The 110,680-nt window shown below is 73.4% G+C and carries 85 protein-coding genes and 5 pseudogenes; 40 read left to right on the top strand and 50 right to left on the bottom strand.

The genetic code is table 11. From position 1 onward, the window contains the following. Positions 1-43: 43 nt before the first annotated feature. Positions 44-724: a TetR/AcrR family transcriptional regulator gene (locus tag ACGFSC_RS19060; protein ID WP_359904715.1), complete on the bottom strand. Its 681-nt coding sequence runs from the start codon at positions 722-724 to the stop codon at positions 44-46. Positions 725-824: 100 nt separating this feature from the next. On the opposite strand from ACGFSC_RS19060, the gene ACGFSC_RS19065 reads away from it, so the two are divergent. Next, entirely contained in the window at positions 825-1,790 is a 966-nt protein-coding gene (locus tag ACGFSC_RS19065; protein ID WP_359904718.1) for an NAD(P)-dependent alcohol dehydrogenase, read from the top strand. Positions 1,791-1,827: 37 nt separating this feature from the next. On the opposite strand, the gene ACGFSC_RS19070 is transcribed toward ACGFSC_RS19065, so the two are convergent. Continuing rightward, entirely contained in the window at positions 1,828-2,814 is a 987-nt protein-coding gene (locus ACGFSC_RS19070) for a TetR/AcrR family transcriptional regulator C-terminal domain-containing protein (protein ID WP_359904721.1), read from the bottom strand. Positions 2,815-2,939: 125 nt separating this feature from the next. Here ACGFSC_RS19070 and ACGFSC_RS19075 point away from each other — a divergent pair, with 125 nt between their 5' ends. Further along, the gene (locus ACGFSC_RS19075; protein WP_392863631.1) at positions 2,940-4,229 is read left to right on the top strand and encodes an FAD-dependent monooxygenase; all 1,290 of its coding nucleotides are present in this window, start codon (positions 2,940-2,942) and stop codon (positions 4,227-4,229) included. On the opposite strand, the pseudogene ACGFSC_RS19080 reads toward ACGFSC_RS19075, so the two are convergent. Then, positions 4,199-4,837 (bottom strand): annotated as a pseudogene (locus ACGFSC_RS19080) (DUF4386 domain-containing protein); the annotation flags it as partial. The gene ACGFSC_RS19075 and the pseudogene ACGFSC_RS19080 sit on opposite strands and share 31 nt — an antisense overlap. Before the next feature lie 59 nt (positions 4,838-4,896). Here ACGFSC_RS19080 and ACGFSC_RS19085 point away from each other — a divergent pair. Both ACGFSC_RS19085 and ACGFSC_RS19090 read left to right on the top strand, forming a co-directional pair. Further along, positions 4,897-5,604 carry a TetR/AcrR family transcriptional regulator C-terminal domain-containing protein gene (locus tag ACGFSC_RS19085; protein WP_359904726.1) on the top strand — a complete coding sequence of 236 codons (708 nt, stop codon included), beginning with the start codon at positions 4,897-4,899 and terminating at the stop codon, positions 5,602-5,604. Positions 5,605-5,940: 336 nt separating this feature from the next. Next, positions 5,941-8,154: a glycoside hydrolase domain-containing protein gene (locus ACGFSC_RS19090; RefSeq protein WP_359904729.1), complete on the top strand. Its 2,214-nt coding sequence runs from the start codon at positions 5,941-5,943 to the stop codon at positions 8,152-8,154. 143 nt (positions 8,155-8,297) lie between these two features. On the opposite strand, the gene ACGFSC_RS19095 is transcribed toward ACGFSC_RS19090, so the two are convergent. Together ACGFSC_RS19095 and ACGFSC_RS19100 are read right to left on the bottom strand one after the other, a co-directional pair. Then, positions 8,298-9,125 carry a proline hydroxylase gene (locus tag ACGFSC_RS19095; protein ID WP_359910248.1) on the bottom strand — a complete coding sequence of 276 codons (828 nt, stop codon included), beginning with the start codon at positions 9,123-9,125 and terminating at the stop codon, positions 8,298-8,300. Between the two features lie 364 nt (positions 9,126-9,489). Beyond that, on the bottom strand, positions 9,490-10,755 hold the full coding sequence (locus tag ACGFSC_RS19100) for an FAD-dependent monooxygenase (protein ID WP_359910251.1): 1,266 nt from the start codon (positions 10,753-10,755) through the stop codon (positions 9,490-9,492). Between the two features lie 207 nt (positions 10,756-10,962). Between ACGFSC_RS19100 and ACGFSC_RS19105 the strand changes: the two genes are divergently transcribed. Both ACGFSC_RS19105 and ACGFSC_RS19110 read left to right on the top strand, forming a co-directional pair. Continuing rightward, positions 10,963-11,889: a LysR family transcriptional regulator gene (locus ACGFSC_RS19105; RefSeq protein ID WP_359910254.1), complete on the top strand. Its 927-nt coding sequence runs from the start codon at positions 10,963-10,965 to the stop codon at positions 11,887-11,889. Between the two features lie 329 nt (positions 11,890-12,218). After that, positions 12,219-12,992: a serine hydrolase gene (locus ACGFSC_RS19110; RefSeq protein WP_359910257.1), complete on the top strand. Its 774-nt coding sequence runs from the start codon at positions 12,219-12,221 to the stop codon at positions 12,990-12,992. A gap of 137 nt (positions 12,993-13,129) precedes the next feature. On the opposite strand, the gene ACGFSC_RS19115 is transcribed toward ACGFSC_RS19110, so the two are convergent. From ACGFSC_RS19115 to ACGFSC_RS19130, 4 genes are all read right to left on the bottom strand, one after another. Beyond that, positions 13,130-14,158: a hypothetical protein gene (locus ACGFSC_RS19115; RefSeq protein WP_359910260.1), complete on the bottom strand. Its 1,029-nt coding sequence runs from the start codon at positions 14,156-14,158 to the stop codon at positions 13,130-13,132. Continuing rightward, positions 14,140-15,426: a hypothetical protein gene (locus tag ACGFSC_RS19120; protein WP_359910263.1), complete on the bottom strand. Its 1,287-nt coding sequence runs from the start codon at positions 15,424-15,426 to the stop codon at positions 14,140-14,142. Before ACGFSC_RS19120 ends, ACGFSC_RS19115 begins: the two co-directional genes overlap by 19 nt. A gap of 60 nt (positions 15,427-15,486) precedes the next feature. After that, entirely contained in the window at positions 15,487-15,807 is a 321-nt protein-coding gene (locus tag ACGFSC_RS19125; protein WP_359910265.1) for a chaplin family protein, read from the bottom strand. 209 nt (positions 15,808-16,016) lie between these two features. Continuing rightward, entirely contained in the window at positions 16,017-16,658 is a 642-nt protein-coding gene (locus ACGFSC_RS19130) for a nucleotidyltransferase domain-containing protein (protein WP_359910268.1), read from the bottom strand. A gap of 599 nt (positions 16,659-17,257) precedes the next feature. On the opposite strand from ACGFSC_RS19130, the gene ACGFSC_RS19135 reads away from it, so the two are divergent. Further along, positions 17,258-18,520, top strand: a complete 1,263-nt coding sequence (locus ACGFSC_RS19135; RefSeq protein WP_359910271.1) for an APC family permease — start codon at positions 17,258-17,260, stop codon at positions 18,518-18,520. Positions 18,521-18,713: 193 nt separating this feature from the next. On the opposite strand, the gene ACGFSC_RS19140 is transcribed toward ACGFSC_RS19135, so the two are convergent. From ACGFSC_RS19140 to ACGFSC_RS19155, 4 genes are all read right to left on the bottom strand, one after another. Continuing rightward, a complete protein-coding gene (locus tag ACGFSC_RS19140) occupies positions 18,714-19,352 on the bottom strand; it encodes a class I SAM-dependent methyltransferase (protein ID WP_359910274.1) in 639 nt (212 codons plus the stop codon). 196 nt (positions 19,353-19,548) lie between these two features. Continuing rightward, complete coding sequence (gene tsaD, locus ACGFSC_RS19145; protein WP_359910277.1) at positions 19,549-20,625, bottom strand: tRNA (adenosine(37)-N6)-threonylcarbamoyltransferase complex transferase subunit TsaD; 1,077 nt, start codon at positions 20,623-20,625, stop codon at positions 19,549-19,551. 195 nt (positions 20,626-20,820) lie between these two features. Next, entirely contained in the window at positions 20,821-21,480 is a 660-nt protein-coding gene (locus ACGFSC_RS19150; protein WP_359910280.1) for a fasciclin domain-containing protein, read from the bottom strand. A 125-nt stretch (positions 21,481-21,605) separates the two neighbouring features. Next, positions 21,606-23,174: a molybdopterin-dependent oxidoreductase gene (locus tag ACGFSC_RS19155; RefSeq protein ID WP_359910283.1), complete on the bottom strand. Its 1,569-nt coding sequence runs from the start codon at positions 23,172-23,174 to the stop codon at positions 21,606-21,608. 350 nt (positions 23,175-23,524) lie between these two features. Between ACGFSC_RS19155 and ACGFSC_RS19160 the strand changes: the two genes are divergently transcribed. After that, positions 23,525-24,109: a sigma-70 family RNA polymerase sigma factor gene (locus ACGFSC_RS19160; protein ID WP_359910286.1), complete on the top strand. Its 585-nt coding sequence runs from the start codon at positions 23,525-23,527 to the stop codon at positions 24,107-24,109. Beyond that, positions 24,106-24,855, top strand: a complete 750-nt coding sequence (locus ACGFSC_RS19165) for an anti-sigma factor domain-containing protein (RefSeq protein WP_359910289.1) — start codon at positions 24,106-24,108, stop codon at positions 24,853-24,855. The genes ACGFSC_RS19160 and ACGFSC_RS19165 overlap by 4 nt, the downstream gene beginning before the upstream one ends. 115 nt (positions 24,856-24,970) lie before the next feature. Here the strand turns inward: ACGFSC_RS19165 and ACGFSC_RS19170 are convergent, their stop codons facing one another. The 7 genes from ACGFSC_RS19170 to ACGFSC_RS19200 form a co-directional block, all read right to left on the bottom strand. Beyond that, complete coding sequence (locus tag ACGFSC_RS19170) at positions 24,971-25,468, bottom strand: MarR family transcriptional regulator (RefSeq protein WP_359910292.1); 498 nt, start codon at positions 25,466-25,468, stop codon at positions 24,971-24,973. After that, positions 25,461-26,216: an alpha/beta hydrolase gene (locus tag ACGFSC_RS19175; protein ID WP_359910295.1), complete on the bottom strand. Its 756-nt coding sequence runs from the start codon at positions 26,214-26,216 to the stop codon at positions 25,461-25,463. Before ACGFSC_RS19175 ends, ACGFSC_RS19170 begins: the two co-directional genes overlap by 8 nt. Before the next feature lie 217 nt (positions 26,217-26,433). After that, positions 26,434-27,549, bottom strand: coding sequence for a YncE family protein (locus ACGFSC_RS19180; RefSeq protein WP_359910298.1), 1,116 nt, complete (start codon positions 27,547-27,549; stop codon positions 26,434-26,436). A gap of 104 nt (positions 27,550-27,653) precedes the next feature. Beyond that, positions 27,654-28,520 carry an alpha/beta hydrolase gene (locus ACGFSC_RS19185; protein ID WP_359910301.1) on the bottom strand — a complete coding sequence of 289 codons (867 nt, stop codon included), beginning with the start codon at positions 28,518-28,520 and terminating at the stop codon, positions 27,654-27,656. Positions 28,521-28,539: 19 nt separating this feature from the next. Continuing rightward, positions 28,540-29,685: a glycosyltransferase family 1 protein gene (locus tag ACGFSC_RS19190; protein WP_359910343.1), complete on the bottom strand. Its 1,146-nt coding sequence runs from the start codon at positions 29,683-29,685 to the stop codon at positions 28,540-28,542. A gap of 62 nt (positions 29,686-29,747) precedes the next feature. Beyond that, a complete protein-coding gene (locus tag ACGFSC_RS19195) occupies positions 29,748-30,836 on the bottom strand; it encodes an acyl-CoA desaturase (protein ID WP_359910304.1) in 1,089 nt (362 codons plus the stop codon). A 257-nt stretch (positions 30,837-31,093) separates the two neighbouring features. Further along, positions 31,094-32,434, bottom strand: a complete 1,341-nt coding sequence (locus tag ACGFSC_RS19200; protein WP_359910307.1) for a cytochrome P450 — start codon at positions 32,432-32,434, stop codon at positions 31,094-31,096. 521 nt (positions 32,435-32,955) lie between these two features. Between ACGFSC_RS19200 and ACGFSC_RS19205 the strand changes: the two are divergent. Beyond that, positions 32,956-33,086, top strand: a pseudogene (locus tag ACGFSC_RS19205) (HD domain-containing protein); the annotation flags it as partial. 12 nt (positions 33,087-33,098) lie between these two features. Here ACGFSC_RS19205 and ACGFSC_RS19210 read toward each other — a convergent pair. From ACGFSC_RS19210 to ACGFSC_RS19225, 4 genes are all read right to left on the bottom strand, one after another. Then, positions 33,099-34,289, bottom strand: coding sequence for a cytochrome P450 (locus ACGFSC_RS19210; protein ID WP_359910310.1), 1,191 nt, complete (start codon positions 34,287-34,289; stop codon positions 33,099-33,101). Positions 34,290-34,352: 63 nt separating this feature from the next. Continuing rightward, the gene (locus tag ACGFSC_RS19215; RefSeq protein ID WP_359910313.1) at positions 34,353-35,315 is read right to left on the bottom strand and encodes a DUF2332 domain-containing protein; all 963 of its coding nucleotides are present in this window, start codon (positions 35,313-35,315) and stop codon (positions 34,353-34,355) included. After that, on the bottom strand, positions 35,303-36,313 hold the full coding sequence (locus tag ACGFSC_RS19220) for a polyprenyl synthase (RefSeq protein ID WP_359910316.1): 1,011 nt from the start codon (positions 36,311-36,313) through the stop codon (positions 35,303-35,305). Before ACGFSC_RS19220 ends, ACGFSC_RS19215 begins: the two co-directional genes overlap by 13 nt. A 112-nt stretch (positions 36,314-36,425) precedes the next feature. Beyond that, the gene (locus tag ACGFSC_RS19225; protein ID WP_359910319.1) at positions 36,426-36,584 is read right to left on the bottom strand and encodes a hypothetical protein; all 159 of its coding nucleotides are present in this window, start codon (positions 36,582-36,584) and stop codon (positions 36,426-36,428) included. A gap of 359 nt (positions 36,585-36,943) precedes the next feature. Here ACGFSC_RS19225 and ACGFSC_RS19230 point away from each other — a divergent pair, with 359 nt between their 5' ends. The 3 genes from ACGFSC_RS19230 to ACGFSC_RS19240 all read left to right on the top strand — a co-directional run bounded on the left by ACGFSC_RS19230 (position 36,944) and on the right by ACGFSC_RS19240 (position 41,972). Beyond that, a complete protein-coding gene (locus ACGFSC_RS19230; RefSeq protein WP_359910322.1) occupies positions 36,944-39,670 on the top strand; it encodes a BREX system ATP-binding domain-containing protein in 2,727 nt (908 codons plus the stop codon). 165 nt (positions 39,671-39,835) lie between these two features. Further along, the gene (locus ACGFSC_RS19235; protein ID WP_359910325.1) at positions 39,836-40,795 is read left to right on the top strand and encodes a helix-turn-helix domain-containing protein; all 960 of its coding nucleotides are present in this window, start codon (positions 39,836-39,838) and stop codon (positions 40,793-40,795) included. A gap of 178 nt (positions 40,796-40,973) precedes the next feature. After that, positions 40,974-41,972 (top strand): alpha/beta hydrolase, encoded by a 999-nt coding sequence (locus ACGFSC_RS19240; RefSeq protein ID WP_359910328.1) that lies wholly within the window; start codon positions 40,974-40,976, stop codon positions 41,970-41,972. A 70-nt stretch (positions 41,973-42,042) separates the two neighbouring features. On the opposite strand, the gene ACGFSC_RS19245 is transcribed toward ACGFSC_RS19240, so the two are convergent. Further along, complete coding sequence (locus tag ACGFSC_RS19245; protein ID WP_359910331.1) at positions 42,043-42,966, bottom strand: glyoxalase; 924 nt, start codon at positions 42,964-42,966, stop codon at positions 42,043-42,045. Positions 42,967-43,634: 668 nt separating this feature from the next. Here ACGFSC_RS19245 and ACGFSC_RS19250 point away from each other — a divergent pair. The 4 genes and pseudogenes from ACGFSC_RS19250 to ACGFSC_RS19265 all read left to right on the top strand — a co-directional run bounded on the left by ACGFSC_RS19250 (position 43,635) and on the right by ACGFSC_RS19265 (position 46,731). Continuing rightward, a complete protein-coding gene (locus tag ACGFSC_RS19250; protein WP_359910334.1) occupies positions 43,635-44,612 on the top strand; it encodes a helix-turn-helix domain-containing protein in 978 nt (325 codons plus the stop codon). A 213-nt stretch (positions 44,613-44,825) separates the two neighbouring features. Next, entirely contained in the window at positions 44,826-45,800 is a 975-nt protein-coding gene (locus tag ACGFSC_RS19255) for an alpha/beta hydrolase (protein ID WP_359910337.1), read from the top strand. 27 nt (positions 45,801-45,827) lie between these two features. Continuing rightward, positions 45,828-46,163: pseudogene (locus ACGFSC_RS19260) on the top strand (alpha/beta hydrolase); the annotation flags it as partial. A 13-nt stretch (positions 46,164-46,176) separates the two neighbouring features. Further along, complete coding sequence (locus ACGFSC_RS19265) at positions 46,177-46,731, top strand: DNA starvation/stationary phase protection protein (RefSeq protein WP_359910340.1); 555 nt, start codon at positions 46,177-46,179, stop codon at positions 46,729-46,731. A 164-nt stretch (positions 46,732-46,895) separates the two neighbouring features. On the opposite strand, the gene ACGFSC_RS19270 is transcribed toward ACGFSC_RS19265, so the two are convergent. Together ACGFSC_RS19270 and ACGFSC_RS19275 are read right to left on the bottom strand one after the other, a co-directional pair. Then, positions 46,896-47,378 carry a DoxX family protein gene (locus ACGFSC_RS19270; RefSeq protein WP_359907480.1) on the bottom strand — a complete coding sequence of 161 codons (483 nt, stop codon included), beginning with the start codon at positions 47,376-47,378 and terminating at the stop codon, positions 46,896-46,898. A gap of 32 nt (positions 47,379-47,410) precedes the next feature. After that, the gene (locus ACGFSC_RS19275; RefSeq protein ID WP_359907477.1) at positions 47,411-48,073 is read right to left on the bottom strand and encodes a hydrolase; all 663 of its coding nucleotides are present in this window, start codon (positions 48,071-48,073) and stop codon (positions 47,411-47,413) included. A gap of 293 nt (positions 48,074-48,366) precedes the next feature. Between ACGFSC_RS19275 and ACGFSC_RS19280 the strand changes: the two genes are divergently transcribed. The 3 genes from ACGFSC_RS19280 to ACGFSC_RS19290 all read left to right on the top strand — a co-directional run bounded on the left by ACGFSC_RS19280 (position 48,367) and on the right by ACGFSC_RS19290 (position 51,264). Further along, positions 48,367-48,540, top strand: a complete 174-nt coding sequence (locus tag ACGFSC_RS19280; RefSeq protein WP_359907494.1) for a hypothetical protein — start codon at positions 48,367-48,369, stop codon at positions 48,538-48,540. 73 nt (positions 48,541-48,613) lie between these two features. After that, a complete protein-coding gene (locus ACGFSC_RS19285; protein WP_359907491.1) occupies positions 48,614-50,491 on the top strand; it encodes an amidohydrolase in 1,878 nt (625 codons plus the stop codon). Positions 50,492-50,550: 59 nt separating this feature from the next. Continuing rightward, positions 50,551-51,264 (top strand): YoaK family protein, encoded by a 714-nt coding sequence (locus ACGFSC_RS19290; RefSeq protein ID WP_359907474.1) that lies wholly within the window; start codon positions 50,551-50,553, stop codon positions 51,262-51,264. Positions 51,265-51,409: 145 nt separating this feature from the next. Here ACGFSC_RS19290 and ACGFSC_RS19295 read toward each other — a convergent pair whose 3' ends face one another. Beyond that, positions 51,410-52,378, bottom strand: coding sequence for a hypothetical protein (locus ACGFSC_RS19295; RefSeq protein ID WP_359907472.1), 969 nt, complete (start codon positions 52,376-52,378; stop codon positions 51,410-51,412). A 582-nt stretch (positions 52,379-52,960) separates the two neighbouring features. On the opposite strand from ACGFSC_RS19295, the gene ACGFSC_RS19300 reads away from it, so the two are divergent. The 6 genes from ACGFSC_RS19300 (at position 52,961) to ACGFSC_RS19325 (ending at position 63,117) form a co-directional block, all read left to right on the top strand. Further along, on the top strand, positions 52,961-54,331 hold the full coding sequence (locus tag ACGFSC_RS19300) for a cytochrome ubiquinol oxidase subunit I (protein ID WP_359907469.1): 1,371 nt from the start codon (positions 52,961-52,963) through the stop codon (positions 54,329-54,331). Beyond that, on the top strand, positions 54,324-55,598 hold the full coding sequence (locus tag ACGFSC_RS19305; RefSeq protein WP_359907466.1) for a cytochrome d ubiquinol oxidase subunit II: 1,275 nt from the start codon (positions 54,324-54,326) through the stop codon (positions 55,596-55,598). Before ACGFSC_RS19300 ends, ACGFSC_RS19305 begins: the two co-directional genes overlap by 8 nt. 46 nt (positions 55,599-55,644) lie before the next feature. Further along, positions 55,645-57,390, top strand: coding sequence for an ATP-binding cassette domain-containing protein (locus ACGFSC_RS19310; protein ID WP_359907463.1), 1,746 nt, complete (start codon positions 55,645-55,647; stop codon positions 57,388-57,390). Further along, on the top strand, positions 57,387-59,084 hold the full coding sequence (locus ACGFSC_RS19315) for an ATP-binding cassette domain-containing protein (RefSeq protein WP_359907460.1): 1,698 nt from the start codon (positions 57,387-57,389) through the stop codon (positions 59,082-59,084). Before ACGFSC_RS19310 ends, ACGFSC_RS19315 begins: the two co-directional genes overlap by 4 nt. Positions 59,085-59,555: 471 nt before the next feature. Then, positions 59,556-62,324: an AAA family ATPase gene (locus tag ACGFSC_RS19320; RefSeq protein WP_359907457.1), complete on the top strand. Its 2,769-nt coding sequence runs from the start codon at positions 59,556-59,558 to the stop codon at positions 62,322-62,324. Between the two features lie 100 nt (positions 62,325-62,424). After that, complete coding sequence (locus ACGFSC_RS19325) at positions 62,425-63,117, top strand: alpha/beta hydrolase (RefSeq protein ID WP_359907454.1); 693 nt, start codon at positions 62,425-62,427, stop codon at positions 63,115-63,117. Between the two features lie 169 nt (positions 63,118-63,286). On the opposite strand, the gene ACGFSC_RS19330 is transcribed toward ACGFSC_RS19325, so the two are convergent. The 3 genes and pseudogenes from ACGFSC_RS19330 to ACGFSC_RS19340 form a co-directional block, all read right to left on the bottom strand. Continuing rightward, positions 63,287-64,639 (bottom strand): cytochrome P450, encoded by a 1,353-nt coding sequence (locus tag ACGFSC_RS19330; RefSeq protein WP_359907451.1) that lies wholly within the window; start codon positions 64,637-64,639, stop codon positions 63,287-63,289. Continuing rightward, on the bottom strand, positions 64,639-65,649 hold the full coding sequence (locus ACGFSC_RS19335; protein WP_359907488.1) for a terpene synthase family protein: 1,011 nt from the start codon (positions 65,647-65,649) through the stop codon (positions 64,639-64,641). The genes ACGFSC_RS19330 and ACGFSC_RS19335 overlap by 1 nt, the downstream gene beginning before the upstream one ends. Before the next feature lie 135 nt (positions 65,650-65,784). Further along, positions 65,785-66,176 (bottom strand): annotated as a pseudogene (locus ACGFSC_RS19340) (LysR family transcriptional regulator); the annotation flags it as partial. Between the two features lie 71 nt (positions 66,177-66,247). Here ACGFSC_RS19340 and ACGFSC_RS19345 point away from each other — a divergent pair. The 4 genes and pseudogenes from ACGFSC_RS19345 (at position 66,248) to ACGFSC_RS19360 (ending at position 69,374) form a co-directional block, all read left to right on the top strand. Continuing rightward, complete coding sequence (locus ACGFSC_RS19345) at positions 66,248-67,138, top strand: SDR family NAD(P)-dependent oxidoreductase (protein ID WP_359907448.1); 891 nt, start codon at positions 66,248-66,250, stop codon at positions 67,136-67,138. A 33-nt stretch (positions 67,139-67,171) separates the two neighbouring features. Then, a pseudogene (locus ACGFSC_RS19350) lies at positions 67,172-67,378 on the top strand (SDR family NAD(P)-dependent oxidoreductase); the annotation flags it as partial. A gap of 305 nt (positions 67,379-67,683) precedes the next feature. Then, positions 67,684-68,010, top strand: a complete 327-nt coding sequence (locus ACGFSC_RS19355) for a hypothetical protein (protein ID WP_359907445.1) — start codon at positions 67,684-67,686, stop codon at positions 68,008-68,010. A gap of 11 nt (positions 68,011-68,021) precedes the next feature. After that, a complete protein-coding gene (locus tag ACGFSC_RS19360; protein ID WP_359907442.1) occupies positions 68,022-69,374 on the top strand; it encodes an ammonium transporter in 1,353 nt (450 codons plus the stop codon). Positions 69,375-69,594: 220 nt separating this feature from the next. Here ACGFSC_RS19360 and ACGFSC_RS19365 read toward each other — a convergent pair whose 3' ends face one another. The 7 genes from ACGFSC_RS19365 to ACGFSC_RS19395 all read right to left on the bottom strand — a co-directional run bounded on the left by ACGFSC_RS19365 (position 69,595) and on the right by ACGFSC_RS19395 (position 76,655). Beyond that, positions 69,595-70,635 (bottom strand): MFS transporter, encoded by a 1,041-nt coding sequence (locus ACGFSC_RS19365; RefSeq protein WP_392863648.1) that lies wholly within the window; start codon positions 70,633-70,635, stop codon positions 69,595-69,597. Between the two features lie 347 nt (positions 70,636-70,982). Beyond that, positions 70,983-71,780, bottom strand: coding sequence for an SDR family NAD(P)-dependent oxidoreductase (locus tag ACGFSC_RS19370; RefSeq protein ID WP_359907440.1), 798 nt, complete (start codon positions 71,778-71,780; stop codon positions 70,983-70,985). 534 nt (positions 71,781-72,314) lie between these two features. After that, positions 72,315-72,620 carry a GNAT family N-acetyltransferase gene (locus tag ACGFSC_RS19375; protein WP_359907437.1) on the bottom strand — a complete coding sequence of 102 codons (306 nt, stop codon included), beginning with the start codon at positions 72,618-72,620 and terminating at the stop codon, positions 72,315-72,317. 149 nt (positions 72,621-72,769) lie between these two features. Continuing rightward, entirely contained in the window at positions 72,770-73,222 is a 453-nt protein-coding gene (locus ACGFSC_RS19380) for a nuclear transport factor 2 family protein (RefSeq protein WP_359907434.1), read from the bottom strand. A gap of 69 nt (positions 73,223-73,291) precedes the next feature. After that, positions 73,292-73,759 carry a nuclear transport factor 2 family protein gene (locus tag ACGFSC_RS19385; RefSeq protein WP_359907431.1) on the bottom strand — a complete coding sequence of 156 codons (468 nt, stop codon included), beginning with the start codon at positions 73,757-73,759 and terminating at the stop codon, positions 73,292-73,294. Positions 73,760-74,142: 383 nt separating this feature from the next. Next, the gene (locus tag ACGFSC_RS19390) at positions 74,143-75,957 is read right to left on the bottom strand and encodes an amidohydrolase family protein (RefSeq protein ID WP_359907428.1); all 1,815 of its coding nucleotides are present in this window, start codon (positions 75,955-75,957) and stop codon (positions 74,143-74,145) included. 470 nt (positions 75,958-76,427) lie between these two features. Beyond that, entirely contained in the window at positions 76,428-76,655 is a 228-nt protein-coding gene (locus ACGFSC_RS19395; protein WP_359907425.1) for a hypothetical protein, read from the bottom strand. A gap of 414 nt (positions 76,656-77,069) precedes the next feature. On the opposite strand from ACGFSC_RS19395, the gene ACGFSC_RS19400 reads away from it, so the two are divergent. Next, positions 77,070-77,273 (top strand): cold-shock protein, encoded by a 204-nt coding sequence (locus ACGFSC_RS19400; RefSeq protein ID WP_359907422.1) that lies wholly within the window; start codon positions 77,070-77,072, stop codon positions 77,271-77,273. Positions 77,274-77,382: 109 nt separating this feature from the next. Here the strand turns inward: ACGFSC_RS19400 and ACGFSC_RS19405 are convergent, their stop codons facing one another. From ACGFSC_RS19405 to ACGFSC_RS19435, 7 genes are all read right to left on the bottom strand, one after another. Then, the gene (locus tag ACGFSC_RS19405) at positions 77,383-80,049 is read right to left on the bottom strand and encodes a TIM-barrel domain-containing protein (protein WP_392863652.1); all 2,667 of its coding nucleotides are present in this window, start codon (positions 80,047-80,049) and stop codon (positions 77,383-77,385) included. Positions 80,050-80,184: 135 nt separating this feature from the next. After that, positions 80,185-81,204, bottom strand: coding sequence for an SIS domain-containing protein (locus tag ACGFSC_RS19410; protein ID WP_359907419.1), 1,020 nt, complete (start codon positions 81,202-81,204; stop codon positions 80,185-80,187). Positions 81,205-81,257: 53 nt separating this feature from the next. Then, positions 81,258-82,097: a carbohydrate ABC transporter permease gene (locus ACGFSC_RS19415; protein ID WP_359907416.1), complete on the bottom strand. Its 840-nt coding sequence runs from the start codon at positions 82,095-82,097 to the stop codon at positions 81,258-81,260. Continuing rightward, complete coding sequence (locus ACGFSC_RS19420; RefSeq protein ID WP_359907413.1) at positions 82,094-83,116, bottom strand: sugar ABC transporter permease; 1,023 nt, start codon at positions 83,114-83,116, stop codon at positions 82,094-82,096. Before ACGFSC_RS19420 ends, ACGFSC_RS19415 begins: the two co-directional genes overlap by 4 nt. A 19-nt stretch (positions 83,117-83,135) precedes the next feature. Then, the gene (locus tag ACGFSC_RS19425; RefSeq protein WP_359907410.1) at positions 83,136-84,407 is read right to left on the bottom strand and encodes an extracellular solute-binding protein; all 1,272 of its coding nucleotides are present in this window, start codon (positions 84,405-84,407) and stop codon (positions 83,136-83,138) included. Positions 84,408-84,608: 201 nt separating this feature from the next. After that, the gene (locus ACGFSC_RS19430) at positions 84,609-85,367 is read right to left on the bottom strand and encodes a DeoR/GlpR family DNA-binding transcription regulator (RefSeq protein WP_359907407.1); all 759 of its coding nucleotides are present in this window, start codon (positions 85,365-85,367) and stop codon (positions 84,609-84,611) included. 116 nt (positions 85,368-85,483) lie between these two features. After that, positions 85,484-86,488 carry a LacI family DNA-binding transcriptional regulator gene (locus ACGFSC_RS19435; protein WP_359907404.1) on the bottom strand — a complete coding sequence of 335 codons (1,005 nt, stop codon included), beginning with the start codon at positions 86,486-86,488 and terminating at the stop codon, positions 85,484-85,486. Positions 86,489-86,770: 282 nt separating this feature from the next. On the opposite strand from ACGFSC_RS19435, the gene ACGFSC_RS19440 reads away from it, so the two are divergent. The 5 genes from ACGFSC_RS19440 (at position 86,771) to ACGFSC_RS19460 (ending at position 94,386) form a co-directional block, all read left to right on the top strand. Then, on the top strand, positions 86,771-88,069 hold the full coding sequence (locus ACGFSC_RS19440) for an ABC transporter substrate-binding protein (protein ID WP_359907401.1): 1,299 nt from the start codon (positions 86,771-86,773) through the stop codon (positions 88,067-88,069). A gap of 2 nt (positions 88,070-88,071) precedes the next feature. Continuing rightward, positions 88,072-89,037: a sugar ABC transporter permease gene (locus tag ACGFSC_RS19445; protein WP_359907399.1), complete on the top strand. Its 966-nt coding sequence runs from the start codon at positions 88,072-88,074 to the stop codon at positions 89,035-89,037. Between the two features lie 45 nt (positions 89,038-89,082). After that, positions 89,083-89,928: a carbohydrate ABC transporter permease gene (locus ACGFSC_RS19450; RefSeq protein ID WP_359907397.1), complete on the top strand. Its 846-nt coding sequence runs from the start codon at positions 89,083-89,085 to the stop codon at positions 89,926-89,928. Further along, a complete protein-coding gene (locus tag ACGFSC_RS19455; protein WP_359907394.1) occupies positions 89,925-91,811 on the top strand; it encodes a DUF5107 domain-containing protein in 1,887 nt (628 codons plus the stop codon). Before ACGFSC_RS19450 ends, ACGFSC_RS19455 begins: the two co-directional genes overlap by 4 nt. 88 nt (positions 91,812-91,899) lie before the next feature. Next, on the top strand, positions 91,900-94,386 hold the full coding sequence (locus ACGFSC_RS19460) for an RICIN domain-containing protein (protein WP_359907392.1): 2,487 nt from the start codon (positions 91,900-91,902) through the stop codon (positions 94,384-94,386). Positions 94,387-94,659: 273 nt separating this feature from the next. Here ACGFSC_RS19460 and galT read toward each other — a convergent pair whose 3' ends face one another. Beyond that, on the bottom strand, positions 94,660-95,766 hold the full coding sequence (gene galT, locus ACGFSC_RS19465; protein ID WP_359907389.1) for a galactose-1-phosphate uridylyltransferase: 1,107 nt from the start codon (positions 95,764-95,766) through the stop codon (positions 94,660-94,662). A 265-nt stretch (positions 95,767-96,031) separates the two neighbouring features. On the opposite strand from galT, the gene galK reads away from it, so the two are divergent. Continuing rightward, a complete protein-coding gene (gene galK / locus ACGFSC_RS19470) occupies positions 96,032-97,177 on the top strand; it encodes a galactokinase (protein ID WP_359907386.1) in 1,146 nt (381 codons plus the stop codon). A gap of 24 nt (positions 97,178-97,201) precedes the next feature. Here the strand turns inward: galK and ACGFSC_RS19475 are convergent, their stop codons facing one another. The 4 genes from ACGFSC_RS19475 to ACGFSC_RS19490 form a co-directional block, all read right to left on the bottom strand. Further along, complete coding sequence (locus ACGFSC_RS19475) at positions 97,202-98,008, bottom strand: DeoR/GlpR family DNA-binding transcription regulator (protein ID WP_359907383.1); 807 nt, start codon at positions 98,006-98,008, stop codon at positions 97,202-97,204. Positions 98,009-98,554: 546 nt separating this feature from the next. Further along, positions 98,555-99,595, bottom strand: coding sequence for an ABC transporter permease (locus ACGFSC_RS19480; RefSeq protein ID WP_359915158.1), 1,041 nt, complete (start codon positions 99,593-99,595; stop codon positions 98,555-98,557). Beyond that, positions 99,592-101,184, bottom strand: coding sequence for a sugar ABC transporter ATP-binding protein (locus ACGFSC_RS19485; RefSeq protein ID WP_359915156.1), 1,593 nt, complete (start codon positions 101,182-101,184; stop codon positions 99,592-99,594). Before ACGFSC_RS19485 ends, ACGFSC_RS19480 begins: the two co-directional genes overlap by 4 nt. 158 nt (positions 101,185-101,342) lie before the next feature. Then, the gene (locus tag ACGFSC_RS19490; RefSeq protein WP_359915155.1) at positions 101,343-102,392 is read right to left on the bottom strand and encodes a substrate-binding domain-containing protein; all 1,050 of its coding nucleotides are present in this window, start codon (positions 102,390-102,392) and stop codon (positions 101,343-101,345) included. A 556-nt stretch (positions 102,393-102,948) separates the two neighbouring features. Here ACGFSC_RS19490 and ACGFSC_RS19495 point away from each other — a divergent pair. The 3 genes from ACGFSC_RS19495 to ACGFSC_RS19505 all read left to right on the top strand — a co-directional run bounded on the left by ACGFSC_RS19495 (position 102,949) and on the right by ACGFSC_RS19505 (position 110,389). Further along, positions 102,949-105,405, top strand: coding sequence for an RICIN domain-containing protein (locus ACGFSC_RS19495; RefSeq protein ID WP_359915153.1), 2,457 nt, complete (start codon positions 102,949-102,951; stop codon positions 105,403-105,405). A gap of 104 nt (positions 105,406-105,509) precedes the next feature. Then, the gene (locus tag ACGFSC_RS19500) at positions 105,510-107,939 is read left to right on the top strand and encodes a ricin-type beta-trefoil lectin domain protein (protein ID WP_359915152.1); all 2,430 of its coding nucleotides are present in this window, start codon (positions 105,510-105,512) and stop codon (positions 107,937-107,939) included. 338 nt (positions 107,940-108,277) lie between these two features. Then, positions 108,278-110,389 carry an NEW3 domain-containing protein gene (locus ACGFSC_RS19505; RefSeq protein ID WP_359915150.1) on the top strand — a complete coding sequence of 704 codons (2,112 nt, stop codon included), beginning with the start codon at positions 108,278-108,280 and terminating at the stop codon, positions 110,387-110,389. Positions 110,390-110,680: the final 291 nt, after the last annotated feature.

The raw sequence follows: 110,680 nt of genomic DNA on the forward strand, positions 1-110,680 counted from the left end.
AGTACGGCCGACGGTCGTGCCCTGCGGCAGGTTCCGTCTCGGGTCAGGCTCTGGTGGGCCGCTGCCCCTGGGGACTGTCCGTTGCGATCGGGAGGCTGCGCAGTGTCAGCGCGGCCGGTGGAGGCAGTGGTTCGTCGGCCGTGCCGGTGCGGAACGACTGGAGCAGATAGGCCACCAGGCGCCGGGAGGCCGCACCGTCATCCGGCAGGGCGGTCACCAGGCCGCCGTGTGCCAACAGGACCACGACGAGGTCGGAAGGGTGGAAGTCGGCCCGCAGCGCGCCCGACGCCTGTGCTCTGCGTACCAGGGTCGTGAAGTCCCGTTCGGCCTGGTGCCGGGACTGCGCGTGTTCCGACGTGCTTTCCGGGAACGCCGTGACGAACGCGGCCGGGAACCCGCGTTCCTCCCGTTGCAGAGCGCAGACCGTCTCGACCAGCCGCTGGAAGCCCTGCCAAGGGTCGGGGGCGGCCAGTGCCTCGGTGAGAGCCCGCGCGCAGGTCTCCATCTGCTGCGCGAACGCGCCCCGCACCAGAGCGTCCCGGGTCGGGAAATGCCGGTACAGCGTCGCCACGCCGACCCCGGCCCGACGGGCCACGGTCGCCATCGGGGCGTCGATCCCGTGCTCCGCGAAGACCGCGCGGGCGGCGACGAGGACGCGCTCCCGGTTGCGCCGGGCGTCCGCCCGCATCCCGTCCCGGGCTGTGATCCGAGAGGATTCCGCCATCACTGTCTCTCGCTTCCGGTCCAAGCGGACGATTGCGTCCACTTGAGAGCTTACGGTCGGTGCCAGATCCCGTACGGCTCCCGGCGGCAGAGGCGGAACGATGAACGACCGCATGATGAAGGCAGTGCTCTACGACCGCTACGGCGGCCCCGATGTGCTCTACACGGGCCGCGTGCCACGCCCCGAGCCGGCCCGCGGCGAGGTCCTCGTGAAGGTACGCGCGTTCAGCGTCAACGGCGGCGAACTGGCCGTCCGTGCCGGCCGTCTCCGCCTCCTGAGCGGCCGGACATTCCCCAAGCGGGTCGGCTTGGACTTCACCGGCGAGGTCGCCGAACTGGGGGCCGGAGTCACAGGGTTCGCGGCCGGCGAGCGCGTATGGGGGGTCCTGGGCCGCACCTCCGGGTTCGGCAGCGCCGCCGAGTACGTGGCCGTGCCCGCCGAGCGGGTCGGCCGGCTCCCCGACGGTCTTGACCCGGTGGAGGCCGCCGCGCTGCCGGTGGCCACCACGGCCATCACCGCGCTGCGGGACAAAGCCCGGCTGCGCCCCGGCGAACGGCTCCTCGTCCGGGGCGCGGCGGGCGGTGTCGGCAACGCCGCCGTCCAGCTCGGACGGGCGTACGGCGCCGAGGTCACGGCCCTCGCCCGGGCGGCCGGCCTGGACTTCGTCCGCGGGCTCGGCGCGCACGAGGCCGTCGACCACCGGACCGTGCGGCCGGCGGAACTGGGCCGCTTCGACGTGGTCCTGGACACCGCGGGGACCGACCTGCGGGCCTTCCGGCGCCTACTGGATTCCGGCGGGCGCATGGTCACCATCGCCTTCGACCCGAAACGGCCCGCTGCGACGTTCGGCTACCTCGCGGCCAGTACGGTCCACGGTCCCGGCCGGGTGCGCTACTTCAGCGGCGACCCCAAGCGGGCGGACTTCGACGACCTCGCCCGCCATGTGGCCGAGGGCAAGCTGAGCCCCGCGGTGGACACGGTCTTCCCCCTGGAGGAGACAGCGGCGGCGCACCGGGCGCTGGAGGCGGGCGGCGTCCGGGGCAAGTACGTGGTCAGGGTCGCGTAGGACCCTGCTGTCCCGTCTCGGCGAAGTTTCACCGGCCTCACTGGAGACTGCCGACCGCGCCGCTCGTCCCGCCGAGGTTCGACCGGTCGCCAGCGGCGGCGATGAGGGCCGCCAAGCCGTCGAGGTGGCGGTCGAGGCCGAAGGTGAACAGGGATTCGGCGGACAGGCCCAGGCCGGGGTCGGCGCGGGCGGCGGTGAACGCCGGGAAGGTGCCGTCCGACAGCAGCGCGGCCATCCGGCCCTCCTGGACCTGCATCCACTGATCGCCGGTGACACCGCTGGCCTGACCCGCCGCCTGCTCCGCCGCGAGGTCGACCGCGCAGCCCCGGACGAATCCGAAGAGCGAGACCGCCGCGTGCATGCGGGTGTCGGCATCGAGGCCGAGGCCCTCCAGCGCCGCCAGGGCCCATTCGATGTGGCGCATGCCGTTCGGTGCGAGCAGCGGCCGGGCGAGGTTCATCGTGGCCGCCAGCCAGGGGTGCTCCTGGTAGAGCCGCCACTGCGCCCGGGCCGAGAGGTCCAGGCAGGACCGCCAGTGCGGCGGGGCCGGGGTCGGCAGCGGCGCCTGCGCGTAGGCCGCGTCGACCATCAGCGCGAGGAGCTGGTCCCGGTTCTGCACGTGCCGGTACAGGGACATGGCCGAGGTGCCGAGTTCGGCGGCCAGCCGCCGCATGGTGAGCGCGGCCACCCCTTCCGCGTCGGCGATCGCGATTCCTGCCAGCACCAGGCGTCGGCGCGCCGCCGACTCCTCCGACGGTCCCTCCGTGCGCCGGTCGGCCGCCCCCCGTGCCGCCCGCGGCGCACGGGGGGCGGCGCAAACCACGGTCCCCACCCCCGGCACCGCCCGGACCAGACCCTCCTGCCGCAGGACCGCCAGCGCCTTGGTCGCCGTGGCCATGGCCACCCCCCACCGCTGCGTGACCGCCCGCGTGGAGGGCACCCGGTCACCCGGACGCAGCTCACCGACCTCGATGCGATGCCGAAGTTCGGCGGCGATCCTCGCGTACGGCGGCAAGACCGACATGATGCACTCCTTGGTGTACTAGTGCATGAAGCCTAGCGCACTAGGGTTCCTTCTCGATCTTCACACTTCACAGGCGAACTTGAGCCTCATACGTTGTACGCACAGACCTGAGAGAGGAACCCGGGATGACCAAGAACACCACCACCACAACCCGCACTGTCCTGATCTCCGGCGCCAGCGTGGCCGGCCCGGCGCTCGCCCACTGGCTGCGCCGCCACGGCTTCGTCCCCACCGTGGTGGAGCGCGCCGAAGCGGTGCGCGAGGGCGGCTACGCGGTGGACTTCCGCGGCGAAGCCCTGGACGTGCTGGACCGGATGGGCCTGCTGGAGCGGATCCGCGAGCTGGACACCGAGATGGGCGACGCGGCGATGGTGGACGCCGAGGGCCGCCAGTACGCGACCCTGCCGGCCGTGATCTTCGCGGGAGACCTGGAGGTCCTCAAGGGCGATCTGACCAGGATGCTGTACGAGGCCACCCGCGACGACGTCGAGTACGTCTTCGGGGACTCCATCGCGAGCCTGACCGAGGACGAGCACGGCGTCGAGGTCACCTTCGAGCGTGGCGCTCCCCGCCGCTTCGACCTGGTCGTCGGCGCCGACGGCCTGCACTCGCGCACCCGGACGCTCACCTTCGGCCCCGAGGAGCAGTTCGTGCGCCACCTCGGCATCTACACCGCCGTCTTCAGCCTGGACAACTACCTCGGCCTGCAGAACACCGGCCGTCTCCACGCCGCCCCGGGCAGGGCCGCCAACATCTTCACCGCCCGCGCCAACAGCGAGGCCCGCGCCGCCTTCCACTTCGCCGCCGGGCATCTGGAGTACGACCGCCACGACCGCGCCGGGCAGCAGCGCATCATCGCCGAACGCTTCGCGGACGGCGGCTGGGAGATCCCGCGCCTGCTCCAGGAGATGGCGCGGGCATCGGACTTCTTCTTCGACGCCAACGCCCAGGTGGAGATGGACACCTGGTCCAAGGGGCGGGTCGTGCTGCTCGGCGACGCCGGGTACTGCGCCGGCCCGACCTCCGGCCGCGGCACCTCGCAGGCCCTGATCGGCGCGTACATCCTGGCCGGCGAACTCGCCGCCTCCGGTGGTGACCACACGACGGCCTTCGCCGCGTACGAGCGCGAGATGCGCGGCTACGTGACGGAGCACCAGGCCCTGGGTCGCGAGGGCGCAGAGCGGTTCTTCATGCCCGCCCCCACCCAGGAGATTCTGGACATGCTGGCCGCCCAGGCACCCGAGAGCACCCGCACCACCCCGATTCGGCTGCGCGACTACGGCGCATCGCCGTCACTCGTGTCGGCGGCGGTCGTCGGGTTGAATCCCTTGGTGATCAGCCGGAAGGCCAGGCACAGCTCCCAGGCGAAGACCGGAACGGCGGCGAGCATCCCCGGCCCGGAGACCTGCGGGTAGAGGCCGAACAGGACGGCGATCGCGGAGGTGAAGATCAGTGCGCCGCCGACGAGCCCCAGTACGGCGATGAAGCGCGGTATCAGCCGGGAGCGGTACAGCAGGCAGGCGAGCACCGCGGTGTTGGCCCCGCAGATGAAGTTGGGGCCGAGCAGGAACGTCCAGTCGTGGACGGCGACCAGGGCCTTCCCCGCGGTGAGGAGCGCGGCGCTGTCCGCTCCCTGCGGCGGGTGTTGGCGGAGGGTCACCACGGCCAGCAGGCTGACGATGCCGACGGCGATGACGGCGGCTTCCAGGGTGCGCAGGCCGAGGTACCCGACGGCGAGGCCTTCGCCGTGCCGGCGGGCGACGGGGTACATCGCGAATGCGGTGCCGACGATGCCGATGGTGAGGAGCACCTCGAACAGGGCGCCCAGGAGCACTCGGGTGTCCGGGCCGGCGCCGAGCACGTAGTCGGCGGTCTTCAGGATCGGGCCGTACAGGACGAGCCCGCCGATCGAGGTGACGTGGGTGACGAGGAAGCACGTGCCCGTCGCTGTCGCGAGGGTTCTCGGTGAGGCCACTTGGGGCTCCTTCGGCCGTGGAGGCGGGAAGAGGTGTACGCCGTACACCTCACGGTGGGACGGTATGGTGTACCCCGTACACCTGTCAAGGGGGATCGGTGAGGACCATGGCCAAGCAGGCAGACGCCCAACAGGCGGCCACCGAGCGGAGGAAGCCGCTCAACCGGGACCGCGTGCTGCGCGCCGCCGTCGCCCGCGCCGACCAGTCCGGGATCGAGGCGCTGAGCATGCGCAGCCTCGCCCAGGAACTGGGCGTCGTGCCGATGGCCCTCTACAAGCACGTGGCCAACAAGGAGCAGCTCCTCGACGGCATGGTCGAACTCGTCGTCGGGGAGATCGACCCCCCGGCCGACGGCCCCGACTGGAGGAGCGCGATCCGCGAGCGCGTCCTGTCGGCCCGGCGGGCGCTGCTGCGCCACCCGTGGGCCCTGCGCGTCATCGAGTCCCGCGGCACCCCCACCCCCGCCGTGCTGGACTACCTGGACTCCGTGATCGGCACGTTCCGCGGGGGCGGCCTCTCCGTCGACCTGACCCACCACGCGATGCACGCGCTGGGCAGTCGCGTCTGGGGCTTCACCCAGGAGCTGTTCCCGGCTTCTCCGGGAGACGAGCCCGGGGAGCAGGCCGCCGCGCTCCAGGCGATGGCGGCCAGGTACCCGCACATCGCCGAGATCGCCATGGCCCGGGCCCACGACGGCGCGTCGGTCGTCGGCAGCGGCTGCGACGACCAGTTCGAGTTCGAGTTCGCCCTCGACCTCCTCCTCGACGGCTTCGCGCGGCTCCACGAGCGCGGATGGAGCTCCGGGCAGGCCTGAGCGGGCCGGGGGAAACCGGGCGACTCCCGCGCGCCCGATCGCCTGGAGCGGGCGCGCCCCCCGGGCGGCCGCTCACCGCCCGTCGTCGGTTCCGGACCGGACGACGACGCCCTCGTCCGGACCGTGGCCCGGAGCCGGTCGGACCGTGGCCCGGAGCCGGTCGGACCGTGCCGGGAGCAGCGGCTGACGGCCGGCCGGACTGACGGACAGTCGGCTGACGGGAGGGGCCTGTGGCGGCACCCGTCGAAGGCGTGGATATCGTGGCCGACGCCGCGCGGCCGACTCCTCGGCGTGCGGTCTTTCGTCACGTCAGGAGAGAACTGGGTGAAGTCCCCAATGACAGCGCTCCGGAGCGCCGCGGCCGTCGTGGCGGCCGTGCTGATGGCGGCGCCCGCCGCCGCAGGCTCCGCCGCCGCAGCTCCCGCCGCAAGCCCGGACACCAAGGCGGTGACGTACCAGGGCCGCGTCTTCCAGGTGCCTTCGGCCTGGCCGGTGGTGGACCTGGCCGCGGACCCGCAGGCCTGCGTCCGCTTCGACCAGCACGCGGTGTACCTCGGTCACCCGGGCGAGCAGCAGGCCTGCCCGCCGCGGTTGACCGGCCGCACGGAGGCCCTGCTGGTCGAGCCCGCCGAGGGCGCGGCGCCGGACCGGGAGGGCTCCAACCCGGTCGCGCAGACGGTCCGGGCGACCGACGGCGTCGTCGCGGTGACCGGGACGTACGACACGGACCAGCCGCTGGTGCGGCGGATCATCACCGGCGCCGGGCTCACCCCCGCGCCGACGCACCGACCGCAGCCGGCGCCCGCCGGGCCCGGGACGACCGCCGCCCCGAAGTCCGCCGGCACCGCCGCCCCGAAGTCCACCGCTGCCGCGCCGTCCGGCCAGGCCATGGCCGCAGCCGCCGCACCGGCTGCTTCGGCCGCGGCGGCGTCGGTTCCCGCGTCGGCGACGAACTACACCGGCAAGGGCTTCGACGCCTGTACGGCGCCCTCCGGCGCCGCGATGAACGCGTGGATGGCCTCCTCCCCGTACCGGGCGGTCGGCGTCTACATCGGCGGTGTCAGGCGGGCCTGCGCCCAGCCGAACCTGACGGCCTCCTGGGTCCAGCAGCAGCAGGCCGCGGGCTGGGCCTTCATGCCGATGTACGTCGGCGTGCAGGCCCCGAAGATCAGCTACCCCGCCACCGAGGGCGCCAACGCCGCCGACGACGCGGTGAGCCAGGCCCAGGCCCTGGGCTTCGGCCCCGGCACGATCCTCTACTACGACATGGAGGCGTACACCACCCCGCAGTACTCGGCCGCGGTGCTCGCCTTCCTCACCGCCTGGACCAACGAACTGCACGCCTGGGGCTACAACTCCGGCGTCTACAGCAGCTCCTCGTCCGGCATGAAGGACCTGGCCGCGAACGCCGGCAACAGCGCCTACGCCATGCCCGACGCCGTCTTCAGCGCCAACTGGAACGGCAAGGAGGACACCGCCGACCCGTCGATACCGGCCGGCTACTGGAACAACCACCAGCGCGCCCACCAGTACGCCTCGCCGCAGAACCCGGAGACCTGGGGCGGCTACGCGATCGCGATCGACCAGGACTACCTGGACATCCAGCTCACCGCCGCCCCGCCGTCCCAGTCCTCCGCGTTCTTCCTCGGCGTGCGCCAGAGCTCGGGCGCCTGGCCCGGCTTCAGCCCGCTGACGGGCGGCGCGGGCGTGTTCCGCGGCTCGGAGGCCGCGATCACCGGGCTGCCGGGCGGCTCCTCGCAGGAGCTGGGCATCGGCCTGGACGGCCGGCTCTACCACGGGGTCCGCGCCTCGAACGGCAGTTGGAGCGGCTTCGCCGGGGTGCCCGACGACGGCACGCCGGCCACCCAGGCCCGCCGGACCGGCATCGCGGGCATGCCGGACGGCTCCTCGCAGGTGGTGACCGTCGGCAGTGACGGCAACGTCTACCACCGGATCCGCTCGGCCGACGGCAACTGGTCCGGCTACGGGGCGCTCCCCGGGGTCGGCACCCCGACCATGGGGGCCGCGGACATCGCCATCGCCGGCCTGCCCGACGGGTCCGCCCAGGTCCTGGCGATCGGCAACGACGGGCACGTCTACCACGAGACCCGCTTCTCCAACGGCAGTTGGAGCGGCTTCGCCCCGCTCCCGGGTGTGAACAGCTCGCGGATGGCGGCCTCGCGGGTGGCCATCACGGGGCTGTCGGACGGCTCCTCGCAGGTCCTGGTGATCGGCGGCGACGTGAACATCTACCACGAGGCCCGCTTCGCCGACGGCAACTGGTCCGGCTTCGCCGCGCTTCCCGGCAGCGGCACGCCCACCATGGCCGCGCGGGCGGTCGGCATCGCCGGTCTGCCGGACGGTTCGTCCCAGGTGGCGGTGATCGGCAACGACGGCAACCTCTACCACGAGACCCGCTTCACCAGCGGCGCCTGGTCCGGCTTCGCCGCGGTCCAGGGCGCGTACGGCGCGAGCACCTTCCCGGCCCAGCGCGCCGCCATCGCGGGCCTGCCGGACGGCTCCAGCCAGCTGGTGGCCACCCGGAGCTGACCCGGGAACATCCCACCACCGCACCACCCCGGCGCCCCCGCCCCCGGTACGTCCCGGGGGCGGGGGCGCCGGCCGGTTCCGCCCGCCGGCCGGTTCCGCCGGCAACACGTCGGCGAGGGGGCTCACCGGGGCCGGGGCGGCGGTCAGGACCAGACGATCAGTTCGCCGTTCAGGGTGAATCCCAGGAAGAGGGAGAGGGTGATCCGGCGGCCGCCCTCGAAGTCCCGCACCTGGTGGAAGTTGCGGCAGTCGAAGAAGACGCCTTCGCCGGGGTCGGCCCGCACCGTGGCCGACGGCGCGTCGGCGACGACCTCGGGGGCCCAGCCGTAGCCGTCCCTGCGGGTGTCGTCGGCGGGGATCCAGCGGTGCCGCCAGACGGTCAGCGCGCCGCCGTGCCCGGCGACGGTGAGGTGCAGGTTGAAGGCGAGTTGCACGAGGGGCTGGTCGTCGAGGCGGCCGGGGAACTCCCGCACCACCTCGTCGTAGTGGATCTTCGAGCCGGTGGGGAACTCGCGGAGGATGCCCGCGTGCAGCGGGCGGCCCCCGATGGTCGCGGGGCGCACCGGAATGCCGAGTTCGGTGCCCAGCCGCCGCATGAGGGTCACCGTCGGGTCGGTGTCGCCGTAGAGGTCGCGGGCGGCCTTCCGGGTCTGCTCCGCCTTCTCCCAGTAGGCGTCCCGGACCCGGCCCTGCCCGTAGTAGTCGTACACCGCGGGGCCGAACTTCAGGATCGGCGGGTCGAGCCGCTCCTCGTCGTAGGGCTCGAAGTCGGCCTGCTCGATGCGGGCGACGAGGTCGCTCAAGTCGCCCCGGTCGCCCCGGTCGCCCCGGAGCAGGCCGGGCACCCGGACGATCGCGCAGGTGCCGGCGGCCAGCCGCTGCAGAGCCTCCCGCAGCTCCCCGTCCCGGACCGTCTCCGCTCCGAACATCGCCTCGTCGTCGTCCTCGTCGTCCTGCCGGGTCGGTGTCATGGCAGCCGTGTTCCCCTCGGTGAGAGGCCGGACGGAAGGGCGGCAGCACCCACCCCGGAGCCCCGCCGTCGCGGGCGGTTTCGGGCTCCGGCGCCTCGGTCGCCTGGTGCCACGCGTGATGCCACGCCTGGTGTCACGCGTGATGCCACGCGCCCGCTCGGCCTGTCGCGTAAGGTCACTATCCCTTCGCCACGGGTCGTGGGCGAGCGTGCTCGTCCGGCCGGGTGAACAGCACGAGGGGCAACCCCGACCGGGGCCGCCGCTGGGTCGGGGGGAGCCGGTCGCGACGGGCGATGCTGACGGCCCGGCTCCGGTCCGGCGCACCGGACCGGCCTGGTACCTGATGGCGACCGACGATCACGTCTCATCCAGGCAGTCGCTCGTGACCAGCGGCGACGGCAGGGACCGTCCAGGACGGGTGGGTGTTGACCTGGGTCACGGTGGCCCCGGCCAACTGCTTGTAGCGGGTCGCGATCCGCTCGGCCTCCTCGACGGGCAGCGGCCCACCGTGCTCCTCGGCTCGCGCGATGGTCTCCTCCGGGCCCAGGTCCCGGTTGGCCAGCACGATCGCGTTGACGACCGGCCGGCGCATCCGGTCGTAGCGGCGGAGCGCGGTCACGGCGTCGTCGTCCCGGGTCAGGCACCAGGCCAGCACCCGGCTGTCGACGACGGACTGCGAGCCGCCGTTCATGCCCATGGGGAACATCGGGTGCGCGGCGTCGCCGAGGAGGGTGACCCGTCCGAAGCTCCAGCGCGGCAGGGGGTCGCGGTCGAGCATCGGGTACTCGACGATCACCGAGGAGCGTTCGGCGAGAGCCGCGAGGTCGATCCACGGCAGGTTCCACGACGACAGCCCGGCGCGAGCCTCCGCCGCGGTGACGCGGCGGCCGGGGCCGCCGGGAGGCGGGGCGGACGGGTCGTGCCGAACCTCCAGCACCCAGTTCACCAGGGCATCGGCAGCCGAGGTCGCGGGGTCCTCGACCGGGTAGGCGATGAACTTCGCGCCGGGGGTGCCCCCGGCCACCACGATCGAACGGCCGTCGAGGACGTGCGGGTGCCGTGCGAGCCCACGCCACATGTGGACGCCGTTCCCGCTCGGGGGGCTCTCGTCCGGGTACAACCGGCCGCGGACCACGGAGTCGATGCCGTCGGCGCCGACCAGCACGTCGCCGTCATCGACGACGGGCCGACCGCTCGACCGGTCCAGGAAGTGGGCACGGACGCCGCCCGCGCTCTGCTCGAACCCCTGGAACAGGAGGCCGGTACGGACCGAGTCCGGCCCCAGCCGCTCACGTACCGCCGTCAGCAGCAGCAACTGCAGACGCCCCCGGTGCACGGAGTACTGCGGCCAGCGGTATCCGGCCGCGCGTCCCAGCGGCTCCTCCCAGACCGTCCCGCCCGCCCGGTCGTGGTAGCTCAGCCGGTGCGGGGGCAGCGCGACGGAGTCCAGCCCGCCGTCCAGGCCGAGTTCGGCGAGTTCCCGGACGGCGTGCGGCAACAGGTTGATTCCGACACCGACCGCTTCGACCTTCCGCGCCGCCTCGTACACCCGTGGCGCGAAGCCGGCGGCGTGCAGGCTCAGGGCACAGGTCAGCCCGGCGATGCCGCCGCCCACGACGATCACTCTCATGTGTCTCCTCGTCCTTCGCCGGAGCCGCGGGTCCGGCCGATACCCGGCCACCAGCCTCGGGGCCCCGGCCGCGCGCGTCCAATACACAGCGGTGATGGCGGCCGTCACGATCGCTGATCGCACCGGGGGACCGCCGTACCGGCCCCGGACCGGTCGGAGGGTTCCACAATCCGTGCTCTCAACTGCGGAGTTGATAGCTTGTCGGTCATGGAACTCCGTACGCTCGAATACTTCGTCGCGGTGGCGGAGGAGCGGTCGTTCACCAAGGCGGCGGCCCGCTGCCATGTCGTGCAGCCCGCGATCAGCCAGCAGATCCAGGCCCTGGAGAAGGAACTGGGGGAGCCCCTCTTCGAACGCCTGCCCCGGCAGGTGGCCCTCACGTCCGGGGGCGCCGCCCTGCTGCCGCACGCCCGGGCCTGTCTGGCGGCGGCGGCGTCGGCCGTCCTGGAGTTCGCCGACCGGTCCGGTCTGGTCGGCGGATCGTTCGCGCTGGGGACCGTCGGCGGCCTGGAGGGCACCAGCATCCCCCGGCTGCTGGGGGAGTACCACCGCCGGTACCCCCGGGTCGCGGTGAGCCTCATCGGGGCGTCGAGTCCCTCGCTGCTGGCGAAGGTCCGCGACGGGGAGATCGACGCGGCCGTGGTCGCGGGACCGCTGGACGGCGAACCCGCCGCCGTGGCCTCGCGAGTGCTCCTGGAGGACCGGATCGTCGCGGTCCTCCCCGTCGGAAGCCGGCCCGCGAGCCGTCCGATGACCCTCGACGAGGCGGCCCGGAGCCCGGTCATCAGCTACGGTCCCGACAGCGGGGTGCACGCGTTCATCCGTGAGGCCTTCGCCGCAGCGGACCTGCGGCTGGACATCGCCTACGCGACGAACGACGTCGCCCTCCAACTCGCGCTGGTCGCGGAGCGGATCGGTATCGCCCTCACCTCCCACGCGAGTCCGGTCCTCACCGCCGACCGGCGTTTCGCCGTCGTGCCGCTGGAGCCCGCCATCAGGTTGCGGAAAGTGTTCGTGTGGCGAGCGGGCACCCGGCCGAGCGCGCCGTTGCGCGCCTTTCTCGACCTGTGGACGGAGCTCTCCGACCGGCCGGTGCGCTACGACGCCGACTCCGGCGCCACCACTGGTGGATGACGCGGATCCTCGCCCGGCTGCTGTCCGTTCCGATCGCCGCCTTCGGAGGCAAGACCTTCATGCCGTCCTCAGGCTGCTCAAAGCGGCGCGCTCTAGCGTCATCCAGCATGTCGAAGCGAAGCGTCCCCCTGGCAAGGGTGTTGGCACCCGCGAGCGTCCTCGCAGCGGTGGGGCTCGTCATCGCGGTGCTGCAGGGGCAGTCGAGCGGAGCGGAGGGCCGGCCGCCCATGTCCGTCCAGTCGGACTCGGTCCCGTCCCCGTCCCCCTCGGCCCCGTCCCCCTCGGTACCGTCCCTCTCCGCGACCCCCTCGGCACCGGTGACTTCCCCGGTGCCCGTGACCCCCTCGGCGAGCACCGGGGCCGGTCAAACCGTCCCTCCCGCCCCGGTCGCCGACGCGGCTCTGCGCAGCGCCGCCGCGCAGGCCGACGGCGCGGTCTCGGTCTCGGTCTCGGTCACCGACCTGGCCACCGGGCAGTCGCTCGCCTACGGCGCGTCCGGGCACGCCTTCGCCACCGCCAGCATCGTCAAGGTCGACATCCTGGCCACGCTGCTGCTCCAGGCCCAGGACCGGGGCACCGGGCTGAGCGACGCGCAGCAGAGCCTCGCCGCCGCGATGATCGAGAACAGCGACAACGACTCGGCCACGGCCCTGTGGAACGCGATAGGCCAGGAGGCCGGGCTGGACGCCGCCGACGAACGGTTCGGGCTGACCTCCACCGTGGCCGGCACGGACGGCTACTGGGGCCTCACCTCCACCACCGCCACCGACCAGGCGCGGCTGCTGCGCCAGGTCTTCACCGGCGACTCGATCCTCTCGTCCGCCTCGCGCGACTACATCCGGCAGTTGCTCGGCCAGGTCGAGAGCGACCAGCGCTGGGGCGTGAGCGCGGCGGCGACCGGCGGCGCGTACGCGGTGAAGAACGGCTGGCTGTCGCGGGAGGCGGACGATCTGTGGGTGATCAACAGCATCGGGACGGTCGAGTGCGACGGACACGAACTGCTGATCGCGGTGCTCTCGGACGGCAACGGGAGCGAGGACGCGGGCATCTCGCTGGTGCAGTCGGTGGCCCGGGCGGCTGCCGGTTCACTGAACGGGAGTTGAGCAGCTGGGCGGGAGTCGGGCGGCAGCTGCTCCTCCCGCCCGGTGAGCGCGGTCCGAGGGGGCCGTCCGGACCGTCCGGAGCGTCCGGAGCGTCCGGATCCCGGCGGAATCCCGGCAGAAGGCGCGGTGGCCAGGTCTCAGCGGATCGCGTTCCGGTCGGTCCGGTCACCGGGTCGGTGCGAGCCGGGCGAGCCGGCTCCGGTCGGGTCGGCACCGGTCGGGTCGGCACGGGGAGGCAGGAGGTCGCCGTGGTGCTGCTGGAGGAGGCGTTCGTGCTCGGCGCTGAAGTGGCTGCGCCAGACGCCGACGGGGAGTTCGCCGCTCGCGGGCCCGGGCAGGGCGGCGGCGAGGGCCGAGGCCGGGTGGGGGTGGCCGATGGCGGTCAGGAGCCGGTGCAGGGCGCGGTCGCGGGCTTCGGCGGAGCCGCCGTGGGCGGGGCCGGCGAGCTCCTCGTGGGTGAGCACGCAGACGGCGGGGTGGCGCAGCAGCCACTGGCAGCGGTGGGCTTCGCGCATGCCGGGGAAGCCCGGGTCGGTCAGGGCGAGGGTGATCCTGGCGTCCATGGTGGGCAGGGCGCCGACGATGTCGCGGTAGACGAGGTGTTCGGGCATCGAGCCGACCTGGCCGGCGGGTCGGGAGAGCAGGCGGATCTGCTCGATGACGCGGTCGCGGACGTCGCGGTGGTGGTAGACGATCGGCGGTCGTGCGGTGGTGTGCCAGGCGCGCAGGAAGCCGGCGTCGGCTCGTTCCAGGTCCAGGCTGTTGACGTACCAGCAGCCGCGGCCCGGCAGCAGGCGGGGCAGTTCGCTGTCGGGGACGCGGGACAGGCGGTCCTCGAGGACGGGGTCGACGGGTGAGGCGGCGGTGACCGGTTGGCCCAGGCGCCTCCACCACACCCGCCACAGGGCGGTCACCGCCAGCTGGAAGGCGGCCTCCAGCTCGGCCCGGTCGTCGCGCTGCCGCAGCAGCAGCCGTCCGGCTCTCTCCTGGCCGTAGGCGGCTCGGAGCACGGGGGAGACCTCGCCGGGGCCGGGCCGGTCATCGCCCTCCTGCTCGATGCCGCTCATGGTGCCGTAGGGGGTGTAGCCGAGTGCGGTGGTGATGCGGGCCAGCAGGGGAGTGCCGCTGCCGCGCGGCGAGACGACGATCAGCTGGGGCGCGGACATGGGAGGACTCCCGGGAGCGAGGCGGCGACGGGGGTGCGGGGTGCGCGGGCCGGGGCGGCGGGCGGGGCGAGGAGGAGGTCCTCGTAGGTGCGGTGGCGTCGGGTGGTGAGACGCTCGTGCAGCAGGGCGGCGGCGCGGGCGTGCTCGCCGGTGTCGACCAGGGCGCGGGCCAGCGTGTCCTGGACGATCTCGCGTTCCACCCGTACGCCGCCGATGCGCTCCACCTGTCCGCCCAGGCGGGTCAGGAGGTCGACGGCCGCGGGGGAGCGGCCGGCGGTCACGTGGGCGAGGGCCCGGACGACCGGGGCGAGGACCTCGCGGTAGTCGGGGCGCTCGTCATCGGCCGCCAGCCGCGCCAGGGCCTCGAGGTCGTCGGTGGCCGACTCGACGGCCAGGGCCAGGGCCAGGTTGAAGGTGTGGAAGACCTCCGCCATTCCGCCCTGCCCGGCCAGCAGGGCCCGCACGTGGTCGAGGTCGCAGCGGCCGGCGGGCTCCTGCCCGGCCAGCAGCAGGCGCCAGTTCGTCGCCGAGCGCATTCCCACGTCCGCACGGCCCAGGACCTCGTCGGCCCGCCGACGTGCGTCCGGGAAGTCCCCGCAGGCCAGCGACTGCAGGGCGGCGTGCCAGTTCAGGTGCTTGAACTGGACCGCCCGCGGGTCCTCCGCCAGCCACCGGTCGAGGAACGCGACGGCGGCGGGGCCGGCGCCCAGGTCCTGCTCGGCGTGCGCGCGGGCGTGCGCCGCGAGTCCGGCGCGCGGAAACCGGTCCAGCGCCTGCGCGGCCAGGTCGAAGGCCTCCTCGGCGCGGCCCTGCTCCGCGCGCGTCCACGCGAGCCTGCCCGTCCAGGGCCAGCTGTCCGCGCCGACCAGGGCGTGCTGCCGCTCGGCCAGCGCGTCACCGTGTGCGCGGTAGTCCGGCTCTCCGCAGGCGTGGAAGGCGTCCAGCAGAAGGGAAGCCACCTCGTCCCCGGGCCACTGCGCGAAGTGCGCCACCAGGTGGTCGGCCGTCAGCCGGAACTGCCGGTGGGTGTACAGGAAGACCCCGTACACCAGGCTCGCCGACCGTGCGTCGGCGTCCCGCGCGTCCCGGTACGCGACCACCAACTCCTCCCGCAGCACCTCGTCGCCCAGGCCCCCTCCGGTCGCCAGCACCAGGAGGGCCCGCGCCACGCCCAGCCGCGGAAACTCGTCCACCCACTCCCGCAGCAGCGGCACCGCGCGCCCGCTCAGCGCCGCCAACTCCCGTACCGCCGCGTCCTCCACCGACACACCCGTCGCCCCGGGACCGGCCCCGGCGCCACCGCCTCGCACCACGTCGGGCCCGCCGGATCAGACGCTCGACATGAACACGGCCGTGCAGACGATCCCGCTGCTCCCGCAATGGTTGCGGGGCAGGCTCAGCGGCAGACCGAGCTGATTGCCCGTCACCGTGCCGCTGTCGGCGACGGTGCCGCCGGTGGCCTGCGTGCCGCCCTGGTTGACACAGGAGTTGCCGAACACGGCATTGCCCGCACCGAGGATGTCGGCGTGGCCGACACCGGCCGGGGCGAGCGCCGCTCCCACGGCCGCACCCACCACCGCCACCCGCTTGCCCACGGCGCGTCCACCGGCGCCCGCGCTCTGCCGTCCAGCACCCGTCACCAGGCTCATCGTTCCCCTTCCCGGCGCAGCCCCGGCGACAGCCGGTCCCTGCGCAGACCCCGCGCGGGCAATCGCCCGGCGCGGTCTGGTCAACGACGGAACCGTGCTCCGGATACGCACCATCGGGTCGGTGCGCCCGGGCCGGGGGAACCGGGACGCCGCGGAGCCGATGTGCCGCCGACGACAGGTGATGTGCGAGCCCAACGGTGGAGGGCCGGCTACAGGGCCGCGATCCAGGGATGCCCGGGGTGTACGCGGGCGAGCAGCCCGGTCAGGGCCTCGCGCTGAGCCGGGGTCATGTGCGGGACGGTCGCGTCGAAGTCCGATTGATCCTTTCGGCGGACATGTTTGGCCTTGAACAGCAGGACCAGTTCGGGTGCCAGGTACGGGATGCCGTCCCGGGTGCGGAGGATGATGTCGCGGTAGGGAAGCCGGATCCTCTCATCGCGTCGGCAGATCCAGGTGTCGCCGTCGTGCGGTTCGCGGAACACGTCGAGCAGATAGCTTCCGGTGACCGGATCGCGGAGCCAGGTCTGGTGCACGGCGGCCAGCACCTCCGGTGCGGCGTCCTCCCAGATCCGGCCGCTGCCCGCCGCGTCGAAGACGTACCCGGGGAAGCGGGAACGGACCTCGAGGAAGCTCGCGGCCGGAATCGCGATCTCGATGTCTCCATGAGCGCGCGTCCGCCTGCCGCGGAACAGGTCCAGCGCCCAGCCCGCGGCGACGTACCAGGGGGTGCCGATCCCCGCCAACCGCTGCGCGACCTCACCCGGGGTCCAGCAGGACGACCATCTGGCGTCGAGGGCTTCGATCTCGTCGGGCGACAGCTCGATGCCGCCGCCGGGCAGTTGCTCGCTCACCGCAGGAATCTATCAGCGGGCTCGACGGCCCGGCCGGGTTCGACGCAGGAGGCCGGCGGGCAGCCCCGACGTGGATGATCCCGTCGTCGGCGTAGCCGAGGTCGTCGACGGCGATCCGCTGATCTGTCGGGACGCGCGGTACGGTCCCGGTCTCCATGGAGAGGATCACGACCGTGCAGCATCGCCACCCGGTCCGCCGCGGAGCAGTGGACCGGCCGGCAGGCCGACCTCAGCGGCACAGTCCTGGACCAGGCCGAGGCCGAACGCCTGGGCGCGGACATCCTCGGCCCACTGCTGGCCGCACCCACCCAGCAGCCCGCCAGATCACCGGCCGACGCCCGCCGCTACTGGCCGTTCCGATCCCCGCGGGCCGCCACGCCCGCGGCCGGCTCGTCTTTCATCTCTTCGCCGCCCTGGCGGAGTTCATCCGCGAGCTCATCGTGACCGCGGTGGGGCGGCCGCCGACCTCGCCGTGGGCGGGCGGCGGCCAGGCCGTCGCTCCGGTCCGATCCGGGAAGTCCGCTCGACACCTTGCTCCTATAGCGTGCGCCGGTACCGAAAGTCCGTAACGGCCGTAGGCCGTGGTCAAGGAGCCAGCGATGGGGACACCGGCATCCGCCCGGGCCGGGGAGCTGAGGCGCCATCTGGGCCTGTCCGACGCCGTGGTGATCGGGCTCGGGTCGATGATCGGCGCGGGGATCTTCGCCGCGCTCGCCCCGGCCGCCGGCGCGGCCGGTTCCGGTCTTCTGCCGGGCCTCACCCTGGCCGCGGTGGTGGCGTACTGCAACGCCACCTCCTCCGCCCGGCTGGCCGCCCGCTACCCGCAGTCCGGCGGCACGTACGTCTACGGCCGTGAGCGGCTCGGGGAGTTCTGGGGCTACCTGGCGGGCTGGGGCTTCGTGGTCGGCAAGACCGCCTCCTGCGCGGCGATGGCCCTCACCGTGGGCTCCTACGTGTGGCCCGGTCGGGCGCACGCGGTCGCGGTCGCCGCGGTGGTGGCGCTGACCGCGGTGAACTACGTCGGCGTGCAGAAGTCCGCGTGGCTGACCCGGGGGATCGTCGCCGTCGTCCTGGCGGTGCTCGCCGCCGTGGTCACCGCCTGCACGACCGGCCCCGCCGTCGAGGGCGCGCGGCTCGCCATCGGCTCGGACGCGACCTTCGGCGGGGTGCTCCAGGCCGCCGGGCTGCTGTTCTTCGCGTTCGCCGGCTATGCGCGCATCGCCACCCTCGGCGAGGAGGTCCGCGACCCGGAGCGAACCATCCCCCGCGCGATCCCCATCGCGCTCGCCGTCGCGCTCGTCGTCTACGCCGCCGTTGCCGTGGCCGTGCTCGCCGTGCTCGGGCCCGACCGGCTCGCCCACACCACCGCACCGCTCACCGAGGCCGTGCGCGTCGCCGGCGTTCCCGCACTCGCCCCGGTGGTGCGCACCGGGGCGGCCGTCGCGGCGCTCGGCTCGCTGCTCGCGCTGATCCTCGGGGTCTCGCGCACCACCCTGGCGATGGCCCGCGACCGGCACCTGCCCCGCGCCCTGGCCTCCGTCCACCCGCGCTTCCACGTGCCGCACCGCGCCGAGCTCGCGGTCGGTGCGGTGGTCGCGGTCCTGGCCGCCACCACGGACCTTCGCGGCGCGATCGGTTTCTCCTCCTTCGGCGTGCTGGCCTACTACGCCATCGCCAACGCCTCCGCCTGGACCCTCACCCCCGCCGAAGGCCGCCCCGCCCGGATCGTCCCCGTCGTCGGCGCCGTCGGCTGCGTGCTCCTGGCCTTCGCCCTGCCACCCGCCTCGGTCCTGTGGGGAGCCGCAGTGATCGCGGCCGGTGCCGCCGCCTACTGCCTGCGCAAGGCCATCACCCGCTGCTGACATCACCATGCAGTGATGCGCCGGTCGATGTCGGTGGCGGCTCCGAGCCCGCCGCCGAGTCCGCCGGTCGAACGGCGCCTTGACGAAGCGGAGCGGCGCGGGCAGGTGTCGAGGACCGCGCCGCTGTGAGGGCGGCAGGGTGAGTCGGCACGGAAGGGTGTTCGTCGACAGGGCGCCGGCTCTGAAGACGGGGTCAACTCTGGGCGCGGCTCAGGATCCAGACGCCGTAGGCGTCGTTCGCGGGGTGCAGCTGATAGGTGCCCGCCCGAAGGTCGACGCGCAGTCCGGCGGCGGTCAGGTCCGCCTCGAACTCCGACGCCGTGCAGGTCCGGGCGTGCGGCGGTGGGTCCTGCAGGTGGAAGCCGACCAGGATCCGGCCGTTCTCGCCGAGCACGTCGCGCATCGCGCCCAGTGCCCTGCGTTCCGTGCCCTCGGCCAGGTAGACGATGACGTTGCCCACGCAGACGACCAGGTCGAACGGGCCGTCGTCGGGGCCGAGGTCGAGGATGTCGCGTTCCTCGATCGGCAGCCCGGGGTAGGTCTCCCGAGCCTGCCGGACCAGGGCCTCGTCGGGCTCGATCGCGACCACGTCGTGCCCCCGCTGCAGGAGCGCGGCGGCCACCCGCCCCATACCGGCGCCGGCGTCGAGCACTCGGGCACCGCGCGGCAGGAGCGTGTCGGCGAGCCGGGCCTCACCGTCGACGTCCTCGCCCGCGGAGATGAGCTCGGCGAACCGCTTGCCGAAGTTCCCGCTCTGTCCCGCCTCCTGCCAGCGGGTTCGCCTCGTCGTCATCGGTATGAGCTCTCCGTGCGGCAGCGTGATCCTGTCCATGTCCCGCATCCTAGGGCGAGACCGCCGGGACCGGTCATGGCCGCTGAACGCCCGCCCGTGCATGCTCGAAAACGTCGAACGCTCCGGCAGGCTGCGATGAGCCCGGTCGTGGTGCCGGTAGCGCTGCCTTCCCGGCTCACCACGTCGGGCAGGGCCGGCGCCCCGGCGCGGAGCGGCCGCCGCGCCGGGACGGCCGTTACGCGGCCCGGGCCGGGGCCGCCGGGGCGAGCGGGGAGAGCGCCGCGTACTCCAAGGGGGCGGACGGGTCGATCGAGAGGTTCATCGGGGAGGGGGCCGCGCCCGAGCGGACCAGGAGGTCGCCGATGGCCGCGATCATCGCGCCGTTGTCGGTGCACAGGCGCAGCGGCGGCACCCGCAGGGTGATCCCGGCCGCGGCGCACCGCTGTTCGGTCAGGGCGCGGATGCGGGAGTTGGCGGCGACCCCGCCGACCACGACGAGGGTGTCGATCCCGTGGTCGGTGCAGGCCCGGACGGCCTTGCGGGTGAGGGTGTCCGCGATGGCCTCCTGGAGCGCCGCGGCCGCGTCCGGGACGTGCGGTTCGGCGCCGGCCGCCCGTCGGGCCTCGACCCAGCGGGCGGCGGCGGTCTTGAGGCCGGAGAAGGAGAACGCGTACGGGGGGTCGTTGGGCCCGCTGAGCGGGCGGGGGAGGCGTACCGCGTTCGGGTCGCCGTCGCGGGCGGCGCGGTCGATGGCGGGCCCGCCGGGGTAGGGCAGGCCGAGGATCCGGGCGACCTTGTCGAAGCACTCGCCGGCGGCGTCGTCGAGGGTGTCGCCGAGGTGGACGATCGGGTCGCGGGCGAGGTCGCGCACCAGCAGCAGGGAGGTGTGCCCGCCGGAGACGATCAGCACGACGCACGGGTTCGGCAGGGGTTCGCCGTCCAGCGCGGCGGCGGCGACGTGTCCGGCGAGGTGGTGGACGCCGTAGAGGGGGACGCCGAGCGAGAAGGCGTAGCTCTTGGCCGCCGCGACTCCGACCTGGAGCGGGCCGGACAGGCCGGGTCCGGCGGTGACGGCGACGGCGCCGACGTCGGCGAGGGTGAGTCCGGCCCGGTCGAGGGCCTCGCGGACCACGGGGGCCATCGCGTGGACGTGGGCGCGGGCGGCGATCTCCGGTACGACCCCGCCGTAGCGGGCGTGCTCGTCCATGCTCGACGCGACCGCCTGTCCGAGCAGGACCCCGTCGCGGACGAGACCGGCGCCGGTCTCGTCGCACGAGGACTCGATCCCCAGCACCACCGGCGAGTCCGGCATCACGCGCACCCCTTATTGCTGATCGATGTGCAATTGCGACCATTGTGCAATAAGGCTGGGAGTGCTGGTCCGGCAGGTCCGGTTTCCCCGGTCCGTCCCGCGGGGAGTCCACCGGGTCCACCGGGTCCACCGGGTCCACCGGGCCCGCCGGCGGCCCGCGATCGGGCGGTCCGCCGGCGGGACGCGAACGGTAGGTCAGGAGGCGGGCATCAGGACCGTGTCGACGATGTAGACGGTGGCGTTGGCGGTCTGGACGTTTCCGCACAGGACCTTGGCGTCGCCGTCGACGGTGAAGTCGGGTGCGGCGCCGGTGACCGTGAGGTCGTGGGTCTCCAGGGTCTTGTGGCCCCCGGCGAGGGCGGTGGGGGCGAGGCGCTGGGGGACGACGTGGTGGGTGAGGATCTTGGTCAGCGTGTCCTTGTCGGCGAGGGCGGCGTCCAGGGTGGCCTTGGGAATCTTGTCGAAGGCCTCGTTGGTGGGCGCGAAGACGGTGATGTTCTGCGCGGAGTTGAGGGTGTCGACGAGGCCCGCCTGCTTGACGGCGGTCACCAGGGTGGACAGCAGCGGGTTGTTGGAGGCGGCGGTGGCGACCGGGTCCTTGGCCATGCCGGTGAAGGAGCCCGCACCGTCCTTGGGCACGGCCGCACAGGCGGTGCCGAACGGCCGGTCGCCCATGGCGGCACCGGCCGCCGACGCGGTGGTACCGGCCGCCGGCGCGGCGGCGGGGGCCTTCGCCGGGGAGACGGAGGCGGAGGGCGATCCGGAGCCGCTGCCGCAGGCCCCGAGGCCGAAGGCGAGCGCGGTCGCGGCGAGGACGGCGGTGACGGTGTCGCGGCGGCGGGTGGTGGCGTTCATCGCAGTGATCTCCTTGTGAGGGTGCAGCGGTCGGCCCCTCGGGCGGACCGCCCCGGACGGCGCCGGGTACGTGAAGGTGGTCGTGAAGGTGGTCTGGTGGAGGCCGGGCGGGTCGGCCGGGGCTCTCAGGTGACGGTGACGACGGTGCTGTGCCAGCCGGTGGCGCCGGACGGGTAGGGGGCGGCCCGGTCCCCGGTCTGGACGGCGCCGGTCGCATCGGTCGCCCGGACCTCGATCCGGTGGGTGCCGGGCGCGGCCCCGGGCCAGGTGTGGGTCCACTGCCGCCACAGGTCCGGTCCGGCGTCGGCGGCGAGCATCGCCTGCTGCCAGGTGCCGCCGTCGATCCGGACTTCGACCGCGGCGATGCCGCGGTGGGTCGCCCACGCGGTGCCGGCGACCGTGACGTCCCCGGCGGGTACGCGGGCGAACGGGGCCGGGACGTCGATGCGCGAGGCGGTGCGCACCGCACCGGTGCGGTCCCAGCCCCGGCGCACCCAGTACGGATCGAATGCGGCGAAGGTGGTGACGTCCAGGTCGACGAGCCACTTGGTGGCGGAGGCGTAGCCGTAGAAGCCGGGGACGACGCTGCGGCAGGGGAAGCCGTGGGCGACGGGCAGGGCCTCGCCGTTCATCGCGACCGCCAGCAGTGCGCGCCGTCCGTCGAGCACCGGCTCCAGCGGCGTTCCGATGGTCATGCCGTCCTGTGAGCGGCCGACCAGCTGGTCCGCGCCGCGGTGCACGCCGGCACGGCGCAGCAGGGCGGGGAGGGAAGCGCCGAGCCAGCGGGTGGTGCCGACGTAGGGGCCGCCCACCTCGTTGGAGACGCAGGACAGCGTGTGGTCCATCTCCTCCAGGGGTTCGTGCAGCAGGTCGTCGAAGGTCAGCAACAGCGGGTGGTCGACCAGGCCCCGGATGCGCAGCGCCCAGCGCCGCGGGTCGATACGGGGGAGTGCGAGCGCGGTGTCCACCCGGTAGAAGTCCGTGTTCGAGGTGATGAACGGGGACAGGCCCGCGACCTTCGGACGGACCGGGAGCGGCAGGGGCGGCAACGGTTCCACGGCGGGCGGGATGCGGACGGACGCGCGGACGGCGCCGACGTCGAAGAGGCGGTCCGTCAGGATCCTGCCTCCCGTGACCGCGACCGCGCCGACGGCGATCGTCCCGCCGGTGACGGCGAGAACGGCCCGGCGGGTGGTGCCCGCGGGCCCGGTGCGCCGCTCCTGGCGGGCGCTCCCGCCGGTGGGGTGTCCGATCGTGGGGACCGTGTTCACCGGCTGCGGGGCCGACCCCGTCATGCGTGAGAGGGCGAGGACGGTGGCCGCGCCGACGAGGCCCGCCACGAGGGCCGGTACGACGTCCGCCGCGCCCGCTCCCGGCCGGGAGAGCGCGGCCCAGGCACCCAGCACGCCGAAGGCCGCGAAGACGCCCGCTCCGGTCCTCGGGCGGCCAGCCGACAGCCATCCGGCACCGGCGGCGAGCAGGGCCGCCGTCAGGTGGATTCCGCCGAGCAGCACCGTCTTGTCGTACGCGCCGAAGGTGCGGACGGCGTATTCCTTGAGCGGGGTCGGCGACAGGTCGACGGCCGCGGAGCCCACCGCGATGACCGGCGCGGTGTCGGGCCCGGTGAAGGCGGCGGCCAGGTCTCCCGCACCGAGTGCGGCCGAGGCGGCCGCCAGCCCGGTCGCCGCTGCCACGCCGACGCGGCGGAGGCGGTCGGGACGGGCGCGGAGGGGCGCGGAAGCGTCGGATGGATTCTTGCTCACGCCGAGGGTTCGAGGCGCCCGGGGCCGCGGATGGGTCGCCGCGCCGGACTCACCCCAACGGGTCGGGCGGCATCCGGCATTGACGGTGGGCGCAGCAGGCACGGACCGGCAGGCGGTTCGGCCAATCCGGGCGCGGGCCCGCTCCGAAGGGCGGATGTGAGTTCCGCACTGTCCGCCCGGCCGGGACCGCACCGCTGTCCCGCCGGGACCATGAGGAGGCCCTCGATGTCTGCCGTCCGCCGATCGGGCTCGACGCCCGCCCAGTGCGAAGGAACGGACGGATGAGCGCCGTCGTCCACCTGTCCGGTCCCGGACGGCCGGTACCGGACCTGACGGAACTGCTCGCCCGCGTCGCGCGCGGGGACCAGGACGCGTTCTCCCGGCTGTACGACGTGGTGGCCGGTCCGGTGCTGGGGCTGGTGCGCAGGGTTCTGCGCGATCCCGCGCAGTCCGAGGAGGTCGCCCAGGAGGTGCTGCTGGAGGTGTGGCGCACCGCTGCCCGCTACCGGGCCGAGCGCGGTGAGGTGATGCCGTGGGTGCTGACCATCGCGCACCGGCGCGCGGTGGACCGGGTCCGCTCGGCGCAGGCCGCCGCCGACCGCGACCAGCGCGTCGCGGCAGCCTCCCACACCCCGGTGTTCGACGAAGTCGCCGAACAGGTCGAGGGCAGACTGGAGCGCGAGCAGGTCAGGCGCTGCATGAGGACGCTCACCGAACTGCAGCGGGAATCGTTGACACTGGCGTACTACCGCGGTTACACCTACCCCCAGGTCGCCGAGGTCGTCGGCGCACCGCTGGGCACGATCAAGACCCGCGTGCGCGACGGGCTGATCCGTCTGCGCGACTGCCTGGGGGTGGGAGCATGACCGCCGCCGACCTGCACACCCTGACCGGCGCCTACGCCGTCCACGCCCTCTCCCCCGCCGAAAGCGCGGAGTTCGAAGGCCACTTGGCCGACTGTCCGGCCTGCGCCCAGGAGGTGGCCGAGTTCGCCGCGACCCTGGCCAGGCTCGGGGCCGCGCGGGCCGTCGTGCCACCCGAGGCCCTCAAGGCCCGGGTGATGGCCGCCCTGCCCGGCGTGCGGCAGGAGGCGCCCCGGACCGCCGCTCTGCCCGGTGCGGGCTCCCGGTCCGGCCGGCGGGCGGGCGGGTGGACGAAGTTCGCGCTGGCCGCCTGCCTGGCCGTCGCGGTCGGCTCCGGTGGCCTCGCCGTCCAGCAGCACCGGCAGGCCGGCGACGCGCGCGCCCGGGCGGCCGCGCTCCAGCAGCGGGCGGACCGGCTGACGGGTCTGCTGACGGCGCCCGACGCCCGCACGGCCACCGGAACCGCGGCGGGCGGAACCGGCGTGGGGACGGTGGTGTGGTCGCACGACCGCGGTCAGGCCGCCTTCCTCGCTTCCGGCATGCCCACCCCGGCCGAGGGCACCACGTACCAACTGTGGTTCGACGACTCCGGGACGATGCGATCGGCCGGGCTGCTGTCCCGTGGGGACGGCGGGCTGGTGCTGTCCGGGCCACTGGGCGGGGCGACGGGTATCGGCGTCACCGTGGAGCCCGCCGGGGGTTCGACGCACCCCAGTGGGGTACCGGTCGTGCTCCTCTCGCTCACCTGAGAGGGCGTTCGGGCTCGCGGGCTCCGGGCCGTCCGGTCCGGGTGCCTCGCCGGGTCGGCGCTACATCATTGGTGGGGCGCCGACCCGCACCCGATCCGTCGCCGGCGGCAGGGCCTCACCCGGAGGGCCTGTCGCCCACGGTTCCGCGTACTCCCTGGTCGAGGCCGAGGCGTTTGTTGAGGGCCTCGCCCGAGGGGAGGGGGTCGATGAAGCTGTGCAGGAAGGCGAGCATCGCGTCGGTGTCCAGGCCCTCGCAGGCGGCGTCCATCGAGGCGTAGAGGAACTCCTCGATCCCGGCGACCGCGGTGGCCAGGCGCTCGCCCTCGGGGGTGAGGCTGAGCTGGAGGTAGCGGCGGTCCTCGGCGTCGGTGCGGCGCTCGACCAGTCCGGCCGCGACGACGCGTTCGACCAGCCGGCTCGGGTTGGTGCCGCTCTCGCACACCAGGAGCTGACCGAGCCCGTTGAGGCTCAGGGTGCCGTGCTGCTGGAGCAGGCGCAGCACCTCGGCCTGCGAGGGGGTGATGCCGTGGGGTTTGAGGGCCTGGATCAGCAGCCGGTTGCCTTCGCGCTGGGCTGCCAGGATCGCGAACCGCAGGTGTTCGGCCTTACGCATCGATGTCCTTCCGGGTGGTCGGCAGGGGGTCGAGGAAGTTCTCGACCGCGGCGGCGTAGGTTACCGGGTGCGAGAAGCGGAACATGTGGCCGGTGCGCGGCAGCACGACCTCCCGGGCGTCGGGGATGCCCGCGAGCATGACCTTCGAAGCGTTCTCGCCGATCAGCACGTCGTGCGAGGGGGTCAGGATCAGGGTCGGGACCTGGATCCGGTCGAGCACGTCGACGTAGTCGGCCGTGAAGACCGCCGACACGCGCGCACCGAAGGAGGCGGCCGGGGTGTTGGCGAGGAAAAGTTCGCGGCTGCGCGCCTCGCTCCAGGGCACCTGGCCCTCGCCGTCGAACGGGGAGGCGAGGCGGTGGGCGTGGAACCGCAGCGTCAGCTGCCGGTAGAGCGGGCCGGGCGCCTTGCCCATCGCCTGGGCCAGTGCCTTCATGGGCTTCGAGTCGATCGGGTCGGCCGCGAATCCGCCGGACACGACCAGGGCGCGCAGGCCCCGCGGGCAGCGGGTGGCGAGGGCGAGCGCGATGTTCGCGCCGAACGAGTCGCCGACCAGCACGTAGTCGTCGAGGTCGGCGATCGCGTTCTCGACGTGGTCGGCGTAGCGCTCGATGCTGTCGACGCCCTCGGGCAGGCGCAGCGTGCGCTTGGGCGCCTCGCCGTAGGGGGCGAGCTGTTCGGCGCTCCACGGGGCGCCGGAGAAGCAGGGGATGAAGACGAGGGTCGGATTCTTCGCTGCAGTGTTCATGGAGAACATATTACACGACACATGTGTCGCGTCACATGTTGGCGGGCGAGGCGCCGACGGCCGGCTGTGCGACGCCCGGCTGCGCCGAGTGGTGCCCGGCGGCTCGTGTCGCCCTCGGACCACTCCGCGCAAAGGCGACGGCGGGGCGGGGCCGGGTGTCCGGACCTCCGCCCCGCCGTCGCTGCGGGGTGGTGCTGGGCGTGGTGGGCGGGCTCGGTCAGTAACCGACGATCTGCAGGCCGGAGTTGACGGTGAGGTAGAAGGTGTGGGCGTCGGGCCCGAGGGCCAGGCCGGTCACCCAGTTGAGGCCGGTGATGCCCTCGGCCGGGACGAGGGTGTTGGTCGCGGTGTCCAGGGCGAGGACCGAGGCCTTGCCGTCGCTGCTGGTGAGGTCCTGCTGGACCATGTACAGCCGGGTGCCGTCCGCGCCCACCGACGGGTTCTGCAGCCACTGGCCCGGGGAGATGTCCAGGGTGGAGAGGGCGTCCGTGGCGAGGTCGACGGCGTAGCCGGTGCCGTCGTTCCCCACGCCGTAGAGCCGGGTGCCGTCCGGGGAGAGGGCCAGGCTCGGGACGGAGCCGATCGGGGCGGCGATGGCACCGGCGACGGTCGGGGTCCCGGTGCCGGTGTCCAGACGGACCAGGTTCTCGTCGGTGGCGGCGTAGGCGGCGTCACCGGCCGGAGGCGTGACGATCGAGCCCAGGTAGCGGCCGGGGACCGGCACGGCGGCGGTGAAGCCCTGCTGCTGCGGGGAGAAGGAAAGGACCCGGGCGCTCGGCTCGGCCGGGCGGTGGTAGCGGGCCGGTCCGTCCTGGCCGACGTAGACCCTGGCGCCGTCCGCGCTGACCGCCAGCGAGGTGAGCGCCCCGGGGAGGGTCCCGTCGGGGCGCGGCTGGTCCGGTGCCTCCGTGCTGGAGACCACGGTGTCGGTGGCCGTGTCGATGGCGCCCAGGCTGGACAGCGGTGCCTTGCGGGCGGTCGAGAAGAGCACGTAGACGCGCGAGCCGTCGGGGCTGACGGCCAGCGGTCCCGGACCGGCCCCGAGCCCGGTGGACAGCGTGACCACCGCGGTGATCGCCCCGCTCTGGGTGTCGACCACCTTCACCTTGGCGCCGTTGATGCTGTCCTTCACCGCGACGTACGCCTTGCGCCCGTCCGGGCCGACCGCCACCGAGGCGGGTGACGAGTCCAGCTCGACGGTCCGCGGGACCCCCGGGACCGGCTCGCCGGACGTGCCGGTGACGGCGCCGGCGGAGCCGGACCCGGCGAGCAGCAGTGCCGCGCCCGCCGCCAGAGAACCTAACCAACGAGCCTTCGACAAAAGTGAGTTCATGTGACCCTCCCCTTCGGACACCGCGGGTCCCCGCGATGGAAGGCAAAGGCTACGGGACGTACGCGTACGGGGTGCGGCTTCAGGATGCGGGGCCGGCGCGCGGGTCACCCGCCAGGCGTGCGACGGGGCTCCGCGAGCAGGGCGCGGAAGGCCGTGGCCACCGCGCCGGGGTGTTCCTGCATGGCGACGTGGCCGACGCCGGGCAGGGTGAGGAGCCGGGCGTCGCGGAAGGCGGCGTAGGCCCGGGCCGCCGAACGGAAGGGGACGAGGCGGTCCTCGCGGCCGTAGACGAGCAGGGTGGGGGCGGTGACCCGGTGGGCCTGGTGCCAGGCCGAGGCCTCGCCGGCGGGGCGCAGGTGGGATCGGACGACGGCGCGCACGCCCTGCGCCAACATCTGCTGGGCGTAAGGGAGTTCGGCGCGGCGCAGGCGTTCGCGCGCCTCCGTCGCCCGCTGTTCGGCGTCGACGCGGGACGGGTCGGCGTAGATCAGGCCGTAGAGGTCGTCGAGCTGCCGGTCGGGGCTCCGGGCGGACAGCAGCCGGGCGTACAGGCGGTGAGCGCCCGGCAGGCCCAGCAGGGAGATCCGCAGGGCCTGGGGCGGCGGGAGGGCGGGCAGGACCGGCGAGACCAGGGTCAGGGTGGAGACCAGCTCCGGGCGGTGGGCGGCGAGGTGGAGGGCGGTCAGGCCGCCGAGGGAGTTGCCGACCAGGTGGACGCGGCGGTGCCCGGTGCGGTCGAGGTGGCGGGCGACGGCCGCGGCCTGGCGCCGGACGGTGACGAGGCCGTCGGGCGGGGGAGCGGAGCGGCCGAAGCCCGGGAGGTCGAGGGCCAGGCAGTGCACCGACGGCCGGAGGCGCTCGATCAGGGCGGCCCAGTTGTGGGTCCAGCCGCCCAGCCCGTGCAGGAAAACGGCGGTCTCGGCGTCCGGGCGGGCGCCGGGTGCGTACTCGGCGGCGAGCGGTCGGCTCATGACGGTTCGCTCCCCGCTCTCACGCGCGCCGTGCCGCGGAGGACTCCGCCACCGCGAGCCGGTAGTGGTCGAGGAGCCGGTCGCCGACCGCCTCCCAGCTGCGTTCCGCCACCGAGGCCCGGCCGGCCCGGCCGAGCGTTCGGCGCAGTTCCGCGTCGCGGGCGAGCCGCTCCACCGCCTCCCGGAAGCCCCCGCCAGCGCCGGGCGGCACGAGGAAGCCGGTGCGCCCGGGGAGCACCAGGTCGAGCGGTCCGCCGGCCGCCGGGGCGACGACGGGCAGGCCGCTGGCCATCGCCTCCTGGAGGGTCTGGCCGAAGGTCTCGAACGGCCCGGGGTGGGCGAACACGTCGAACGAGGCGTAGAGCCGGGCGAGTTCGTGCCCGGTGCGGCGGCCCAGGAAGAGCGCGTCGGGCAGTGCCGCACCCAGCCGGGCGCGGCACGGGCCGTCGCCGACCACCACCAGCCGTACGCCCGGGAGCCGGGACGTCTCGGCCAGCCGCTCGACCTGCTTCTCCGGTGCCAGCCGCCCGACGTAGCCGACCAGCACCTCACCGGGCCGGCCGAGGTGGCGGCGCAGGGCCTCGTCCCGGTGGCCGGGATGGAAGCGCACGCAGTCGACGCCGCGCGGCCACAGGTGGACCCGGGGGATCCCGTGGGCCGTCAGGACGTCGAACGAGGCCCTGGACGGCGCCAGGGTCCGCGCGGCCGCCGTGTGGATGTGCCGCAGCCGGCGCCAGGCCAGCCGGGCTCCGGCCGCGCCTGCGAAGGGCAGGTAGGTCCGGGCGTAGGCGGCGAGGTCGGTCTGGTAGACGGCGACGGCGGGGACGCCCGCGCGCCCGGCCGCCGCCGCGCCGGCGGCCCCGAGCGCGAACGGGCTCGCCAGGTGGACCACGTGCGGGCGGTGCCGTTCGACGGCGTCGGCCACCCGGCGCCCGGGGAGGGCGATCCGCACCTCGGGGTAGCCGGGCAGCGGGACCGACGGGACGCGGACCACCCGGTAGCCGTACGCCGCCCCGCAGTCCTCGTTCTCGCGCCGCTGCGCCGCCGGTGCCACCACCAGCGGGACGTGCCCCCGGGCGAGGAGGTGCTCGGCGGTGCGGAGCACGCTGTGGGCCACGCCGTTGAGCTGCGGGGCGAAGGACTCGGCGACGATCACCACCCGCAGCGGCCCGTCGTCGTCGGCCGGGCCGTCCGTGGCGGGCGCCGCCCGCCCGGGCAGGACCCCGCTCACCGGGCGGCCTCCGCGGCCGGTGCGGTCTCCGCGGCCTCCGCCGCCACGGCCTCGGGGCGGGCCGGGACGGACCGGCCGACCGCGCGCAGGTCCCGGAGGATCTCCCGGAAGCAGGCGGTCAGGCCCGCCTCGGCGTACGGCACGCCGATCTCCGCGCAGTACGCGCGCACGATGGTCGAGGCCGGGCGCAGCGCCGGCACCGGCATGGCCGGGAAGAGGTGGTGCTCGATCTGGTGGCCGAGGCCGCCGAAGAGGAAGTGGACGAACCGGCCGGCCCGCAGATTGCGGGAGGGCAGCACCTGCCGCCGGAGGAAGTCGGTGCGCTGCGCGCCGGGGCCGGTCAACGGCATGCCCTTGTGGTTGGGGGCGAAGATGCAGCCCAGGTAGACGCCGAGCAGCGCCCCGAACAGCGCGGTGAAGGCGAGCGCCTGGAGCGGAGCGAGCACGAGGACGGTCAGGGCCGCCGCGAGGACGTAGTGCAGTGCGGCGAGGGTGCGTTCCAGGACGGGGTGGCGGACGGTGCCACGGGTGAGGGTCAGGCCGGTGGCGACGAGCAGGCCGAGCGCCTGGAGGGAGAGCAGCGGGAAGAACAGCTCCGCCTGGTACCGGGCCATGAGGCGTCGCAACCCCCGTGCCCGGTCGGCCTGTTCGGCGGTTCTGGCGAAGAGGATGGCATCGGCGGCCGGGTCGCGGCCCTCGTGGTTCGGGTGGGCGTGGTGCCGGTTGTGGTCGTCGACCCACCAGCCGTAGCTCATGCCGACCACCAGGTTCCCCAGCACGATGCCCACCAGGTCGGTCGTCCGGCGGTCGGCGAACACCGCGCGGTGCGCGACGTCATGGCCGAGCAGCGCCAACTGGCCCAGCACGAGGGCGAACAGCGGTGCGAGGCCGAGCTGCCACCAGCTCGCGCCGAGCGCGACGAACCACGCGAGCAGCCCCGCCAGCGCGGCGAACAGCCCCACGCTCCGGCACGCGTAGTAGAGCGGGCGCCGACGCAGCAGACCGGCCCCGGCCACGCGCCGGTACAGCTCGGCGAATTCGCCGCGCCGGGCGGTCCCGGCACTCGGAGTGTCCTGAACGGTCATGCCACCAATCCGGTCTCGGGCCGCCACGGCCGGCCGTCGCCGCGCGGCGTGCCCCGGGCAGGGGAGCCCTGAGACTTCCTTACTCCACCGGCCGCTGTCCCGCGCCGCCGGTGAACGCAACCTGATCGAGTGGGTGGCGGGCACGGGTTGACGGTCCGCTGTTCACGGGTCGAGAACCCGTACGGAACGCTGCCGGGGGAGAAGGACCGCCCCTGACTGCTGCCGTCGGCTACCCGCTACCGGCTACTGGTTGCCGACTACCGGCTGAGCATGCGCAGCCGCAGCCGGTGCGGCCGCAGCACCGTGGCCAGCCGCACGGGGCGGGCGTCGGCCGGCCCGGGCGCCGCGACCGGCTGCCAGCGGCCCAGCACGGTGGCCAGCGCGATCGCCGCCTCGGCGCGCGCGTAGTCGGCGCCGACGCACTGCCGCGGCCCGTTGGCGAAGCCGGCGAAGGCCCAGCGCGGCAGAGCGGCGGCCCGCTCGGGCAGCCAGCGGTCCGGATCGAAACGGGCGGGTTCCGCGAAGATCGACGGGTTGTGGTGGGCCACGTAGGAGCTGAGCAGCACCTGGCTGCCACGCGGCAGGGTGCGCCCTCCCAGGTCGGTCTCGCGGGTACAGGTGCGCAACAGCACCCAGCCGGGGGGATGGAGACGCAGCGCCTCGGTCAGTACCCGGGCCGTGCGGGGCAGGAACGGCAGGTCGGCCCACTCGGCCGGGCGGCCGCCCGGCAGCACCGCGTCGAGTTCCGCCCGCAGGGTGGCCAGCACCTGCGGATGCGTCGTCAGCAGGCTCAGTGTCCAGGAGAGTTGGGAGGCGGTGGTCTCCGAGCCGGCCAGGAGCAGCGTGACCACCTGGTCGTGCAGTTCGGTGTCGGAGAGCGTGGAGCCGTCCTCGTCCCGGGCCGCCAGCAGCCCGGCCAGCAGATCGGTGTGCCCGGTACCGTCGGCCCGGCGGTCGCGTACGAGCTCGGCCACCGTCCGCCGCAGGGTGCGCACCGCCGCGTGGTGGCCGGGGCCCGCGGGCAGCATCAGCACCCGCCGCAACGCGCCGGCCAACGCGGTCTCGAAGGCGTGCTGCAGACGGTCGGCCAGCGCGTCCGGCGCCTCGGTGCCCAACAGGCTGCGCGCCACCACCCGCAGGGTGAACCGGTAGCACGCGGGAAAGACCTCGACCACCTCGCCGTCCCGCCAGGAGGCGGCCAGCTGCGCCGCCTCGCGGGTCATCACGGTGGCGTACCCGGCCAGCCGCTCGGGCCGGAACTCCGGCTGCAGCAGCCGCCGTTGGCGTCGATGGTCGGCGTGCGCACAGGTGGCCAGCCCGTTGCCGAGGACCCGGCGGAAGCGCTGGTGGACCGCTCCGTCCTTGTCGAAGGTCCGGTCGTCCGCGTAGACCTGCCGCAGCAGTTCCGGGTGGCAGGGCACCACCATCCGGTTCGGTCCCAGCCGGACCTCCACCAGGTCGCCGTACCGGGACAGCCGCCCCAGGAACCCCGTCGGATCCCGCACCAGTGCGGGCAGGTGCCCGAGCACCGGCAGCGCCCCGGGCAGAGTCGCATGGGAGTACGTCGTGGGTGCGGGATTCCGCGCGGACGAGGACACCGGATCAGCATAGGTCCGCAACCGGGCGGCGGGGCGGTTCGGCGCGGCGGTCCAGGTGCCGTTCGGCGACGGTCCGGGCGTGTGCCTCGTTGAATGCCGCTCGTCGACGGCTGACCGCCCGGCGCACGGGCCTTCTGAGGCTCTGTCCCCTCCCGGGCCGGGCGCTGTCGCAGAGGGAGACGCGATCCGCCGGCTCCGGGGGCGACGCGCTGAGGGCCGACCGCCGGCTTCCCGGCCGGGCCGGCGGTCGGCTCAGTGTTCCTGCGGCGGAATGTCCGCGACCTCCCCGGTGACCTCGCTCAATGCCGAAAGCGCGCCGGGCCGTTGAATGCCCGGCATGGCCACGATGACGTGGTCGATTCCCGGAACGTCTCACCCGGCATCAGCGCCGTCCTCGCCCTGACCCGTCGACGCGGCTGCTGAGCCGGCGCGGCAGTGGCCCGCGCCGATCGCCCGGCCGCCACTCAGGGTGATCGGCCGAATCTGGACAGCGATTCGGCGTTGCTCGCGGCCCCGGGGCGCTGTCGGCCGCCCTGCCGAGACGTTGGGCGCACTCTCAGGGGGTGGCACGACAGGCCGCGCAACTGGCCCCGGTCGCCGGGCCGGACGGCGGCCTGCTGGTATAGCCGCCGCCGTGCTCCATGACGTCGGCCGGTGGGACGGTTCAGTTCCGGAAGGACACGGTGAGGTTGGCGTAGCCGCGGAAGGTGAGGCGGTCGCGGCGGACTGCCGGGCCGGCGCGCCGCATGGTGGGCAGGCGCTCCAGCAGCAGCGGGAGTGCCAGTCGCGCCTCCGTACGGGCCAGCGCCGAGCCGAGGCAGTAGTGTGCGCCGGCGCCGAAGGAGAGCGACGGCGGGGAGTCCCGGAACGGGTCGAACCGGTCCGGGGCGGTGAAGTGCGCCGGATCGTGGTTTCCCGCCCCGAGGAGCAGAAGGATGTGGCTGCCCTTCTCGATGCTGCCGATGCCGTCGATCCCGATCGGCTCGGGTGCCCACCGGCTGGTGAGTTGCAGGGGAGCGTCGAGGCGGGACACCTCTTCGACGTACCGGTCGGCCAGGTCCGGGTCGGTCCGCAGCCGCGCGGCGTGGCCGGGGTGGTCCAGCAGGACGCCCAGGCCGTTGCCGAGGAGGTTGGCGGAGGTTTCGAAGCCCGCCAGCAGCAGGAACACCAGGTTCGCGACGAGTTCGCGGGCGGACAGTTCGCTGCTGTCGTGGTCGTGTGCCGGCGCCAGCGCGGTGATCAGGTCCTCGCCGGGTTCGGTGCGCCGGAGCCGGGTCAGCTCGGTGACGTACGCCTCCAGTTCGAGGGCCGCACGGTCGGCCGTGGTGGCGGGGCCGTCGGGCCGGAACGGTTCCAGGACGGCGGTCGTCTCCTGGGCGCGCTCGCGCAACCACTGGTGCTCGTCGGCCGGGACGCCGAGCAGCGTGCCGATGACCCGGATCGTCAGCGGGTAGGCGAACTCGGCCATGAGGTCCACGGCCTCGCCGTTGCGGCCGATCCGGGCCAGGTGGTCGGCGAGGACCACTGCTTGCGCCGAGACGACCTCCTTCAGCCGGTCGGTCCGACGCGGCGAGAAGGCGTCCGCGGCGAGCCGCCGGACGCGGGCGTGGTCGGGCCCGTTGGCCTTCATCATGGAGTCCGCGATCAGGCGTGCGGCGGCACCGTCCGGCCAGCCCCGGACCTCCAGGCGCGGGTCCCGCAGCAGTGCGTTGACGGCGTCGTACCCGGTCGCCGTGTAGAAGCCCGGCCGCAGGCGCACCACCGGCCCGTGGGACCGGAGGGCGGCGTACGCGGGACAGGGGTCCTGGCGGCCGGCGGGTGACGCCAGGTACTGAAGTGCCTCGCCGAGCAGCATGCCGGGATTCCTCACGTGGAGAGCGATCGACTGGGTTGACGGCGTGTCGTGGACGTCCGGGGTTCAGGAGTACCGGATCAGCTGGAGCCGTGGCGGCATCGTCCAGTCGTGGGGTTCGAAGGCGATGCGGGTGAGCGGTGCGGTGGCGGCGGCGTCGGTCATGATCTGTTCCAGGGCGTCCTGTTGGCCTGGTGCGAGGAAACCCCAGAACAGGCTGTGCCAGACCACCGTGCGCACGGACGGATCGGGCGGCGTCGCCAGCTCGCGCCGCAGCCAACCGACCGCGTCCGCCTGTTCCACCCGGACGGGGACGCGGGCGGCGAGGTCGAGCGCGTCGTCGAGGGCGGCTCGCAGGAAGGTGTGCTCGAAGGGCAGGTAGCTCCGTACGGTCCGCGCGTCGGCCGGATCGGCAGGGTCGCGGGGACGCAGGTCGCAGCCGGCGCGCGCCACGATCCGGATGCTTCCGGGGTCCGGACCGTGGGCGGGCAGCCGGACCGGTGAGGCGGGGTCGCCCCACTCCCAGCCGGGGCCGAACCACCGGTAGCGGTCGATCAGCAGGTTGAGTCCGGCGCAGGCGCCGAGTTCGAGCAGTCGGATCCGCGGGGCCCGCACCAGTGCGAGTCCGTGCAGCAGCGTCGCGGCCCGGACGGGCTCGTGCTGCTGCACCGGGTTGTCCAGGGCGGTGGTGATCTCGGCGGGGTGGTCGGCGATCGCTGTGACGAAGAGGTCCCACGACCGGTCGGTGCCGTGCGGTTCGAGTCCGTCCGCCGCACTCGACTCGGCCAGGTGTGCGGTCAGTCGGGGAAGCCGTCCGGCGGTCAGCAGCCCCTGGACCCCGGCCATCGCCCGGATGGTGAACAGGGGCGTGCCGGCCTGCGGGTGCCGTCCGATCAGGCGGGTCACCGGCCCGCCGTGCTCGACGTCGTCGGCGAGCCTGGCGAGCAGCCCCGAGGCGAAGGGAGCGGCCCCGGCGGACCGTGCGGCCATCGACCGCAGCAGCTCCGGTCGGTCGATCAACTCGCGCACGGGGACACTCTGTTCGGCACTGTTCGGGCGGAGGTGTGGACCAGGCCGTGCAGCAGCTCCCGGTACGGGCCGTGCGGAGCGAGCCGGTCGAGCACCGCGCAGCAGTGCTGCCGCAGCGACTCGACCCGGCGCCCGTAGCCGTCGAGGACGGACGGATCCCGCAGCGCGGTCCGCAGCTCCCCGCGGGCGCCCGGATCGGTGCCGGCCCGGGCACGTAGCCCCAGCAGGTGCTCCCGGTGCGCCGGTGTCGCGGCTTCGAGGGCGTGGGCCAGCAGGAGAGTCCGGGTGCCGTTGGCCAGATCCTCGAACTCCTGTGCAGGGCTGGGGACTCCGTCGTTGCCGAGCTGTCGCAGGACGCCGAAGAGTTCGCCGAAGGTCCGCCAGGACCGCAGTGCTTCCGGTCGGTCCGTGGCGAGCCTGGCCGCCAACACCGCGTCGCGGCCGTAGGCGGCACCGCTCTTGCCCCGGTAGCAGACCATCACGGACCGCCACGTCACGGCACTGTCCGCCGGCTCGGCGATGTCGGCCAGCTGGCCCTCCAACGCGTCCAGCGCGGTGCGGACCAGCTCCTGTTCCCAGGCGAGGCGGATGTCCGGGGCTGTCGACTGCCGGTCGACCACCCAGTGGGGCAGTGTGCTCCCGCAGGCCACGGCTGCCAGGGTGGTGCGTGCCAGCTCGGACCTGCCCGAAGACGCGGCCGGGCCCTGGCCGTCGGCGAGGTCGTCGAGGGCTTCGGCCCCCGCCCACCACAGCCGGGAGACCGCACACACCGCCGCCGCCGGCCGGGGCTCGCCGGTGATCGCCCCGAGGACGGCCATGCCGAGGAGACGGAAGGGGCTTCGGCCGCCGCCGTCCGCCGCCAGCAGGCCGGCGACCGCGTCCGCCAGGCCGGGGTGGTCGCGGCGCAGATCCTCCAGCACCACGGCGATCTCCGCGCCCACGGCCGCGAACCAGTCGGGCGGAACCGTCAGCGGTTCGGCCATCTCGGTGGGACTCATCGATGTGTCCTTGGGGTCGGGCCCGCCGGCGCTCCGGCGGCCATTTGCGGTGCGGGGGAGGGCCCGCACCCGCCCGAGGGAGGTGCCGGGCGAGCGCGGGCAGGGGCACCGATCAGCAGTAGGTGTAGAACCCGCCGCCCATCACGGCGGCGATCCGCTGGTCCGCGCAGGACGACGGCGCGCTCGGGTCGGCGGGCTGCTCACCCTCCAGCAGGCGCTCCGCCGCCTCGATCACGTCGAAGGTGTTCTCCTCAAGCATGTTCTGCGACACCGCAGTTCTCCTCTCAGGGAAGTGGACCGCCGGCCATCCGCCGACTGCGGGTGCGCCAGGGGCCGGGACTGACTGAGACGCTACGGAGGCGGGAGTCCGGACGGTTGTACGGCAGTGCACGGGGGATGTCCCAGGAGGGAATGAGACGTGACGGCCGGTCGACTCCCCGTCGTGCCGATGCGGTTCGCCGAGCACGGCGCGGATCGCCGCCTGCACCAGCGCCTGCTCGGCGGCGGCCGGCCGGCTCCGCCCCGTCGCCCTGATCCGAGCCGCGGCAGGCGCCATGGTTGGAGGTCCCGGCGGGCGGTAACCTTGGGTGCCCACGGAGCGCGGGCCGGGCGGACCCGAGGGGGGCGAGAGTGGCGGACGGCGGGCTGTACCCGGCCCTGGTCGGGCGGCAGCGGGAGACGGAACTGCTGACCGCGGCCCTGGTCCAGGCGGTGGACGGTGCGAGCGGGTCCACTGTGCTGCTGCGCGGCGAGGCGGGCGTCGGCAAGAGCACGCTGCTGGCCTGGGTGGAGCGCGCGGCGCGCGAGCGCGGGTTCACCGTGCTGCGGGCGGTCGGTACGGAGGCGGAGACGGACCTCGCGTTCGGAGCGCTCCACCAGGCCTTCTGGCTGCTGCTCCAGCGCTCCGGCGCCCTGTCCGCCCACCAGCAGGAGGCCCTGGAGAGCGCGCTCGGTGTCCGTTCCGGTACTCCGAGCGGGTTCGCCGTCGGTGCCGCCGTGCTGGCGCTGCTGGAGGAGGCGGCGCGGACCGCCCCCGTGCTGCTGCTCCTGGACGACCTGCACTGGATCGACTCCTCCAGCGCGACCGTTTTCGCCTTCCTCCACCGGCGCTGCGCCGAGCTGCCGGTGGTGATCGCCGGTGCCACCCGCCCGGGCAGACCGGCCGCTCAGGCCTGGTCGGCCGAAGCCGTTGACGTGCCCGCCCTGCCGCGGACGGACGCGGCCCTGCTGCTGGGCACCTGCTACCCCGAACTCGCGGCGCCCGCCAGGGACCGCGTGCTGACCGAGGCGGCCGGCAACCCGCTGGCACTGGTGGAGCTGCCGCGCCAGCTGGCGGCCGCCCAGCAGCGCGGGGCCGCTCCGCTGCCCGAACGGCTGCCGCTGGGGCGGAAGCTGGAGCGGATGTTCACCGAACGGCTGGGAACGGTGGCGCCCGAGGTCGGCCGCCTCCTGCTGCTGGGCGCGCTGGCCACCGGCCCGGACGCCGGCAGCGGAGCGTGGCTGCGCGCCCTCGCGGACGAGAACGCGCGGGGGATCCTGGAGCGGATCGAATCGGACGGCCTGGCCCGGCTCGACGCCTCCGGACAGCTGGTGTTCCGCCACCCCCTGGTCCGTACCGCCGTCGTCTCCTCGGCCACCGACACCGCCCGTCGCGAGGCGCACCGGGCCCTGTCGGAAACCCTCGCCCCGGACGACCCCCGGCGGCTGGTCCACGAGGCGTCCGCCGCGCTGCTGCCCGACGAGGACCTCGCGCACCGCCTGCAGGAGGCCGGCCGCGACCTCGCCCGGCGCGGTGGCGATGCGGAGGGGGCGCTGCTGCTCGAACGCGCCGCCGTCCTCAGCTCCAGCTCCTGCGAGCGCGCCCGCAGGCTCACCTGGGCCGCGGTGATGTCCGCCCGCGGCGGGCAACTGCGCCACGCCGCCGCCCTGGTGGGGGAACTGAAGGCCAGCACGGTGCCGCAGGACGTCGCCCCGCTGTTCGCGTACGCGGTGGTCTACGTCGACCAGAGCCACCACGTCGAGTTCGAGTCCTCCTCCGCCCTGCTGCCCGCGGCCCTCGACGAGCTGACCGCACCGGGCGCCGACGACTTCGCCGGGCTGGTGGATCAGGCCTACTTCAAACTGCTGCTGGCCGCCACCTACACGGACGACCCCTGGGCCTGGCGGGCCCTGGAACGGCACCGGGAGAACGTCTCCGAGGCGGGCCGGCTGTGCCTGCGCGCGTGGACCGACCCGGGCCCGGACGCGGTCGCCGCGCTACGGGCGGTGGCCGCGGACCTGACCGAGGAGCAGGAGGCGGGTGCGGCCTGGCTCCTGCTGTGGACCGCCTCGGCGCTCGACTGCCCCGAGGTCGACCTGTGGCAGCGCTTCACCGGGTTGCACGGCTACGCGACCCAGGGCTCGGTGGCGAAGGCCAAGTGCCACCAGGACTTCCTGCTCGGACACTGGGACCAGGCGGCCCGCTGTCTGCGCGAAGCCGAGATCGCGGACGATCTCGGCTACCGCACCAACGCCCTGATCTTCCGCCAGTACTACGCCCACTTCCTGGCCGGGCGGGGCGACGAGGCCGGGCTGGGGGAAGTCGAACGGGCCATCAGGCCGACGGCCACGCGCGCCCGGATGCGGTTCGTCCTCGACCGGCTTACCCACCTGAGGGGCCTGGCCGCCCTGGCCCACGGACGCTACGAGGAGGCGTACGCGCTCTTCTGCGAGATCGCCCCGCCCAGGCGGCTGCCCAGCGGACCGCCCTGGCACCACACGCTGGTCTTCGACCTGGCGACGGCCGCCGTGTACACGGGTCGGGGTGAGGAGGCGCGGGCACACGTCGCGGCGGGGCGGACGGCGGGCTCCGCGGAGATCTCCTTCCGGCACGCCTTCCTGCTGGCGGCCGCCACCGCCCTGGTCGCCGAGGACGACGAGGCCGAGGCCGCCTACCGTGCCGCGTACGCCGTGCCGGGTGCCGAGCAGTGGGTGTTCGACCTCGCCCGACTGCGGCTCGCCCACGGCTCGTGGCTGCGACGGCGCCACCGTCCCGGGGCCCGGGAGTCGCTGCGCGCGGCGCACCACGTGTTCCGGCGCCTCCAGGCGGATCCCTGGGCGCAGCGGTGCGAGGAGGAGCTGCGGGCCGCGGGCGACCAGGTGGCACCCTCGCCGGGTGGAGCGGCGCCGGATGCGGCCGCGCTGACCGGCCAGGAGCTGCGGATCGCCCGGCTGGCCGCCACCGGCCTGAGCAACAAGGAGATCGGCCAACGGCTCCAGCTGTCGCCCCGTACCGTCGGTGCGCACCTCTACAAGGTCTTCCCGAAGCTCGGCATCACCTCGCGGGCCGCGCTCGCCCGCGCCCTCGGTACCGACTGAGCCGCCGGGACGCCGGGTCGGCCCGTTGTGCTCCCCGTGCACCGGACCGGTCCCGCAGCGTACCGCCGCAGCCCGACAGTCAGATGACCTAACAGGCCTCCAGGCCCGCAGGTCAGGCTTGACTTCGCAGGGTTTCGGCGAAAGGGCGGTCAGGTGGGCTTGCAGGTGACGACCGCGTCGGTCCCGGACGACGAGAAGGCGGCGTTCTGGAGCGGGGCGATGTCGCGGACGCTGGTGCCGGTGGAGGTGGTCCCGCTCGCCGGTCGGCCGTTCGAGGGGATCCTGGCGTCGCACCGGCTGGGGTACGTCCGGGTATCGACGCTGGACGCGGATGCGGTGCGGGTCTTCCGTACGGCGGCGCTGATCGCACGGGACCCGCGGACCGAGCCGCAGGTGGGGGTCGGGGTACAGGTGTCGGGCCGGGCCGTGCTGGAGCAGGACGGACGCCGGGCGGAGGTGCCGGCAGGCGGGCTCTTCCTGTACGACACGGCACGGCCGTACTCCGTCGACTACCCGGAGAGCTTCCGCACCCATCTGTTCCACCTGCCGCGCCGGTCGCTGGACGTGCCGGAGCGCGAGCTGCAGCAGGTGGCGGGGACGGCCGTCGCCCCGGCGGAGGGGTGCGGATCGGTGCTGCTGCCCTTCCTCAACGCCCTCGCGGCGTCCGTGCACTCCTACTCGGCGCCGGTCGGTGACCGGCTGGCCGGCAGTGTCTCCGACCTGCTGAGCACGCTCGTCGCCCAGCTGACCGCCGCGCGGACGGCCGACGGGCCCAGCACTCCGAACGACCACCTGGTCCGCCGGGTGCGGGAGCACATCGACCGCCACCTGGGCGATACGGAGCTGTCGCCCGAGGCGATCGCGCGGGCCCACCACATCTCCGTGCGGTACCTGCACCGGCTCTTCGAGAGCGAGGGAGTGACGGTGAGCCGGCTCATCCAGCGGCGTCGGCTGGACGCGTGCGCCCGCGAGCTGGGCCGCCGCGGCCGTACCGCGCCGACGGTGTCGGCGGTCGCCCAGCGGTGGGGCTTCGTCAACCCGGCGCACTTCAGCCGGGCCTTCCGGGCCGCCTACGGAGTCTCGCCGCGCGAGTGGCGCGCGCTGCGGACCGCCGACGCCGGTTGACGAAATGCCCGCCGCGGCCGTAATCCGTGCACGGACAGGACACCACGGCCGCCGTCCCGGCCGTACGGTCGAGCGGCGTGTGCGCGGCGTGGGACGGTGCGTCCGGCATTCCGCCCGGCGTGCAGCGGGTGCGCGCCACGCGTCGTAGTGCCCATCCGATCACGCCAGGAGTGAAGAGTTGTCCGACACCACCCCCGCGCACGGCCGACGACCGGTGCTCGACCGGGCGCTCCAGGAATTCCTGGACGCATCTGCCGGCAAGGCGGCGACGGAGTTCCCGGACCTCTCCCTCCTCGCCGCGGACGAGGCGTGGGACGTCGCCGCGTCGGCCGGCAGGGAGCCGGACGATCCGTACGGCACCACGTCGGAGTGGCTCGCGCTGCCCTGCGGGCCGACCGGGCGGGTGCACGTCCAGGTGATCAGGCCTGTCGGCGCCGCCGAGCCGAGCCCCGTGGTGCTGTTCCTGCCCGGCCTCGGCTGGTCGCTCGGCGACGCCGCCGCCTACGGTCGGCTGATCCGGGAGTTCGCCCTGGGAACCGACGCCGCCGTGGTGTACGTGGACTACGCCCGGGCGCCCGCGGCCCGCTATCCGGTGGCCGTCGAGCAGTGCTACGCCGTGGCCCGTTGGATCCACGCGCACGGCCACGAGATCGGCCTGGCGGGACACCGGATCGCCGCCGTCGGCGACTCCGCGGGGGGCAATCTCGTGGCTGCCCTGACGTTGCTCGCCCGGCAGCGCGGGGACGTACGGCTGGTGCACCAGGTGCTGCTGTGCCCGGTGACCGACGCGGACTTCGACACCCCGTCCTACCTCCGGTTCGCGACGGGGTACTTCCTGCACCGCGACCACATGCGCCGGTTCTGGGACGACTACCTGCCCGAGGCGCACCGGCGGCGGGAGGCCGCCGCCGCGCCGCTGCGGGCCACCCTGGACCAGCTCGCCGGGCTTCCCCCGGCGCTCGTGGTCACCGCCGAGGCCGACGTGCTGCGGGACGAGGGCGAGGCCTACGCCGCCAGGCTCCGGGTGGCGGGCGTCCCCGTGGTGGCGACGCGCTACCAAGGTGCTGTGCACGGCTTCCTCCTCCTCGACGGGCTCCATCCCACCGGCACCGCCCGGGCCGCGCTGATCCAGGCCGTCGACACCGTGCACGTGGCCCTGCACCGCGGTTCCTGCTGAGGCCGGGCGACGCGGCGCCCGGCCTCCCACCGGCGGCCCGACCGGTGATGGCGCGTCATCCGGCGTCCCGTCACCGGTCGGCGTGGACCTCCGCGATGTAGCCGCCCGGGAACTGCACCATCGCGCTCACCCGGCCGCTCGCCGTGACCGGCCCCCACAGCACCGAAGCGCCGGCGTCCTTGGCCCGGTTCAGAGTCGCGTCGAGGTCGGGCACGCGGTAGCCGGTGAGCTCCCGGCCGAACGGGGAGGGCAGGTGGCCGTCCGTCACCATGACCGCGGTGGCGCCGAAGCCGGAGGTGAGGCGGACGAGTCGGTACGCCGTCCCGGGAAGGCCGATCCCGGCGCCGTCGGCCCGCCGGTCGTCGGAGACGATCCGGCCCCCGGTGAAGGAGAGGTAGCTCCGCAGGAAGGCGCCGACCGCGTCCGGGGACAGGTAGAGCCGGTTCTCCGGAATGCTGGCCAGGGCCGGGTACGACGGCGGCGTGGTGTGCACGTAGAGCTGGGCGCTGATCCCGCCGGGGAACTGGATGACGGCGTCCCGGCCGATCGGATCGTCGAACGGTGTCACGGTCACCGCGGCACCGTCGGCCCGGGCGGTCCGGACCGCCCGGGCGAGGTCAGTGACGAGCCAGCCGGTGCGCTCGGTGCCGAACGGGTAGGGGACGGGCGTGGTGTAGTCGAAGACCGACAGCGTGCCGACCGGCGACAGCACCAGCTCGGACTGCGTCCGGCTGGGCGTCGGGGTCACCTGGGTGGAGACCGGCCCGATCGTGGTGCCCCCGAAGGTGGCCACCCAACTCGTCACGAAGGCCTGCTCCGTACCCGGCGCGACGTACACGTGGGTGGAGTCGTACTGCTCGCCGACGGCGAGCGGGCGGGACGGGCCCGGCGGACCGGTCGGGGCGCTCTGGGCCACCGAAGCGGTGGGGAGCGCCGTCAGCGCGGCCATCGCCGCCACCAACGGAACCAGCCGTCGGGTGAAGCCCTGCATCATGGGGGACCTCCTGGTCGTCGTTCGTGCCGGGCGCCCGCTGTGCCGGACGACGGGCGCGGCAATCGTGTGCAGGCTCGCATGGTCGGGCTCAGGAGTGCTGTGTCCAAGGAGTTTTGACGGACCGTCCGATACCGCGTCGTGCGTTCCGGATCGGCTCTCACGCTACGCGGACGAAACCGGGGAAGCTTTCCGTCAGTGCACCGGCTCTTTGTCGGGAGCGCAGTGGCGGTCGCCGGGCAGGTCTCCCGGACGTCGCCTTCACAGCGACCGGGCCCGGTCAACGCCGGCGGCGGCGGGGTCGGCGGCGGTGCACTGAGAGTCAACAGCGGATACGCGCAGAGTGCACCACACCGCATCCCGGCGGCTAGCCTCGGCGTCTCGTACGCGTCGGGCCGCTCAGGCGCGGACGGGCGGTCCTGCACGGCCCGCCGAGACAGGACGGGCAGGGCAGTGATCAGTCACCACGGCGGGCAACCCGCCGGGTTCGTTCACGAGTTGTGGTGGCCCATCCCCTCCTCGATGAACCCTCATGCCGGGCCAGTCGGCCCGGAGCCGGCCCGGTCGGCACGGCATCGGCTGCCGGCCGTGCGGACCACTCTGCGGACCTTGCGGCCGCGGGGCGGGGGTTCACATGTCGGCTCCGGCGGTCCATCGATCTGGGAGGAACCATGCACACCGTACTCTCCACGACACCGTTGTCCTCCGCCGACCGGGCGGAGCGCTGGCACGAAGCGGTGTCCCACGCCTTCGTGCCGATGACGGTGAACCTCCTGGAGGCGGAGCCGTCGCCTGGAACGATCGTCAGCCGTCAGCTCGGCCCGGTGCGGATCTCCCGCGTCCAGGCGGGGCCACAGGTGGTGTCGCGCGGTAAGCACATGATCGCCAAGGACGACCGGCGGTTCCTCATCGTGAGCCTGCAGGAGCGTGGCAGCGCGCTCAAGGAGCAGGACGGCCGGGAAGCTCTGATCAGGCCGGGTGAGTTCTCCATCACCGATTCGTCCCGCCTGTTCCGCAAGAAGATCGAGGAGGGATTCGCCTTCACCTCCTTCCAGTTCCCTCGCGCGGAGCTGGACGTGTCGGAGCGGGACCTGCGGGCGCTGACCGCGACGGCCTTCACCGCCAGCGAGGGCGGCGCCGCGCTGGCGGCGACCTATCTGGCCCGGATGGCGCGCGAGGCAGACGGGTTGGACGAGGCCGTCGGCCGCCGGGCCGCGGCCACCGCGCTCGATCTGGTGGCGCTGCTCGTCGACGAGCGATGCGGGTGCGCTCGTGCGCGGACTCCACGGAACGCGGCCTCGCTGGAGCGCGTCAAGGACCACATCGTGCGGAACCTCTACGACCCGGACCTGTCGCCGGCCGGGATCGCGGCGGCGAATTTCATGTCGGTCCGCTTCCTCCACAAGTTGTTCCAGCCGGAGGGCGTCACGGTCGGCGGGTGGATCAGGGCGCAGCGGTTGGAGCGCTGCCGCCGGGACCTGCTCCGGCCGATGGCCGGGGAGCTGGGAGTGGCGGGCATCGCGAGGCGCTGGGGCTTCGTCAACTCCAGTCACTTCAGTCGTGCCTTCCGTGCCGCGTACGGCATGACGCCCCGCGACTGGCAGGTCGGCGGCAGGTCGGTCGAGCAGCTCTCCGCCGTGGGTGCCTGAGGTGGTGCGACTCGGGTCCCGGTCCGTACCACGGAGCGCCGCCGCCGGCACCTGAAGCTGCCGTGAACAGCGGCCCACGCCAGGTCACCGGCCGGGCGCGGCGAGGGGTGCGCGGACCGACAGGAGGGCGTGCGCCCTCGGGACACGCGTCCCGCCCGCGCATTCCTAGCCTGATGACCACCACCAGGACGACGAAACCGAGAGGTGACCACCATGTCCGAGCAGAACGCAGCCGGCGCCGGGCCGACCCTGGAGCCCGAGGCCCAGGCCTTCGCCGAGGCCACGGCGAACCCGCCCTACCTGTTCGACCTGGGCCCGGCCAAGGGCCGCGAGGCAGTCGACGAGGTGCAGTCCGGCGAGATCGCCAAGCCGGAGATCGACGAGGAGTGGATCGAGGTGGCCGGCGGCCCGACCGGCCGGGTCCGGGCCCGCATCGTGCGCCCCGCCGGGGCCACCGGCCCGCTCCCCGTCGTCCTCTACCTCCACGGCGCGGGCTGGGTGTTCGGCAACGCCCGCACCCACGACCGCCTGGTGCGCGAGCTGGCCGTCGGCGCGGAGGCCGCCGTCGTCTTCCCGGAGTACGACCTGTCGCCCGAGGCCCGCTACCCGGTCGCCATCGAGCAGAACTACACCGTCGCCCGCTGGGTCGTGACCGACGGGCACACCAAGGACCTGGACGCGTCCCGGTTCGCCGTCGCCGGCGACTCCGTGGGCGGCAACATGAGCGCGGCGCTCACGCTCATGGCCAAGGAGCGCGGCGACGTCGTGCTGGTGCAGCAGGTGCTGTTCTACCCGGTGACCGACGCCGCCTTCGACACCGACTCCTACCACCGGTTCGCCACCGGCTACTTCCTGCGCCGCGACGGCATGCAGTGGTTCTGGGACCAGTACACCGCCGACCCCGCCCAGCGCGCCGAGATCACCGCCTCCCCGCTGCGCGCCACCGTGGAGCAGCTCCAGGGGCTGCCGCCGGCGCTGGTCATCACCGGTGAGGCCGATGTGCTGCGCGACGAGGGCGAGGCGTACGCCGTGAAGCTGCGTCAGGCCGGCGTTCCGGTCACCGCCGTCCGGTTCCTCGGCACCATCCACGACTTCGTGATGCTCGACGCGCTGCGTCCCTCGAAGTCCGCGCAGGGCGCCATCACCCTCGCGGTCGAGACGCTGCGTGAGGCGCTTCACCAGGGCTGACCAGCCCGCCGCCACCACCCCCTCCGCACCGGAGCCGGCGCGGAGGAGAACGTCAAGGCACTGGTGTACCTGGCGGGCTACGCACTGGAGGAGGGGGAGAGCCTGGGGGAGCTGCAGGGCCGCTTCCCCGACTCCGAGCCCGCCTCGGCGCTGGTGTACACGCCGTTCCCGCTGGAGGGCAAGCCGTCCTGGGGGCTCGTCTCCTCCGCCGACCGGACCGTCAACCCCGCGGTCGAACGGTTCGGCTACCAGCGTGCCGGGATGACCACCGTCGAGGTCGACTCCTCGCACCTGGTCATGCTCGCCCAGCCCAAGCCGGTCGCCGACCTGATCCGCGCCGCTGTCCGCTCCGTCACCAACTGACCAGGAGAACCCCATGACCAGCCAACCGCGCCTCCACCAGCACAGCCCCGAGATCCAGACCTTCGGCACCGTCACGCAGCTGCCGATCGCGCTGTCCCACGACGCCCGGCTGTACTCGTGCCAGCGGCTCAACCGCATCCTCGCCGACACCCAGTTCCTGTACGCGCTGTACAAGAAGCACCACTGGGGCATGCGCGGCCCGACCTTCTACCAGCTGCACCTGCTCTTCGACAAGCACGCCCAGGAGCAGCTGGCCCTGGTCGACGTGCTCGCCGAACGGGTGCAGAGCCTGGGCGGTGTCGCGGTGGGCGATCCCCGCCACGCCGCGCAGATCACCGGCGTGCCGCGTCCGCCGGACGGGGTCGAGGACGTGCGGGCGATGCTCTCACGGCTCCTCGAAGCCCACGAGACCATCCTCGCCGAGGCCCGCGACGCGGCCACCCGCACCGCGCAGCTCGGCGACGACGGAACCCAGGACCTCCTGGTCTCCCAGGTCATCCGCACTGGCGAGGCCCAGGTCTGGTTCCTCGCCGAGCACCTCGTGGTCACCCCCCAGGCCGGGGCGTGACCAGCGGGCGGGGCCCGTCCGGGGACGGGCCCCGCCCAGCGCTCCCCGCCGGAGGCGGGAACCGGACGGGTTCGCTCGGGCCCCGAGGAGAGCCTCGGGCCCCGAGGAGAGCCTCGGGGCCCGAGCCCACCGACGACGAAACCGCGGTCGGGGTTGCGGATGTCTCAGGGTCGGTGCAGGGCGAGCCGCGTGGCCAGGCCGCCGCCCACGCCGGCGACCACGGCCACCGGCAGCCACCACAGCGGCCAGTTCGCCAGGCCGAGGGCACCGTCGATCGACCACCGGCCGGGGCCGGTGGCGGCCAGCGCCGCGCCGATGACGATCAGCACGAGCGGGTACTCGTACCCGTCGTGCTGCACCCACAGCCCGTGCGGCCACTTGACGGTGAGGGCGACGGTCATCACTCCCATGGCACCCGCGCCGGCCAGCGGCGTGAGCAGGCCGAGCGCCAGCAGCAGCCCGGCCCCGAGCTGGGTGCCGCCCGCGGCGAGCGCCGTGAGCCTCCCGCCGCGGAAGCCGTCGCCCCGGAACTCGGCGGTGCCGCCCGCCAGTCCGTTGCCGCCGAGGAGGAAGCTGACCTTCTGGACGCCGTGACCCGCGATCAGCAGGCCGGCGACCACCCGCAGCAGGAGAAGGCCCGTGTTCATTGTGGACTCCGGTCGGATTCGGTCGCGGTCCGTCAGCCGGCGGCGTGCGGGTCGATCATGGCCTGGGCGTAGACGACACCCAGGCCGTAGGCACCGCCGTGCTCCTTGACCAGGTCCGTCACCGCGACGTAGGTCTCGGTCCGGGCCCAGTCGCGCTGGAGCTCCAGCAGCACCTGGACCCAGGTGACCGGTACGGCCCCGGCCGCGGTCATCCGCTGCAGGGCGTGCTCGTGTGCCCGCGGGCTCACGCCTCCGGAGGCGTCCGCGACCACGTACACCTCGTAGCCCTGCTCCAGCGCCGACAGCGCCGGCAGGACCAGGCAGACCTCGGTCCACAGGCCCGACAGGATGATCTTGCTGCGGCCGGTCGCCTTGACCGCCTCGACCAGGGCCTCGTCCTCCCAGGCGTTCATGCTGGTCCGGTCGATGGCCTCCTGCTCGGGGAAGACCGCCTGCAACTGCGGGAGGATCGGTCCGGAGAAGGACTTCGCCGCCACGGTGGAGAGCACCACCGGCACGTCGAATATCCTCGCGGCCTTCGCCAGGCCGACGGTCGAGTTGATGACGGCGGTGCGGTCGCCGCTGCCGGTGCCGAAGAACATCTGCGGCTGGTGGTCGACGAACAGCATCATCGCGTTGTCCGGGGTGAGCAGATCGGGGCTCGGGGTGGCGTGGACCTTGGTGAAGTCGACCATTGTTCTTCTCTCTCCTTGAGAACTACGGAAGTTGACGGAGCGTCGGACACCTGCCGGATCGGCGGGGCGCCATGCTTTCGACGCTAGTGCGCGTCGGCCCGACGCGGCTGCTCGCCGCGTGCCCGGTGCTGTTCCGACACTGCACCGACGGCACGCCCCGGGGCGGTGGCATGCGCCGTGCACTGCGGGGCAACCGACGGTGCGCTGCGGAGGCACTCCGGACACCGCAGGCTGCTTAGGTTCGCCGGGGCGGCCCCAACCGGGCCGCTCTGCCAGTGGGAAGGCGGCACCTCTTGCAGTTCGGGATCTCCGGCCTCGGCGAGGCGACCGTCGACCCCACCACGGGGCGGTCCCCGTCCGGGCGCGAGCGGATCAGGGCGAGCCCGGCCATCGCGCCCGCGCCGCGGCCCGCCGACAGTTCGGTGCCGCGGTTCACCCTGCCGCCCGCCGCGCTCGATCCCCGCTGACCCGGCGCGCACCCCGACCGCCACCGCCAGCCCGCCAGCAGCCACCGCCCGAAGGGGAACTCCGTTGTCCAGCATGCCTGTTGCCGGGATCCGCCCCGGCACCCCGGACCAGCCCGCCGACCTGGTCATCCGCAACGCCAAGGTGTACACCAACGACCCGCACCGGCCCCGGGCGACCGCCGTGGCCGTCCGGGACGGACTGATCAGCGCGGTCGGTGACGACGCGGACGTCGCCGCGCTGGTCGGCCCGGACACCCGGGTCGTCGACGCGCTCGGTCGCCGGGCCGTCCCAGGGCTCAACGACGCGCACCTGCACGTCATCCGGGGCGGTCTCAACTACGTGCTGGAGCTGCGCTGGGACGGCGTACCGACGCTGCGTCAGGCACTGGCCATGCTCCGGGTCCAGGCCGAGCGCACCCCGCCCGGCCAGTGGGTGCGAGTGGTGGGCGGCTGGTCCGCGGACCAGTTCGCCGAACGGCGGCTGCCCACCCTGGAAGAGCTCAACGCCGCGGCGCCCGACACCCCCGTCTTCGTGCTGCACCTCTACCAGTCGGCGCTGCTCAACCGCGCCGCGCTGCGCGCCGCCGGCTTCACCCGGGACACCCCGGACCCGGTCGGCGGCCAGATCGTCCGCGGACACGCCGGTGAACCGACCGGCCTGCTGATCGCCGCGCCCGGTGCGCTCCTGCTCTACTCCACGCTGGCCAAGGCGCCGACGCTGGACGAGGCCGACCGGGCCGGCTCCACCCGGCACTTCCTGCGAGAGCTGAACCGCTTCGGCCTCACCTCCGCGATCGACGCCGCCGGCGGCTTCCAGAGCTTCCCGGAGAATTACGCCACCGTCATGGAGCTGGCCCGTCAGGGGCAGTTGACGCTGCGGATCGCCTACCACCTCTTCCCGCAGACCGCAGGGCAGGAACTGGACGACCTCACCCGCTGGGTCGGCACGGTGCGCCCCGGTGACGGCGACGCCTGGCTGCGTCTCAACGGCGCCGGGGAGAACCTCACCTGGGCTGCCGCCGACTTCGAGAACTTCGCCGAGCCCCGGCCGCAACTCGGCTCCTACGAGACGGAGTTCGAGAAGGCCGTCCGGCTGCTGATGGAGAACGGGTGGGGCTTCCGGTTGCACGCCACCTACGACGAGACCATCCGCCGCGACCTCGCCGTCTTCGAGAAGCTCGCAGCCGACGGCCTCTTCCCGCACGGCAACCGCTGGCTCTTCGACCACGCGGAGACGGTGAGCCCGGACACCCTCGACCGGATCGCGGCCCTGGGCGGCGCCGTTTCCGTGCAGAACCGTCTCTCCTTCCAGGGCGAGGCGTTCGTCGCCCGCTACGGCGCCCCGGCGGCGGCCGAGGCGCCGCCGCTGCGCGCCATGCTGAGCCGAGGCCTCACCGTCGCGGCGGGCACCGACGCCACCCGGGTCTCCTCCTACAACCCCTGGGTCGCCCTGCACTGGCTGGTCTCCGGCCGCGCGGTCGGCGGACGGCGGCTCGCCGCCGACCACAACCGGCTCGGCCGGGAACAGGCGCTGGAGCTCTACACCCTGGGCGGCGCCCGGCTCACCGGCGAGGAGCAGGTCAAGGGGCGGCTGAAGGTGGGGAGTTACGCGGATCTCGCGATCCTCGGTGCGGACTACTTCACCGTGCCCGAGCCGGACATCCCGCACATCGAGTCCGTCCTCACCGTGGTCGGCGGACGGATCGTGCACGGCGCCCAGGAGCACCAGGGGCTGGCCCCCGACCTGCCCGCGGTGGCGCCGTCGTGGAGCCCGGTCACCCGGTTCGGCGGCTATCACGCCACCCCCGCGCCCAGCCTGGCCGGCGTCCACCAGGCCGAGCGGGTAGCGGCGGCCGCGGCGGCCTCCGACGAGCAGCGCGCCTGGCGCGAAGCCCGCGGTCTCGCCCTCCCCGGTCGGGGTTCGGCGCCACTGGACCCGTGCTTCTTCTGAAAGTCCTTCTTCCGAAAGTCCTTTTTCTGGAAGTGCGTCAATTCAAGCAGGAGACCCCCATGACCACGCCCGCAGACGATCCCGGCGCCGCGGCCCGACCGAAGCCGCCGCCTCCCGGGCCGCAGGTCCAGGACCGGCATCCGCTGGCGCTGGCCCTGTTCGCCCTCACCGCGGTCAGCGGCCTGATCGACGCCGTGAGCTACCTCGGCCTCGGCCACGTCTTCACGGCGAACATGACCGGTAACGTCGTCGTCATCGCCTTCGCCCTGGCCGGAGCCCCCGGGTTCTCCGTCGCGGGCTCACTGACCTCCCTCGCCGCGTTCCTGCTCGGCGCGGTCCTGGCCGGCCGCCTCGTGGCGCGGCAGGCATCCCCGCGGCGTGGCCGGTGGCTGCGCACGGCCCTGGTCCTGGAGGTCGCGCTGCACGGCGTGGCCGCCGCCCTCGCCTTCGCCTGGGGCACGGACGGCTCCGTGCGGTACGCCGTGATCGCCGTGGTGGCCCTGGCGATGGGCATCCGCAACGGCACCGTGCGCGGCCTCGCCGTACCCGACCTCACCACCACCGTGCTCACCCTCACCCTGACGGGCCTGGCGGCCGACTCCCACCTGGCCGGTGGCACCGCGCCGCGCCAGCGTCGCAGGATCCTCGCGGTCGCCACCATGCTGGCGGGCGCCGCACCGGGCGCGGTCCTGGTGCTGCACGGGCAGATCGCCTGGGCCCTGGTGGCCAGCGCGGTGCTGGCCGGCGTCACCGTGTTGCTCTACCGGGAGTGAGGTGGCGCTCCATCGGATTCTCACTCCCGCCATCGCGGCCGCGATGGCGGGAGTGCCGCTTCCCGGTACGCGACCCGCGCGCGGACCGTGCGCCCTCGGGGCGGACGGTGTTCACGCTCGGTCGTCGCCTACCGAACAGCCGGGATCAGCGTGCGGCGGACCCGCGCAGACGGGCGGTGAGGAGGTTCGGGTCCTGTCGGGTCAGGTAGGCGGCGTCGGCGACCCAGACCCGGTCCCCGCGGACGGCCACCGAGGTGGGGTTCTCCAGCCCGTCGCCGTGGTCGAGCACGACGGTGTGCTTTCCGTCGGCGGCGACCAGGACGACCTGGCTGCTGGCGTTGAGAGCGGCCAGCACCTGGTTGCCGTGCCCGGTGAAGGCGAAGTCGTCGATGCCGGGCAGGTCGGCGGCGGCGACCTGCGCCGGGCCGGCGGTACCGTCGGGCCGGATCGGGAAACGCAGCAGGGTGCCCTGGTCGAGGTTGCTGACCCAGACCGCCCCGTTGTGGACCTTGAGGCCGTTGGCGCCGAGGAAGCCGCTGGGGTTCAGGGCGCCGCCGGTGGCCCACGGGACGGCGGAGCCTCCGTCAGCGGGGATGCGCCAGACCGTGCCCAGGACGGAGTCCGCGGCGAACAGGTCGCCGGTGCGGTCGTCCAGGGCGAGGCCGTTGGGCAGCCCGTCGGCGGGCAGAGCGGCGATGCGCTCGGGGACGCCGCCGGGGGACAGCCGCCACACGCCGGTGAGGTCGGCCGTCCCCGTGGCGTAGAGGAAGTAGAGGACGCCGCTGTCCGTGGACACGATGCCGCCGAGGAACGGGGACTGCAGGACGGGGGTGGTCGCACCCGGCGCGGGGGCGGGCAGGGTGGCGATGACACGGACCCTGCCGTGGCAGTCGATCTCGGCGACCTGACGGGAGAAGGCGAAGGTCACGGCCGTGAGGCCGCCCGGCAGCAGGGTGAGATTCTCCGGCTGCCGGCCCTGGGCGAGATCCAGATGGGCGACCACCCTCGGCAGGGACAGCGGGGGAGTCGAAGCCCGGGCGGGACCGACGAAGGCGGTCGAGGTCACCGCGGTGAGGATGACCGCCGGTATCCGGAACAGGGAGCGGATGCGCATGATGCCGACCTTTCGGCTTGGGAGGGACCGGGGCGGGCGGCGGATCGTCGTTCCGTCCGGTCGTCCGGGAAGGTGACGAGCGCGGCGCTGACGGCGTCGGGCGCTGCGGCGCCGCAGACGGCAGGGCGAGCGGCCGACACCGACGCCGGCCCGCGCGCCGGACGATCGGCGCGGGAACGAGGATCGACGCCCAGGAGCCCGGAGTGGACTCCCTCCCGGAACCTAGGGCGCGGCCGCCCGCGTGACTTGTCCGAGAACGCACGCCACCTGGCCCCGGGAGGAACACGGCGGCCGGGTGCCCGCACGGGTGCACTGTCCGAGGGTAGGCGGTGCGCCGGTGAGCAAGCCGGCCCGCCGCTGCTGCCTAGTCTGATGACGCGCCGGTGGACGTGGTCGCCGAGCCCGGTTTCCTCGCCGTCCCACCCGGGATCACCCCGGGCCGGGCGACCGGCTCCGCCCCCCTCCGCCGGCCGCACCCTTCCCGCCGGAGGAGCCGGACGCGCGATCCATCCGGCACACACCGACCTGCGGAGCATCCGCGTCCCTGACCGCTGTCCGTTCCGCGTACCTTCCGGAGACCTCATGGCCCCACCGGCTGCCATAGAACTGTCCCGGTGGCAGTTCGCCATCACGGCGATCTTCCACATGTCCTTCCCGGCCCTCACGGTCGGCCTCTCCGTGCTGCTCGCCGTTGTGCAGACCGTGTACGTGCGTACGGGCAACCCGCTCTACCAGCAGATCTTCCGCTTCTGGAAGAAGATCTTCGCGGTCGGCTTCGGCCTCGGCGTCGTCGCGGGCACCGTGATGACCTTCGAGTTCGGCCTCAACTGGGGCGTCTTCGCCCACGCGGTCGGACCCGTCATCGGGGTCACCATCGGCATGGAGGTCGTCACGGCCTTCTTCCTGGAGGCCGGCTTCATCGGCGTCATGCTCTACGGCGAAGGCCGGGTCAGCCCGCGCACCATGGCTCTCGCCTCCTGGATGGTGGCCTTCGGCACCCTGTTGTCCACCACCTGGATCCTGTCCGCCAACAGCTGGATGCAGGACCCGGCCGGCTACACCGAGACGGCCGGCCAGTTCCACCCGAGCGACTGGGCCGAGGTCCTGCTCAACCCGGCCTTCACCTACCGCTTCCCGCACATGCTGCTGGCCGTGCTGATCAGCGCGAGCTGGTTCGTCGGCGGCATCTCCGCCTGGTACCTGGTCAAGCGGCGCCGGGCCGCGCTGCCGTTCGCCCGCCGCTGCCTGTCCGTCGCCCTCGGCGTGCTCGCGGTCCTGATGCCGGTCCAGCTGTACGTCGGGGACGCCACCGCCGTCTTCATGGCGCAGCACCAGCCCGCGAAACTCCAGGCGTTCGAGGGGAACTGGCGCACCGACAACAACGGGTACAACGTGGTCGTCGTCCCCGACGCCGACCAGGGCAGGAACGACCTGCGCATCACGATCCCGCACCTGGGCGCGGTGATCGGCCACGACCTCACCGGCAAGGCCGAGGTCCCCGGCCTGCTGGAGACCCCACCCGACCAGCGGCCCAACATGTGGAGCACCTTCTACGGCTTCCGTGCCATGTACTTCACCGCCCTGGCCATGTTCGCCACCGCCCTCGCGGGGCTGGTGCTGCGCCTGCGCAGGCGTCTCTTCGACTCCCGCCGCTTCCTGCGCTGGATGGTCTGGATGACACCGGCCGGCGTCATCGCCATCACCGGTGGCTGGATCACCGCCGAGACCGGGCGCCAGCCCTGGGTGGTCTACGGCAAGCTGCGCACCTCCGACGCGCTGTCGCACCTGACCACCGCGCAGGCCGCTACCACCCTGGCCGCCTTCGTGCTCCTCTACACGGCCCTGCTGGTCATCTGGGTCCGCTACATCGTCCGTACGGTCAAGGCAGGCCCCGAGGCGCCCGCGGACGCCGCCGGGACGACCACCCTCGGAACGGAGACCTCCGTTGCTTGAGTACGCCACCTACGCCCTCGTCCTGCTCTCGCTCGGCATGTACGTCGTCCTGGACGGCTACGACCTGGGCGTAGGCATGCTCAGCCTGTTCGCCAAGGGGGAGAGCAGGCGCGAGTACGGCGAGCTGATCGCCACTGCCTGGGACGCCAACGAGAGCTGGCTCGTGCTGGCCGGCGTCGCCCTGTGGGCCGGACTCCCCGGCGTCTACGCGACCGTGCTGCCAGGGGTCTACCTGCCGCTGATCGGCATGCTGCTCGCGATCATCCTGCGCGGCATGGGACTGGAGTTCCAGAGCGCCGCCGCCGGCTACCGGCGCGGCTGGGCCCTGCTGTTCGGCGCGTCCTCCCTCGTCGCGACCCTCTGCCAGGGCCTGGTGCTCGGCGGCGTGCTCTCCGGACTGGAGCAGCGCGGCGGGTCGTTCAGCGGTGGCGCCTTCGACTGGCTCACCCCCTACAGCGTGCTGTGCGCGCTCGGCCTGGTGGTGCTGTACCTGCTGGCCGGCACCGCCTGGCTGCAGGACAAGACCGAAGGCGCCGCCCGCGAACGGGCCGGCCGGGCCGGGCGCCCGCTGCTGGTGGGCACCACCGTGGCCGCGCTGATCCTCGGGTTCGGCCTGGAGGCCGCCGATCCGCAGGAGTTCGGGTTCGACGAGCCCGTGCGCGCGACGCTGTACTGGACAGCGGTCGCCGGTGCGCTGGCCGCGGCGGCCGTGGCCTGGCACGGTTTCGGGCGACGACCCGACTGGCGGCCCTTCGCGGGTGTGGTCGCGGCCCAGGCCTGCGGGCTGCTGGCGCTGGCGGCCGCGACCGCTCCGGTGGTGGTGCCGCCCGGGCTGACCCTCCACCAGGCATCCAGCCCGCACGGCTCGCAGACCTTCCTCGTGGTCGGTGCGGGACTCTGCATGCCGGTGGTGTTCGCCTACAACGCGTACGCCTGGTGGGCCTTCCGCGGCAAGTTCACACAGGCTCCCGAGGCGCCGCTCGCCCCGCTCCGGGTGCGCGCGGGGGAGTCCCGCCGGGCCCGGCCCGAGCCGGGCCGCCTGGTGGTCGTCGCCCGGCGTGCGCTGCTCACCGTGCTCGGCATCGGTCTGGCAGCCGTGTCCCAGGACGTCTTCGGCGGCGTCGCCACCTGGATCGACCCCGTGGGCATCGCCCTCCTCTCGGCGACGGCTCTGATCGCCTGGATCGTCAGCGACCGGCGTGACCAGCGGGACGGGGTCTTCGATCTCGACCCCGCCGACACGGACCCCGCCCGGGCCGAGACGTGAGCGAGCGGAGCATGGGGATCCCTGCCGAGCGAAGCGAGGTGGGCGCATGAGCGCCTCGACCGCCCTGCTGACCGAACTCGGCGACGAGCGTGCCCGGGGCCGGAACGACGAGGTGTCGGCCCGGCTGCGGGCGTGGGCCGAGCCCGGCCGCAGGGAGCTGCGGCGGGCGGGACTGCTGCGCGGGCTGGCCCCGCTGGGCACCGTGCTGTGGGCTGCCGGTCTGGCGTGGAGCGCGCAGCGCGGGCTCGGCAGTCAGCACGGTGGACGGCTCCCGGTGAGCGTCCTGCCCGGAGCCGGGCTCATCCTCACGGGGCTGGCGGTCCGGTCCGTGCTGCTGTCGACGGCCGACGCGGCCGCCGTTCACGGAGCCCGCCGGGTGCGCGGGGCACTGCGCGGGCGCCTGCTCGCCGCGGCCCTGCCCGCGCGGGGCCCCGCCCGCACCGGACCCGGTGACGCGGCCCTCGCCGAGTCCCTGACCGGTGAGGTCGCCCGGCTGACCGAGTGGCTCACCGAGTACGTCCCCGCCCGCACCACCATGCTGCTCGGCAGCGGCCTGGCGCTCGCCGCGATCGCGGTCCGCAGCTGGTTCGTGGCACTGATCCTGGTCGCCGCCTCCCCGCTGCTGCCCGCCAACCTCAAGGTCATCGGCCTGGGCACGCAGGCCGCCGTCCACGCGCAGCTCACGGTGGTGCGCCGTCACAGCGCGCGCCTGCTCGACCAACTGCGCGGCCTGCCCACCCTGATCGGACTGGGTGCCCGGGAGACCGCCGTGAGCGTGCTGCGCGAGGACGACGAGGAACTGGCCCGCCGCACCCAGGCGGTGCTGCGGGTCGCCTTCCTCTCCACCGCCTGGATCGAGCTGCTGATCACCGGCACCCTCGCCGTGGTGGCGACCTCCTGCGGCCTGGCGCTGCTGGACTACCTCCAACTACCGCTGGTGCCAGGCAAGATGAGCCTGGCCACCGCGCTCTTCGTGCTGGTGCTCACCCCCGCCTACTTCGCCCCCGCCCGGGACCTGGCCCGCGGCTACCACGCCCGCGCCGAGGCCCGCGCCGCGGCGGAACTGATCGACGCGATCCTCGGCAGCGCAGACAGCGGCGGCGGGGAACCGGACCCGACCGCGCCGGCCCGGCGCAGCGGCGGCGCCATCGGCGTGCGCCTGGACCGTGCGACGGTCCGTCACCCCGACCGTGACGACCCGGCACTGGACGACGTGAGCGTCCACCTCGCCCCCGGTGAGCTCCTCGCCGTCACCGGGCCCAGCGGCGCGGGCAAGTCGACCCTGCTCGCCGTCGCCGCGGGACTGGCCGAACCCACGGCCGGAACCGCCACCCACGAACGGGAAGGCACCCTCCGGGCGCCGTCACCCGCCTCGGTCGCCTGGGTCGGCCAACCCGCGCACCTGCTGCCCGGCACCGTCCGCGAGAACCTGCTGCTGGCCCGCCCCGACGCCACCGACGCGGAACTCACCGCCGCGTTCCGCACGCTCGGCTTCGGCGACCTGCTCGCCGACCTGCCGAGCGGGCTGGACACCCCGCTCGGCGAGCGGGGCAGCGGGCTCTCCTCCGGCCAGTCCCAGCAGCTCTCCCTGGTACGGGCCCTGCTGCGGGACGCACCGCTGCTCTGCCTGGACGAGCCCACGGCCCACCTCGACCCGGTGGCGGAGGCCCGCGTGGTCTCGGCCCTGCGCACGCTGACCCGCGGCCGGAGCGTGCTGCTCGCCACCCACAGTCCCGAACTCCTCCACCTTGCGGACCGGACGATCCGCCTGGACCGGGGCAGGCTGCGATGAACGCCTGGAAACTGCTGCGCCACTCCGTGCCCCGCCGCGATCTGGCCGTCGCCATCATGCTGGCCGCGGCGGCGGAACTGAGCGCGGCGGCGCTGCTGGGCCTGTCCGGCTGGTTCCTGACGACCTGCGCGCTGGTGACGCTGCTGGCCGACACGACCTGGTCGTGGATGTACCCGTCGGGGACGGTGCGCGCCCTCGCCCTGCTGCGCACCTCGCTGCGCTACCTCGAACGGCTGGTCAGCCACCGGGTCGTCCTCACCACGACCGTGACCCTGCGCGGCCGCCTGGTCAGGGGAGCGGGCGAACTGAGCGCGCGCGAGCTGCGCGCCCAACGGGACGGAACCCTGCTCGCCCGGCTGACCACCGACGTCGAGACGGTGGCCGGCCTGCCCGCCCAGGTCGTCGCGCCGATCGCCGGCTGCGCCGTCACCGCGGTGCTGGTGGAGGCGCTGCTGCTGCGGGCGAGCCCGATGCTCGGCGCGGCCGAGCTCGGCGTGTTCGCGGGCGGCACCTGGTGGGCGATCCGCACCGGCCGCCGGGCCCGGCGGCACCTCGCGGGTGCCGCCGCCGCGCGGACCGGCGCGCGGACGGAGCTGATCGCGGCCCGGGCCGCCTTCAACGAACTGCGCTGCCTGGACGCGGTGCCGCGGGTCCGTGGTGGCGTCGCGGCGGCGCTGGAGCGCGAGGAGGCGGCCGCCTCCGCCGCGGCGGCCGAGCAGCGAACGGGCCGTCTGGGCCTGCGGCTGCTCGCCGCCCTCGGCCAGGGCCTCGCACTGGTACTCGCACTGGAGGCAGGCGGCTGGTCGCAGCCGGTGGCCGACGCCGTCGGCGAGGTGCTGCTGCTCGCCGCGGTGTGGGACCTGCTGGACCGTCTTCCGCAACTGCTCCAGGAGCTGGCCGCCGCCCAGGACGCGGCCGCGCGCCTCGGCCCGCTCGCCGCGACCGCCGCCGGCCCGCAGCCTCCCGTACCGGAGCGGGACGGCCTGGTGCTCACCGTGGCGGACCTGCCCACCGCCAACGGCGGACAGTCACTCTCGTTCACCTTCCGCGCTCCCCGGGTGCTCGTCGTCACCGGCCCCAACGGCAGCGGGAAGTCCACGCTCCTCGGGCAGCTGGCCGGACGGCTGCCGATCACCTCCGGCCAGGTGCGGCTGGGTGCGGCTCCCGTCGCTGACCTGCCCGCCGAGGCCGTCGCCGACGTGCTCACCCTGGTCGAGGCCGACGACTGGCTCGCCGACACGACCGTCGCCGCGAACCTGCACCTGGCCGCACCACTCGCCGACCCGGAGCAACTGCGCGCCGCGCTGGCGGCGGTCGGCCTCGGCACCCTGCGCCTGGACACCCCGGTCGGCCCCGCGGGCCGCGCCCTGTCCCAGGGGCAGCGGCGCCGCCTGGCCGTGGCCCGCGCGATCCTGCGCCGGCCGCGCATCCTGGTGCTCGACGAGCCCACCGCCGGGCTCGACCGGCCGACCGCCGAGGCGCTGCTGCGCGAGCTGCGCCGGGCGCTGCCCGACTCGGCCCTGGTCCTCGCCCTGCAGGACCAGGACCTCGCACTGCTTCCGTGGCGCCCGGACGTCACCGTCGACCTGACCGGCGTGACGAATCGTCAGCCTGCCTGCGGCGCCAGTGGATTCCCGCGCACAGCGATCGTCGTCCCGCGCAGGACGGGGGCGGGGAGGCGGTCTCCGGGGTAGCCGAGTTCGGCCGGGCGCAGCGGCGTTCCTGCCGTCAAGGTCCCTGGGCCTCGGGGCGTGCAGGGACGGGTCCGGGTCCAGCCGACCGGCGGTCGGTGTTCGGCGAGGAGCCGGGTGCCGTCCTGCCCGACGAAACCCGTCGAGGTAGCGGATGGGCGCGATCATGATCGTGCGCGCGTCGTCCGCGACGAAGGAGATGCGGCGCGTCAGGCAGTAGGTCTCGCCGTCGGCCCGGTCCCCGTCGAGGGACACGGCGCTCATGGTCTCACTCGCCCACGGCATCATCGACGCACGGAAGACCATGGGAGCCATTGCCCTGGCCCGGATCGCCAACGGCACGCCTCAGGCCGGGGCGAAGGCGCCGGACCCGGCGGGCGCCAAGCGCCCGGGGAGCCCTCCGAGGCCCCGATCGCCGCCGTCGGCTGACGCGTTTCCCGGCGGCATCACCCGTCCGGGCGCTTGACTTGGGGCATGGACGAGAGGCTGGTCGGTCGCGAGCAGGAACTGGGGCGGCTCGGTGACTTCCTGGCGGACATCCCGCGCACCGGCGGGTCGCTGGTGCTGGTGGGAGAGCCGGGTGTGGGGAAGACCGCGCTGCTCGCCGAGGTGTGCCGGGCCGGCGGGGCGGCCGGACTGCGGGTACTGCGGAGCGCGGGTGCGCAGTTCCGGGCGCAGGCAGGCTACGGTGCCCTGCGACAGTTGGTGGCGTCGGCTCCCGAGTGCCGGGCGGCGGCCGCGGACTTACCGGCCCTCGCCGCGGTCCTCGGTCTGGAACGGGGAACGGCGCCCGGGCACGAGGACGTGGCGCGGGCGGTGCTGTGCCTGGTGGAGTCGCTCTCGCTCACCCGGCCCACCCTGATGGTGCTGGACGACGCGCAGTGGCTCGACGGGGCCAGCGCCGTCGTCCTGGAGCGGGTGGCGCGTCGACTGCCCGGAACGGGCACGGGGATGGCCTGCGCGGTCCGCCCGGGAGAGGAGAGCTTCTTCGACCACGTCGGACTCCCCCTGCAGGAGCTGCGGCCCCTCGGCGAGGCCGCGTCCGAGGAACTGCTCGTCCGCCGCTTCCCGGCGCTGGCCCCACGGGTGAGGCGCCGGCTGATGGCCGAGGCCGAGGGCAACCCGCTGGCGCTGCTGGAGCTTCCGACGGCGCTCACGGACGCCGAGCGGAGCGCCGACCGTCCCCTGCCGACCCGCCTTCCGCTCACCCAGCGCCTGCAGGCCGCGTTCGCCTCGCGGATCAGGGGCCTGCCGGCGGTCACCCGGCACCTCCTGCTCGTGGCGGCGCTGGAAGGCACAGGCAACCTGCCGGTGCTGCGCCGGGCGGTGACCGGGCGGTGCGACCTGAAGCACCTGGCCCCGGCGGAGCGCGGACAACTCGTCCGCATCGACGAGCCGACCGGCCGGCTGGAGTTCCGGCACCCGCTCGTGCGATCGGCGGTCGTCGGGCTGTCGACCGGCGACCAGCGGCGCCATGTGCACCGCGCGCTCGCGGAAGCCTGGGGCGCGGCTGCCGAGCAACGCGTCCGGCACCTGGCACTCGCCGCGGTCGAGCCGGACGAACGGATCGCGGCACTCCTGGAGGAGTCCGCAGAGCTCGGTGCCCGCCGGGGCGACGGGCCGAGCGCTGTGGCGGCGCTGGTGCGGGCCGCCGACCTGAGCCCGACCGGGGCGGACCGGGCCCGGCGGCTCGCGAAGGCCGCGTACGTCGGCGCCGGCCTCACCGGCGAGCTGCGCGAGGTGCCGGCCCGGCTGGACACCGCCCGGCAGGCTGCCCCGGAGGCGGCTTCGCCGGCCGCCGCGGTGGCCACCGCGATGTACCTGCTCAACAGCCACGGGGACATCGACACCGCCCACCGGCTGCTGCACGGCGCGATCTCGCTGCTGCCCGAACCGTACGATCTGACCGACGCCACTCTTCTCGAAGCGCTGTCCACCCTGCTGATGGTCTGCGTCCACGGCGGCAGAAGCGACCTGTGGGCCGACTTCGACGTGACGCTGTCGCGGTGCGTGGCGGTCCCGGACACCCTGCACCTGCTGCGGGCCACCTTCGCCGACCCGGCCCGGGCCAGCCCGTCCGACTGGGCCCGCCTCGACGCCGCCGTCGCGGCCCTGCCCGGCACGTCCGACCCGGTGCGGATCGTGCGGATCGCCACTGCGGGCGCCTACGCGGATCGGCTCGGCGCCATCGAGGGGCAGCTGCGGCACACCGCCCGCGGCGGTCGCACCGGGGAGAACGACTTCACCGCCATCCAGGCCTCCTTCCTGTGGGGCAGCCACGCCTGGTTCACCGGGCGGTGGCCGGAGCTCCGCGAGGTGGTCGGCCACGGCCTGGACCTGTGCGAGGAGTTGCAGTACCCGCTGCGCTCCTGGACCGGGAAGTACCTGCTCGCCTGTGTCTCCGCGGTCTGCGCCGACTACACGACGGCCGGGAGGCTCGCCGACCGGATGGACCAGTGGGCCGGGTCCCGCCGCGGCCACGCCGTCGGATGCTACGCCGCCCACGCCAGGACACTGATCGCGCTGTCACAGGGCGACTACGAAGCGGCCTACCGCCATGCGTGCGCGATCTCGCCGGCCGGATCGTTCGCGCCCTTCGCCGGGCACGCGCTGTGGGCTGTCCTCGACCTGGTGGAGGCCGCGGTGCGCAGCGGTCGTCACGAGGAGGCCCGGGCGCATGTCGCGGCGGCCCGCGAGGCAGGGCTGGCAGCCGTCTCGCCGAGACTGGGCATGGTGCTGCTCGCCTCGGCCGCCCTGGCCGCCGAGGACGACCGCGAGGCTGCCGCCGGGTTCGAGCGGGCGGGGGCCGTGGACGGAGCGGAGCGCTGGCCCTTCGACCTGGCCCGCATCCGCCTCCACCATGGCGAGCACCTGCGCCGTACGAGGGCGGCGGCCCGGGCCCGGCACCACCTGACGGCCGCGGCCGACACCTTCCGGCGACTCGGCGCGACCCCGTGGGAGGAGCGGGCCGGCCGGGAACTACGTGCCACCGGCGCACACCGGGAGGGCGGCCCGGTCGGTTCCGGCGCCCCGTTGACGCCCCAGCAGCGGAGGATCGCACAGCTGGCAGCAGCGGGCCTCACCAACAAGGAGATCGGCGAGCGGCTGTTCCTGTCCCCGCGCACCGTGTCCACCCACCTCCACCAGCTCTTCCCGAAGCTCGGAGTGACCTCCCGGGCCGCCCTGCGCGACGCACTCGACCGGCTGGAGCCGCCGGGGCCCGGGCCGGACTACGTCGGATGACGGAAGCGGCCGTACGGGGGGCCACTCCTACCATGTCCTGACGCCCAGTCATCTTCGGGGTGCCGGAAAGCATTTCGGGCAAAAGGAAAAGGGAGAACCGATGAGTGAGCAGGAACGCCGCGAGAACGTCGTCCTCGTCCACGGAGGCTTCGTGGACGGCTCCGGGTGGCAGGGCGTGTACGAGCGGCTGACCGGGGCCGGGTTCCGGGTGAGCGTCGTGCAGAACCCGACGCTGTCGCTGGAGGACGACGTCGCCGCCACCCGCCGGGTGCTCGACGCACTGGACGGACCGGCCGTCCTGGTCGGCCACTCCTACGGCGGTGCGGTGATCACCGAGGCCGGCAACCACCCGAAGGTGACGGACCTCGTCTACATCGCGGCGTTCGCCCCCGACAAGAGCGAGTCGGTGAACACCCTGATCTCCGACCCGGCGCCGGGCGCCCCGGTGCCGCCGATCCTGCCGCCCCGGGACGGCTTCCTGTTCCTGGACCGGGAGAAGTTCGCCGCCTCCTTCGCCGCCGACGTTCCCGCCGAGCTGGCCGCCTTCATGGCCGACTCCCAGGTCCCGTGGGGCGTCGACGCCCTCGCCGGCGCCGTCTCCCAGCCCGCCTGGCGCACCAAGCCCAGCTGGTACCTGGTGGCGGCCGACGACCGCATGATCCCGCCGCCCGCCCAGCGCGCCATGGCCGAGCGGGCCGGCGCCCGCACCTCCGAGGTGCCCGGCAGTCACGCCGTCTACGTCTCCAGGCCGGACGCGGTGGCCGACTTCATCCGACAGGCCGCCGAGCACTGACGGAACGCCTTCGGCTGCGGGGTTCAGAGGCCGAACCGGGTGCGGTGGGGGGCGGGGACGAGGTCGGCGCATTCCGGGTGCTTGGTGATCCAGCCGCGGACGAAGGGGCAGTAGGGCATATGTCGCCGTCGATGCGTGACGGAGCGACGGCTTCGCCGTGCCCGGCTGCTCACCGTGGTTCGGCGATGATCAGCGGGCCGCGCGGGCGGACGGTGGCGGCGGTGGCGCTCTCCCGGAGGGGGGTGGCCGTGGCGGGCCGGAGCCGCAGGCGGGCGAGGACGGCTGCGGCGACGACGAGCATCTCGGCCCAGGCGAAGGACTCGCCGACGCACTTGTGCCGGCCCGCGCCGAAGGGGATGAACAGCCCGGGTCGGGCGTGGCCCGCGGGATGGCGCCAGCGGTCGGGATCGAACCGCGACGGGTCGGGGTAGAGCTGCGGGGAGCGGTGCAGCGCGGTCGGGCTGAAGAGGACCTCCGCCCCCGGGGGCAGGACGACGCCGCCGTACTGGAGCGGCTCCATCGCCCGGCGCATCAGGATCCAGTTGGGGGTGTGGAGGCGGAGGGTCTCGCTGATCGCGTGTCCCGTGCGTTCCAGGCGCGGCAGGTCCTCCAAGGACACGGCGCCGTCGGTGGCGACGGTGCGCACCTCCTCGCTCAGCTCGTCCTGCAGGTCCTGGCGCCGGGCGAGTTCGTGGAAGAGCCAGGCGAGCGTGGTGGCGGTCGTCTCGGTGCCGGCCAGGAGCAGCGAGACCGCCTCGTCCCGCACCTGGGCCGGTGCCATGGCGCGTCCGGTCTCCTCGTCGCGGGCGGTCAGCAGCAGGGACAGCAGCGTCTCGTCCCGGCCTTGCTGCCGGACGGCGGCCCGGGCAACGATCTCGTCCACCGTGGTGCGCAGGTCCCGGACCGCCGTGTCGAAGCGCCGGTTGGCCGGTACGGGCAGCTTCTCCAGCAGCGGCGAAGGATAGAGCGCCCGCTGGACGAAGCCGGTGAGGACCACGGGCACGGCCCGGTCGATCCGGGCCTTCTGGGCGTCGCTCAGGCGGGTGGCGAACAGCGCCTCGACCACGATGTCCCGGGCGAGGCGGTGCATCCGCGGCTCGATCGGCGCCGCCCGCCCGGGCTCCCAGCGGGACACCGCCGCCGCTGCCAGTCGTGCGGCCGACGCGGCGTACCGGCGGACGCTGTCGCGGTGGAAGGCCGGTTGCACCAGGCGCCGCTGGCGGAGGTGGAACGCGCCCTCGGAGATGAACAGGCCGTTGCCCAGCAGGCCACGGGCCTTGTCGAAGACGAAGCCCTTCTCGGTCTTCGCGGCGTCCTGAACGAGCAGCCGGTGGACCAGCCCGGGATCGGTGAGTACGTGAACCGGCGTGCGCCACAGGTGGATCCGTACCACCGGGCCGTGGTCGGCCAGCGACTGGAGGAAAGGCAGAGGGTCGGTCAGCAGTGGGAGCAGGTGCCCGAGCAGGGGCAGGCGGCCCGGCGCGCACGGCACGGTGACGGGCGGGGCGTCGTTCTCGCGCATCAGGGCCTCGCCGTGGGGGCCGGCACGTCGAACCGGGAGCTGCCGCGGGACCAGTCGATGTGTCCGCGCAGCCACAGCCCCAGGCTCCGGGCGTACGCGGAGGCCGCCTCGCCGCCGTCCGCGCGGACGGTTCGGCTCAGCTCGATGAACGCGCGCATCTCGGCGTCCCGCATGGCGACGGCCGACCGTCGGGCCTCGGCCGGAGAACAGCGGTGGTGGCGGGCGAGGACCTCGACCAGGTTGTGGCGGCCCTGGCCGCCCGCGGTCTCCTTGGCGTGGGAGTACAGGTCGTTGTCCCAGCTCACCAGGTTCGCCGTGAGGTCCCTGAGCCTGCGCAGCGAGGGCCCGTCCGCCTCCGCGGCCGGGACTTCGTGGCCGGCCGCGATGTCGACCAGGGCGAGGCAGGTGTACGTCGCCCCGGCGTGCCTGCGCACGGCCACGTACTCGGACAGGCCCGGCACCGTGCCCGCCTCGCGGTTGGCGGCCTCCCACACCTGGGCGGAGAGGTACTCGCGGACCGTGCACTCCCAGCGGAACAGCTGGGATGGCGAGGCCTGCGCGGCGACCCGGTCCCGGATCTCCCGCAGGGCCCTGGCGTAGGCGCCGGCCGGTCCGGACAGCCCGTCGTCGGACATCCTGGCGCCGGGCGGATCGGGGTCGATCACCCGGGCGAGGAGAGCGGTCGTGCGGGCCAACGGCCCGGGGCGATGGCCGTGTTCGCGGTCCTCGCAGTACCCGTCGTCGAAGGCGAAGAGCCAGACGTACCAGTCGGACAGCAGGCGCAGCATCCCGGCGGAGACCTCGGGGTTGGTCCGTGCCGCCAGGTGGCCGCTGCGCTGGCGCCCGATCCGGTCGGACTGCCGGAGGCGCCCGTCCAGCAGCCGGTGGTGCGCCAGCCACGCCAGGCTCTGCCGGTCGGCCTCTTCGGCGTGGGGGTTCGTCAGGGAGGGAAAGGGGCACCACAAGTCGTCCGGAGCGCTGTGCGGCTGCCCGTCGGGGAGATCGGTCATCACTGTGCCGGCCTTCGTCTGGTTGGGGGCGCGGCCGACTCTCCCTGCTCCGCGACGCCTGCGTGGCGGAGCCCGGCCGGCCTGCACGAGGAGGCCGAAGCTAGTGCGGGCCGGGGCGGGGTGGTGGACTGTGCGCGCATCCGTGGTTGTCTCTCGGCGCACTGCCGGCGCCGATGACGGGCGCTCGGCGAGGGCCTGCGACACCAGCGTGGTGCCGGCGCTGGGGCACCCAGCCCAGGCGGACGGTGCCGCCCTGTTCGGGCAGGCCGGACAGCTCGCGGGCCGCCGCGTGATCCCGTCGAGCACGACCGTCGCACGGCGCATCACCACCCGCCCGGCCGCCGTCAGCCGTGCGCCCTCGCGGCGCCGTTCCAGCAGCTCGGCGCCCGCGGCCCGCTCGATCGAGGCGATCTGCCGGGACACCGCCGACTGGGTGTACCCCAGCGACTGCGCGGCCGCCAGGTGCCCTGCTCGGCCACTGCCCGGAACACCCGCAGCGCGGTCAGCGAGACATCCGTGGAATCCACGACTCCTACGCATACCAGTCGTGCGAGAGTTTCGTTGGACTCATGGACACCCGGCTCCTAGCGTTGTCGGTGTGAACGAGTCCCGCGTCGCCCTCGTCACGGGCGCCAACCAAGGCCTCGGTCGGGCCCTCGCCGAAGGGCTGGCGGCAGGCCTGGGGCCGGACGACCTCGTCCTGCTCACCGGCCGCAACCGGCAGCGCGTCACCGACGCCGCCCGCGAGGTCAGCCGGTCGGCCCGCACCCGCAGCCGCGTCGAAGGACGGGTCCTCGACGTCACCGACACCGAGGCCATCGCCCACCTCGCCGACGAACTCCGGCAGCGACACGGCGGCGTCGACATCGTCATCTCCAACGCCGTCGCCCGGCTGCTCCCCGGCGAGTCCCAGGAGGAGCGCGCCGACGAGTTCATCGACGTCTCCAACACCGCCACCCACGCCGTGCTGCGCGACTTCGCCCCGCAGCTGCGCTCCGGCGGCCGACTGCTCGTGGTGGCCAGCAGCCTGGGCACCCTCGGCCACCTCGACGCCCGGCTGCGGCACCTGTTCGACGGCGCCGACCTCGACCAGGTCGAGTACGCCGTCGAGTCCTGGCGCAGCGCCGTTCACCAGCGCACCGCCGAGGAGGCGGGGTGGCCTCGCTGGCTGAACGTGCCCTCGAAGGTGGCCCAGGTCGCCGCCGTACGGGCGGTGGCCGCCGAGCGGCGCGAGCGCGACCTCGCCGCCGGCATCCTGATCGCCGCCGTCTGCCCCGGTATGGTCGACACCGCGACCTCCCGGCCGTGGTTCGGCGACCACGGCCGGACCGCCCGGCCGCCCGCGGTGGCCGCCCGGGCCGTCCTGGACCTGGTGTTCGCCACGCCGGTCGACCCCGCGTTGTACGGCGAACTGGTCCGCTCCGGCACGGCCCTGGACCGGCACGGCGGCACACCCCCGACCGAGCAGGACCTCCGGCTCGCCCCCTGAGCCGACTCGCCTCGTCGCAAGAGGAGTTCACCCATGGCTCGGATCGCCACGCGCTACGGCTTCGCCAGCACCGCCGCCGAGGTCGCCCACGACGTCGACCTCACCGGCCGGCGCGCCCTGGTCACCGGCGCCTCCTCCGGCCTCGGCGCGCAGACGGCCCGCGTCCTGGCCGGCCGCGGGGCAGCCGTCACGCTGGCCGTCCGCGACCTGGCGGCCGGCCAGCGCGTCGCCAGGACCATCGCCTTGGTTCCTCCTCGTGCGGTCGGATCGCCTGGTTGGTCGGGGAAGGAAAAGATGTCGAGAGGGAAGGCACCACGATCACCTCATATGGGTTTGCCTTTCCGAAATCTCTCTGTAATCAAAAGGTTGCCAAATGGTGCCGATGGGTGCTGCTCCGTGCGCCTGTCGCTGCGGGCTCCTCGGGGGGCGCCGGTCGAGGAAGGGCCTTAGCATGCCGATGGGGCGGGGGCCGCGCCCAGGAGATCCCGAGGAGCTTGGCGATGACCGTCCAGTCACACCATCCGTGTACGTACCATGCTCGACCGATGCGGATGCACTGGCACCTGTGGCCGCATGGGCAGGCCACCCGGCAGCATCCGCACCCGCCGACGGTCCACGGCGTCACCACTCACCTGGCGGAGGCGGCGGCCGCGCTGCACAGCCTCGGTGAGGACGACGACCAAGAGCGCACGGCGATCCTGCGGACCGCGCGCCAGGCGACCGACACCGCACTCGGCGTGCTCGCCGCCCTCGGCGCCGCCTCCGCCCCCCGCCGGCTGGAACTGCTGCGCGACTCGGTCCGTGCGGCGCACGGCACGGTGGAGTCGGGCAAGACGGCGATCTACCAGAGCACCGGCACCCGTCTCAGCTGAGCCTGCCAGTGATGCCGGACGGTTTCAGTGCGGGTGACACCGCTTTCGTACTCGTCAGTGCGGCCCTGGTCATGCTGATGACCCCTGGGCTGGCGTTCTTCTACGGCGGGATGGTCAGGGTCAAGAGCACGCTGAACATGTTGTCGATGTGTTTCGTCGTGCTGGCGATCGTCAGCGTGCTGTGGGTGCTCTACGGCTACTCGCTCAGCTTCGGCCCCGACGCCTTCCACGGACTGATCGGCAATCTCGACCACCTGGGGATGCGCGGCATCGGGCTGAACGACCTGCACGGCTCGATCCCGGTCACCGTGTTCGCCGCGTTCCAGCTGATGTTCGCGGTGATCACCCCGGCGCTGGTCAGTGGCGCGATCGCGGACCGCGCCCGGTTCGCCGCCTGGGGACTGTTCGTCGCGCTCTGGGGCACGCTGGTCTACTTCCCGGTCGCGCACTGGGTGTTCAGCACCGACCACGGGCGCGGCGGCTGGTTGGTCGACCGGGTGGGTGTGATCGACTTCGCCGGTGGCACCGCGGTGCATGTCAACGCCGGGGTCGCGGGCCTGGCGCTCTGTCTGGTGCTTGACAGGCGCGTCGGTTTCAGGAAGAGCCCGATGCGCCCGCACAGCCTGCCGCTGGTGATGCTCGGCTCCGGGTTGCTCTGGTTCGGCTGGTTCGGCTTCAACGCGGGCTCGGCGCTGGCCGCGAACGGTATCGCCGGTACGGCGTTCCTGAACACCCAGACCGCCGCTGCCGCCGCGATGCTCGGTTGGCTGGCGTACGTGCGGGCGAGGAACGGTGCCTTCACCTCGCTGGGTGCCGCCTCCGGGGCGGTGGCCGGCCTGGTTGCCATCACCCCGGCCTGTGGTTCGGTCTCGACGCCCGGTGCCGTCGTGATCGGGCTGGTCGCCGGCGCGGTCTGTGCCGCGGCGGTCAGCCTGAAGTACCGCTGGGGCTTCGACGACTCGCTGGACGTGGTGGGCGTGCACGCGGTCGGCGGGGTGATCGGCTCGCTGCTGATCGGCTTCCTCGCCACCGGGAACGTCGCCCAGAACGCCAAGGGCCTGTTCTACGGCGGCGGGTTCGGACAACTCGGCAAGCAGGCGGTCGGAGTCGCGGTCGTCGCCGGATACTCCTTCGCAGTCTCCTGGCTGCTCGGCCGGGCGATCCAGAAGACCATCGGCTTCCGGGTCACCGAAGAGGTCGAGGTGGACGGCATCGACCAGACCGAGCACGCCGAGACCGCCTACGACTTCACCGCGGCGGGGGCTCCCCGGCCCGGGCCCTCGCCACCCAGACCGCGATTGCGAAGTGTGACGGGCGGCCTGGCGACGGCAGTGAGGAAGGCGTGGAAGAGGAACACCCCGTAGACGGCGGAACCCGCCCGGCCACGGAGCCTGCGGACGCCGGGGCGGACTCCGGGGGCGGACTCCGGGGTTGGGACGGTTGACGACGTCCGCCCGGCACGGGAACGGGCGCCGCCCGGACCGAACCCCGTTCCACCCCGCCCGGTTCGCCGGCCGTACCAAGGCGTAAGAGCTGACGCAAGGCGGACCATCAGGACCGTGAACGCGTGGGACGGCGGCGGGCTCACCGCAGGGAGCGGATCGCCGGACTCATGGCAACCACGCCGGCACCGGCCAGGACGGCGCCGCCGCAGGACAGGAACAGCACCGTCGTGCCGTACGGGAGCAGGGCGCCGGCCACCACGTAGGAGAACGGGTCGAACGCCACCGTGGCCAGCACGACGAGGCTGAGCACGCGGCCCAGCAGGCGCTCGGGCACCCGTTCCTGCAGGGTGGCCACGACGACCACTCCGAGGAACCCGGATCCGAGGCCGATGAGCGAGAGGACCGCCGTCGCGGCGGCGACGTGCGTGACGGCGGAGAGCCCGGCCATGCCCGCGCCGATCGCCGCGACGCCGCCGACCACGGTCCGGCCGCGCCTGGCCGGGGGCCTCCACCCGGCCACCACCGCGCCGGCCAGGGAGCCGGCGCCGAAGCCGGAGAGCACGACGCCCAGGGCCCCGGCGCCGCCGAGGCGTTGGTCGGCGAGCACCGCCCCGCCCACGAGTACGGGGCCGACGACGGCGATGTTGATCAGGGCGACGGCTGCCAGCATCCCGCGCACCAGGGGTTCCCGCCAGGCGTACCCCAAGCCCGCCCGCAGGGCGCGCGCACTGCTGAGCGGCTCACCGTCGGGAGCGTCCGGCACCGGGGCGTCCCCGGCGCCCGCGCCACGCCGTACCACGCGGGCGAGAGTGCCGAGGGCGACGGCGGCCGACGCGGCCGTCGCCGCGATCCCGCCGAGCGTCGCGGTGAAGCCGACGGCGGCGATGCATCCGGCGGCCACCGCGGGCCCGACCAGGTCGCCGGCGGACTCCGCGCCCTGCACCAGCCCGTTGACCCGGGCGAGCTTCTCGGTCGGCACGGCGCCGGGGCCACCCGGGTTCGTGAGCAACACACCGCGACGCCTTGACGGGTCCGTGCTCGCCAGACGGGAGACGGCGATCTCGACCTGCCGGCCGTCGGGATCCCGGTAGTCCAGCGGGACGTCGAGGGCCGCGCACTCCAGACGGGACGCGGCGGCGTTGCGCGGTTCGGCCTCCTGCGGACACGGGCCCCATCGCAAGGGGCCCGGTGTGGCCGTGACCCTGTCCGCGGTCGCGGCCGATGGCACTCCCGAAACGGTCGCCGCCGCGACCGCGGTGGCCGCGAGAGCCAGGAGCAGGATTCTGCGCATCTGGTGTCCCATGAGGAGCCGAGGTGGTGAGTAGAGGTGGTGATCCGTTCCTGGGTCGGACCGGAGTCCCCAGGGATCTGCCACGCCGGCCGCACAGTCTCGACCGGATGAAGTGCCACCCGGCCCAACGTCGGGTTGCCTGCCGGGTTCCGGCCAACCGCTCCCCGTCATCCCAACGGGCGAGCAACCTGCTGGCGGTCCGTCATCGCGCTGCCGCGCGCACCACCACGAGACGGTCAGGTGCCGGGCAGCAGGAAGTCGGCGTAGTCGGGCAGGCCGCGCAGGTGGGTGCCGCCGTCGACGAGCAGGGTGATGCCGGTGATCCAGTCGGCGTGGTCGGAGGCGAGGAAGACCACGGCCTTGGCGATGTCGTCGGGCCGGCCCATCCGGTCGATGGCGAAGGTGCGGTGCCAGGCTGCCTCGAACTCCGGTGTGGTGAACTCCTGGGCCAGCGGGGTCTGCACCGCACCCGGCGCCACGGCGTTGATCCGGATGCCGTACCGGCCGGCTTCCAGGGCAGTGGCCTCGGTGAACTTGGCGATGCCGGCCTTCGCGGCCGAGTAGTGGGCGTTGCCGCGGGTGGTGGCGAAACCGTCGACCGCGCCGAGGTTGACGATCACCCCGCCGCCGATGGTCTTCATGTGGTTGATCGCGGCCTTGGTGCCCAGGTAGGTGCCCTTGAGATGGGTGGCGACGACCGCGTCGAAGTCGTCTTCGGGCAGGTTCTCGGTCAGGTCGAAAGTGCTGGTGCCGGCGTTGTTGACCAGGATGCCGACGCTGCCGAGCTCGGCGATGGCCCGGTCGAACAGGGCCGTCATGTCGGCGGACCTGCTGACGTCGGCGACCACCGGGACGGCCCGGGTCCCGTCGTCGGCGTGGGCCGAAGTGAGCCGGGCGGCGGCCGCGGTGAGTTCGGACCGGTTGCGGGCAGTGACGACCACGTCGGCGCCACGGCTCATCAGGCGGTCGGCGATCGCGTAGCCGATGCCCTTCGACGCGCCCGTGACGATGGCGGTGTCTCCGACGAGCTCCATGTTCTTCCTTCCGGGTCCCGGCCCCCGGCGGTCATCGGGCAGGGCCGCCAGCAGGCTGAACGATCCGCACCCGGGGTTGGTGACGGTGATCGGCTCGAACACCGCACCCCCGATACCGGGGCCGGCGGGCTCGCACAGCCGCCACCTCCGTGTCCGTGCCCGAAAGGACCGCGAACCATGCCCAGCCACGGCGCCTGCCGCCCGGTGCCGCCCGTGCCGTGCGGGATCGCATTGCGCGGGCGGCCGGGTCGCCTCGGTGGTTCGAGCTGGGGTCGGGGAGGATCTCGGTGGCGTAGCGCTCCGTCAGCTCCGTCGGGGGTTCCGCGATGCTGAGCTGCCGCACGGGCGGGGCCGTTCCGGGCCGGGCCGGTGTGGCGTCGGCGAGCCTGCTCGCGACCGCCGGCTGAGGCCCCCGGCGGAGTGCGAGGCGGCGGAGTGCGACACGGCGGAGCGGCGCCACCGCTGATCCGGGCGGGCCGTGGCCGGCAGCGGATCCCGATGGCCGCCCGGCGCCTTCGGCTTCGGCTTCGGGGGTCAGAGGCCGAACCGGGCGCGGTGGGTGGCGGGGACGACGTCGGCGTACTCGGGGTGCTTGGTGATCCAGCCGCGGATGAAGGGGCAGTAGGGGAGGACGGCGAGCTGCTGGTCGCGTGCGGCGTCCAGGGCGGCGCGGGCCAGCCGGCTGCCGAGGCCGCGGCCTTCGAAGCGGGGGTCGATCTCGGTGTGGATGAAGGCGATCTCGTTGCCGGAGCGGTGGTACTCGGCGAAGCCGGCGAGTTCGCCGTCGTCCTGGATCTCGAACCGGGACTTCTCGGTGTTGTCGGTGACGGACTGCGCCATGATTCCTCCTCGTGCGGTCGGATCGCCTGGTCGGCACCCCTGACTATAGTTGAAGAATCAACATTTGTCGCGGTTGGCGTGGCGAGGCGACGGCTTCGGCGTGCCCGACGGCCGGCGGTCGGGCGTCGTACCCGTGCTTCCGGAGGTGGTCAGGGGGTTGTGACGGCGGAGGCGAAGTCGGGGTGCACGCCCAGCTGGGCGAGCATGACGCTGAGCCCGACGTAGCAGTTGAATTCCTTGACCTTCCCGTTCTGGACGTACCAGAAGTCGGCGGTGGGGATGCGGAGCCGGGCGCCGGTGGCCCGCACGGTACCGGCGGGCGTCTCGAAGGGGCCGGTGACGGTGCCCTTGATCGTCAGCTCGACGGCGACCACGTCGCCCATGACGTGGACCCGGTGGAGTTCGCGGTGGATGTCGGGCGCCAGGGCGCCCATGAAGGCGACCTGGTCGCCGAGGTGCTCGCCGCGGTAGCTCTCGCCCGCGACGACGTTGTTGAACACCCCGTCCTCGGCGAACAGGTCGATGAAGCCCTGCACGTCGAGGACGTCGCCCTCGGCCGCGTGGTAGGCGGCCCGGACCACGGCCTCCGCGTCGGTGGTCATCGCACTTCCCCTTCCGTGAAGGCCGTCGGACTGTCGCCCGGGGTGCCGGGGTGCCGGGGTGCCGGGGCGTCAGGGCTTGCAGGGCCGGGTCTCGGTCCAGTCGACCAGCAGCCGGCGCTCGGCGAAGAACCAGCCGCCGTCCCGCTTGACGAACCGGTCGAGGTAGCGGATGGACGCGATCATGATCGTGCGCTCGTCGGCCGGGCCGGACGAGACGTGGTGCGCCAGGCAGTAGGTCTCGCCCTCGGCCCGGTCCCCGTCGAGGGTCACGGTGCTCTGGCCGTTGAAGTGGGTGGTGGTCCGGTACCGGTTGAGGTCGGCGAAGACCGGTGCGAGGGCGGCGCGTCCGCGCAGTTCCTGGGTCGGTTCGGCGGCCGTGGCGTCCATGTGGACCAGGAAGCGGCTGTCCTCGGTGAACAGGGCCATCTGCCCCTCGGCGTCCCGGCGGTCCGCACAGTGGGCGTAGGCGTCGACCAGCCGGCGGATGGCCAGCCGGTCGGCGGCCTCCGGGGGTGGAACGGCAACGGGGGACGACACATCGGCTCCGATCGTCGCACTGCCTGACACCAGCAGGAGAGCACCGGCGCCGTGGGCCCCGCAACCGGACGAGCAGGCGCCGCCGCCCGGCAGGAGTCTCGACCGGGACGACCGGGACGACAGGGACGACAGGGACGACAGGGACGACCGGGACGGCCAGGCTGATCGGGACCGCCAGGAGAGCCGGGACGACCGGGACCGCCGGAGCTCCCGTTCGCCTCGCCGAGCGTGCGTCGGGGTTCCGGTGGTGGCGATGGCCCCGCGCGGGCGGCGCACCGGCGCCGGACCGCGCCCCGGCCGTCGCGAGCGGGTCGGCGATCGACGGCGCGCCCGTTGCCGCCCCCGGGCCCGCAGGTCCGGTGGTGGCGGCGCGGGATGCGCCGTCAGCAGCAGCCGTGCCACTGGTAGTCGGTGGGGACTTCGAGTCCGGCAACGGGGTCGTCGGCGTTCGTTTCGCTGTTCGCGTCGGCGACGGAGTGGATGGTGGTGCCCTTCTTGATGGTCTCGGCGACCTTGATGTCCTTGATCTCCTCCGGCGGGACCGTCAGCGGGTTCGCGGAGAGGATCACCAGGTCGGCGAGCTTGCCGACCTCGATGCTGCCCTTGCGGTCCTGTTCGAAGTACTGGTGGGCGGCGTTGATGGTGATGGACTTGACCGCGTCGAGGGCCGACACGCACTGCTCGGGGCCGAGGACGACCTGGTCGGTGCGGGTGCGGCGGGTGACCTGGCTGGAGAGGATGGCGATCGAGTTGGGCAGGGCGACCGGGGCGTCGTGGTGCGAGGTGTAGATCATCCCCCGGTCCACGGCCCAGCGGGCGGGGGAGATGGTGGCGGCCCGCTCCGGCCCGAGGACGGTCTTGCGGTACCAGTCGCCCCAGTAGTACGTGTGCATGGAGAAGAAGGACGGGATGATGCCCAGGCGGTCGAAGGCCTCGATCTGCTCCTCGCGGGCGGTCTGGGCGTGGATCGCCACCGTCCGCCGGTCGCCGGAGTCGGCCTCCCCGGCGGCGGTGCCGACCGCCTCGATGAACTGGTCGATCGCGGCGTCCCCGTTGACGTGGGCGAGTACCTGCCAGCCCTTGGCGTACGCGGTGCGCACCTGGTCGAGCACGACCTCGGGGTCCTCGACGGTGGGGTAGCCGCGGTAGCCCTCGGGGGTGCCGTCCGGCCGCTCCTGGTAGGGCTCGGTGAGCCAGGCCGTGCGGCCCTGCGGGGATCCGTCCAGGTACATCTTCACGCCGGCCGCGCGCACACCCCGGTGGTACTCCTGGCTCGCGCCGACCGGGTCCGGCTCCGGTGCGGCCGTCGCCTCGTCGGCCCGCGCGTAGGCGACGACGTCGATCTTGAACGGCACAACGGCGGCGGCGTCCCGCAGGGCCTTCAGGTTCTTCAGCGTGGCGCCGCCCTCCTGGACGGTCGTGAAGCCGAAGCTCGCGGCCGACGCCACGCCCTTGCTGAAGAGGGCGGCCAGTGCGGCCAGCGGCAGCCCTTCGGTGGCCTTTTCGGAGGCCGGGCTGAAGGCCGTCTCCTCCAGGACGCCGTTGGGCTCGCCGTACGGCCGGGCCACGGGGCCGGGCCGGCGGCGGATGACGCCGCCGTCCGGGTCCGCGCTGGCCTTGGTGTAGCCCAGCTCCCGCAGGCCGCGGCTGTTCACCGCCCCGAGGTGGAAGGACTGGTGGATGGCCAGCACCGGCCGGGTGGTGGACACCTTGTCGAGGTCCTCGCGGGTGGGGTGCCGGCCCTCGGCGAGCATGGCGTCGTCGTAGCCGAACCCGATGATCCACTGGGAGAAGGCGCCCACCGGGGTCTTCGCCCACGCGCGCAGCTTCTCCTGGAGCGAGGCGATGTCGGTGACGTCGCCGTCGGGATCGGCCAGGAGGTTGGCGAGGGTGGCCTGCAGGCCGATGCCGCCCAGGTGCCCGTGGGCGTCGATGAACCCGGGCAGCAGGGCGCGGCCGGCGAGGTCGCGCACCTGTGTTCGCGGCCCCTGCCAGCGGTCGACGGCCTCCCGGTGGTCACCCACGTGGACGATGACACCGTCCTTGACGGCCACCGCCTCGGGGCCGGGAGCGGAGTCCTGGGCATCGGCGGCGACCGTCACGATCTCCCCGCCGTGGAAGATGACATCGGCCTCGTCGTACGGTGCCGCGGCCCGGGCACCGCCGTCGTCCGTCGTCCCTGCCGGCTGACCGCTCATTCCGGTTCCCTCCTGTTACCGCTGGCTACTCCTGGTGCTCACCTGCCTACCCATGGCAACCGGATCGCGAACCCGGCTCCTGCCGCGGCCGGATCCATGGGCGAGCGGCCGGCAGGAGGGGCGAGGCCGACCGGGGGCCGCAGGGGGATGACGAGAGTGTCGCGCCGGGCGCGTGAAAACGGGAGCGGTGCCGGCGTGGAGGAGGGGGAGGAGGTTCCGGCCCCGGGCGACCCGGTGGCCGTCGCCACCGGCATGCGGTCGGTGACGACGGTGACGACGGTGACGACGGTGATGCGGGGGCGGGCCGGCGGGCGCGCGCGTACGGGGCCGTGCCGGAGTCCCGGCACGGCCCGACGGATCGGCCCCCGCGGTGTGCACAGTGGCGGCCCGGAGACCGGGCACCGTCGGCTGCGCCGTCGGGGTCCGGACCGCACCCCGGGGCGGTGACGGCATCGCCGCCGGTGTGTCGGTCAGAGGGTGTACATGGCGGCGTACGGCGGGGTGATCCGCTCCTGTCGGGTGCCGAAGTCGACGAGGACCGCGGGGTAGGCCCCGTCCTCCACCGCGATGACGCGGCCGAGACCGTACTTGTCGTGGCTGATGCGGTCGCCGACCGCGAAGTGTTTGGGCGGTGCTTCGGGCCGGGGCTTGAAGGGACTGGTGGGCAGAGGGCGTCGGACTGCCGGTGATTTCGTCATCCTGGTCAGTATGCTCCGAAAATCGAGGGAACGGGCCGTCCCGGCGGGGGTGAATCCGTTGCCGGTCATCCTCGGGGCGGCCCGTCCTCCCGGCGTGGCGAAAGTCGCGACCGGGCCGGGGCGGGGCGGGGCGCCCCCAATCTCCCCGTGGCAACCGGTTGTTGCGGTCCCCCTGGGGGTGAGGGGCACGCCCGGAAGGGTGAGGCGAAAATATTCGCGTGGTTATCCGCCGCGGCGGCCCGAAGTCTGCTACGGTTGTTTTAGTTGCAGTTGTGGTTCCCATGAACTTTGTGTGCGCCTGCTCTTCGCAGGCGCATTTTTTGTTTTCCGGCTCTTTCCCGGAGGGTTCTCATCGCGGCGACTCGAAAGTCTGCATGGTGCAGGCTTCGGACAGTCTCTCGAAGGAGATTTCTCATGGCTACTGGCACCGTGAAGTGGTTCAACGCGGAAAAGGGCTTCGGCTTCATCGCGCAGGAGGGTGGCGGCGCGGACGTGTTCGCCCACTACTCGAACATCGTTGCCCAGGGCTTCCGTGAGCTCGTTGAGGGCCAGAAGGTCGAGTTCGACGTCACGCAGGGCCAGAAGGGCCCGCAGGCCGAGAACATCCGCCCGCTGTAGTCCTCTGCTCCGGCTTTCGCCCGGCAGAAAAAGGGGCCCGTACCGTGCGTCGCGCACGGTGCGGGCCCCTTTTGCCGTACCGGGGTGGAAGCCCCTCGCCGTCGGGCGGTCAGTTGCCGCCGTGGACCAGGTTGAGCGAGAAGCCGTCGCCGGTGGGGACGGACGGCGTCCGGACCGTCGTCACCCCGGTCGCGGCGTCGTAGTACCAGCCCGAGCCGGCCGCGTCGAGCGCGGCCGCCGAGTCCAGCCGGGGCAGCGGGCCCGCGTCGCCGGCCACCAGGCGCGGGGCGGGGCGGCCGTGCACGGTGAGGCGGTACGACCGCTGGGCCGGCTTGCCGGCGTAGTCGCCCTCGCTGGCGCCGATGCGGACGTTGGTCACGGCGCGGTTGCTGTGCACGTCCACCCGCTGGGTGGCCGAGGAGCCGGCGTTGAACTGCCGGGTGACGCCGTCGTCCTCGTACAGGGTGTAGGAGGAGTCGCCCGCGGCCTGCGGGTAGAGGTCGTAGTCGAGCTCGGAGCGGTCCCGGTTCTCCCAGGACAGCGTGCCCTTGGGCCACATCGGGACGATCGCGCCGCCGCGGACGAACAGCGGCAGCGTGTCGAGCGGGGCGGAGTAGCCGTTGACCGTGGTCGGGCCCTGGTAGGTGCGGCCGGTCCAGTAGTCGGTCCAGGTGCCCTCGGGCAGGTAGATGCCGTCGCGCACGGTGGTGTCCGAGTAGACCGGCGCGACCAGGAAGTCGGGCCCGGCCAGGAACTCGTACTTGGCGTTCGGGCCGAGGGCGTTCGGGTCGTGCGGGTACTCCAGGGCCAGCGGGCGGACCGCGCCGACGCCGGTGCGGGTGGCCTCCGCGGAGAGGGTGTACATGTACGGCAGCAGCCGTTCCTTGAGCTGCAGGTACTTGCGGTTGATCGAGGTGTAGGGCTCGCCGTCCAGCCAGGGCTGCTGGTCCCGCTGCTGCTTGCCCGTCATGTCCCGGGCCCAGCCGTCCATGGTCATGATCGCCGGGAGGAAGGCCTTCCACTGCAGGTCGCGGGCGTACATCTTGGGGTCCCGGCGGTAGATCGAGCCGACGTCGCCGGTGTTGTAGGCGATGCCGGACATGGTGGCGCCGGCATAGGTCGGGATCTGCCAGCGGATGTAGTCCCAGGACAGGCTCTGGTCACCGCTCCACAGCACGCCGCAGCGCTGCGCGCCGGCCCAGGAGACCGGCAGCCAGACGAAGCCGCGGGCGTCGCTGTTGTCCTCGATGCCGGCCTTGGCCTGGTCGCAGGCGTTCAGCGCGAAGTCGTAGCCGTTGCCGACCCAGGCCACGTCGAGCTTGCGCACCCGCACGCCGGCCTTGACCTCCTCGGCCTGGTTGGGCAGGCCGTTCTGGGTCCACAGACCGAGCTGGGCGTGGTCCTTGCGCAGGCCCGTGCCGGTCTGCGGCAGGCTCTCGTAGCCGCAGCCGTAGCCGTCGTTGACCAGCATCCAGCCCAGCGGCATCTGGTTGTCCACGTAGCCGTCGGCGACCTTCAGCGCGTCCAGGGTGTGGCGCTCGCCGCGGTTGGCGTTGTGCAGGTAGCAGTCGGAGTCGCCGGGCTCCAGCCCGTAGACGGGCGGCATGAAGGGCTTGCCGACCAGGTCGGTGTACCGGCCGATCACCGCCTTGACGTCACCGGTGAAGTAGTAGGCGTCCAGGCGGCGTTCCTGCTGCCCGGTGCGGACGGGCGAGCCGAAGTCGTAGATCCCGGGCGTGAAGGTGTTGCGGAAGACGCCGTAGCCGGCGGAGGACACGTAGAACGGCTGGGAGTTGTTCCAGCCGCCCTCGTTCCAGTCGGTGCTGTTGGCGACGTGGACGGTCCGGTCGCGGTGCGAGAAGGAGCCGTTCTGCTCGCCGCCGCCGAAGAACTGCTCGTCCGCGCCGCGCAGCAGGCTCTGCCGCAGTCCGCCGGTGCTCCAGCGCAGTGGAGCGCTCTCCTGCCAGAGGGCGGTGCGGTCGTCCGCCTTGTACAGGCCGAACCGCAGCGGGTGCTTGTAGACCCGCAGGACCAGGCCCTTGGAGCGGATGCCGTAGTACGCCCCGGCGTCGAAGGTGCTGGTGTCGCGCTGCGGCTCGGGCTGCGTGCGGACGATCGTGCTGCCCGCCGGATCGGTGAGGACGCCGTCCGGGGCGGCGCGCAGGCGCAGCTGGTCGTCGGCGAGGAAGTCGACCCGGGCCTTCAGGGTGCCCGCGGAGATGTCGTAGCTGCCCTGGGAGCCGCCGAAGCCGGTCAGGTCGCCGGCGTCGGCGGTCTGGGGCAGGTAGGCGGTGCCGGTGTAGGAGCCGCCGTGGACGTCGTAGGGGACCACCAGGACGCGGTAGGTGCCCGAGGCCTTCGGGATCACCGTGGCCTCTGGGTCGGCGGTGCCCGCGCTGCTGGCCACCTGCTTGCCGGTGGCGTCGTAGATGTAGAGGTCGAAGTCGTCGGTGGGGTTCTGCCAGCGGACGGACACCGGGACGCCGCCCTCCGGATTGTCGTCCCAGTAGCCGGCCGGCACGTTCACGGTGAGGTCGAAGTGGTCGCAGACCGTGCCGCCCGGGTCCTGCGCGGCCGGGGGGCAGCTGCCGGGGTCGCCGAGGGTGCCCTTGGCGTACTGCGGGCTCTGCCAGGTGACGCTCTGGTGGCCCTGGTCGAGGACGGCGGAGCCAGGGGTCGCGGCCCGGGCGGGCAGGACGGGCCCGGCCAGGGCGGGTAGGACGGCCAGGGCCGCGGTGAGGGCGGCCCGGCGGAGGTGGGGCCGGAGTAGGCGCACGGTGGTGTCTCCGTTCGACGTTGAGGAGGTGGGCGGTCAGGACCTGCCGGACGCGCCCGGGCCGGACGCGCCCGGGCGGGCGAGGAGGCGCGGAGGTGACGGGGCACGCGGTGGTGAGAGGGCGAACGGCGCCGGTCAGGGACGGTGCCGGTCCCCGAGGACGACGGACCGGGTGAGGTGCCGCGGCCGGTCCGGGTCGCAGCCCCGCGACTCGGCCACCGCGACGGCCAGCCGCTGGGCCCGGACGAGGTCGGCCAGCGGGTCCAGGTCGCCGTCCGTTCCACCGGATCCGGCGACCAGGAGGGCGCCGGCCCGGGTGATGTCCTCGGCGAGCCCGGCGGGCGGCGCGCCGAACACCCAGGCCACCCGGCCCGGTTCGGCGATGCTGATCGGCCCGTGCCGGTACTCCATCGCCGGGTACGCCTCGGTCCAGGCGCCCGCCGCCTCGCGCAGCTTCAGCCCGGCCTCCAGCGCCAGCCCGTACGTCCAGCCGCGCCCGAGGAAGGTGAACTGCCCGGCGTCGCGCAGTTCGGCGGACAGCGGCACCGCGACGGCCCGTTCGGCGTCCCGGACCGCGCGGGACAGCGGGTGGACTCCGGCCGGAAGCGCGCCCTCGGCTTCCAGGTGGGCGCGCAGCAGGGCGAGCACGCTGGTGGCGAAGCGGGTCTGCACCACGGACCGCTCGTCGGCGAAATCCAGGACGGCGACGGCGTCGGCGAGCGCCGCGACCGGGGTGGCGGGATCGGCGGTGACGGTGCTGGTGGGCACCCCGGCCGTACGGGCCCGGCCGAGCAGGTCGAGCACCTCGGTGGTGGTGCCGGAGCGGCAGATGGCCAGGATCCGGTCGTAGGCACGCCCGGGCGGGAACTCCGAGGCGGCGAAGGCGTCCGTGGTCCCGTGGCCGCCGCCCTCGCGCAGGGCCGCGTAGGCCTGGGCCATGAACCAGGAGGTGCCGCAGCCGACGACGGCGATCCGCTCGCCCCGGCGGGGCAGGGCGGGGGCGTGCCGCGGCAGGGAGTCGGCGGCGCGGCGCCAGCAGTCGGGCTGCGAGGCGATCTCGGCGGCGGTGCGGGAGGGCGTGCCTGCGGTGCCTGCGGTGCCTGCGGTGCCTGCGGGGTCGGGGGTGCCGACGGGGTCGGGGCTGGCGGGGGCCATGCGGCGGGCTCCTTCGAAGAGGCGGCGGACTTTCAACCCGTGGGTGCGGTCGGCTACTTGACCGATCCGGCGGTCAGTCCCGAGACCACGTGCCGCTCGATCAGGGCGAACAGCACCACGACCGGCACGATCGCGACGACCGACCCGGCGAACAGGTAGTTCCACTCGACGGTGTAGTTGCCGATGAAGCTGTTGATCCCGACGGTGAGCGGCTGGCTCCCCGGCTCGGTGGACAGGGTCAGGCCCATCACGAACTCGTTCCAGGCCGAGATGAAGGTGAAGATCACCGCGGTGACCACGCCCGGCATGGCCAGCGGCAGGACCACCCGGCGCAGGGCCCCGAGCCGGCCGAGGCCGTCGAGCAGCGCGGCCTCCTCCAGTTCCACCGGGATGGCCGAGATGTAGGCGGTGAGGATCCAGATCGCGAAGGCCAGGTTGAAGGCGGCGTTGCAGAGGATCAGGGTCCAGACCGAGTTGAGCATGCCGAGCCGGTAGAACTCGCGGTGGAGGCCCACCAGCAGCGAGGTCGGCTGGAACATCTGGGTGACCAGGACGAGCAGCAGGAAGAGCCGCCGGCCCCGGTACCGGACCCGGGCGGTGCAGTACGCGGCGGGCAGGGCGACCAGCAGCGCCAGCACGGTGGACCCGCCGGCGACCAGCAGGGTGACCCTCAGGTTGCCGCCGAGGGTGGAGTCGCGCCAGACGCCGACGAAGTTGGACCAGGCGAAGTGGTGCGGCAGGTAGCCCGCGTCGCGCAGCTCGTCGGCCGGGCGCAGCGCCGTGACGACCATCTCCAGGTACGGGAGCAGGAAGACCGCCGCCAGCAGCCAGGCGACGCTGGCGAGCACGACGGTGCGCGGCCGGATCGGGCGACGGCCGCGCCGGGCCCTCAACTCTCCTCCCCGTTCCAGCGGCTGACCTTGAGGAAGGCCAGCACCATCAGCACCACCAGCGCGAAGTTGACCACCGAGACGGCCGCGGACTCGCCGATGTCGGTGCTCTTCACCTGGTACATGAACACCGTGGTGGTGGCCGTGTCGCTGCTCGGGCCGCCCCTGGTCATGGCCCAGATGACGGGGAAGGAGTTGAAGACGTTGATCAGGTTGATGACCACGCCGACCAGGAAGGCCGGGCGCAGCAGCGGCAGGGTGATCCGCCGGTAGGTCTGCCAGGGCGAGGCGCCGTCCGTCCGGGCAGCCTCGTACACGTCGGCGGGGACGGTCTGCAGGCCGGCGAGCAGGGTGTAGGTGGTGAACGGCAGCGAGACGAAGACCGCGACGAACACCATCCAGGGCCAGGCCGTCGCGGGGGTGCCGAGCCAGTCCCGGGGGCCGTCGATCAGGCCGAGGTCGGTCATGGCGGTGTTGAGCACGCCGGCGGTGCGGTCGAGCATCCACCGGAAGCCGATGGCGGTCATCAGCACCGACGCGGCCCAGGGGACGATCAGGGCCCAGCGGGCGTACCGGCGGCCGGGGAAGCGCTGGTTGAAGAGCTGGGCCAGGCCGAGCGAGAGCAGCATGGTCAGGCCGACCACGACGGCCGTCCAGACGACGGTGGCGAGCAGCACGTGGCCGAGGTCGGCCTCGCCGAAGAGCTTGCGGTACTTGTCCAGGCCGGCCGGGCCCCGGACGAAGCCGCTGGTGCTGATGCGCAGGAAGGAGGTGCGGACCATCTCGTAGACGGGCCACAGGACGACGGCGAGGATCAGCAGGACGGCCGGGGCGATCCAGGGCAGCGGCCCGAGCCGGCCCGGGCGGGAGACCGACGGCGCGGCGCGGCGCGGCGGCCTCGCGGACGGCGGCCTCGCGGACGGAGTGGGGGAGCCGGCGGCGGTGCCGGGGCCGCTGGGGGATCCGGCGGTGGGGGAGCCGGGGGGCGTGGGGGGCCCGGCGGCGGGGGAGCTGGAGGTCACTGGGGTGCCTTCCGCGGGGTCACTTGTCGGCGACGGCGTCCTGGGCCTTCTTCTGCAGGTCGCCGAGCACCTTGGCCGGGTCGCCGGAGACGGCGCTGCCGACGCTCTTCTTGAGCTCGGCCGAGACGACGTCCCAACTGGTGTCGCCCAGCGGGTAGAAGGCGGCGTGCGGCAGCGGGGCGAAGAACGGTTCGAGGTCCGGGTGCTTGCCGCCGGTGGTCATCGCGCGCAGCGTGTCCTGGGTGACCGGCATCAGGTTGTAGGTCTCGTCGAACCGGAGCATGTTGTCCTCGGTGTACGCGAAGTCGAGGAACTTCCTGATCTGCTCGCGGTGGCCGTTCTTCTTGAAGGCCATCATCCAGTCCGCGACGCCGAGGGTGCTGGTGAGCGGGCCCGCCTTGCCGGGGACGGGGGCCACTCCGTAGTCGACCTTGCCCGCCTGGGCCATCCGGATCAGTGACGGGTGGCCGTTGAGCATGGCGGCCTTGCCCGCGGCGAAGTCGGCGAAGGCGGTCTTGCGGTCGGTGGTGGCCGGGTTGGGGTAGGTGAGGCCGGGGCCCACGAGGTTGGACTTGAGCCAGGAGAAGGTGTCGATGTCGGCCTGGCTGTCGAGGGTGTACCCGCCGTCCTTGTCGGTGGGGCCGCCGCCGTTGCCGAGTTCCCAGAGCATGCTCTCGCCCTGGGCCTCCTCCGGGCCGAGCGGCAGCGCGTACGGGGTGACGCCGGGCGCCGCGGCCTTGATCTGCTCGGCGTCCTTGCGCAACTCCTCCCAGGTGGTGGGGGGTTGGGTGATGCCGGCCTGCCGGAGGATCGCCTTGTTGTAGAACAGGAGCCGGGTGGAGGAGACGAACGGTATGCCGTACTGCACGCCCTTGACCTCGCCGGCCTTGGCGAAGCTGTCGATCAGGTTGCTGCGGGTGGCGGGCGACAGGACGTCCTGCGCCTTGTAGAGGAGGTCGTCGGCGACCTTGTCGGCGTAGCCGCCGGTCTGCAGGACGTCCGGTACGTTGCCGCTCTGGATCATCGTCTTGACCTGCTGGTCGATGTCGTTCCAGTTCACCACCTGGACGTCGACCCTGATGTCGGGGTTGGCGGCGGTGAAGGCGGAGGCGACGCCGTTCCAGTAGGCCTTGGAGCTGTTGGACTCCTTGTCGCCGTAGTCGGCGGCGACCAGTTTGAGCGTCACCTTGCCGTCGGCGTCGGTGCCGCCGCCACTGCCGCTGCCGCAGGAGGTGAGGGCGAGGGCGCCGAGGGCGCACACCGTGAGGAGGGCCGGCACACGTTTGTCCACCGCAGTTACCGCCTTCGTATGCGCTTGATGGGTGATCGGAGATGCTTGATACACGCTGATTCTGCGCAGGTGCGAAAGAGCTTCCTGTGTTAGTGAGTTCATGTCAACCGTTGCGGTGACAGAAACGCCCGGCCGGGAGGCCCGGCCGGGCGTTGCGTGAGGAGGTGCGGGATCCGGGCCCGCGGGGCCGGCGGCCCGGCGTCAGGCGCGCAGGACCCGTACCCCGTCGGCGGCGATCGCCTCCTCCTGCTCCGCCGTGACCTCGGCGTCGGTGACCAGGTCGTGGACCTCGGAGAGCGGGCAGATCCGGGCGAAGGTGACCCGGCCGATCTTGCTGCTGTCGGCGAGGACGACCGACCGCGCGCTGCTGCGCAGGAACGCGCGGTCGGTCTGGGCCTCCATCTCGTCGTGCGTGGTGCAGCCCTCCTGGGGGGTCAGGCCGTCCACGCCGATGAACGCGATGTCGAGGTGGTACTGGGCGAGCATCCGGTCGGCGGCCGGCCCCACCAGTTCGTAGCTGGTGGTCCGGGCGATGCCGCCGACCACCACCAGGCGGATGTCCGGCCGGACGATCAGGTCGGCCGCGATGTTGACGGCGTTGGTCACGATGGTGATCCCGCCGCGTTCGGCCAGGACGCGGGCCAGCTCGCTGGTCGTGGTGCCGCCGGTCAGGCCGACCACCGCGCCGTCGGGCACCAACCGGTCGGCCGCCAGGGCGATCCGGCGCTTCTCCGCCTGCCGCGTGCCGTGCTTGTGGCGCAGCGGCAGTTCGAGGTTGACGGCGCCGGTGACCGCCCCGCCGCGGGTGCGGTGCAGCAGGCCCTGGTCGTGGAGTTCCTGCAGGTCCCGGCGGACGGTGGCCGCCGACACCCGCAGGAGCCCGGCCAGCTCGTGCACGTCGGCGCTGCCCGTCTCGGTGAGGTGCGTGAGGATCCGGGAGGTGCGGTCAGCTTTGAGCATGGCGGAAGTCTAGTGCCGTTCGTGCGAGGGACGATCTTTGCGCGGAGCTGCGTGGAACCGCCCGGAACGGGAGCGGTGCGCTCGCCTCCGGGGGCGGCTCCCCGGGCCGGGCCGGTTCAACGGCCACCGACCGGGCCGGTGCTGTCGCGGATGACGAGCTCGGGGCGCAGCAGCTGGATCGAGTTGGCCGGGCTGCCGGAGCGGGTGAGGGCGCGCAGCAGCAGTTCGACCGCTTCCCGGGCCATCTCCCGCTTGGGGATGGCCACGCTGGTGAGCGCCGGTCGGGCCACGCCGACCTCCGGGTTGTCGTCGTGCCCGACGATCGACAGGTCGTGGGGCACGGAGCGGCCCGCTTCCCGGGCGGCCTCCAGCGCCCCCAGGGCGAGGACGTCGTGGGTGGCGAAGAGCGCGGTGATCGTCGGGTCGGCGGTGAGCGCCGCCGTCGCCGCGGCGAAGCCGCCCGCGGGGGTGGGTTCGCGCGCGGTGTGGACGGCGTGGTCGGGGACGGTCAGGCCGTCGCCGGCGAAGGCGCGCCGGAAGCCCGCCACCCGCGGGGCGTGGTCGGGGCTGGCGAGCACCGCGACGCGCTCGTGCCCGAGTTCGCGCAGGTGGCGCCCGGCCAGGTGGCCGGCCCGCTCGTAGTCGATGGTGACCACGGGGAAGCGGTCGGGGGCGTCGGTCTCCCAGGCGCACAGGGCGACCGGGAAGGAGGCCTCGGCCAGCAGCGGCAGGTGGTCGATCAGGTCCCGGTCGCCGGCGATCAGCAGCGCGTCCACCGAGCGGCTGGTCAGGCTCGCCAGGTGCCGCTTGGCGCGCTCGCCGTCGAGCCGGGTCGTGCAGAGCAGCAGGTGGTAGCCGTTCGCGTCGAGGACGTCCTCGACCTCCTCGACGATGTCGGGGTAGAAGGAGCCCGTCACCGTGGGGACCAGCAGGCCCACCGTCCGGGTGGCGCCGGTGGCGAGGGAGCGCGCGACCAGGTTGGGGGTGTACCCCAGTTCCCCGATCGCGGCGCGCACCCGGGCCGCGGTCGCCGGGCTCACGGCCCCCCGCCCCCGGATGACGTTGGAGACGGTCTGCTTCGTGACCCCGGCGCGCTCGGCCACGTCCTGCATCGTCACCATGACTGGATCCTTCGGCTTTACCGGTCAACTTGCTTTCGGTGAAAGGTAGGGCACCGGTGAAGGGGCGTCAAGGTAGATCAAACCCCAGCTCCGGTGCGCAACTTGAGAGCCCCTTGCGCAATCGGTGTCGAAGCGCCGCAGTCCGGAGCAGGTTTTTGCAAGGACTCTTGATTTACCGGTCAACCCGACCGTATCGTCCCAGCCATCCAGCCGCTCCCCGTCCTCGGGCCCCGGCTGACGACACGTCCGCGCGGCATCTCGCGCCTCCGAGAGGAACCACCCATGGGGAGAACGACCATGCCCGCCGCCCGCATCATCGGGGCGGCCACCGCCGTCGCCCTCGCGCTCGGAGCGAGCGCCTGCGGCAGCGGCTCGGAGGGCGGCGCGAAGGCCGCCGGCAGCTTCACCTACTGGTCGATGTGGCGCGCCGACGAGCCGCAGGCCAAGGTGCTGAAGGCCGCGATCGACGACTTCACCGCCACCACCGGCGCCAAGGTGGACGTCACCTGGGCGGGCCGGGACATCGCCAAGAAGATCGGACCGGCGATCGCCGCCAACCGGGCCCCGGACCTGTGGGACGAGTCCGACGACAAGGTCTACGGCACCACCGCCGCGGCCGGCCAGGCACTGGACCTCTCGCCGGTGCTGCAGCTGCAGGTGCCCGAGGAGAACGTCCCGGTCTCCCAGGTCGTCCCGGCCAAGTACTTCGAGATGCTGCCGAAGGACCCGTCCGGCTCCAACCACTACGTGATCCCGTACGAGGTGGTCACCAACGCCATGTTCTACAACGCGGCCGACCCGGCGATCGCCGCCGCCATGCCCAGTCCGCCCACCGACTGGGCCGGACTGCTCAAGGTCTGCGACGCGCTGAAGACGGCCGGGAAGGCGTGCATCGCCTCCGAGGGCGAGGACCCCTGGAGCAACGCGCTGTACTTCGACTACCTGCTCAACGGGGCAGGGGTGAACGTCGCGCAGCTCGCCGCCGACAAGTCCGGCGCGACCTGGGACGATCCGGCGGTCCTCGCCGCGGCGCAGCAGGTGGAGCAGCTGGTGAAGGGCGGCCACCTGATCGAGGGCTACGACGCCACCAAGTACCCCGCGCAGGAGACCAACTGGGCGGGCGGCAAGGCCGCCTTCTACATGGACGGCAACTACGTCACCGCCGAGGTGGCCAATCAGGTCCCGGCCGGCTGGAGGACGGCGTCGATGCTGCCGCCCACCGCGAAGACCCCGGATGCCGGCCTGTTCGGCTTCGCGATCCCCAAGCGGGCCAAGAACGCCGCCGCCGCACAGAAGTTCATCGCCTTCTTCCTGCAGAAGAAGCACCTGTCCGGGATCTCCACCACCGCGCTCAACCTCACCCCGCGCAGCGACATCCCGGCACCCGCCGAACTGGCCGACGTCCAGAAGGCCCTGGAGGCCCCGACCGTGCGCCTCGGCTTCGACGGGGTGGCCGGCAGCTGGCTGCCCAAGGTCCTGAACGAGAACTACCTGGACTTCTGGCACGGCAAGACCACGGCCGACCGGTTCGTCGCCAAGTGCAAGGCCGACCAGGTCACCTACTGGCAGACCCAGGGCTGACGGTGGCGACGACGATCGACAACCCGCCCCGGACGGACGCCGTCCCGGGCCGGTCCGAGCGCGCCGCCCGCTCCGGCGTCGGCCCGCTGGAGCGCCAGCGCCGCCGGGTGTTCTGGCCCTTCACCGCGCCCGCGCTGATCGTGTACGCGGTGCTGTTCGTCGCCCCGGTCGGCTACGCCCTGTGGACCAGCCTGTACGCGTGGGACGGCATGGGCGAGATGGAGTGGCGCGGCCCGCGGAACTACCTCCTGCTGTTCCAGGACCCGAGGTTCCGCACCTCGCTGTTCAACACGCTCGAACTGATGGTCGTCGGAGGCACGATCACCTTCGTGCTCAGCTTCGCGCTGACCCTGGTGCTGCGCGAGATGCGGGCCAGGCTGTTCGCCCGGTCGGTGCTGTTCTTCCCCTCGCTGGTCAACGGCATGGTCTTCGGCATCGCCGCCGGGTTCCTGTTCTCGCCCACCGGCCCCGTCAACCAGGCGCTGAAGCTCCTCGGGGTGACCACACCGCCCAAGTGGCTGTCGACGGACAACCTGCTCCCGATGGTCCTGGGCACCCTGGTCTGGACGGCGACCGGCTACTACACCTCCATCATCATGGCGGCGGTCGACCAGATCCCCGACTACCTCTACGAGGCGGCCGAACTCGACGGCGCCGGCGCCTTCCAGCGCTTCCGGCACATCACCCTGCCGTGCGCCTGGGACGTCATCGCGGTCTGCGCGGTGCTGTGGACCGTCAGCTCGGTGAAGATCTTCGAGCTGATCCTGCTCTACGGCGGAAGCACCAACGCCTATCCGCCGGTGAGCAGTTGGAACACCGCCGTGTACGTGTACGCCGAGGCCTTCCCGCAGGGCACCGTCCCCCGGCTGGGCACGGCCACCGCCGCCGCGATCGTCAGCCTGGCCATGGTCACCCTGATCACCGTCGTGCTGCGCCGCCTGCTGCGCCGCGAACCGATCGAGTACTGACCCTCGCGTCCCGGCTCCCCGCACCCAACCGGAAAGGTCCCTCCCGTGCGACGCAGTAACCGACCCACCGGACTCGCGAGCAGGATCGGCACGACCGCCGTCTGGATCGTCGTCGCCGCCGACCTGCTGCTGGTCCTGTGGATCCTGCTGACCTCGCTGCGCAGCGGCCCCGACATCCTGCGGCACGGCTTCGGCCTGCCGACCAGCCCGGACACCGGCAACTACACCACCGCGCTCGACGAGGGCGGCTTCGCGCGGGCGGCCCTCAACAGCGTGCTCACCGCCGGCCTCTCCTCCGTGGTCGCCGTCGCCCTCGCCGCCCCCTGCGCCTACGCCCTCGCCCGGCGCCGCTCGCGGACCTCCTCGGCACTGACGATGAGCTTCGCCATGGGCCTCGGCGTGCCCGGCCAGGTCCTGGTGGTGCCGCTGTTCATCGGCCTGTCCCGGGTGGACCTGACCGACAGCGACCTCGGCCTCGGCCTGGTCTACGTCGGCCTGGCGATGCCGTTCACCGTCTTCCTGCTGACCGGCTTCTTCCGCGGCATCCCCGGCGTGCTGGAGGAGGCCGCCGTCCTGGACGGCGCCGGCCCGCTGCGCACCTTCGTCCAGGTGGTGCTCCCGGTCGCCCGGGGCGGGCTGGTCACCGCCTTCCTCCTGCAGTTCATCACCGCCTGGAACGAGACCCTGTTCGCCCTCGTCCTGACGAACAGCCAGGGGACGACCACCCTCCCGGTGGCGCTCTCCTCGTTCGTCGCGGCACAGCAGTTCAACGGCCTGGACTTCGGCACGATGTTCGCCGGGGTCTGCATCATCCTCGCCCCGATGATCGCGCTCTTCTCCTGGATGGGCTCGCGGATCATCCAGGGCATGACAGTTGGGATCGGCAAGTGACCTCGACCCTGCGCACCGACCCGCTCCGCATCGACGGGACCCCCGATCCGGTCGGCGGCACCCTGCCGATCCTGCACGGCCTGCCCCGGCAGACCGGCGCCGGCGCCGGGGTCGACGACGAGATGCGCCGCAACCTGGCCTACGGGGTGCCCGACACCCTGCTGCCGTACACCCGGCAGGGCGGGTACGACCGCGTCCGCACCGAGCGCGAACTCCCGTGCGTGGTACTGGAGAACGAGACCCTCACCGCGACCTTCCTGCCCTCCCTCGGCGGGCGGCTGTGGTCCCTGGTCCACCGCTCCACCGGGCGGGAGCTGCTGCACCGCAACCGGATCCTGCAGCCCGCCAACCTCGCCCTGCGCGACGCCTGGCTGGCCGGCGGGGTGGAGTGGAACCTCGGCGCCACCGGGCACTGGCCGCTGACCTGCGAGCCGCTGCACGCCGTCCGGGTGAGCGCGCCCGACGGCACCCCGGGCCTGCGGATGTACGCCTTCGAGCGGCTGCGGCGCCTGGTGCTGCGGATGGACACCTGGCTGCCCGCCGGCTCCCCGGTGCTCTACGTCCGCATCGCCGTGCACAATCCCGCGCCGACCGAGACGCCGGTCTACTGGTGGTCCAACATCGCCGTGCCCCAGGACCGGGACGTGCGCGTCCTCGGCCCGGCCGACCACGCCTTCCACTGCGACTACGTCAGCGACCTGCGCCGGGTGCCCTTCCCGGAGGTCGACGGCGCCGACCGCAGCTACCCCGGCCGTGCGGCGCGGGCCGCGGACTACTTCCTCGACCTCCCCGGCGGCGAACGCCCCTGGATCGCCGCGCTGGACGGCACCGGCGCCGGGCTCGTCCAGACCTCCACCGCCCGGCTGCGCGGCCGCAAGCTGTTCTGCTGGGGCACCGGCACCGGCGGCAGGCACTGGCAGGAGTGGCTCTCCGGCCCGGACTCCGCCTACCTGGAGATCCAGGCGGGCCTGGCCCGCACCCAGCTGGAGCACCTGCCGATGCCCGCCGGAGCCACCTGGTCGTGGACCGAGGCGTACGGGCTGCTGCAGGCCGATCCCACGGCCGTGCACGGGAGTTGGGACGCTGCCCGGGAGGCCGCCGGCGAGGCGCTGGACCGGTTGCTCCCGCCGCTGGAGCTGGAGCGGGCCGACGCCCGGGCCGGGGAGTTCGGCGCGCCCGAGGAGGTGCTGTCCGAGGGCGGCGGCTGGGCCGCGCTGGAGATCGAGGCCGGTGCCCTGCCCGCCTCGCCTGCCCTGCCCTTCGGCGAGCCGGCGGCCGCCCAGGAACCCTGGCGGCAGCTCCTGAAGACCGGCACGCTCCCGGTCTGCGACCCGCCGGCCGAGCCGGTCACCGGGGCGCACTGGCGGCGGCCGCTGGAGGCGAACGCCACGGACTGGCACGCGCTGTACCAGCTCGGGCTGCTGCGCCTGGCCGACGGGGAGCGGGAGTCCGCCCGCGAGGCGTTCGAGCACTCCGTCGCCGTCCAGCCCTCGCCCTGGGCGCTGCGCGCGCTCGCCCTCCTCGCCCCGCAGGCGCGGGAGGCCGCCGACCTCATGCTCTCGGCCCACCGACTCCGTCCGGAACTGCGGGAGTTGACGATCGAGACGCTGGAGTCGCTGCGGCGCGCCGAGCGCCCCGCCGAGGCACTCGCGCTGATCGAGGCGCTCTCCCCGGCCGACCGGGCGCACGGCCGGATCAGGCTGGCCGAGGCGGAGGCGGCGCACGCCCGCGGCGACGACGACCGGGTCCGGCGGCTGCTGGCCGAGGGCATCCAGGTCGACACCATGCGCGAGGGCGAGCTCTCCCTGGACACCCTCTGGCTCGCCGTCCACCCCGGCACACCGGTGCCCCCGCAGTACGACTTCCGCATGGCGGACGGCTGACCGCCCGCCTCCCCCGGACCACTCTCCCGTTCCGCACCCCCCACAGCAGGGGCGCAACCGTGCGCCCCGCCACGGAAGAGGAGTACCAGTGCCACCTCTACGCACCCGATGGACCCGCGTCCTCGCCGCCACCGCCCTGGCGGCACTCGGCGCCGGAATCCTGGCCGCCGGACCGGCGCCCGCCGACACACCTGCCGCCGGCAAACCGGCCCCCGCCACGTACACGGTCTCGGTCGGCCGGACGGGCTCGTACGCCTACCCCGACGACACCCAGGCCAGTCCCTACATCGACAAGGACGGTACGTTCTACTTCCAGCAGTCGCACTCGCTGTACGGCGCGAACGACTCCCGGAAGTGGAGCTTCTTCACCGGCCGGGACTTCGACAGCGCCACCAGGTCCGCCGCGATCAGCGACGCCGTCAACCCCGCCGACCCGTCGGACCGCAACGACGACACCACCGCACGCTGCAACAACAGCCCCACCGGACGGCAGTCCAGCTACGCGCCGCAGGGTTCGCACTACGCCCAGCGGAACTACTGCGACCTGGCCGGGGTCTGGGTCGACCCGGACAGCGGGGCCTGGTACGGGCTGGTGCACAACGAGTTCACCCCCCAGCCTTTCGGCGACGGCCTGCACTACGACGCGATCGACTACGCCGTCTCCACCGACCAGGGCCGGACCTGGACCATCAGGGACCACGTGCTCACCTCGCCGTACAGCACCACGCGAGGCGACACCGCGGCCTTCCCGCAGCAGACCTTCTCCTACGGCGACGGCGACCAGCGGCTGTTCGCGGACACCGCCTCCGGATACTTCTACGTCTTCTACGGCTCCCGGATCGTCGACAAGGGCGGCAGCTGGGGCGCGTTCCAGCAGCACGTCGCGCGGGCCCCGATGTCCGCCAAGATGGCGCCGGGCAGCTGGCAGAAGTGGTACGACGGCGCGTGGTCGCAGCCCGGGGCCGGAGGCCTGGAGAGCGACATGGTGCCCGCCGACGGCGCCAACCCCACCGGGTACCTCCCGCCGGCCAAGGAGTACAACCCCGCCAACCCCGGCACCGTCAGCCAGCAGATCGCGGCCGGCACGCTCGCCCCGAGCACACCGCTGTTCGTCATGAACATCAGCTACGACGCCTATCTGGGCCTCTACATCGGCACTCCGCAGGCCGTCGACCAGAGCGGCAACGCCCCGCAGCAGATCTACGCCACCAAGGACCTGGCCACCCAGAAGTGGACCCTGCTCGGCGACACCGGCAGCTACCACACCGCCTCCTGGTACCGCTGGTTCCTGGACAGCGCGAGTCTGACCGGCTCCACGATCGTCGGGAAGACCTTCCGGCAGTACTGCTCCTTCGGCTGCGCCGGCTCGGAGGGCCAGTACGTCGAGCTGACCGTCGGCTCCTCCGCGCCGGCCGCCCCGCCGGTCGACCTGACCAGGACCTACCGGATCCAGAGCGGCAACGGCCGGGTCCTCGCCCAGAGCGCCGGCGGCTCCGCCGTCACCTCCACGGCCAAGGCGGCCGGCTCCGCCCGCGAGTCCTGGCGGTTCCTGGCCGAGGGCGACGGCTCCTACCGGATCGTCAACACCGCCACCGGTCAGCTGCTGGGCGTCGACGCCACCTCGACGGCGGGCCGGGCCTGGGGCGCCGCGCTGACCGCCACCGGCGCCGCCGGCGGGAACGCCACCGTCGGGCAGCAGTGGTTCATCCTCCCCAGCAAGGCCGGGAAGGGCCGGTTCCAGCTGGTGAACCGTTACAGCGGCCTGGTGATCGGCATGTCCGGCACCTCGGGCCGGCTCGCCGAGACCGTGCCCGCCCGCTCCTGGAGCGACACCACCGGCGGCACGGTCGGCGGCGGCCGCACGGCGGCCGAGCAGACCCTCGCCCTCGCCCCGACCGGCACGGCCCCCGAGGCGGTCGTCCTCACCGCCCCCGGTGACCAGGCGGGTACCGCGGGCAAGGCCGTCTCCGTCCAGCTCGGCGCCACCGACAGCGCCGGCAAGCCGCTCACCTTCACGGCGACCGGGCTGCCCGCCGGGCTCTCCGTCAGCCCCTCGGGTCTGATCACCGGCACCCCGACCGGGCCCGGAGTCTCGAAGGTCACCGTCACCGCCTCCTCGGGCACCGCGAGCGCCTCGGCAGTCTTCACCTGGACCGTCGAGCCGGACCTCAGCGGCAACCACACCCTGACCACGGGCGGCAAGGCCCTCGACGACGCCGACAGCAGCACCGCCGCCGGCAACCCCCTCATCACCTGGACCGCCTCCGGCGGCAGCAACCAGCTCTGGCAGTTCCGCCCCCAGCCCGACGGCTCGTACGAGTTGTTCAACGGCCTCTCGTCGATGTGCGCCGACGTCAGCGGCGGCTCCACGGCCGCGGGCGCCCAGGTGATCCAGTGGCCGTGCAGCGGCGGCGCCAACCAGCACTGGAACGTCCGGCTGACGGCCGACGGCTCGTACACCGTCACCTCGGCCCACAGCGGCCTGCTGCTCACCACCGCCTCCGGCGCCGACGGCGCCGCGGTGACGCAGGAGCCGGACACCGGATCGCCGCTGCAGCGGTGGTCGATCTCCTGACCCGGGCCCGCAGGGCGGTCCCGCGGGGGCGGTCCTGATGCCGGGCTCCCGGGGCTGTCCCCGGGAGCCCGGCATTTCCGTCGGACCGGACCGCACGCACGAACCGCACGGCACCCGGGAGGACGTCGGGGCCCGCGCGGACGACGAGACCGCCGGTCGGCCCGAGCCGCCGGCGGCGCGTCCTCGCCCCGATTCCGATCCCGGCCCCGATTTTGACCCCGACCCCGGCACGGCTCGTTCGACGGCCGCGCCGGGGTCCTCCTGTGGGCCGGGTCAGCCGGCCGCGGCCTCGCGCAGCCGCGCGGCGGCGGCCTCCGGGCTCACGTCGGTGACGAAGGCGTCGAGTCCGGATTCCACGCCCGCCAGGTACTTGAGCTTGCCGGGAGCGCGCCGGACGGTGAACAGCTCCAGGTGCAGGGCGAGTTCGTCGCCGCCGTCCTTCGGCGCCTGGTGCCAGGCGGAGATGTACGGGGTCCGGTTCGGCGCGGCGCCGGCGGGAGCGGGGAACAGCCGGTCGAAGCGGCGCAGCAGGTCGAGGTAGAGGCCGGGGAACTCGGCGCGCTCGGCCTCGTCCAGCGCGGTGAGGTCGCGCACCCGGCGGTTGGGGTAGAGGTGGACCTCGTACGGCCAGCGGGCGGCGAAGGGCACGAAGGCCGTCCAGTGCTCGCCCCGGAGCACCAGCCGCTCGGGGGCGGCCCGTTCGGCGGCGACGAGGTCCTCGAAGAGGTTCCGGCCGGTGCTCGCCCGGTACGCCTCGGCGCGGCCGATCATCCGGGCGGTGCGGGAGGGGACGAAGGGGAAGGCGTAGATCTGCCCGTGCGGGTGGGCCAGGGTGACGCCGATCTCCTCGCCGCGGTTCTCGAAGCAGTACACCTGCCGGACCTCGGGCCGGGCCGACAGTTCGGCCGTGCGGTCGGTCCAGGCGTCCAGCACCAGGCGGGCCCTGGCCTCGTCCAGGTCGGCGAAGGAGGCGTCGTGGTCGGGGGCGAAGCAGACCACCTCACAGCGGCCGGTGCCCGGCCGCAGGGTGCGCAGGGGGTCGTCCTCGTGGGCGGTGACGTGGGCGGCGGAGTCCGGAGCGAGCGAGGGGAAGCGGTTCTCGAAGACCACGACCTGGTAGTCGGCCGCCGGGACCTCGCTCAGCCGGCCGTCCTGGGAGGGGCAGAGCGGGCACTCGCCGGCCGGGGGGTGGTAGGTCCGCTGCTGACGGTGGGCGGCGACGGTCACCCACTCGCCGAGCACCGGGTCGAGCCGGGTCTCGGAGAGGCTCGCGGAGGGTTCCAGCGGGCGTTCGTCCACGGCGGTCCGGGCCGTGCCGAACTCCTGGTCGTAGTAGACGAGTTCGCGGCCGTCGGCCAACTTGGTCGCGGTCTTGTGCACCGCTGTGCTCCTTCTGCGGGGGAGTTCGGCCAGCCTGTGCCGATCTCCAACAGAATCAAACATATCCGATCGTTTGTCAACAGGTGTAGACCTGCTGGCAGGTCATCAGGCGCCGCTTCCGGTCCGCGCCGCGATGAGAAATCCGCAGGTGTTGACTGTGGCGGCCGATGATGTTTGATTATGTCGAAATCAACTCCCGTCCGCCGATGGAAGCGCCGGCGGGAGCCGACACGACGCACACGCACGACGTACGGGAGCCGAGCAGATGATCGACCGGGCCGCCACCGACTTCGAGGCCGTCCACGGCGCCCGGCCGAGCGGCGTGTGGGCCGCGCCCGGCCGGGTGAACCTGATCGGTGAGCACACCGACTACAACGACGGCTTCGTCCTGCCCATCGCCCTCCCGCACACCACCAGGGTCACCGCCCGCCGCCGTGCGGACGGCCGGGTGCGGCTCCACAGCACCCAGGGCGACGGCACCATCACCGACCTCGCGCTCGACGGCCTGGCCCCCGGGGTCGTCACCAGCTGGGCCGCCTACCCGGCCGGCGTGTTCTGGGCCCTCGCCGAGGCCGGACACGCGATCGGCGGCGCCGACCTCTCCGTCGACAGCGACGTGCCGGCCGGCGCCGGGCTCTCCTCCTCCGCCGCCCTGGAGTGCGCCACGGCCGCCGCCCTGAACGACCTGTACGGGCTCGGCCTGTCCGCGCCGGACCTCGCCCTGGTCGCCCAGCGGGCCGAGAACGCCTTCGTCGGCGTGCCCTGCGGGGTGATGGACCAGATGGCCTCCGCCTGCTGCACGGACGGGGCCGCCCTGCTCCTCGACACCCGGACGCTGGAGCGGCGCCACGTCCCGCTCGACCTGGAGGCGGCCGGCTTCCGGCTGCTGGTGATCGACACCCGGGTCAAGCACGACCTCGGCGACGGCGCCTACGCCGCCCTGCGGGCCGGCTGCGAGCGTGCCGCCGACCTGCTCGGCCTGGCCGCGCTGCGCGACCTGCCGGCCGCCGGCCTCACCGCGGCCCTGGAGCGCCTCCCCGGGGAACTCGCCCCGCTGGTGCGGCACGTGGTCACCGAGAACCGGCGGGTGGCCGAGGCGATCGAGCACCTGGACGGCGGCCGGATCGCCGCACTGGGGCCGGTCCTGACCGCCGGACACGCCTCGCTGCGCGACGACTTCCGGGTCTCCTGCCCCGAGACGGACCTCGCGGTCGAGGCCGCCGTGGCCGCCGGGGCGCTGGGCGCCCGGATGACCGGCGGCGGCTTCGGCGGCTCCGTCATCGCCCTGGTGGCCGCGGCGGACGTGGCAGCGGTCGCGGACGCGGTGCGGTCGGCCTTCGGCTCCGCCGGCTTCGCCGCACCCGTCGCCTTCACCGCCGTCCCCTCGGCGGGGGCGCGTCGACTGGCCTGACCGGGCGGGGCCCGGAGCGTCCGGTCAGCCGGCGGCCGGTACCACGACGAGTTCGCCGACCGCCTCGGCGAGCGCGCTGCGGGCCGCCGCGGGGAGGGCGTCGTCGGTGATGAAGCAGTCGACCTCCGTCAGGGTCGCGAAGCTGCTCAGGCCGACGACGCCCCACTTGGTGTGGTCGGCGACCACGACGGTGCGGCGGGCCGAGGCGATCAGGGCCCGATTGGTCTGCGCCTCGGCGAGGTTGGGGGTGGTGAGTCCGGCCTGCTCACTGACGCCGTGCACGCCGAGGATGAGCAGGTCCACGTGGAGCGTGCGGATCGTCTGGTCCGCGAGGGAGCCCACCAGGGCCGCGGAGCGGGTCGGCGCCCCACCGGTCAACAGCAGCGACGGAACGGTCTCCGCTCCGTCGCTTTCCGCTGCCCACAGCAGGTCCGCGATCCGCAGGGAGTTGGTGACGACCGTCAGCCCCGGGACCTCCAGCAGCCGGGAGGCGACCGCGTAGGTGGTGGTGCCGGCGGACAGCGCCACCACGCTGCCCGGTTCCACCCGCTGCGCCGCGGCGTCGGCCAGGGCGGCCTTGGTGCCCTCCTCCAGCCCGGACTTCACGTCGAAGCCGGGTTCGTCCGTGCTGGCGGTCCCCACCGCGATGGCCCCGCCGTGGACCTTCTGCACGTCTCCCTGGCGCACCAGTGCGTCCAGGTCGCGGCGGATCGTCATGTCCGACACGCCGAACTGCTCGACCAGCTCGGCGACGCGCACCGCGCCGGCCTTGCGGATGGCCTCCAGGATCAGCGCCTGGCGCTGCGGGGCGAGCAAACTCTGATCAGCCACGAAGGCCCTTTCGATCGAACGGGTGCCTGACCGCTCCCGCTTCCTCCGGCAGGCCGACCCTGCCGCGGTCCGGACGTACCGGTGCCACCGCCGAGGGCCGGGCCGGGCGCCGGAGCGTTCGCGTCGGTGACCGGGGAGCCGTCGGCCGCGACATGATCCAGTATCCCAGGACCCCGGCGGGCCCCGACCCGACCGGTCGGCCGGTACGGCGGGGGCCCGGACGCACCGCACCGGGAGGACGCGCAACCGCCGGTGCCGCCTGCAGGGGCGGCACCGGCGGTTCCGGTCGCGGTCCGGCCGACCCTCGGCGGCCGACCGCTCGTTCCGCCTCCGGCCGAGTCCGGACCCGCTGCCACTGTGCGGCGGGTCCGGTCAGGGGACGGCCGGGGCGGACGTCATGGGGGGTGGGCGCCGGGGCGCCCGGTCCGGGAGCCCGCGGGGCGCACCCCGAAGGGGAGCCGGCCCGGCGCCGCACGCGTCGGGCCCGCTCAGGGGCCGGTTTCCCGCGCGCCGGGCGGTGGGGCGCCGGCGCACGGGAGACCGGGCTCAGGCGGGCAGTCCGACCGCCCGCTCGCGGTTGCGGCGCTGCTGGATGACGACGGCGGCGACCAGCAGGGAGCCCTGGGCGACGTTCTGCCAGAAGGCGTTGATGCCCTGGACGGTGAGGCCGTTCTGCAGTGCGCCGAGCAGCGCGACGGCGAGCAGGGTGCCGCCGATGCTGCCCTTGCCGCCCTTGAGGGCACAGCCGCCGAGGGCGGCCGCGGTGATCGACTGCAGCTCCAGGCCCTCGCTGCCGGAGACCGGCTGGCCGCTGCCGGTGCGAGCGGTGAGCAGCACGCCGGCCAGGGCCGCGACGGTGCCGGAGAGGGCGTAGGCGGCGATCAGGTACTTGTTGAGGTTGATGCCGGCCAGGCGGGCGGCGGTGTCGTTGCCGCCGATCGCGTAGATGTTGCGGCCGATGTCGGTGTAGGTGAGCAGGGCGTGCACGGCGACGGCGGTGAGGATCAGCAGCCAGACCATGGTCGGCAGACCGGCGATCCTGCCGCGGCTGAGGAAGACGAAGACCGGGTCGTTGAGCACGTAGCCCTGGGCGCGGCCGTCCGAGACGAGCTGGGCGACGCCCTTGTAGGCGGCCAGTCCGGCGAGGGTGGCGATGGTCGGGTTGACCCGGCCGTAGACGATCACGACGCCGTTGAACAGGCCGATGCCGGCGCCGATGGCGAGCGCGGCGCCGATGCCGAGGTACGGGTCGGCGCCGGTGGAGGTGAAGACCATGGCGCTGGTGACGGAGGCCAGGCCGGCCTGGGAGCCGACCGAGATGTCGAGGCCGCCGCAGATGATCACGACGGTCTGCACGACGGCCAGCAGGCCGGAGATGGTGGCGGCCTCGGCGATGACCTGGATGTTGTCCCAGCCGACGAAGTTGGGGTTGAGCGAGCCGAACAGGGCGACGACGGCGACGAGGGCGCCGATCAGGCTGAGGTTCTGGCCGCCGATCGCGGCGAGCAGGGCGCGCGGGCCGCCGGACCGGACGGGCAGGGCCCCGGCGTCCGGCACCGGGGCGGTCGGGGGAGTGGCGGTGGTCATCGGGTCTCTCCGGTCTGGGCGGTGGTGGTGGCGGCGAGGTCGTCGGCCATGGCGAGGTCGTCGGCCATGGCGAGGGCGAGGACGGCCTCCTCCGTCGCCCGGTCACGGGTCAGCTCGCCGGTCGTGCGGCCGTTCTGCATCACCACGACCCGGTCGGCGAGGCCGAGGACTTCGGGCAGTTCGGAGGAGACGACCAGGACGGCGGTGCCCTCGCGGGCGAGGTCGGCGATGATCTGGTAGATCTCGGCCTTGGCGCCGATGTCGACGCCCCGGGTGGGTTCGTCGAGGATCAGCAGGTCGGGCTTGCGGGCGAGCCAGCGGGCGAGGACGACCTTCTGCTGGTTGCCGCCGGACAGGGTGTGGACCTCGGCCTCGACGGAGGGCGCGCGCACGCGCAGCCGGTCGGCGTACTCCTGGGCGAGGGCCTTCTCCTGGCGCTGCTTGACGAACCGCCATCGGCTGAGCCGGCGCAGGCTGACCAGCGAGGTGTTGTCGCGGATCGTGCGCTGCAGGAACAGGGCCTGGGCCTTGCGCTCCTCGGGGGCCAGGCCGATGCCGGCGGCGATGGCGGCGCGCGGGTCCTTCAGCCGCAGGACCTCGCCGTTGAGGGCCACCGTGCCGGAGTGGATCGGGGCGTCGCCGGCCAGGGCGAGGGCGAGTTCGGAGCGTCCGGCGCCGATCAGGCCGGCCAGCGCCACGACCTCGCCGGCCCGCACGGTCAGGCTGACGCCGTGCACGTCGTCGGTGGTGAGGTCGCGGACGTCCAGCACGACGCGGTCGGTGGCGACCTGCTGGCGGACGAACAGCGAGGACAGGTCGCGGCCGACCATGAGCCGGACGAGTTCGCTCTCGTCGGTGGCGGCGGCCTCGACCACCCCGGCGACCCGGCCGTCTCGCAGCACGGCGATGCGGTCGGCGAGCCGGAAGATCTCCTTCATCCGGTGGGAGACGTAGACGACGGCGATGCCCTCGTCGCGCAGCCGCCCGATCAGGGCGAACAGGGCCTCGACCTCGTGCTCGGAGAGCGAGGAGGTGGGCTCGTCGAAGGCGATCGCCCGCGGCGGGACGGCGCCGGTCAGGGCCCGCATGATCTCGACCAACTGGCGTTGCGCGGCGGTGAGTTCGGACCCGAGCAGGTCGGGGTCGAGGACCTTGTCGAAGCCGAGGCGGGCCAGGTCCGCGGTGATGCGGCGGCGCAGCTCGGCGCGGTCCAGGCGGCGTCCGGCCCGGCGGGGCAGCGAGCCGGCGTAGACGTTCTCGGCGACCGGGACGTGCGGGATGATCTCGGGTTCCTGCGGGATGATCCGGATCCCGGCGCGGCGGGCGTCCTGGGGGGACTGCAGGTCCACGGCCTCGCCGTCCAGCAGCACGCGCCCCTCGGTGGGGCGGTGGTCGCCGGTCAGGATGCGCAGCAGGGTGGACTTCCCGGCGCCGTTCTCGCCCATCAGGGCGGTGACCCGGCCGGGCGGGAAGGTGAGGGTGACGTCCTCCAGGGCCCGGACGGAGCCGAAGCGCTTGGACACGCCCTCGGCGCTCAGGCCGGGGGCGCCGCTCGCCGGCGGGACGGGTGACGGTGCGGGTGTGGTCATCGGGGCCTCGTTGGCAGTGCGGTGCGTACGGTCTGGGGGAGCCGTGCACACGGTCGGCGGTGCCGGTGGTCGCGGTACGGTCTCCGGGAGCGCGCCGGTGCGGCGGGCGGATTCGGCAGGTCGGTGCCCGCCCGCCCCACCGGCGGCTCGGCGAGGCGTCAGCTGCAGGACACGCCCGCGGACTGCCAGGTGGCGGCGTCGACCATCGTGGTCGGGGCGAAGGCCTCCTTGGGGAAGTCCTTGCCGTTCTTGAGCTTGTCGTACATGGTCTGCACGGACAGGGCGCCGACGTCCTTGCCGTTGATGAACAGGGCGGCCTTCATCCCGGAGGGCTTGCCGGAGGCCCAGTTCTTGCACGCGAGGTAGGCGCCCAGGCCGACGCCGTCGATGTCGTCGGGGTTGATCCCGGCGTTCTGCAGGGCGGTGACGGCGCCCTGGACGTTCTCGTCGTTGCAGCCCCAGGCCACCCAGTGCTTGACCCCGGGGTTGGCGGTGATGGTGGCGGCGACCTTGTCCTGCGCGCCGGTCGGGGTGTTGTCGGTCGCGACGTCGATCAGCTGCACGCCCGGCACGGCCTGGTCGAAGGCGTCCTTGGCGGCCTTCACGCGGTCGCCGCAGACGGTGACGTCCTGCTTCCAGGCGGAGATGATCCGGGTGTCGGCCGCGTTCCAGCCGGCCTTCTTGAACTCCTCGGCGGCCCGCTTGCCGACCTCACCGCCCATCTGGGCACCGGAGAAGCCGATCCGGGGCACCAGGTCGGTCGCCGCGCACTGGGCCGGGGCCGGTCCGCTCGTGCAGACCTGGTCGTCGGAGGTCAGCAGCGCGGCCTTCGCGTCCCGGGCCGTCTGGACCACCTGCGGGCCGACCGCCGGGTCGGGCACCACGATGATCAGGCCGTTGCTCTTCTGCGCGATCGCGGCCTGCACCTCGCCGACCGTCTTGTTGGCGTCGTTGCCCAGGTTCACCACCTTCAGCTCGGCGCCGAGCTCGGCGGCCTTGGCCTTGGCGCCCGCGGCCTCGTCCACGAAGTACTGCTGGTCGCCCTGCTTCTGCAGGTAGGTGATCGTCACCTTGCCGGACACCGGGGCGACGGGCGCGTCCGCGCTGTTCGAGGACGTCTGTCCGGTGGAGCAGGCGGTCAGGCCGACGGAGGTGATCAGGCTCAGCGCGGCGATCGCGGCCAGGCGGCCACGGAGGGGGAGGTGCATGGAGGGGGCTCCTGAGGGTGGGGGCCGATCGGCGAGAAGCAACAAAACCAATCAGAAAACACCACGATCAAACGTGGTGGGTCAAAAGAAAACGCCTGGCCCTGAGCTGAGTCAAGCTCATGTTTCCGGATCGGAGCCATCGAGACCGTCTCGTTATCCCGTCGCGCCGCGGATGGGGGCCGAAGCCGGCGGACCGGGCCGCGATCTTCCGGATCGGAGCAGGTGGTGGCGTGTTCATCGGAACTTACTGATTGGTAGGTTGTTGTCGTGGACAGCTTCGGGCAAAGCCGGGGCGGCGTCAATAGCGCCTGGCAGGGGCATGTCCGCGGGGCGGTGCCGTGCCCCTGTGGCAAGCCGACTCGGCCGCTGCCTCCTGGCAGCGGCTGGCCGATCGCGTTGTATTTCATCCGAAGTTGTTGATTACTGTTGAATGCTGGGTCTACTGTCCTCCCCGGCATGTCGGCATGCACCCGCCACTCCCGTCCCGGCCCCGTCCGGCGACCGAGTCCCGGCGGGCCCCCACCCGGCCGACCCGGCCCGACGACAGGAGTAGTCGATGAGCGAACCACCCCACCCGATCCGCCGGGGCGTCACGGCCCTGGCGGCGCTCGCACTCGGCTTCACCACCGCCGCGCTGGCCGCGCCGCCCGCGGTGGCCGCGCCGGCCCCCACGACGAAGTCCGTGACACTGGACGGCCGCTCTCCGGGGCGCGCGTACGACGGGCTCGGCGCGATCAGCGGCGGCGGCGCCACCTCGCGTCTGCTGGTCGACTACCCCGAGCCCCAGCGCAGCCAGGTGCTGGACTACCTGTTCAAGCCCGGCTACGGCGCCTCGCTGCAGATGCTGAAGGTCGAGATCGGCGGGGACGCCAACTCCTCGGACGGCCCCGAACCGTCCCACATGCGCACCCCCACCGAGGTCGACTGCGACCGCGGGTACGAGTGGTGGCTCATGGAGCAGGCCAAGGCCCGCAACCCCGGGATCACCTTCTACGGCCTGGAATGGGCCGCGCCGGGCTGGCTGAACGGCGGCGTCTGGTCCCAGGACAACATCACGTACCTGGAGTCCTGGCTCGGCTGCGCCCGGCAGCACGGACTGAACGTCGGCTACCTCGGCGGCTGGAACGAGCGCGGCTACGACAAGGCCTGGTTCGAGAAGCTGCGCACCGACCTGGACGCCCACGGCCACCAGGGCACCACCCTGGTCGCGTCCGACAGCGATGACGAGCACTGGTCGATCGCCGCGGACATGGCCGCAGACCCCGCCTTCGCCAAGGCCGTCGGCGTCATCGGCCTGCACGGCACCTGCTGGCACTCGACCCCCGTCTACACCGCCTGCCCGGGCAGCGACACCGCGACCGGGCTGGGCAAGCGGCTCTGGGCCTCCGAGGACGACAACGACAGCTACGGCGCCGACCCGGCCGCCCTGGCCCGCAACGTCAACCGCGAGTACCTCGACGCCCGGATCACCGCCGACATCAAGTGGGCGCTGGTCAGCTCCTGGCCCTCGAACCTGCCGTACGCGGGAGCCGGGCTGATGGCCGCCGACCAGCCGTGGTCCGGCAACTACGCGGTCGGCCGCGACATCTGGGTGATGGCGCACACCACCCAGTTCGCCAAGCCGGGCTGGCAGTACCTGGACACGTCCAGCGGCTACCTGGCCGGGACCGGCGCCAACGGCGACCCGCACAGCGGCAGCTACGTCACGCTCAAGTCCGGCAAGGACTACAGCACGGTCATCGAGGCCACCGACGCCACCGCCGCGCAGACCGTGACCTTCGAGGTCGCCGGGGGCCTGTCCACCGGCCAGGTGCACGTCTGGGCCACCGACATGAACTCCACCGACCCGTCGAAGTGGTTCGTCCACGCCCAGGACGTGACCCCGAAGAGCGGCTCGTACTCGCTCACCGTGCAGCCCGGTTACGTCTACACCGTCACGACCACCACCGGCCAGGGCAAGGGCACCGCCGCGCCGCCCGCACCCGCCGCGATGCCACTGCCGTACCAGGCCGACCTCGGCGGCTACTCCGAAGGGGCCACCGCCCGCTACTTCCACGACTGGGCGGGCGCCTTCGAGACCGCGCCCTGCCCGTCCGGGGCGACCACCCCGGTGTGCTTGCGCCAGGTCATCACCCGGGCGCCGATCCCGTGGCACGACGACATGAACTACACCCCGCTGACCCTCCTGGGCGACCCGTCCTGGGCCCACTACCAGGCGAATACGGACGTCGCCTTCGAACAGGCCGGCACCTCCGCCGAACTGCTCGGCCGCATCGACCACGTCGACCACGACCGCTCCGGCTACCACCTGAAGATCGACGACACCGGTGCCTGGAGCCTGTTCAGCGAGAACCGCTCCGGCGCCGACACCGTGCTGGCGAGCGGCAGCTACCCCGGCGCGGGGGCCGGCACCTGGCACAACCTCGCGCTGGCCGTCCAGGGCCAGAGCATCACCGCGTCGATCGACCACACCCAGGTCGCCTCCGTCGCCGACGCCGGGCACGGCATCGGCCAGATCGGCCTGGGCGTCGGCGGGTTCCAGCACGCCGATTTCGCCAACACCACCGTCACGCCGCTGGCCGCGCCGGCCACCCACACCGTGACCAGCGTCAACAGCGGCAAGTGCCTGGACGTCACGGGCGCTTCGAGCGCCGACGGCGCCGAGGCCGTCCAGTGGACCTGCGCCGCCGGCAAGGCCAACCAGCAGTGGACGCTGGTGCCGGTCGCCGGGACCGGCAGCGTCCAGCTGGTCTCGGCGAACAGCGGCAAGTGCCTGGACGTCACGGGCGCTTCGACGGCCGACGGTGCCCAGGTCGTCCAGTGGACCTGTGCCGCCGGCAAGGCCAACCAGCAGTGGACCCTCGTCCCGGACACCGGGGCCCGCGTCCAGCTGGTCTCGGTGAACAGCGGCAAGTGCCTGGATGTCACGGGCGCTTCGACGGCCGACGGTGCCCAGGTCGTGCAGTGGACCTGCGCCTCCGGCCGGGCCAACCAGCAGTGGACCGTCTCGTAACGGGACCGGAGAACCCCCTGCCCCGACGTCGTGCCGGGCGCCCTGACCGGGTGCCCGGCGCGGAGCAACACCGCCCCCACCCCTCCCCACCCTCGGAGACGCCCATGGGCCGTCAACACCCCTCCTCGACCTGGCGCACCGCCCTGAGCGCGGCGCTCGTCCTCGCCGGCGCGCTCGGCGGCCTGGCCGCGCCGCCGGCCGCCCTGGCCGCGACGGAGAGCGCCACCACCCCCACCGCCGCCACCTCCACCGCCGTCACCGTCGACGGCACCAAGCCGGGCCTGACCTTCGACGGGGTCGGCGCGATCTCCGGCGGCGGCGGCAACTCCCGCCTGCTGGTGGACTATCCGGAGCCCCAGCGCAGTCAACTGCTGGACTACCTGTTCAAGCCCGGCTACGGCGCCTCGCTGCAGGTGCTGAAGCTGGAGATCGGCGGCGACACCAACTCCACCGACGGCGCCGAGCCGAGCATCGAGCACACCAGGGGCACCGTCGACTGCAACCAGGGCTACGAGTGGTGGCTGGCCGAGCAGGCCAAGGCCCGCAACCCCGACATCAAGTTCATCGGCCTGTCCTGGGGCGCCCCCGGCTGGATCGGGAACACCGGCAGCGGCGGCAACTTCTGGTCCCAGGACTCCATCGACTACGTGATGTCGTGGATGGGCTGCGCCGGCCGGCACCACCTGAACGTCTCCTACCTCGGCGGCTGGAACGAGCGCGGCTTCGACAAGGCCTGGTACGAGAACCTCAAGAGCACGCTCGTCGCGCGCGGTTACGGCGCCACCAAGGTCGTCGCCGCCGACGACACCTGGGAGGTGGCCGACGCCATGGCCGCCGACCCGGCGTTCAAGAACGCCGTCGACGTCGTCGGCGTGCACTACCCCTGCGGGTACATGAGCTCCTTCACCGAGTGCCCGAGCACGCCGACCGCCCAGGCGCTCGGCAAGCCGCTGTGGGCGAGCGAGAACGGCTCCCAGGACCTCAACAGCGGCGCCCCGGCGGTGGCGCGCGGGATCAACCGGGGCTACCTCGACGGGAAGATGACCTCGTTCATCAACTGGCCGGTCATCGCCGCGCTCTACCCCGACCTCTTCTTCTCCACCGACGGCATGTCGATCGCCAACCAGCCGTGGTCCGGCAACTACGGCATCGGAAAGACGACCTGGGTCACCGCGCACACCACCCAGTTCACCCAGCCCGGCTGGAGCTACATCGACGCCGCGAGCGGCTACCTCGGCGGCGCGCGCGCCAACGGCAGCTACGTCACGCTGAAGAGCACGAACAAGCGCGACTACAGCACCGTCATCGAGACCCTGGACGCCACCGCGGCCCAGACCGCGAACTTCACCGTCTCCGGCGGCCTGTCCACCGGCAAGGTCCACGTCTGGTCCACCGACCTCAACTCCAACGACCCGGCGCAGTGGTTCGTCAAGCAGAAGGACGTCACCCCGTCCGGGGGCCGCTACACCCTCACCCTCCAGCCCGGCCGGGTCTACACCGTGACCACCACCACCGGCCAGGGCAAGGGCACCGCCACCCCGCCGGCCGCCGCGCCGATGAAGCTGCCCTACGCGGACGGCTTCGACACCCCGGCGACGACCACCTCGCCGAAGTACTTCACGGACATGAACGGCGCCTTCCAGACCGTCGCCTGCGGCGGCGGCCGCACCGGCACCTGCCTGCGCCAGATGGCCCCGACCTCGCCGATCCGCTGGACCGACGAGCCCTACAACGCCCCGTACACGATGATGGGCGACGGCAGCTGGTCCAACTACACCGTCACCGCCGACACCATGTTCGAGCAGTCCGGCACCGTCGAACTCCTCGGCCGGGCCGGCCAGCAGGGCCGCAACAACAACGGCCTGAACGCCTACCACCTGCGGGTGAGCGACACCGGCGCCTGGTCGATCGACAAGAGCGACACCAAGTGGAACTTCACCACCCTCGCGAGCGGCACCACCGCCGCCCTCGGCACCGGCCGCTGGCACACCGTCGCGCTCACCCTCGACAACGAGACCCTCACGGCGAGCATCGACGGCGCCGCCGTGGGCAGCGCCACCGACGCGAGCTTCACCAACGGCCGCGCCGGCCTCGGCGTGACCGGCTACCAGACCGACCAGTTCGACAACTTCGCCCTCACCCCCGGCACGCCCACCACCCACACCGGCCCGATCGCCTCCGCCCTGCCCGGCACCTGCGCCCGCCCCGCCGCCGGCACCAGCGGCGCCGCCGTGCAGCTCTGGGCCTGCGACGGCAGCGCCCAGCAGGTGTGGACCCGCTCCAACGGCACCCTCACCCACAACGGCAAGTGCCTGGACGTCACCGGCGCCGGCACCGTCAACGGCACCCCGGTCGAGCTGTGGGACTGCACCGGCGGCGCCAACCAGCAGTGGACGCCCCAGCCGGACGGCACCCTGAAGAGCACCCAGTCCGGCCGCTGCCTGGACGACCCGGCCGCGGCGACCGCCGACGGCACCCCGCTGGAGATCTGGGACTGCAACGGCGGCGCCAACCAGCGCTGGACCCTGCCGTAGCCCACTGACCCGCGGGGATCCGGAAGATCCCGCACGCGACCGGCCGGTCGCCCGTGACATCGCGGGCGCCCGGCCGGTCGCGCTCCTGCGTCCGGTGGCTGCTCGGCCGGGCCGGTCCCCAGGTGCACTCGTGCTCGGACTTTGCAATTGAGTGCGTGTTACTGCTTATTTTGCCCGTCATCTTGTCAAGAACGAGCAGAGCCCCGTACAAATGATCCGGCTGGGACCACAGCAGCCATCCATGCCCTGACCCCGAGATCCCGTGAGGTCGAAGCGTGTCAACTGCCCTCCGCCGGTGGCTCCGTACCACCGTCGCCTGCTGTACGACGCTCGCCGCCGTGTCCACCGCCACGCTCCTGGCACAGCCCGCGGTCGCCGCCGAGCCCTCCCCGCCCGGCACCGTCGCCGAGTACCCCAACTACGCCCCCACGCCGCCCATGGGCTGGAACGACTGGTCGTACTACCAGTGCGGGATCGACGAGAAGACCATCCTCGACAACGCCCGGGCCCTCGTCACCACCGGGCTGGCGAAGAAGGGGTACGACACCGTCACCATCGACGACTGCTGGATGTCCGGACAGCGCGACGCCCAGGGCAACCTGGTCGCCGACCCGCAGCTGTTCCCGCACGGCATGGCCTACGTCGGCCGTCAAGTCCACGACCTCGGCCTGAAGTTCGGCATCTACGAGGACGCCGGGACCACCACCTGCGGCGGCTACCCCGGCTCCCTCGACCACTGGCAGCAGGACGCGGACCTGTTCGCGACCTGGGCCGTCGACTACGTCAAGCTCGACGGCTGCAACGTCCCGGTCAAGCCCGGTGAGACCGAGGAGCAGAGCTACCGCGACACCTACACCGCGATGAGCCGGGCGCTGCTCAACACCCACCGCAGGATGGTCTTCTCGATCTCCGCGCCCGCCTACTTCCAGGGCACGCCGAACTGGGACTCGGTGATCCGCTGGTCCGCGCCGCTCGGCAACCTGTGGCGGGAGGGCGCGGACATCGCACTCGGCCAGGCCAGTGGCGCCGAGAAGTGGGCGTCGATCACGTACAACTACGGCTACAACGTCGGACTGGCCGACCTGCAGCGCCCCGGCCGGTGGAACGACCCCGACTTCCTGCTCGCCGGCGACTCCGGGCTCAGCCAGGACGAGATGCAGAGCCAGATCTCGCTGTGGGCCATGATGGCCGCGCCGCTGATCTCCAGCACCGACCTCACCCGCCTCTCCCCGGCCGCGCTGGACCTGCTCGGCAACCGCGACGTCATCGCCGTCGACCAGGACCGGCTGGGCCTCCAGGGGCGCGTCGTCCAGCACGGAACCGGCTACGACGTGCTGAGCAAGCCGCTGGCCGGCGGGGACCGCGCGGTCGCGCTCTTCAACTCCTCCGACACCGCGCAGACCATCACCACGACCGCCGCCCGGGCCGGCCTGCCCGCTGCCGCCGGCTACCGGCTCGACGACCTGGTGACCAAGCAGGCCGTCGGGACCACCGGCGTGATCTCCGCGAACGTGCCGCCGCACGCCACGGTGCTCTACCGGGTCCACCCCGGCGCGACCCACGGCCTGGCCCCCGCCACCACCGTCACCTGGCAGGACGTCAGCACGGCCCAGGAGCCCGGGACGTACCGGATCACCCTGGCCGACAACGGCGCCGTCGCGCTGAACGACACCGACCTGCGGATCAGCGCCCCCGCCGACTGGACCGTCACCCCGGCGACCGTCGCGCTCCCGCGCATCGCGCCGGGCGCAACCGCGTCGGCCACGGTGACGGTGCACGGCCCCCAGGGCGCTCCCGGGACCACGGTCACGGCGATCACCGCCACCGCGAGCTACCGGGCCCGGCCGGCCGGGGTCGACACCGTCAGCGGTGAGCAGACGATCGTGCGGACCGTGCCCTACCCGTCGCTGGAGGCCGCGTTCAACAACGTCGGCGCCACCTCGGAGAGCGACACCGCTCCCGGCAACTTCGACGGCGCCGGGAACAGCTACTCGGCGCAGGCCCTGGCCCGGGCCGGCGCCACCGCGGGCGCCACGATCAGCGCCAACGGCCTCAGCTTCACCTGGCCGTCCGCGGCCGCCGGCACCAACGACAACGTGTCGGCCGCCGGTCAGGAGATCACCTTCAGCGGCCAGGGCAGCGCGCTGGGCTTCCTCGGCGCCGAAGCGGGCTTCGCCTCCGGCACGGTCACCGTCGCCTACACCGACGGCACCACCAGCAGCGGCCAGTTGGGCTTCCCCAACTGGTGCTGCACCCCGACCGACGCCTACGGCGCGAAGACCGCGTTCACCACGGACCACCGCAACACGCCCACCGGACCGGGCAACTTCGGCACCGGCTACGGCGTCTTCACCAACACCGTCCCGTTGACGCCCGGCAAGACGATCCGTTCCGTCACGCTGCCCAGTGCCGCTGCGATCCACGTGTTCGCGCTGGCCGTCCAGCCGTGATCCGCGCCGCCCGGCCCACCGGACCGGCTCCGGTGGGCCGGGCGGTCGGCGTTCCCCCGCCCGGGACTCCGCTCCGGTTCCCCTGCACGAGAATCCGCCCCTCCCCGCGAACGGCATCCAGGACCCACCCATGATCGTCACGAACCGCATCACCCTGGCCGGCGCCCGCCTGGTCCTGCCCGGCGGCGTCGTCGAGGGCGACCGCCTCGCCGTCGGGGGCGAGCGCATCGCCGGCCTCGGCGGCGACACCGAACCCGGCGACCTCGACCTGACCGGGTACACCGTCGTCCC

It is taken from the genome of Kitasatospora sp. NPDC048715 (assembly GCF_043198905.1).
Lineage (GTDB): Bacteria > Actinomycetota > Actinomycetes > Streptomycetales > Streptomycetaceae > Kitasatospora > Kitasatospora lactacystinica.

Coding starts and splice junctions, on each gene's coding strand:
- ACGFSC_RS19060 (WP_359904715.1), bottom strand. CDS start 724: ATGGCGGAATCCTCTCGGATCACAGCCCGGGACGGGATGCGGGCGGAC.
- ACGFSC_RS19065 (WP_359904718.1), top strand. CDS start 825: ATGAACGACCGCATGATGAAGGCAGTGCTCTACGACCGCTACGGCGGC.
- ACGFSC_RS19070 (WP_359904721.1), bottom strand. CDS start 2,814: ATGTCGGTCTTGCCGCCGTACGCGAGGATCGCCGCCGAACTTCGGCAT.
- ACGFSC_RS19075 (WP_392863631.1), top strand. CDS start 2,940: ATGACCAAGAACACCACCACCACAACCCGCACTGTCCTGATCTCCGGC.
- ACGFSC_RS19085 (WP_359904726.1), top strand. CDS start 4,897: ATGGCCAAGCAGGCAGACGCCCAACAGGCGGCCACCGAGCGGAGGAAG.
- ACGFSC_RS19090 (WP_359904729.1), top strand. CDS start 5,941: ATGACAGCGCTCCGGAGCGCCGCGGCCGTCGTGGCGGCCGTGCTGATG.
- ACGFSC_RS19095 (WP_359910248.1), bottom strand. CDS start 9,125: ATGACACCGACCCGGCAGGACGACGAGGACGACGACGAGGCGATGTTC.
- ACGFSC_RS19100 (WP_359910251.1), bottom strand. CDS start 10,755: ATGAGAGTGATCGTCGTGGGCGGCGGCATCGCCGGGCTGACCTGTGCC.
- ACGFSC_RS19105 (WP_359910254.1), top strand. CDS start 10,963: ATGGAACTCCGTACGCTCGAATACTTCGTCGCGGTGGCGGAGGAGCGG.
- ACGFSC_RS19115 (WP_359910260.1), bottom strand. CDS start 14,158: ATGTCCGCGCCCCAGCTGATCGTCGTCTCGCCGCGCGGCAGCGGCACT.
- ACGFSC_RS19125 (WP_359910265.1), bottom strand. CDS start 15,807: ATGAGCCTGGTGACGGGTGCTGGACGGCAGAGCGCGGGCGCCGGTGGA.
- ACGFSC_RS19135 (WP_359910271.1), top strand. CDS start 17,258: ATGGGGACACCGGCATCCGCCCGGGCCGGGGAGCTGAGGCGCCATCTG.
- ACGFSC_RS19140 (WP_359910274.1), bottom strand. CDS start 19,352: ATGGACAGGATCACGCTGCCGCACGGAGAGCTCATACCGATGACGACG.
- tsaD (WP_359910277.1), bottom strand. CDS start 20,625: ATGCCGGACTCGCCGGTGGTGCTGGGGATCGAGTCCTCGTGCGACGAG.
- ACGFSC_RS19150 (WP_359910280.1), bottom strand. CDS start 21,480: ATGAACGCCACCACCCGCCGCCGCGACACCGTCACCGCCGTCCTCGCC.
- ACGFSC_RS19160 (WP_359910286.1), top strand. CDS start 23,525: ATGAGCGCCGTCGTCCACCTGTCCGGTCCCGGACGGCCGGTACCGGAC.
- ACGFSC_RS19165 (WP_359910289.1), top strand. CDS start 24,106: ATGACCGCCGCCGACCTGCACACCCTGACCGGCGCCTACGCCGTCCAC.
- ACGFSC_RS19170 (WP_359910292.1), bottom strand. CDS start 25,468: ATGCGTAAGGCCGAACACCTGCGGTTCGCGATCCTGGCAGCCCAGCGC.
- ACGFSC_RS19175 (WP_359910295.1), bottom strand. CDS start 26,216: ATGAACACTGCAGCGAAGAATCCGACCCTCGTCTTCATCCCCTGCTTC.
- ACGFSC_RS19180 (WP_359910298.1), bottom strand. CDS start 27,549: ATGAACTCACTTTTGTCGAAGGCTCGTTGGTTAGGTTCTCTGGCGGCG.
- ACGFSC_RS19185 (WP_359910301.1), bottom strand. CDS start 28,520: ATGAGCCGACCGCTCGCCGCCGAGTACGCACCCGGCGCCCGCCCGGAC.
- ACGFSC_RS19195 (WP_359910304.1), bottom strand. CDS start 30,836: ATGACCGTTCAGGACACTCCGAGTGCCGGGACCGCCCGGCGCGGCGAA.
- ACGFSC_RS19210 (WP_359910310.1), bottom strand. CDS start 34,289: ATGCTGCTCGGCGAGGCACTTCAGTACCTGGCGTCACCCGCCGGCCGC.
- ACGFSC_RS19220 (WP_359910316.1), bottom strand. CDS start 36,313: ATGAGTCCCACCGAGATGGCCGAACCGCTGACGGTTCCGCCCGACTGG.
- ACGFSC_RS19245 (WP_359910331.1), bottom strand. CDS start 42,966: ATGATGCAGGGCTTCACCCGACGGCTGGTTCCGTTGGTGGCGGCGATG.
- ACGFSC_RS19250 (WP_359910334.1), top strand. CDS start 43,635: ATGCACACCGTACTCTCCACGACACCGTTGTCCTCCGCCGACCGGGCG.
- ACGFSC_RS19255 (WP_359910337.1), top strand. CDS start 44,826: ATGTCCGAGCAGAACGCAGCCGGCGCCGGGCCGACCCTGGAGCCCGAG.
- ACGFSC_RS19265 (WP_359910340.1), top strand. CDS start 46,177: ATGACCAGCCAACCGCGCCTCCACCAGCACAGCCCCGAGATCCAGACC.
- ACGFSC_RS19270 (WP_359907480.1), bottom strand. CDS start 47,378: ATGAACACGGGCCTTCTCCTGCTGCGGGTGGTCGCCGGCCTGCTGATC.
- ACGFSC_RS19275 (WP_359907477.1), bottom strand. CDS start 48,073: ATGGTCGACTTCACCAAGGTCCACGCCACCCCGAGCCCCGATCTGCTC.
- ACGFSC_RS19285 (WP_359907491.1), top strand. CDS start 48,614: ATGCCTGTTGCCGGGATCCGCCCCGGCACCCCGGACCAGCCCGCCGAC.
- ACGFSC_RS19290 (WP_359907474.1), top strand. CDS start 50,551: ATGACCACGCCCGCAGACGATCCCGGCGCCGCGGCCCGACCGAAGCCG.
- ACGFSC_RS19295 (WP_359907472.1), bottom strand. CDS start 52,378: ATGCGCATCCGCTCCCTGTTCCGGATACCGGCGGTCATCCTCACCGCG.
- ACGFSC_RS19300 (WP_359907469.1), top strand. CDS start 52,961: ATGGCCCCACCGGCTGCCATAGAACTGTCCCGGTGGCAGTTCGCCATC.
- ACGFSC_RS19310 (WP_359907463.1), top strand. CDS start 55,645: ATGAGCGCCTCGACCGCCCTGCTGACCGAACTCGGCGACGAGCGTGCC.
- ACGFSC_RS19315 (WP_359907460.1), top strand. CDS start 57,387: ATGAACGCCTGGAAACTGCTGCGCCACTCCGTGCCCCGCCGCGATCTG.
- ACGFSC_RS19320 (WP_359907457.1), top strand. CDS start 59,556: ATGGACGAGAGGCTGGTCGGTCGCGAGCAGGAACTGGGGCGGCTCGGT.
- ACGFSC_RS19325 (WP_359907454.1), top strand. CDS start 62,425: ATGAGTGAGCAGGAACGCCGCGAGAACGTCGTCCTCGTCCACGGAGGC.
- ACGFSC_RS19330 (WP_359907451.1), bottom strand. CDS start 64,639: ATGCGCGAGAACGACGCCCCGCCCGTCACCGTGCCGTGCGCGCCGGGC.
- ACGFSC_RS19335 (WP_359907488.1), bottom strand. CDS start 65,649: ATGACCGATCTCCCCGACGGGCAGCCGCACAGCGCTCCGGACGACTTG.
- ACGFSC_RS19355 (WP_359907445.1), top strand. CDS start 67,684: ATGCGGATGCACTGGCACCTGTGGCCGCATGGGCAGGCCACCCGGCAG.
- ACGFSC_RS19360 (WP_359907442.1), top strand. CDS start 68,022: ATGCCGGACGGTTTCAGTGCGGGTGACACCGCTTTCGTACTCGTCAGT.
- ACGFSC_RS19370 (WP_359907440.1), bottom strand. CDS start 71,780: ATGGAGCTCGTCGGAGACACCGCCATCGTCACGGGCGCGTCGAAGGGC.
- ACGFSC_RS19375 (WP_359907437.1), bottom strand. CDS start 72,620: ATGGCGCAGTCCGTCACCGACAACACCGAGAAGTCCCGGTTCGAGATC.
- ACGFSC_RS19380 (WP_359907434.1), bottom strand. CDS start 73,222: ATGACCACCGACGCGGAGGCCGTGGTCCGGGCCGCCTACCACGCGGCC.
- ACGFSC_RS19390 (WP_359907428.1), bottom strand. CDS start 75,957: ATGAGCGGTCAGCCGGCAGGGACGACGGACGACGGCGGTGCCCGGGCC.
- ACGFSC_RS19395 (WP_359907425.1), bottom strand. CDS start 76,655: ATGACGAAATCACCGGCAGTCCGACGCCCTCTGCCCACCAGTCCCTTC.
- ACGFSC_RS19400 (WP_359907422.1), top strand. CDS start 77,070: ATGGCTACTGGCACCGTGAAGTGGTTCAACGCGGAAAAGGGCTTCGGC.
- ACGFSC_RS19410 (WP_359907419.1), bottom strand. CDS start 81,204: ATGGCCCCCGCCAGCCCCGACCCCGTCGGCACCCCCGACCCCGCAGGC.
- ACGFSC_RS19430 (WP_359907407.1), bottom strand. CDS start 85,367: ATGCTCAAAGCTGACCGCACCTCCCGGATCCTCACGCACCTCACCGAG.
- ACGFSC_RS19435 (WP_359907404.1), bottom strand. CDS start 86,488: ATGGTGACGATGCAGGACGTGGCCGAGCGCGCCGGGGTCACGAAGCAG.
- ACGFSC_RS19440 (WP_359907401.1), top strand. CDS start 86,771: ATGGGGAGAACGACCATGCCCGCCGCCCGCATCATCGGGGCGGCCACC.
- galK (WP_359907386.1), top strand. CDS start 96,032: ATGATCGACCGGGCCGCCACCGACTTCGAGGCCGTCCACGGCGCCCGG.
- ACGFSC_RS19480 (WP_359915158.1), bottom strand. CDS start 99,595: ATGACCACCGCCACTCCCCCGACCGCCCCGGTGCCGGACGCCGGGGCC.
- ACGFSC_RS19485 (WP_359915156.1), bottom strand. CDS start 101,184: ATGACCACACCCGCACCGTCACCCGTCCCGCCGGCGAGCGGCGCCCCC.
- ACGFSC_RS19490 (WP_359915155.1), bottom strand. CDS start 102,392: ATGCACCTCCCCCTCCGTGGCCGCCTGGCCGCGATCGCCGCGCTGAGC.
- ACGFSC_RS19495 (WP_359915153.1), top strand. CDS start 102,949: ATGAGCGAACCACCCCACCCGATCCGCCGGGGCGTCACGGCCCTGGCG.
- ACGFSC_RS19500 (WP_359915152.1), top strand. CDS start 105,510: ATGGGCCGTCAACACCCCTCCTCGACCTGGCGCACCGCCCTGAGCGCG.